Raw genomic sequence first — 101675 nt, forward strand, 5'->3', positions numbered from 1 at the left:
CGGGAGGCGGGTCGTGCGGCGGCGGGGGCGGCACCGCGGGCGCGCCCCGTCCGCCGCTGCGGCCGGCGGACGGCTTCGCCGCCGGACGGCCGCCGCGGCGCGCCTCGATCAGGCCCACCGCCCGCTCGGGCAGCCAGGCGGACGCCGTACCGCTGTCGTCCGAGCCGGAGCCGAAGAGGTGGGGCGCGAGCTGGGCCTGGAGGTCGGCGGGGTTGGGACGGGCCGTCGCCTCCATCTGCATGCAGGACTCGATCAGCGGGATCAGCTCGTCCGGGAGGCCTTCGAGGTCCGGGCCCTCCCTGAGCAGCATGAAGACGGTCTCGACGGGGTTCGCGCCGTGGAAGGGCGCGTGGCCGGTTGCGGCGAACACGAGCATCGAGCCGAGCGAGAAGACGTCACTCGCGCCGGTCACGCTGCGGGAGTCCTTCGCCTGCTCGGGCGACATGTAGGCGGGGGTGCCGACGGCGACGTTGGTCATCGTCAGACGTGTGTTCGACACTCCGGAGGCGATACCGAAGTCGATGACGCGCGGCCCGTCCTCGACGACGAGGACGTTCGAGGGCTTCAGGTCGCGGTGGACGAGACCGGCGCCGTGGATCGACTGCAGCGCCTCGGCGACGCCCGCCGCGAGCCAGCGGACGGCCTGGGCCGGGAGGGGCCCGCACTCGGTCACTATCTCTTCGAGGGAGGGCGCGGGCACGTAGGCGGTGGCCAGCCACGGCACGGCGGCGCGCGCGTCGGCGTCGACCACGGCTGCCGTGTAGAAGCCGGAGACGGCCCGGGCCGCCTCGACCTCGCGTGAGAAGCGGACCCGGAACAGCTGGTCCTCGGCGAGTTCCGTCCTGACCGTCTTGATCGCCACGCGCCGGCCGGACGCCGAGCGCGCGAGATAGACCAGCCCCATGCCGCCGGCACCCAGCCGTCCCAGCACCTCGAACGGCCCGATCCGCCTCGGATCGTGCTGTGTCAGCTGATCCACCACTTGCCTGCCACCTCCCCGTACGCGGCTGCGCTTCCAGCCACCGCTCCAGCCACTGCGCAGCGTCTCACCACCGAACCGTTCCGGCGGCACGCACCCCCGATTCTTCCTGGCCGGGGCTCCGGTTGCGAACCCAGGGACGAAACGGGATGTCTCATAATTCTTCAGGGCAAAAGACCCGCGTCCGCCTTGCTTTTCGGCGCCTTTCAGGGCTTTTCAGCGCTGCAGCACCGCGAAGGACGCCCCTTGATTGTCGGTGACGACGGCCACGCGCCCGTACGAGGTGTCGAAGGGCGACGCCTGGATCCGGCCGCCGAGCCGCAGCACCGTACCGAGCACGGCCTCGCAGTCCTCCACGCCGAAGTGGACGAGGAAGTGCGGCGGCATCTCGGCCGGGAAGACGTCGGAGACCGGAGCCCGGCCGAAGTCGCGGGTCGTGCCGGGACCGAAGAGGGCGTCGTGGAAGAGGTCGGCGTAGAAGGAGTCGGCGACCGCTGTGTCCCGCGCGTACAGCTCCACCCAGCAGAAGGAACCCCGCTCGTGCCGCTTGCCGAAGCCGGGGTGCGTACCGCCCTCCCAGAGCCCGAAGACCGCTCCCTCGGGGTCTGCGGCGAGCGCGGTCGTGCCATGCGAACCCACCGGCACGGGTGTCGTGATCACCTGACCGCCCGCCTCCCGGATGCGGCCGGCCAGGTCGGCGGCGTCCGGGGTGGCGAAGTAGACCGTCCACACGGTGGGCATGCGGCCGTCCCGCTTGGGCACGAGGGCCGCCACGGGCTCCCCGCCGAGGTGCGCCCGTACGGCATGCGGGGAGGATACGGAGACCGCGTACGCCCCCTCGGTCTCCCTCTTCCCCTCCTCCCCCTCCTTTCCCTCTTTCCCCTTCTCCTCCTTCTGCTCCTTCTGCTCCTTCTCCTCGAAGGGCTCGAAGGTCCATCCGAAGAGCTCGCCGTAGAAGCGCTTGCCCGCCTCGACGTCCGGGAGCTGGGCGTCGACCCAGCAGGGGACGCCCTCGGCGAAAGCGGCAGAGCCTTCAGATCCAGCCATGTGGCCAAGCTAACGGCCTTTCACGCATCCCGCAGAGCGGGCGGCACCCTTTCCCCGCAGGCCCGCGCACCCCATTTGCAGTCGGCCGAATCGCGCTCCGATCACCCCTCGGTAAGCTGACGGCATGACAGGACAAGTGCGTACCGTCGACGGCCGTGTGGCCGGTCGACGCGGGCAGGCGACGCGGCAGAAGCTGCTCGACTGCCTCAGCGAGATGCTCAGCTCCTCGCCCTACCGCGACGTCAAAGTCATCGACGTCGCGCGGAAGGCGGGCACTTCACCGGCGACCTTCTATCAGTACTTCCCGGACGTCGAGGGCGCCGTCCTGGAGATCGCCGAGCAAATGGCGGCGGAGGGCGCCGGGTTGACCGAGTTGCTCGAAGGCCGTTCCTGGGTCGGCAAGGCCGGCTGGCAGACCGCGCAGGAACTCGTGGACGGCTTCCTCGAGTTCTGGCGCAAAAACGATGCGATCCTGCGGGTCGTCGACCTGGGCGCCGCCGAGGGCGACAAACGCTTCTACAAGATCCGTATGAAGATCCTGAACTCCGTGAACAACTCCCTCACGGACACGGTCAAGGAGCTTCAGGCCAAGGGCAGGGTCGACAAGGACGTCAGCCCGGCGGCGATGGCGGGTTCCCTCGTGGCGATGCTCGCGGCGGTGGCCTCGCACCAGAAGGGCTTCCAGACGTGGGGCGTGAAGCAGGCTGAACTGAAGCCGAACCTCGCCCTGTTGGTGCATCTGGGTGTGACGGGCAAGAAGCCGACCAAGTAGTACGCCACGTTTTCGGGCACAAGTCCTGTCACACAGGCGGCAGTTCACTTCGGTGGGCTGCCGCCTGTCGCGTTCCTGGTTCGCGTTCCCGGTTCGCGTTTCTGGTTCGCGTTTCTGGTTCGCGTTTCTGGTTCGTTCTCCCGGTTCGTTCAGCGCCGTACGATCCGGAAGAGCCGGATCTCACGGCTGACCCGGGACTGGTACGTCGCGTACGGCGGCCAGAACTCCAGCAGTGCCTTCCACACCGTGTCCCGTTCCTCGCCCCGCAGGAGATGGGCGGTGACGGGGATGTCCTTGCCCTTCCAGCTGATCTCGGCGTCGGGGTGGGCGAGAAGGTTGGCGGTCCAGGCGGGATGGTCGGTCCGCCCGAAGTTGGACCCGATGAGGATCCAGCTCCCGGCCACCTCCCCCGCGCCTTCCTCCGGCATGCAGGCGAGGGGCGTACGCCGGGGCAGCCCGCTCTTCGCGCCGCGTGCCGTGAGGATGACGCCGGGCAGCATCTGGGCGCTGAGCAGGACTTTTCCACGGGTCAGCCGGTGCACTGCGCGGTCCAGGGCGGGGATGACGTGGGGCGCGATCTTCGCGAAGCCACGCGTCGAGGACACCTTCTGCACCATCCGGACTCCTGGGAGCCGTGAGGGCCGCGGGGACTTCGAGGACCGGGGGGACTTCGGGGGCTGCGGGGATCGCGGGGCCATCAGACCGCCACCTCCCCGCCGCCGAACAGCCGTGCCGCGTCCGCCGCGTACGCCCGCAGCCGGTGCACCGGACCGAAGAGCAGTTCGTCGCCGGCGGCCCGCTTGAAGTACAGATGCGCCTCGTGCTCCCAGGTGAAGCCGATCCCGCCGTGCAGCTGAACGGCCTCCGAGGCGGTGGTGCGCAGCGCCTCCAGGGCTTGGGCCAACGCGAGCCCGCCCGCCTGCTCCTCGCCGGCTGCGGTCGCCCAGGCCGCGTAGTACGCGGCGGAACGCGCCGCCTGGACCTGTACGTACAAGTCGGCCAGCCGGTGCTTCACCGCCTGGAACGACCCGATCGCGCGCCCGAACTGCTCGCGCTGCTTGACGTATTCGACGGTCCGCTCCAGTACGCGGTCGGCGGCACCGACGGCCTCCGTGGCGAGCACGGCGGCGGCCGAGTCCCCCACGGCGGCGAGCGCACCCGTCACATCGGCATCGACGGACTCGTCATCGTCGCCCAGCAACTCGGCTTCCACATCCCGGAACTGGAGACGGGCCAGCGACCGGGTCTCGTCGAGGGAGGTCTGCCGTACCCGAGTCGCTCCTGCCTCCACCAGAAAGAGGAGGGTGCGCGACCGGGCGAAGCCACCGGTGTGCGCGGCCACGACCAGCAGTCCCGCGCTGTGTCCGCCGAGCACCTGGTCGGCCTGCCCGTAGAGCCGCCACGCACCATCGACTCGGCGCGCCTGTACGCCTCCTGCCCGGCCTCCGCCCGCCCAGTCACCGCTGTTGTCGCCGGTCAGTCCGAGGGCGGTGGTCAGGCCCGGGCCCGACACCGCGAGCGCGGCGGTGAGTTCGCCGGAGGCGATGCGGGGCAGCAGCGCGGCACGCTGGTCCGCACTCCCCAGGGCGAGCACGAGAGGTGCGCTCAGCACGGCCGTCGCGAGGAGCGGCGAAGGGGCAAGGACTCGCCCCAACTCCTCGCTCGCGAGGGCGAGTTCCGTGACCGAGCAGCCGACTCCCCCGTACGCCTCGGGGAGCGCGAGACCGGGCAGTCCGAGCTGCCGCGCGAGGGCTTCCCAGAGGGCGGGATCGTACCCGTCCGCGTTCCGTGCGGCGGCCCTGACCTCCTCCGGGCCGCAGCGTTTGAGGAGCAGCTCACGGAGGGTGCGGCGGATCTCGTCCTGTTCCGCGGTGAAGGTGGCGTCCATCGGCGGGCTCCTCCCCGGCCGGTTCTCCGGCCCCAGGCCCTCGGTCCTGGTCCTCCGGTTCCCGGCTCCCAGATCTGACGGGCCGTCATGCTAGAGCGGCGATCAGCAGATGCACAGGGCTACGACGCCTCCCGCACTTCTTCCGATCTGATGTACCGTCAGATTCCATGAGTCCGACTCGAACCGCTCGAACCGCTCGAACTGTTCGGACCGTGGGGTCAGGGAACCGCAAGGTGGCCGTCGTCGGCGTGTCCCTCTCCGACTGCGGCCGCGTGGACGAGGCGACGCCGTACGCGCTCCACGCCCAGGCGGCCCGCCGGGCGCTGGCCGACTCGGGCCTGGACCGGACGGTGATCGACGGCTTCGCGTCGGCGGGCCTGGGCACGCTGGCGCCGGTCGAGGTGGCCGAGTATCTGGGCCTGCGGCCCACCTGGGTCGACTCCACCTCCGTCGGGGGCTCCACCTGGGAGGTCATGGCGGCCCACGCCGCGGACGCGATCGCCGCCGGGCATGCGAACGCGGTCCTGCTGGTGTACGGGTCCACCGCCCGCGCGGACATCAAGGCGGGCCGTCGTACGGGCAACCTGTCGTTCGGTGCGCGCGGACCCCTGCAGTTCGAGGTCCCTTACGGCCACACGCTGATCGCCAAGTACGCCATGGCCGCGCGCCGCCACATGCACGAATACGGCACCACACTCGAGCAGTTGGCGTCGGTGGCGGTGCAGGCGCGGGCGAACGCCGCGCTGAATCCGGACGCGATGTTCCGGGACCCGATCACGGTCGACGACGTCCTGTCGGGCCCGATGATCGCGGACCCCTTCACCAAACTGCACTGCTGCATCCGCTCCGACGGCGGCGCGGCGGTTCTGCTGGCGGCCGAGGAGTACGTACGCGACTGCCGTACGGCTCCCGTCTGGGTCCTCGGCACCGGGGAGCACGTCTCGCACACGACGATGTCCGAGTGGGCGGACTTCACGGTGTCGCCGGCGGCGGTGAGCGGGCGGATCGCCTTCGAGCGGGCGGGAGTCCGGCCGGAGGAGGTCGACTTCGCCGAGATCTATGACGCCTTCACGTACATGACCCTCGTGACGCTGGAGGATCTCGGTTTCTGCGGGAAGGGCGAGGGGGGCGCGTTCGTGGAGAAGGGCCGGTTGAGGGTGGCGGGCGGGGAGCTGCCGGTGAACACGGACGGGGGTGGGCTGTCGGCCCAGCACCCCGGTATGCGAGGGCTGTTCCTGCTGGTGGAGGCGGTACGGCAGCTGCGCGGGGAGGCCGACGAACGACAGGTGCACAGGCCTGACGGCCGGCTCCCGGAGCTGGCGGTGGCCTCGGGGACGGGTGGGTGGTTCTGCTCGTCGGGCACGGTGGTGTTGGGACGGGGCTGAGGGGGTGGGGTCCGGGGGTGCGTGTTCGGCTGCGGGTGGGTGGGGGCTTGTCGCGCAGTTCCCCGCGCCCCTGAGGTGGATGGGGGTTCGGGGTGATGTGCCGAGTGCGGACCGGATGTGGCTGAGCGCGCAGTTCCCCGCGCCCCTTACGGGGCCCGGCCCAACACCATACGAACCGGCCGGCCCTACTGCTCGTCCTGCGGCAAGTGGGTCTTGGCCTCGTCGTAGCCGGCGACGGCGTCGCCGGCGGGCGGGTCGGCCGGAGCGTAGACCAGGCTCATCACACCGGTCTGGAACGTCTCGGAAGAGATCAGCTTCAGCGCAATCGCGGTCTCGCCCTCGTCGAACAGCCGCATACCCTTGCGCACGGCGATCGGGTGCACCAGCAGATGCAGCTCGTCCAACAGCCCGGCGGCCAGCAACTGCCGGACGACCGAGACCGAGCCGCTGAGGGAGATGATCCCGCCGGGCTCGTTCTTCAGCGCGGTGACGGTTTCGACGAAGTCGCCCTCGAACTGCTCCGAGTTCCGCCAGGTGAACTCGAGCTTCTGGTTCGACAGGACGATCTTGCGGACGTCACCGAGCTGCTTGGCGAAGACGGCGTCCTCACCGCCGGCGGCCTCCCGCTCAGGCCAAGCCCCGGCGAAGCTGTCATACGTCTTGCGGCCGAAGAGCATGGTGTCGGCAGAGCCGAGAGTCGCACCGACGGCGGCGCCCATCTCGTCGTTGAAGTACGGGAAGTGCCACTGGTCGGGCGCCTCCACGACGCCGTCGAGCGAGATGAACATGCCTGCGACAATCTTCCTCATGATGTTTCTCCAAGATCCAAGAGAGCTGATCGGTGAACTGTCGTCTGCTTAGACCACGGGAGCTGGAGAAACTAATCGGCGGCGCCACCGCTGTCGAGGGAAGTCGCGGCCTTTGACACCTCGGTTCAGTCGGTCATGATCCGACCGCGAGGGGCACGGGAGTGAGGACACGGTTCGGCAGGCTTGTCGGTGTCGGTGCCGGTGTCTGTACCGGCTCCGAAGCCGGGACCGGGGCCGAAGCCGCCCGGCGCCGGCACGACGACGCCTTCCGGGCGGTGTTCCGGCAGGCGGCAGCGGAGCCGATGGCGCGGTTCCCGCCGGCGAGGCCGTGCCGATGCCGACCGTTCCCGCTCAAACCGATCAGCGGGCGCACCGAGGACCTGCCCACCGAAGGCCGCCCGACGGTCACACACCGGGAGCTTCCGCGGACGCCCGACACCATCGCCACCCGCACCCGCACCCGCACCTGCGGCTGCGGCTGCGGCTGCGGCTGCGCCGGGATGGACACAGCCCGGCCGCCCGCGAAGACGAACAGCCGCAGCACCAGGAAGCGCCCGATCCCGGCGAGCCCGGAGGCGCTGAGGTAGACGATCTGCTCCGTGAGCAGCCCCGGCGACGACTGCACGAGGTGCAGGACCAGCATCGCGAGGGAGGTCACCGCGTAGGCGGCCGTGGCCGAACCGGCGGACTGCCAGTGCTGACGCCAGCCGGCCCGCTTCCCGGTGCCGAAGGTGAAGAGCGCGTGCAGCTCCGTACAGAGGATGGTCGACGCGACGGTGATCACCGCGTTCGCCATCACCCAGGGCATCACCCCGGCCAGCAGCGCCACGGCGCCGCTGGAGAGGAGCCCGATGCCGCCGCCGCACACCACGAACCGGACGAAGGAGGCGAACGGCCCGGGAGTGGCCTCGCCCGCCGTCTCCGGCTTCGACGCGAGCTGCGACTTCATGGGGGTTTTCCTTCCGGGCGGCGGGGCCGTGAACCTCTGCGATCAACTGGGTTCAACCATGCCGCCGTTCGCTCGTCCCAACGAGAGAGCCCGCCCCCGAACCCATGGTGGGGCCAGCTCCACCATGGGACGGGGGGTTCGCCCGCTGAGCAGCACAAATGCCTCCCGTACCACCGCGTACCGCTGATGGGCCTACGCCCCCCATGCGATCCACGGAGTACGGAATACGGTGTGGGACAGAGCACGCTGATACCGGAAGAGACACATACCGCCCGCACTCCGGAGGAGCCCCGCATGGCCCTGAACCGTGAAGAACGCGAGCAATTCTTCGCCGAGCCGCACGTCGCCGCGCTCGCCGTGGACGCCGGCGCAGACCGCGCCCCGCTCACCGTGCCGGTCTGGTACCAGTACGAGCCCGACGGCATCGTATGGATCCTGACCGGGCTCGACTCCCGCAAGAACAAGCTGATCAGCACGGCGGGCCGGTTCTCCCTGATGGTCGACCGGCTCGAACCCACGATCCGGTACGTGTCGGTCGAGGGACCGGTCATCGACACGACCCCCGCCACCCGCGAGAAGCTCCACGAGCTCTCGGCCCGCTACCTCCCGGCCGACAAGGTCGACGGCTATGTCGACTTCGCCTGGAAGGAACACGGCGAACAGGTGATCATCCGCATGCGCCCCGAGCACTGGCTCTCGTCCGACCTCGGGTCGATCTGACCTCGGTCCGACCTCGTTCCGGTCCGAGGCGGGGCCCGCTTCGGTCCGACGCGAGGCCCGCGTGACAATCGGGGCATGAGTGCCGACGCATCCTCCGAGTTCGTCCGGCTGCTGAGGTCCCAGCGGGTCTGGGACACCGAGCTGCCCCGCTTCGCCCCGGACACGGCCCCCGCGGAGCCACTGCCGCTCTTCGAGCGGTGGTTCGCGGAGGCCGTGGCCGCCGGGCAGACCGAGCCGCACACGATGTCCCTGGCCACGGCGGACGCGGACGGCCGTCCCGACGTACGGACCGTCATGCTGCACGACGCCGACGAGCAGGGCTGGCACTTCGCCTCGCACGCGGGCAGCCGGAAGGGACAGCAGCTGGCGGCCCGCCCGTACGCGGCACTCGGCTTCTACTGGCCCGCGCAGGGCCGGCAGATCCGCGTACGCGGCCGGGTGGCCGTCGCCCCGCCCGAGGTCGCCCACGCCGACCTGCACGCCCGATCCACCGGCGCGCTCGCCTCCGCGCTGGTGGGCCACCAGAGCGAAGTCCTGGACTCCTACGAGGAGTTGGAGCGAGCCTCGGACGCGGCCTGGGACCGCGCCCAGCGCGAGCCGGACGCACCCGTGCCGTCATGGACGGTGTACGTACTGGCCCCGGACGAGGTGGAGTTCTTCCAGGGAGACGCGCGCCGACGGCACGTACGGCTCACCTACCGCCGTACACAGGACACTTGGCTCAGGGAGCTGTTGTGGCCGTAGCCGCAGGCGCAGCCGGGGCCGCCGTCCGGAACGTGTACGTGGCGAAGTCCCGTACCGGCCGGTACCCGATCCGCTGATACAACCCGTTGCTGACCGGATTGGCGAGGTCGGTGAAGAGCACCACCTCGTCGGCACCCGCGGCCAGTGAGGTCCGCCAGCCACGCGAAGTGGGGCGGCTCCTCCCCGTACGCCGTCGTGCCGCGCGTGCGCAGCGCGTTCGCGATCATCAGCTGCACGGTGTGCAGGGCGGGTTCCGACCGCAGGAAGCCTTCGGCCCGCTCCAGGAAGATCCCGAGCTCGTCGGTGAACCGCCAGTCGTACGCAGCAGTGGCCATGCCCCATGCTCCCTCCTGCCCTCGCCCCCGCGCCTCCCCTTTACCGGGGCCGCCACCGCCACCGCCACCGGCACTTCGAGGCGTCACGGGATCACGGGCTCACGGGATCACGGGATCACGGGATCACGGGCTCCGCGTCCGTGGCGATCCGGGCGTGCAGATGCACATCCCGGAACGCGTCCTGCCGCCCCGCCTCGAACATCGCCCCGCGCAAGGTCCCCTCGTACGGGAACCCGCACCGCTCGGCGATCCGGCACGACGCGTCATGACCGAGCGCGTGCCCCAACTCCAGCCGGTGCAGGCCGAGTTCGGCGAAGGCCCAGCGCGCGGTCAGCGCGAGCGCGCGGGTGGCGACCCGGCGGCCGCGCGCCTCGGGCAGCACCCAGTAGCCGACCCGGGCGACCCGTATGACGTGGTCGATGTCGTTGATCCCGATGTGCCCGAGCGTCACGCCGCTCCCCGCGTCGGTGACACAGAAGGAGGCCCCGACCCCTTCCCCGGCCGCCTTGGCCCGCGCCCGCAGCGACTGCCGTGCGTCGTCCCGGTCCTCGACGAGCTTGAGCGGCGTGTTCCACCGCTGGAAATCCGGGTCGTTGCACCCCCGCAGCCACGCCTCGACATCCGTCTCGTCCTCCGCGTCCCAGGGCCGGAGCCACAGACCGTGTCCGTGGAGTTCGGGGAAGGGGAGGGCGGCGTAGGACTCGTACAAGTCGGTCATCGACCCATTGAACAACGGGGACCGGGAGGGCAGGACGCGAGGCCTCCCCGGACAGGCCCTAGGAGGCAGCGGGCCGGAACACGGGAACCGTGACCGCGTCCTCCGCTCCCTCTCGGTCCTCCGCTCCTTCTCCGCCCGCCACTCCTTCTCCGCCCGTCACGCGGAAGGCGACCTCCAACCCCATCCCCACCTTCAGCGCCCCCTCCGCGCAGTCCACCACCTCGGTCATCATCCGCGGCCCCTCCGCCAGATCGACGACGGCGGCGACGTACGGCGTGCGGGACCCGAAGGGCGGCAGGTCGTTCCGGTGGACGACGGACCAGGTGTAGAGCGTGGCGCGGCCGCTCGCACACTCCCAGGTGACGTCCTCGCTCCAGCAGTGCGGGCAGAACTCCCGGGGGTAGTGGTGGGCGCGCCCGCACGCTCCGCACCGCCGCAGGAGCAGGTGCCCCGCGGCGGCGGCAGCCCAGTACGGGCGCGTGAAGGCGTCGACCTCGGGCACATCGAATCGGGCCGCCATCAGAAGAACCCCAGCGCGCTGTCCAGCGACCACGTCTGCCACGACATCCCGAAGAGGGCCACCAGGGAGATCAGCGCCATCATCGCGTTCTGCCCCTGCTCGGCCCAGTCGTGGATCATCAGCACGAGGTAGAGGAGGTTGAGGAGCAGTCCGCCGGCCAGGGCGATCGGGGTCAGGAAGCCCACGACCAGGCCGAGCCCGAGGGCGAGCTCCGCGTACACGACGACGTACGCCATCGTGCGCGGCCGCGGCGCGACCACCACGTCGAAGCCGCTGCGCACGGCGTTCCACCGGTGCTTCGCCGCGACGTCCGCCGCCCACGCGATCCCGGTCCCCCGCTCGAACCAGCCCTTCTTGTCCTTGTGCCGCCAGCTCTCCAGCCACCACAGCCCGAGGCCGATACGGAGCACGGCGACCCATTCCGCCCCGGTGAGCCAGATCGTGTCCATGGCCTCGTGTCCCTCCCGCAGTACGCGAATCTGACGGTACGTCAGTTCAGCGGATGGAAGAGGCCCCGCGCAAGAGATGCGCAGCCAAGAACTCTCCCTTCAGGCACGGCACGTCTCCAGCGAGCCCTAAAGCAGGACCCCGGTCGGCATCGCCCGCCCGTACAGTTCCTCAAGGCCCACCAGCAGCACGTCACCTCGCGCGGTTTCGGCGCGCAGCGCGTCGGTGAAGCCTGCGGCACTGAAACACGCCAGCCCGCAGCGCGTGGTGTCCATTCCCCTGCCGGCGAGCAGTTCCCTGGCCCTGCCGAGCCGCTCCAGATGACCGACCCCCATGACGGTCCCCCATTTCACCTCGCCGAGCAGAGCAACCGACGGCCTGCTCGCCCCGGACCCCGGTTCGACCACCGCCACGTCGATCTGAATCTGCCGACGCTCCTTGGGGTCGGTCACCACACCGCCGCCTACTTCGCCCAGGGACGTACTGAGCAGGGACCGCCCTGGTCCGAGCACGTATTCACGGCACATGGCCTCGAAGTGAGGCCCAGCCACCTGCGCGGCGAAACGCTCCGCCGCCTGCCCCCACACCTCCGCGGCCTGACCGCTCTCCAGTCGCGCCCAGGAGGGACGCATGACGGCCTCATAGAAGTTGATCAGCGGTTCGGTGATGCGGTACTGCGACTTCCCGGCACGGAAGACATCCAATTCCCGCATCAGCAGGTGACTGTCCTCCAAGACGTTGAGCGGATGCGAGATGTCGACCGATTTGCGGCCGATGTAACCCGCGATGCCGCCGCGCGTCGTATTGCCCTGCGCCACGGCGGCCAGAACCGAGTGGTACAGCGCGGTGTCGCGAATGTCCGCTTCCTCGGCAAGCAGGTACCGCGCTTCACGGAAGAGGGGGCTGAACGGCGAGAGGACCGTGCGACAGATCCAGTCGTCGAAGTCGCGGAGGCTCGCGGGAACATCGTCCGCCAGGAACTGACGACGGTATGCGGGCGTACCCCCGACAACGGCATGCAGCCGGGCGGCGAGCGCCGGGTCGGTAACGCTCCAGAAGTCCGCAGCCGCCCGATACCCGAAGGGCCGAACGACGAGTTCCAGCTGCGCCCGGCCTCGCAGGGGCGCCGTACTGGCCAGAAGACCACCCATGACGGACATCGCCGAACCACACAGGAGCAGCCTCATTCGGCTCTCCTCCACCTGGAAGCGGTCGATCTCGCGCTGGATGAGCGACGGGAGTTCCGGAGCGACTTTGACCAGGTAGGGGAACTCGTCGATGACCACGAGAAACGGGGCGTCCGGCGTCGACCCCGCCGAGGCGCCTCTCTTCCCGTGGGCGGCCAGCCCGAAGAGATAGGAGACGGCGTCGTCCCAGGTGGCGAAGGAGAAAGCCACTGGGGAACCTACGTGTTCGGCCAGGGCGGCACTGAACTGACGAAGGGACTCCGCCTCGGTTCCCGCCGTGGCGGAGAAGTAGAAGCCTCCACACCGCTCGACGAGCGCCCGCAGGAGATAGGTCTTACCCATGCGCCGCCTACCACTGACGATGCCGAGCATGGCGTGCGGCAAGGGGCGGCTCACAAAGGCGGTGAGCCCGTCCCATTCGGCGCCGCGGTCGTAGACGCGCGACGGCTTGCCGGGCATTGCCTGATGCTGCACGATCACTCCTTAGGAATAAACCCCTAAGGAGTGTACCCCTAAGGAGCCTCAAGGCTGTCATGGCAGGACAGTCATGATCGCTATCCCGAGAGTCGCCACTCCCAGGAATGCCCCTCCCCCCGCCGCGAGCGCGAGCGCCGTCCCCTCACCCAGCGCCCAGAACACGCCAGCGGCAGCACTGCCGGCGAAGTGGGAGCTCGCCGACACGAACACCCGGATCACCGATCAGCTCCTCGCGTCGGCCGAGCGGCGGTGGCTCTCGCTCAAGTCACGGATGATCGCGATCCAGGAGGAACTCGACTGGAAGGTGTACGCCCTCTACGACCTGATCTCCGACAGCGAAGAGCTGACCGCCCCGCTGGAGGCTGTGCCCGAGGCCGCTCTGGGCGAGCGGGCCTTCGAGATCGCGCTGGCCAGGAGAGTCGAGGCAGGCGAGGCGCAGACGGCATGGTTCGACCGCCACGCGACGGCACCTGTGACCGACATCCCCGAGCACTGGCCCTGGGCATACCGAGACCTGGTAAAACGCCGCATGAAAGCCATCCAGGAGAACGCCTCGCTGGCGTTGCTGGAGCAGCCCGAGTACAAACGCCGCTGGTCCACTCCCCCCTGGGACGCCATGGTCCGCGACATCCTGCACGAACGCCTGCTCCACCACTGCGAGTCGTCCCGGCTGTGGTGTGAAACATTCCCGGGGGGACGACGCCCCGTCGCCCGGACGGTTCGGGAACTGGCCGAACTTCTGGGAAAGGACGAGGACTTCACCGAACTGGCGGCGCTCTACGCCCCCCGGGCAGGCACAGCCGAGGTCCTTCTGGAACTCCTCGCCGATGAGCACGTGCCTCAGGCGGCGCCCCTGCGGTACAAGACGTCGGGCCTGCGCAAACGGCAGCGGTGGGAAGAGCTGTGGGAGGCCCAGCGCCAGGACGACAGAAGAGGGCTCGGCGACTCCGACGTACGCCACCCGATCCCGTCGCGCTTCACGCCCGTGGACTTCTTCAGGCCGTCGTACTGGAAACAGCGCGGCAAGTTCGACATCCCCAACGAGCGTTTCATCTCGTTCGGGTCATCCGTCTCGCCTTTGTCACCCACAACGCCGATCGGCTGGGCGGGCTGGAATGCCCACGAGCGAGCACTGGTGATCTGCGACCTCCTCGAAGCCGACTCCCACGCGCATGCGCATCGCCCGGAGTCCGCTCTGCCGTTGCTCACGGCGTTCGCCGAGGTCCTCCCGTGGGCCGCCGCCCCCGCCCACGAACTCGCGCCCACCACGCCATCGGACGACGGCGAGGCCCTTCGGCGCACCTACGAGCAGCACCTCACCCGGCTGGGCCTGTCGACCAGGGACGTGAGCTCCTGGCGCCCTCCCGCGCCAAGACGAGGCAGGCCACGCAAGGGCGCATAGCGCGCGCCCTTCGCGCACCTCCCCGACCTCACACGTTCCGTGAGACCTACGCCACGAGTTCCACACACCCCTCCTACAGCCGTGATCTATTCGCAACCGATTCCCGGCTTGACCGAGACCCATCAAGTGACTACGTGAATACGCTCTGGCACATGGCCGACTCGAATGCCGACTCCACACCGTCCGCGGATCCCGCCGTACCGACGCACCCCGACCGCCCCGTGTACGTCATCGGGGGCGGCCCGGGTGGCCTCGCGGCGGCGTACGCCCTGCGCGCACAGGGCGTACGGGCCGTCGTGCTCGAGAAGTCCGACCGCGTCGGGGCGTCCTGGCGGCGGCACTACGACCGGCTGCGGCTGCACACCACGCGGCGGCTGTCCGGGCTGCCGGGCCTCGCGATGCCGCGCTCCTTCGGGCGGTGGGTGTCGCGCGACAACGTGGTGCGGTACCTGGAGAAGTACGCCGAGTACCACGAACTGGAGATCGTCACGGGTGTCGAGGTCTCCCGCGTGGAGCCCTCGGCCGACGGGAACGGGTGGCTGCTGCACGCCACCGGCGGACGCGAACTGACCGGCAGCGCGGTCGTCGTCGCCACCGGCTACAACCACACGCCGCACGTGCCGGAGTGGCCCGGCCGGGACGCGTACAAGGGCGAACTCCTGCACGCCGGCGAATACCGCGACCCGGCCCCCTACGCCGGCCGCGACGTCCTCGTCGTCGGCGTCGGCAACACGGGCGCCGAGATCGCCGTCGACCTCATCGAGGGCGGCGCCTCGCGCGTACGGCTCTCGGTGCGGACCGCGCCGCACATCGTGCGCCGGTCCACCGCGGGCTGGGCGGCCCAGTACACCGGCGTCCTGGTACGCCGCCTGCCCGTCGGCCTCGTCGACCGGCTCGCCAGGCCCCTGGCCAAGGTCAGCGTGCCGGACCTGTCGGCCCACGGTCTGCCCCGCCCCGACACCGGCCTGTACTCCCGGGTGACTGAGGGCGCCATTCCGGTGCAGGACGTCGGCCTGATCGACGCCGTTCGCAAGGGGCGCGTCGAGATCGTGGCCGCCGTGGAGGCTTTCGAGGACGGCAAGGTCGTCCTGGCCGACGGCACCCGCGTCGAGCCGGACGCCGTCATCGCCGCCACGGGCTATGCCCGCGCCTTGGAGGGCCTGGTCGGCCATCTCGACGTCCTGGACACACGCGGCAGGCCGATCGTGCACGGCGCCCGCACTCCGGACAACGCCCCGGGCCTCTATTTCACTGGCTACGCCAACCCCATCAGCGGCATGCTCCGGGAACTGGCGATCGACGCGGTGAAGATCGCGAAAGTCATCGCCAGGGACGGCGGACGACAGGTCACCCGACTCCCTGCTTGACGACGGTCTCCGGACCCCCGTCTGACGTAGAGCCCTCACTGGGACAGGCCCCCATAGGCAGCCTCGGGGGTGTGCCTCACCTCCCCGAGACCGCTCAGACCCCCGGCGGGAGTTGAGGGCTGCACCCGGCCGAGCGAGTTCCCGCGCGCACCGCGACGGGTACGAACCCTGTGTCCGCCACAACTTCTTTGCGTGCAGACCAGTTCCTGACGTGGCGTCAGTTCAGTAATCTGACACTGCGTCAGTTATTGGCAGCCACACAGGAGCGGGCGGACCGATGCTTGGATCAACCCACGGCACCCTCACCACCGACTCCCGCCGGGCCCGGGTCATCGCCTGCGGCGAGCAACCGGCGCCTGCCGTGCACGGCAGGCCCGCAGCCACCGACGACCTCGACGTCAGCGGCCGGCCGCTGTACGCCGGCGTACCCGATCTCGACCGCTTCTTCCGTCCCGAGTCCGTGGCCGTCATCGGCGCCTCGGACGCCGAGGGACGGCCGAACACCGGCATCACCAGGCAGTTGCTCTCCTGGGCCGAGCGGGTCGGCGCCCGGCTGCACCCGGTGCACCCCACCCGCCAGTCCGTCTTCGGCATCTCCTGCGTCCCTTCGGTCGCGGACCTGCCCGAACAGGTCGACCTGGCCGTGCTGCTGGTCTCCGATCCTCTTCCCGTGATCGAGGAACTCGCCGAGTCCAAGGTGAAGTTCGCGGTCGCCTTCGCCTCGGGGTTCGCCGAGACGGGGACGGAGGGCGCCGCCGCACAGGCCCGCCTCGCCGCCGCCGTCGAGCGGTCCGGCCTGCGCCTGCTCGGCCCGAACACGAACCTCAACGCCTTCGAGAAGTTCCGCGACGACCTGGACGGACCGGCGATCGCGCTGATCACCCAGTCCGGCCACCAGGGCCGTCCCGTCTTCACGATGCAGGAGCTGGGTGTACGGCTCTCGCACTGGGCGCCCACCGGCAACGAGGCCGACCTGGAGACCGCCGACTTCATCTCCTACTTCGCCGAGCAGCCGGAGGTCGGCGCCATCGCCTGCTACGTCGAGGGGCTGAAGGACGGCCGCTCCTTCCTCCTCGCCGCAGACCGGGCCGCCCGGCGCGGGGTTCCCGTCGTCGCCGTCAAGGTCGGCCGCACCGAGACCGGCGCCCGCACGGCCGCCTCGCACACCGGCAAGCTGACCGGCGCCGACGCGGTGGTGGACGCGGCGATGCGGCAGTACGGGGTGATCCGCGTCGACGGTCTCGACGAACTCCAGGACACCGCCGCCCTGTTGGCGCGCGCCCGCCCCCCGTCCGCCGACGGTGTCGTCGTCTACTCGATCTCCGGCGGTACGGGAGCGCACTTCTCGGACCTGGCGACCGAGGCGGGGCTGTCCCTCCCGACACTGTCCGCCGGCAAACAGGCCGAGTTGCACGAGTGGATACCGGAGTACCTGGACGTCTCCAACCCCGTCGACAACGGCGGCCACCCGGTGGGCGACTGGCGGGGCCGCAAGATCATCGACGCGATTCTCGCCGACCCGTCGGTGGGGGTTCTGATCTGCCCGATCACGGGCCCTTTCCCGCCCATGAGCGACAAGCTGGCGCAGGACCTGGTGGACGCGGCGGAACAGACGGACAAGCTGGTGTGCGTGGTGTGGGGGTCGCCGGTCGGCACGGAGTCCGCGTACCGCGACACCTTGCTCGGTTCGTCCCGTGTCGCCACCTTCCGCACGTTCGCGAACTGCATCACGGCCGTCCGCGCCCACCTCGACCACGCCCGCTTCACCTCCTTCTACCGCTCCCCCTTCGACGAGGCGCCGCGCACGCCCTCGCCCTCCTTCCGCAAGGCCCAGGCGCTGATGCGGCCGGGCAAGCGGCTGAGCGAGCACGCGGCGAAACAGCTCCTGCGCGCGTACGGAATCCGCGTACCGCGCGAGCAGTTGGTGACCAGCGCGGCCGCCGCGGTCCGGGCGGCCGGGCTGGTCGGCTACCCCGTCGTGATGAAGGCCTCCGGCGCGCAGCTAGCCCACAAGACCGAACTCGGCCTGGTGAAGATCGGCTTGACCTCCGCGAGTCAAGTCAGGGATGCCTACCGGGAGTTGACCGACATCGCCCGCTACGAGAACGTCCCGCTCGACGGGGTCCTGGTGTGCCAGATGGTCGATCCCGGCGTCGAGATGGTCGTGGGCGTCACACACGACGACCTCTTCGGGCCCACCGTGACGGTCGGCCTCGGCGGGGTCCTCGTCGAGGTCCTCCGGGACACCGCCGTACGCGTCCCGCCCTTCGGTGAGGACCAGGCTCGCGCCATGCTCGACGAACTCCGCGGACGTCCTCTCCTCGACGGCGTCCGCGGCCGCCCTCCGGCCGACCTCGACGCCCTGGTCGAGGTCGTCCTCCGAGTCCAGCGCATGGCCCTCGAACTCGACGGCGAACTGTCCGAGCTCGACATCAACCCGCTGATGGTCCTGCCCCGGGGGCAGGGGGCTGTCGCCCTGGACGCGCTGGCTGTATGCCGGTGAGCCCTTCGGGGGGCGGGGGTCCTGCGGTCGGTTCGTACGTGCGGGTGGGTGGGGGCTGGTCGCGCAGTTCCCCGCGCCCCTGAAGAGGGTGCCTCGGGTGGGTGCGTTCACCGCGGGTTGTGTGTGGCTGAGCGCGCAGTTCCTCGCGCCCCTTAGGGGCGCGCCTCAGCTGCGGGCGCCCCCCGTCAGGGGCGCGGGGAACTGCGCGACCAGCCCCCACCGACCGGCACATACACACCAACCTCAGGCCCTCCTTTTTTAAGGGCGCGGGGAACTGCGCGACCAGCCACACACAACCCGCACCCACCCGACGAACCCCACGACCCCGAACCCGCCCAACCGCCGGAGGCAACCCGTGATACTGCACGCCATCGAGAACCAGGTCTCGTGGATCACCCTCAACCGCCCCGAAGCCATGAACGCCATCACCCCCGACCAGCGAGACCGCCTGATCCACCTGCTCGAAGAAGCCTCCGCCGACCCCGCCGTACGGGCGGTCGTGATCACCGCCACGGGCCGCGGCTTCTGCGCGGGCGCGGACCTCCGCGGCGCCCCGCTCACGGAGGACCGCGTCGCCGGAGACGTGACCCGGGTCATCCGCCAGGGCGCCCAGCGCCTGATCGCCGCGGTCCTCGACTGCGAGAAGCCGGTGATAGCCGCCGTGAACGGCACGGCGGCAGGCATCGGCGCCCACCTCGCATACGCCTGCGACCTGGTCATCGCCGCCGAGTCGGCCAAGTTCACAGAGGTGTTCGTACGCCGAGGCCTGGTCCCGGACGGCGGCGGCGCGTACCTCCTGCCCCGGCTGGTCGGCCCACAGCGGGCAAAGGAGCTGATGTTCTTCGGCGACTCCCTGACCGCCGCGGACGCGGAACGCCTCGGCCTCGTCAACCGCGTCGTACCGGACGCGGAGCTGGAGAAGACGGCCCGAGCCTGGGCCGAACGCCTCGCCGCCGGCCCGACCCGCTCCCTGACCCTCACGAAACAGCTGGTGAACGCATCTCTGGACACCGACCGCAGCACCGCCTTCATCGCCGAGGCCACCGCCCAGGAGATCAACATGACGACGGCGGACGCCAAGGAGGGGGTGACGGCCTTCGTGGAGCGCAGAGGCCCGGAGTTCAAGGGCCGCTGAACCAAGCCCCACCCACTCCGACCGAGTCACGGGCCGGCCACCCCGACCGAGCCGCCCCGCCCCGTCATCCCCGCGTCAGGATCCGCAGCTCTCCCGCGTCCGGATCCCCGAACAGGACGTACAGCTCGGGCTCGTCCTCATACCGCCGATCGTCCAGGACGTATCCGCCCCGCACCCACCCCCGAGGCGTACGACGACACCGTCCCGCACCGAGGGGCCCTCTCCCCCGTACGTGTCGTAGCGGCCCACCCGGTCGAGGACCCATGTGCCGACCCCGCCGCACGGTATGAACTCCCTCGTCCCTTCGTACGCGAACTCGGGCTGGGTCGGCAGATCCGTGGCCTCGGCCCGCCCGTCCGCCCGCAACCGCAGCACGGCCCCGGCGTCACCCCGCCACACCCCCGTGAGCTGCGCGGCGGACAGTTTCGGCGGCTCGTACTCCTTGACGATTCCCGTGGCGTACAAGCCCCAGGTGACGGGCACGGCCAGAGCCCCCGCGCAGAGCGTGACGAGCGGCGAGCGGAACCAGACGCTCCACGTGCCCAGCGCCCGCCCGGGAGTCCGCGCCCGCTTGCGTACGTAGAGGACACCGAGCGTGGACAACGCCCCGGAGCACGCGAGGAGCAGAACCATGCCCGGGTACGCCACACCCGTGAGGGCCGCGGCGGACCCCGCCCAGAACGCCCCGATCACCACCACGAACACGAGCCGCCACGCCCACTCCCGGCCACTGACGCGCTGGGCCACCATGCGCCCGAGGCTCATGGCGGGCATGGTGTGGGTGACCGCCTGGGCCAGCCCGAGAAAGGCGAAGACGGGCGGCGAGAAGAGAAGCATGCAGGCCAGCCCGAGGGCCGCGAGACCGCCGCCGTACCCGGCACCGTACGTGTCGCCGCTCGAAGCGACCGCCCACAGGACCAGGCAGGCCACCGGAAGCTGCGCCGCGCCGACGGCCGCGGCCGCGTTGACGTCCGCCCGGCTCCACACCGGCTCCACGCGCGCGTGCTCGCGCTGCGCGTTTCCCGTCCCCGTGTCCGCCCACCCCATGGCGTGAAGATACGCCCAGGCCAAGCGCCCTGTCGCAGCGGCCGTCGGCCGGTCCCGCTCCCCGAAGCGGGCCCTGACCACCCCTTCCAATCTGACACTCCGTCAGCTTCAATGGACGATGTGATGGGACACGCAGGGATGGCCGCAGCAGCCGTCCGCTACCTCAGGTCGGCCGGAGCCCCGAAGACCACGGGCCCGGTCGAACCGCTCCCGCGCCCGGACCTCCGCGCCGTCGGCGACGACGAACGCGCACCGGTCGACCCGGCCGAATTCCGGCGCGTACTGGGGAACTTCGCGACCGGCGTGACCGTCGTCACCTCACCGGCCGCTCCCGTGGAAATGGAAAGCGAAGGCGGTCCGACAGACTACGTCGTCCCCGCAAGCCCCGTAAGCCCCGCAGGGCCAGCCGGCTTCGCCTGCCAGTCCTTCTCGTCCCTCTCCCTCGAACCGCCGCTGATCGCGTTCATGGTCGCGCGTACGTCCACGACCTGGCCGCGCATCGCCCGCGCGGGCGTCTTCTGCGTGAACGTCCTGGGCGCGCACCAGGGCGATCTGTGCCGCCGCTTCGCGGTGAGCGGCTCGGACAAGTTCGCCGGAGTCGAGTACGACGCGGCCCCGGTCTCCGGCTCACCACGCCTCACCGGCGCCCCCGCCTGGATCGACTGCACGATCCACGCCGTCCACACGGGCGGCGACCACCTGATCGTGGTGGGCCGGGTGGACGCCCTGGGCACGTCCGACGGCGACGACGCGCCCTTGCTGTTCCACCGCGGACGGTTCGGCCGCTTCACGAGCTGACGCGCGAAAGCCGCCTGTCACAGGCTGACGCGCGAAGGCCGCCTGCGTCAGGCCACCGCCGCCTGCCCCGCCACCGCCGGCTTCCGCCGAATCACCAAGGCCATCAGCGCGGCAGCCGCGCAGAGCGCCCCGGAGGCGTACCACATCACGTCGTACGAGCCGAAGGTGTCGCGGGCGACGCCGCCGAGGACGGCGACGAGGGCGGCGCCGACCTGGTGGGAGGCGAGGACCCACCCGAAGACGATGGCGCTGTCGTCCCCGTACTGCTCGCGGCAGAGGGCGATGGTGGGCGGGACCGTGGCGACCCAGTCGAGGCCGTAGAAGACGATGAAGAAGATCATCGGCGGGTGCACGGTCGGCGCCAGCAGTATCGGGAGGAAGAGGAGGGAGATGCCGCGCAGGGCGTAGTAGACGGCCAGCAGCCGGCGCGGATCGAAGCGGTCCGTGAACCAGCCGGAGGCGATGGTGCCGATGACGTCGAAGACGCCGATGACCGCGAGGAGCGACGCGGCCGCCGTGATCGGCATGTGCGCGTCGTGGGCGGCGGGCACGAAGTGGGTCTGGATCAGGCCGTTCGTGGAGGCTCCGCAGATCGCGAACGTACCGGCCAGCAGCCAGAACGGACCGGTGCGCGCCGCCGAGAAGAGGACCTTCACGGCCCGCCGAGCCGCCCCCGGCACGGGCGCGGGCTTCTCGACGAACTCCGTTGCCCCGTACGGCTTCAGGCCCACGTCCGCCGGGTGGTCGCGCAGCAGCAGCCAGACGAAGGGCACGACCGCGAGCGCCGCCAGGGCCACCGTCACGGCGGCCGGACGCCAGTCGTGCTTCTCGACGATCCAGGAGAGGAGCGGCAGGAAGATCAGCTGACCGGAGGCCGAGGCCGCGGTGAGGATGCCCGTGACGAGGCCCCGCCGCTCGGTGAACCAGCGGTTGGTGACGGTCGCGGCGAAGGCCAGCGCCATCGATCCGGAGCCCAGCCCGACCAGCAGCCCCCAGCACAGCAGCAGCTGCCAGACGGCCGTCATCCACACCGTCGCGCCCGAGCCGACCGCGATCACCACCAACGCGGTCGCGACGACCCGCCGGATGCCGAACCGGTCCATCAGCGCGGCCGCGAAGGGGGCCGTCAGCCCGTACAGCGCGAGGTTGATGGAGACCGCGAGACCGATCGTGCCGCGCGACCAGTCGAACTCCCGGTGCAGGGGGTCGATGAGCAGTCCGGGCAACGAACGGAAGGCGGCGGCGCCGATGATCGTCACGAATGTGACGGCGGCGACGAACCACGCGCGGTGCACCCGCGTGCGGCGTCGTCTCGTCTCGGCCTCCTGGGCGGCTTCGGCCGCGACCCCGGCTTCGGCGGCGGCTGCAGCTCCGGCGGCTCCGGATTCGGCTGCAGCTGCGGGTTCGGTTGTCTGTGTCACGTCATAGAGCTTCCGGCCTGCGCTCCCCGCGAACGAGTGGCCCGAAGGACAGCATTCGTTAGAATCGGGCCATGGCTTCTGAGCGTGCGTTCCGCAGGCACCGCGTCGTCGTCCTCGCCCTCGACGGTCTGCTGCCCTTCGAGCTGGGCATCCCGCAGCGCATCTTCCGGCGCGCCAAGGACCCGCAGGGGCGGCATCTGTACGACGTCGTCACCTGCTCGATCCGACCGCCCGGGCCCGTCAGCACGGACGCGGACTTCGCGATCCTCGTCGAGAACGGCCCGGAGGCCCTGGCCACCGCCGACACCGTCGTCGTCCCCGCCTCGTACGAGCTCGGCCCGGTCCACGAGGAGGGCGTGCTCACCGACGAGCTGGCCGCCGCCCTGGCCCACATCCGGCCCGGCACCCGGCTTGTCGCCATCTGCACCGGCGGTTACGTCCTGGCCGCGGCCGGATACCTCGACGGCCGCCCGGCCACCACCCACTGGTCCTCGGCCGAGCACTTCCAGCGGCTCTTCCCGAAGATCAAGGTCGATGCGGACGTGCTGTTCATCGACGACGGCGACGTGCTCACCTCCGCCGGTGTCGCCGCCGGGATCGACCTGTGCCTGCACATCGTGCGCCGCGACCACGGGACCGCCGTCGCCAATGAGGTGGCCCGCCGCACCGTCGTACCCCCGCACCGCGACGGCGGACAGGCGCAGTACATCCAACGCCCCGTGCCCGAGCCGCAGTTGGCCACCACGACCGGTGCCCGTGCTTGGGCGCTGAGCCGTCTGCACGAGCCGATCCAGCTGCGCGACATGGCCGAGCAGGAGTCCATGTCGGTACGCACCTTCACGCGCCGCTTCCGCGAGGAGGCCGGCGTCAGCCCCGGCCAGTGGCTGACCCAGCAGCGTGTCGAACGCGCCCGTCACCTTCTCGAGTCGACGGACCTCTCCATCGACCAGGTGGCCCACGACTCCGGATTCGGCACGGCCCAGTCGATGCGGCAGCACTTGCAGTCGGCGCTGGGGGTCACGCCGACCGCGTATCGGCGTACGTTCCGCTCGGACAACGTGGGCTCCGGCGCGGTCGGGTAGGGGGTGGTTTTTTCGCCCCCGCCGCCCCTACCCATTCCCGTTCCCTGGGGCTCCGCCCCAGACCCCGTCGGGGGCCAGCCCCCGAACCCCCGCTCCTCAAACGCCGGACGGGCTGAGTTACCCAGCCCGTCCGGCGTTTGAGGACGAGGCCGTTCAGGCCGCCAAGCCCTCAGTCCCGTACCTCAGAACGTCAGCACCGCCCGCGCCACCCGCCCCGCCCGCGCGTCCGCCACCGCCTTCTCGAAGTCCTCCACCGGATACGTCTCGGTCACCAACTCGTCCAGGAGCAGCCGCCCTTCGCGGTACAGATCGGCATACAGCGCGATGTCCCGCTGCGGCCGTGACGACCCGTACCGGCAGCCCAGGATCGACTTGTCCAGGTACATCGACGACACGAGGAAGGACGCCTCGGCGGTCGCGGGCGGCACCCCCAACAGCACGGCCTGCCCGTGCCGGTCGAGCAGATCGACGGCCTGCCGGATGAGCTCGACCCGCCCCACGCACTCGAAGACGTGATCCGCGCCTGTCACCAGAATGTCCTTCACGCCCTCCGTGGACGTGAGGAAGTGGCTCGCCCCGAACCGCCGCGCCACCGCCTCCTTCGCCGGATTGGCGTCCACCGCGACGATCTTCAGGGCACCGGCGATCCGCGCCCCCTGAATCACATTGAGCCCGATTCCGCCCGTACCGATGACGACCACGCTGTCCCCGCGATCCACCCGCGCCCGGTTCAGCACGGCCCCGACCCCCGTCAGCACTCCGCACCCGATCAGCGCGGCCGACGGCATCGGAATGTCCTTGGGGATCCGCACGGCCTGCACGGCCTTCACCAACGTCCGTTCCGCGAAAGCCGAGTTGGACGCGAACTGGTACAGCGGCTGCCCCGCCCGTACGAACGGCCGCTGCGGCATTCCGATCGCCTTGCGGCACATGGTGGGCCGCCCCCGGTCGCACTCCGCGCACGTACCGCAGTTCGCGAGCGTGGACAAGGAGACATGATCTCCGGGCTCGACATGGGTGACGCCCGCACCCACCGCCTCCACCACGCCCGCACCTTCATGGCCGAGCACCACAGGTACGGGGAAAGGTATGGTCCCGTCCACCACGGAAAGATCGCTGTGGCACAGCCCTGCCGCGGAGATCGCCACGAGCACCTCGCCCGGCCCCGGCTCCCGTATCTCCAGGTCGTCGGCCACCTGGACCTGCTTGCCGTCGAAGATCACGCCTCGCATGTCACACCTCGCATCGCGCCCACCTCAACCCTTCGGTTCCCTGGGAAGGCCGAGCACGCGCTCGGCGATGATCGTGCGCTGGATCTCGTCCGAGCCTCCGTAGACGGTGTCGGCCCGGCTGAAGAGGAACAGATGCTGCAGCGCGTCCAGTTCGTACGGTTCCGAAGCCGTCCAGTCCGCCGGACCCACGGCCGCCTCCGCGCCCCTCACCTGCATCGCCAGCTCGCCGAGCCGCTGATGCCATCGCCCCCACAGCAGCTTGGCCACACTGGGGGCACCCCGGTCCGCCGAACTCCCCAGCGTGCGCAGGGCGTTCCACCTCATGACGCGCAACTCGGCCCACTGCCGCACGAGTCGATCACGCACGACCGGATCGTCCACCGCACCCGTCGAGACGGCGACCTCCACCACCCGCCCCAACTCCTCGGCGAAGCCGATCTGTTGGGCCAGCGTGGACACCCCCCGCTCGAAGCCGAGCAGGCTCATCGCGACCCGCCATCCGTTCCCCTCGCCCCCGACGACGTGCTCCACGCGCGCGTGCGCCCCGTCGAAGAAGACCTCGTTGAACTCGCTGGTCCCGGTCATCTGCCGGATCGGCCGGACCTCGACACGCCCCGGCTGGTCCATGGGCACGAGCAGGAACGACAGACCGTGGTGGCGGCGCGATCCGGGTTCGGTGCGGGCGAGGACGAAACACCAGTCCGCCTCGTGGGCCAGGGAGGTCCAGATCTTCTGCCCGGTGATCCGATACGCGCCCGCGTCCGCATCCCGCACCGCCGCCGTACGCACGCCTGCGAGGTCGGACCCCGCCCCCGGCTCGCTGTACCCCTGACACCAGAGCTCTTCCCCCCGGGCGACCGGCGGCAGAAACCGCCGCTTCTGCTCCTCGGTCCCATGAGCGATAAGCGTGGGCGCGAGCAGGTTCTCCCCGATGTGCCCGGAGCGAGGGGGCGCCGCCGAACGGGCGTACTCCTCGGCCCAGACGACCTGTTGGGTGAGACCGACCCGCCGATTGCCGTAACCGTCCTCGGCCCAGCCAAGCCCTATCCAGCCCCCCTTACCGAGCGCACGCTCCCACGCCCGACGGTCCACGACATCGGCCCCATGCTCAGCAAGCCACCCCCGAGCCTCAGCCCGAAACGCCACGTCCGTCTGCGTGAACCCGAACTCCATGGTGTCCTCCGACAAGCTTCTGAGGGACGGGACTCGTTAAGGGGCACAGCCCCTTAAGGGGCGCGGGGAACTGCGCGACCAGCCACACACAACCCGCAGCCTCAAACCGACCGCGGCTCAAACGGCGCTCTTCACCCGCCCTCCGCGGAGCGGGACCGCGCCGCCCGGGCCATCTCCTCCACCTGCGCCAGCAAAGGCATGGGATCCACCCCCACAGTCCCCGGCAAGAACTCCGCGATCCTCTCCGGCGTCCAGCCCCCCTCCGCGTACCCGGCGCGGAGTTCCCTCGGCTGCGCCCACACCGCGATCTTGGGCCCGGCAATCGTGTAGACCTGCCCGGTGATCCCCTCCTCACGGGCCCGGTCCGACAACAGGTAGGCGACCAGCGCGGCCACATCCTCGGGCTCGCCGATCTCCTTCAACTCCATCGGCACGTTCGCGGACATCCGCGTACGGGCGACAGGCGCGACCGCGTTCGCCGTGACCCCGTACTTGTGGAGCCCCAGCGCAGCGCTCCGTACGAGCGAGATGATCCCGCCCTTCGCGGCGCTGTAGTTGGCCTGCGAGACGGACCCCTGATGGTTCCCGCTGGTGAACCCGATCAACGTCCCCGATCCCTGCTTGCGCATCACGGCCGAGGCGGCGCGGAACACCGTGAACGTGCCCTTGAGGTGCGTGGCGACCACCGGATCCCACTCCTCCTCGGACATGTTGAAGAGCATCCGCTCGCGCAGGATCCCGGCCACGCACACGACCCCGTCGATCCGCCCGTACGTCTCGAGCGCCGTGTCGACGACCCGCTGCCCGCCCGCCATCGTCGAGATGTCGTCGGCCACGGCGACCGCGTCCCCGCCGGCCGCCTCGATCTCCTTGACCACGGTGTCGGCCACCGAACTGGTCGGCTCCGCGCCGTCGATCGACACCCCGTAGTCGTTGACGACGACCCGCGCGCCCTCGGCCGCGGCAGCCAGCGCGACCGCGCGCCCGATGCCGCGTCCCGCCCCGGTCACGGCGACGACCTTGCCTGCCAAGAAGTTCCCCACGCCCCGGCCCCTTCCCGCAGTTTCTGACGGTCCGTTAGATTCGACTCAGATTCTACGACCCGTCAGATACCTGGAGACAAGCCCCGGGGAGGACTCATGTCACTGTCGGACGAGTTCCACGAGATCGCCAAGCGCGTGAACAACTGGGGGCGTTGGGGCGCCGACGACGAGATCGGCACGCTGAACCTGATCACGGACGAGGTCGTACGCGAGGCCGCCGCGACCGTGCGCACGGGCCGCCGCGTCCCGCTCGCGCTACCGCTCCGGCAGGACGGCGTGCAGACCGGGATGATCCCGGGCCGGATCAACCCCCTGCACGCGATGGTGCAGATCAACCAGGAACTGTTCGGCCCCGGCACGGTCGCATGCAGCGACGACGCCGTGACGATGGGCCTCCAGGCGGGCACCCACTGGGACGCGCTCACGCATGTCTCGCACTCGGGAAAGATCTACAACGGCCGCCCGGCGACCACCGTCACGGCTCACGGGGGCGCCGAGTTCAGCGGCATCGACAAGCCCCGGCACATCGCCTCGCGCGGCATCCTCCTGGACGTGGCCCGCGCGCTCGGCAAGGAACGCCTCGACGGCGGCCACGCGGTGACCCCGGAAGACCTCGAAGCGGCCGAGGAACTGAGCGGAACGACAGTCCGCGCGGGCGACATCGTCCTCGTACGCACCGGCCAGATCCAGCTCTACCTGGCGGGCGACAAGCACGCGTACGCGTACCCGTCCCCCGGCCTGTCCGTCCGCACGCCGGAGTGGTTCCACGCGCGCGATGTCGCGGCGGTCGCGAACGACACCCTCACCTTTGAGATATTTCCGCCCGAAATAGAGGACTTGTGGCTGCCCGTACACGCGCTCGACCTGGTCGAAATGGGCATGCTCCAGGGCCAGAACTGGAATCTCGAAGAGTTGTCCACAGCCTGTGGACAAATTGGCCGCCATGCATTTCTGCTGTCGGCGATGCCCGAACCGTTCGTCGGCGGCACGGGAACCCCCGTGGCACCCGTCGCCATTCTGTGAACCAAGGAGTCCCCCGAACCAAGGGGTCGGCTGGCGGCGCGCCAATGCCCGCCCCGAGCACGGCATCGCGCGCCGCCATCCGGCTCCGGCGTTCCCGCCCTGCTCCTCGGCCCTGTAGGAGCTGACGCCGAATCGCGACCCGCGCTCGTCAAGGGCTCCCGTCACCGAAGCCCTCGTCGTCCCCTCACGGCGAATCGCTGAACACAAGCGTGATCAAACGGACACGTCACGTCAACACCTGTTCGAGGATTCGCGGCCTATGCGCCCTTTGTGACAGCCCTGGGCGGAAGCACGCACCGGCGCATCCGGCAGCACCGGACGCCCGCCGTCCGGACCCGGTGCTTCAGTGCTCCGCCCGAGGTCCGGTCGTCACGTGCGGGTCCGTGGGGGCTGGTCGCGCAGTTCCCCGCGCCCCTGAAGGGGCGCTGCCCGCTCTCAGACGGCCTCGTACGCCAGGTCCCCGTACGCCGACGGAGCCGCGGCCCCGGGTGAGCAGCGGTCCACCTCGCACCAGATGCTCTTGCCTGCCCCGTCGGCGTTCCAGCCCCAGCGGTCGGCGAGGCCGTCGACCAGCGCGAGGCCGCGGCCGTTCGTCTCGTCGCCGTCCGCGCACCGGGGGCGCGGCGGGCGGGCGCTGGCGTCGGCGACCTCCAGACGGACGGTGGCGGCGGACTCCTCCACGGGCTCCTCGCCCGTCACGCCCGGCAGCGACAGGCGCAGTACGGCCGGACAGCCGGTGTGTACCACGGCGTTGGTGACCAGTTCGGAGACGAGCAGGATCAGCGTCTCAGCAAGCGGCTCATCGGCCCCTATCCCGGACCCGGCGAGCCGGGAACGAGCCCACCTCCGGGCTCGACCCACCTCCGCGGGGTCGGGCCGGATCTCCAGCTGCACTTGAAGCACCTGCACCGCTCACACCATCCGAACCGGCGGACACATCGCCTCGCGCCTCGCAAGGGCCACGATCGTGGTCAGAAAAGGGCTCACGGAACGTGATCCCCCTAGGAGACAGCATGGTTGACGTACAGTCACCCCAACAAGCGCTTCGGGCATATTCCAGCGCGAAGGAGTACGCGTGCGGCATACTGTGCGACGCTCGTCACGGGGAGTCGAACAGGCAGGAACGGTCCTGCTTCCTGCCCTGCGAGCGGTACGCATCGCCGGATCCGGGGCCGCCTCAGGGGCAACACCGTGATGGACCGGCCTCAGAACCACTCGCATCCCACACAAGGTACCGGAGCAAGGCTCCGACTCCAGGCCGTGACGAGTCACGCATAGGACACAACCCGATATCAACGCTCGGTAATTCCGGTATGCCACGTTCCGCGACATCTGTCCGTTCGCGCCCGCCCCTGCGTGCCACGATCGGCGGCAATCCGCTGGGGCCGTTCACGCCCGGGGCGCGGTCGCGGAGACCAGCAGATCCTCCGCGAGCGCTTCCTCTGCCTCGGCCGTGCTCTGTCCGCGACGGGCCCGCAACCAGGCCCGTTTGAGGTGAAGGTGCACGTCGGACTCCCATGTGAAGCCCATGCCGCCGTGCACCTGGAGGCAGTCGCGGGCGCCGCGCTCGGCGGCCTCGTCGGCCAGCAGCCCGGCCGCCGCGATGTCGAGCGGATCGCCCGTGACGGCGGCCGCGTACACCGCGCCGCGCGCCACCTCCACGCGCACCAGCATCTCCGAGCACAGGTGTTTCACCGCCTGGAAGGCCCCGATCGGCTGCCCGAACTGCTCACGGGTCCGGGCGTGTTGCACGGCGAGCTCGCAGGTGCGTGCGGCCGAGCCGAGTTGCTCGGCGGCGGTCAGCAGAGCGGCCACCGGATCGGTCGGCGCGGCCCGGGGCACCCGGTGCAACGGCGTAAGCGGGTCCACCGACCGCATCGCGACGGCTCCGCTCGCGTCTCCGCGTACGACGTCCGCCGCGTCCAGCCACTCGACGAGCGTGCCGTCCACGGCCGCGACGACGGTCTCGCCGGTGGCCGCTCCGGGCACCTCGCCGGCCGCGAGGTGCGTGGCCACGAGCGGCCCGGGCAGCAGGGCGCGGCCCGCCTCCTCGAAGGCCAACACCGCCTCGGGGAGCCCCAGTCCGACCCCGCCCTCCGCCTCCGGCAGCCGCAGTGCGAAGAATCCCGCCGTGCCCAACTCCCGCCAGAGCGCGCGGTCCAAGCCTGGCGAGTCCACGGCGGCCCGTAGCCGCTCCCGCCCGAAGCGCCGGTCCAGCAGTTCGCGTACGCCCGCCCGCAACGCCCGTTGATCATCAGTGAGTTGGAAATCCATATGGTCACCGCCCCTTCGGGAGGCCCAGGATCCGCTCGGCCACGATGTTCCGCTGGATCTGCGAGGTGCCGGCCGCGATGGTGTACGAGAGGGACGACAGCCGGTCCAGCGTCCACTCCCTGTCGAGGTCGAGCCCCTCGGGACCGAGCACCTCCGCGGCCGCGTCGTACAAGTCCTGCCGCGCGCGCGAGTACCTCAGTTTGAAAACCGAACCCCCCACGCCCGGTACGCCGCCCGACCGCTGCGACTCGCTCACGTTCCACTGCGTGAGCCGCCACAGCGCGCGGAACTCGGCGTTCAGCCGGCCGAGCCTGCGGCGCAGCGGTGTGTCGTCCCAGCGGCCGTTCTTGCGCGCCTCACGGGCGAGTTCGCCGAGGACGCGCCGGCAGGCCACCACCTCGCCGACGAAGGCGGTGCCGCGCTCGAAGGACAGCGTCACCATGGTCACGCGCCAGCCGTCGTTCTCCTCGCCGACCCGGTTCGCGACCGGCACCCGCACCTCGTCGAGGAAGACCTCCGCGAACTCGGCCGAGCCCGCGAGCGTACGCAGCGGTCGGACCGTGATCCCCGGGGCGTCCATCGGCATCGCGAGCCACGAAATGCCCCGGTGTTTCGGCGCCTTCGGGTCGGTCCGCACCAACAGTTCGCACCAGTCGGCGACTTCCGCGTGGGAGGTCCAGATCTTGGAACCGCTCACCACGTAGTCGTCGCCGTCCCGCCACGCGCGCGTGCGCAGCGACGCGAGGTCCGAGCCGGCGTCCGGTTCGCTGAACCCCTGGCACCACACCTCCTCGCCGCGCAGCACGGGCGGCAGCCAGCGCGCCCGCTGTTCGGCGCTCCCCTCGGCCGCGATGGTGGGCCCGGCGTGCAGCAGCCCGACGAAATTGGCCCCTACGTAGGGGGCTCCCGCCTTCTCGGTCTCCTCCAGGAAGATCAGGTGCTGCGTCGGCGTGGCGCCGCGACCCCCTGCGTCGACGGGCCAGTGGAGCCCCGCGTACCCGGCGTCGTACAGCATCCGCTGCCACCCGAGGTCGTACGCCCGCCGCCCCGGCCAGTCGTCGGGCGAGGGCTTCGGGGGCAGCCCGGGGAGCACTTTCGCCAGCCATTCCCGCAGCCGCGCGCGGAAGTCCTCCTCCTCGGGCGTGTAGGAGAGATCCATTACTTGGCGCGGTCCAAGTCAAGGCCCAGCATGCGGATCGCGTTGCCGCGCATCAGCTTGTAGACGGTCTCGTCGTCGAGGCCCTTCACATGGTCGAGGGCGACCTCCTTGGTGTGCGGGAAGGTCGAGTCGACGTGCGGATAGTCGGTCTCGAACGTCGCGTTGTCCCGCCCCACCACGTCCAGCGAGGCGACCCCGTGCTTGTCGCGGAAGAAGCAGCAGAAGATCTGCCGGTAGTAGTACATGGACGGGGGTTCGGGAATCAGGTCCCTGACGCCGCCCCAGGCCCGGTGCTCCTCCCACACGTCGTCGGCGCGCTCCAGGGCGTACGGGATCCAGCCCATCTGCCCTTCGGAGTAGGCGAGTTTGAGCTGCGGGAACTTCACCAGCACACCCGAGAACAGGAAGTCCATCATCGAGGCCATCGCGTTGTTGAAGCTCAGGGACGCCTGGACGGCGGGCGGGGCGTCGGGGGAGGCGGCGGGCATCTGGCTGCTGCTGCCGATGTGCATGTTGACGACCGTGCCGGTCTCCTGGCAGACCGCGAAGAACGGGTCCCAGTAGCCGGAGTGGATGGACGGCAGCCCCAGGTGGGTGGGGATCTCGGAGAAGGTCACGGCCTTCACGCCGCGGGCGGCGTTCCGCCTGATCTCGGCGACCGCGAGGTCGATGTCCCACAGCGGGATGATGCACAGCGGGATGAGCCGGCCGCCGCTGTCGCCGCACCACTCCTCGACCATGAAGTCGTTGTACGCGCGCACGCAGGCCAGCGCGACCTCCTTGTCGTGCGCCTCGGCGAAGGTCTGCCCGCAGAACCGCGGGAAGGTCGGAAAGCAGAGCGAACCCTCCACATGGTTGGCGTCCATGTCCTTGAGCCGCTCGACCGGGTCCCAGCATCCGGGCCGCATCTCCGCGCGCGTGATGCCCTCCAGGGTCATCTCGTCGCGGTCGAAGCCGACGGCGGCGATGTTGCGCTTGTACGGGAACTTCAGGTCCTCGTAGATCCACCAGTCGGTCGGCGGCCCGTCCGGGTCCATCGTGATCTGGTACTTGCCGCCCACATAGGCGAGTTCCCCGATGCCGGCGGTCAGCGGCTTGGGGCCGCGGTCCTGGTACTTCTTCGGCAGCCAGGTCTCGAAGAGGTGCGCGGGCTCGATCACATGGTCGTCGACACTGATGATGCGGGGCAGTTCCGTCATGAGTCCCCTCCGCCTGGCGTACGCGCTCGATGGGCACGTTTCTGATGGACCGTCAGATAACTCTCGACAAGCAGGCTAGCCCCGCACCCCTGGACCGACAAGGCGCCGAGGCCTACGCTCTCCAGCCAATCTGACTATCCGTCAGCTGCGAGGGGAGTTCGGGCCATGACCGCCGACACCGCACACGCACTGGGTGCCTCCCGCACCTTCTGGGAACTCGTCGAGCGTCGCGTCGCGCTCACCCCCGACCGTCCCGTCCTCCTCCAGGACGACCGGACCCTCACCTTCGAGGAGCTGCGCTCGGGCGCGGAGAAGGCCGCGGCGGGCCTGCACGACATGGGCGTACGCCCCGGCACGGTCGTCGCCTGGCAGCTGCCCACCCGTATCGAGACGGTCCTGCTCGCGATGGGCCTGGCCCGGCTCGGAGCCGTGCAGACGCCGGTGATCCCCTTCTACAGGGACCGCGAAGTCTCCTTCGCGCTACGGGAGTCGCAGGCCGCGTACTTCGCCGTGCCGGGCGAGTGGCGCGGCTTCGACCACGCCGCGATGGCGGAACGCATTGACGCGCGCGGGGTCTTCGAGGCGTACGACTCGCTCCCCGAAGGGGACACGTCTTTGCTGCCCCCGCCGCCCACGAGCAGCACGGACGTGCGCTGGATCTACTGGACGTCCGGGACGACGTCCGACCCCAAGGGCGTGCTGCACACGGACCGTTCGCTGATCGCCGGCGGCTCGTGCCTCGCCCACGCGCTGCATCTGTCGGCCGACGACGTCGGTTCGATCGCGTTCCCGTTCGCGCACATAGGCGGACCGGACTATCTGGTCATGCTGCTGCTGTACGGGTTCCCGGCGGTGCTCTTCGAGAAGTTCGCGTTGCCGGACGCTCTGGAAGGCTACCGCAAGCACGGGGTGACGGTGGCGGGCGGTTCGACGGCGTTCTACTCGATGTTCCTGGCCGAACAGCGCAAGCAGCCGGGTACGAAGCTCATACCGACTCTGCGCCTCCTGGCGGGCGGTGGGGCGCCGAAGCCGCCCGAGGTCCATCACGCCGTCGTACGCGAGATGGGGGTCCAGCTGACCCACGGGTACGGCATGACCGAGGTCCCGATGATCACGATGGGCTCGCCGGACGACTCGGAGGAGAACCTCGCGACGACCGAGGGACGGCCCCCGGAGGGCATGGAGATACGGATCGCGGACGGGGAGGTGCGGCTGCGCGGAGAGGCCGTCTGCGCGGGCTATCTGGATCCCGCACAGACCGCGGAGGCCTTCGACGAGGACGGGTTCCTGATCACCGGGGACCTCGGGCGGCTCACGGAGAGCGGGCATCTCGTGCTGACCGGCCGTCTGAAGGACGTCATCATCCGCAAGGGAGAGAACATCTCGGCGAAGGAGATCGAGGATCTGCTGCACCGGCATCCGGACGTGGGCGATGTCGCGGTGATCGGGCTGCCGGACGCCGAGCGTGGAGAGCGGCTCTGCGCCGTCGTCGAACAGCCCGAGGGGGCCGCGGAGTTGACCCTGGAGGCCGTCGCCGCCTACCTGCGCGCGGAAGGGCTGTCCGTGCACAAGCTGCCGGAGCAGCTGGAGGTGGTGGACGCCCTTCCTCGCAACGAGACACTGCGGAAGGTGCTCAAGTACAAGCTGAGGGAACGCTATTCGGGCACGGTGAAGTAGCGGGCGAAGGCGCTCACGATCTCCGGCTCGGTGACGTGGCCGTCGGCGTCCGCGTCGAGCGCGCCGGCCGCCGTGGTGGCGATGTCCGCGGGCACGCCCAGGGTCTTGAGGACCCGCGCGGTCTCGTCGACGGTCACCGAGCCGTCCCCGTCGCCGTCCGCGACGGCGAGCGCCGCGTCCAGGAAGGGGCGGGCGATCTCGGCGAACCGCTCGGGGTTGTCCCGCAGTCGCTTCACCGCGCCGTTCACGAACTCCTCGCGGGTGATCCGCTGGTCGCCGTCCCGGTCCGCGATTCCGGCCATGCCCTGCCAGAAGGCCTCCGCGCCGATGTAGAGGGCCTGGCCCTTGTCGGACCGGGCCGTCGTACCGAACTCAGCGAGCAGCGCCTTGGTCGCCGCGTAGAAGTCCTCGCGGTCGATATAGCCGTTGCCGTCCTGGTCGAAGGTGGCGAACCGGGCGGCGATCCTTCGCTCGTACTCGGTGCTGACCATGTCTTGTCGGGCCGCCTTACATCACGTGGGTGCGTCTGGCAGGGAGCGTACGACGACCAGGCCGCTCGAGGAGTGGGAAAACGGCGCTTGTGCCAAGACCGGGGGAATTCCGCGACAACGGCGTCGCGGAGTTACAGGACGATCTTCCCCCGCGAGTGACGGAAATCACGCCGACAGAGAGCTCGACTCGTCGTCGACGGCGGCACTGACGTCGGGATACACATCGAAGAGGCGGCGCACACCGAGGGCGCCGAGGACCCGGTTGACGTGGGAGCCGTCCACCGCTCCCTGCGCGGGCAGGATCAAGCGGAGGCGCCCCTGGCAGGAGCGCATCAGCCGCCGGGTCGCTATCAGCACCCCGACGCCGCTGGAGTCACAGAAGAGGACCCCGGACAGATCGAGAACGATGTCGTGCCGGCCGTCGGCCACCGCGTCGTGCACCCGCTGGCGCAGCACCGGTGACGTCACCAGATCCATCTCGCCCGAGACCCGCAGCACGGCCCAGCCGCGCTGCTTGCCTTCGGTCACCCTGAGCGTCACGCGTCTGCCCCTCGCTCGACGTTGCCGGACCCGGGCCGCCCGACGATGTCGGACCCCGAAGGGGAAGCGGAAGTGTTTCCTTCGCTTCCCTGCCTGCGCGGCTGCCCCACCCTCGCTCCATGAAACACCGGATGCCCCATCGAAGCTCGCCCCAAGTGGGCTGTTTCGGTCGAGAATGGTCGAGTCCGGTCGGGCCTGATCAGGCCGAGACAGGGTAGGCACACGCACAACGTACGTACATGCACGCTCAGCGTGATCAGGGCACTACCATCCGCAGCCGCCGCAGGGGCGCGCATTGCCACAAAGGGGCGTGCGTTGCCAGGGGTGCCGACTACATTCAGGAGGACGCCGGAGAGGAGAATCCGGTGGACACAGGGACAGGCGCAGGGCACGACCAGGGGTGAGGGGGCCGCATGGCCAAGAAGGACGCGCCGCCCCGCTGGGACCGCAAGATGCAGCAGCGGCTCGCACGCGGGGAGGCGGCCGCACTCGGCGAGCTCTACGACCGATTCGCTTCACTCGTGCACGGCCTCGCCCATCGCGTGCTCGGAGACGAGCGCGCCGCCGACGGCATCACCCGCGAGGTCTTCGCCCACGTCTGGGAGAACCCCGAGGCGTACGACCCCAAGCAGGGCCCCCTGCGCTCCTGGGTCGCCACGCTGACCCACCGCCTCGCCGTGCAGCGCCTGCGCACCACGGAGACCGCCGCGCTCGCCCGCGGCGGCACGGGCGGCACGGAGGAGTTGGAGAGCAAGGTCCGCCGTGCCTCGGTGGCCGCCCGCGCCGACTACATCGTCACGTCCATGCCCACCCCGCTGCGCGCCGCCCTGGAGCTGGCCTACTTCCAGCGCCGCGACTACCGCCAGACCGCCGCCGACCTCGGCGTCACCGAGGACGAGGCCCGCCGCCGTCTGCGCCTCGGCCTCCAGCTGCTGTCCACGGCCCACGACACCGGCCCGTCCGGGACACCGCCCGAGTACGGGGGTGCCCGGTGAACGGCGCGAACCCCTTCGAGGCATACGACGACCACGGGGGCCACGAGGACCACACGGACCCGGAGGAGCACGAGGGCCGAGTGGGCCCGCAGGGTTCCGACGACTCGGAAGCCGAGAACGGCCCCCACGGACCGGGCGGCCCCAAGGACCCCGAGAAGGGGAACGGCCAGGACCCCGACGAGCCCCCGCGCATACCCATGCCCCGCTCCTCCGTCGAGGACACCGGCCTCCCCCTCCCCGAGCCGGCCCTCACCCCCCTCATCCTCGAACACCGGGTCCTGAAGGCCCTGCTCGGCGCATGGGCGCTGGCGGCCTGCTCCCCCGAGGAAGCGGCAGCCGTCGAGGACCACCTGGGCCTCTGCGGCGCATGCGCGGACGAGGCCCTGCGCCTGCGCGAGGCAGTGGGCCTGCTCCACCGGCCGGAGAGCCTCGACCTGGACCCGGCCCTCCGCACCCGAGTCCTGGAGAGCTGCCTGGAGCGCCGCCCGCCCCGTATCCCGGTCCCCGAATGGGCAACCCCGTACGACGCGGAAACGGCCCGTCTGGACGCCCTGCTCCAGGACATCGGCGACGCGGAGTGGCACGCACCCGTACGCCTGCGCTGGTTCGAGCGCGACGAGCCGACGAGCCGCCGCACCACCGTCGCGGGCGTGATCGCCCACCTCCTGACCGTGGACGGCCTGGTCGCCGTGACCCTCGGCCTGGACGACCCCCTGGAAGCACCGGCGGAGTCACCGACCCCCGCGGCGCGCACGGAGGCCTTCTGGCGTGCCTCCCACTTCCCGCCGACCCGTTCCGTACGCGGTCCATGGCGCGAGCAGGCCCACAACCTGGTCCGGACGGTGGCCTTCGCGGGCGGCGGCTCCGGCCAACTGCCCGTCTCGTACGGCGACTTCGAGCTCACTCTGCGGGACTCGATGCTGGACCGGGCCTTCGAGTGCTGGGTCCACGCGGGAGACATCGCGGACGCCGTCGACTATCCCTACGAGCCGCCCTCGCCCCGCCATCTCCACGCGATGATCGACCTGGGCGCCCGGATGCTCCCCACCGCCCTGGCGGCCCGCCGTCAGGCAGGCCTCGCCGGACCCGGCCACGTCCGTCACCTGGTCCCGGCCGGCGCCCCCGGCCGCAGCCTCCGCCTGGAGATCGAGGGCCTGGGCGGCGGCGAGTGGCTGATCCCCCTCGACTCCCCCGGCGCACTGGCCTCCCCCGATCACGAGGTGGCCCACGTGGCCCTGGACGGCGTCGAGTTCTGCCAACTGGCAGCGGGGCACGTCTCCCCGGAGGAGGCGGCGGCCGGCCAGGTGGGAGACCGAGAGGCGATCAAGGACGTGCTGTTCGCGGCGGCATCACTGAGCCGCATGTAGGACGACGAGAGCGCGACCGGCACCCGCGAGACGGCGCCCTCAGTCGAAGACGACCGTCCGGCGCCCGTTCAACAGGATCCGCCGCTCCGCGTGCCACTTCACGGCCCGCGCCAGCGCCTGGCACTCCACGTCCCGCCCCACGGCGACGAGCTGCTCCGGCGTGACCTGGTGCCCCACCCGCTCGACCTCCTGCTCGATGATCGGCCCCTCGTCGAGGTCGGCCGTCACATAGTGCGCGGTGGCACCGATCAGCTTCACACCACGGACGTGCGCCTGGTGGTACGGCTTCGCGCCCTTGAAGCTCGGCAGGAACGAGTGGTGGATGTTGATGATCCGCCCGCTCAGCTGCTTGCAGAGATCGTCGGAGAGGACCTGCATGTACCGCGCGAGCACCACCAGCTCGACGCCCTGCTCCCGCACCAGCTCCAGCAACTGCGCCTCGGCCTGCGGCTTGTTGTCCTTGGTGACCGGAATGTGGTGGAACGGCACGTCGTACGAAGCGACGAGTTCGGCGAAATCCGTGTGATTGGACACCACAGCCGCGATCTCGACGGGCAGCGCCCCGATGCGCGTCCGGAACAGCAGATCGTTCAGGCAGTGCCCGAACCTGCTGACCATCAGCACGACCCGCATCTTGTCCTCGGCCCGGTTGATCTGCCATTCCATCTGGAAGGAGTCACCGATCGCCGCGAAGCTCGCCCGCAGCTTCTCCACCGTCACCGGCGACTCCGCCGAGAAGTGGACTCGCATGAAGAACAGCCCCGTGTCATGGTCACCGAACTGCTGGCTGTCCTCGATGTTGCACCCGGTCATGAACAGATAACTCGACACGGCGTGCACGATGCCCTGCTTGTCAGGACAGGAAAGAGTGAGGACGTACTGCTCGGGCGCGGACTGCTCGTTCATGCACGCCAGGGTCCCATATCAAGAGGGAATGCCGAGCACACGCCCACTTAGGGGCGCGGGGAACTGCGCGACCAGCCACACACGACCCGCACGAACCCACCCATCGGCACGAACCCGCCGAACCGAGCGGAGCGCCTACGCAGACCGAGTCATGATCCTCAGCACCTCAAGAGTCCGAGGCGGAGCATCGGGATCCTCCCCGTCGCTCACAGCCATCCGCACATGCGCATCCCGGGCGGCCCGCACGGCCTCCGGCCACCCCTGATGGTCGAGGTAGGCGGAGACAGCGGCATCAGGCCCCACCTGATGCATGATCCTCAGCACCCGGAGCACGGCGGTATCGACGAGCGCCGCCTCCTGAGAGTCCCGGAAGATCGTCCCCACGTACTTCTCGGCGGACCAGTTGTCCAGCCAGGTGTCCTCGACGAGGCGATAGACGGCATCGGTCACATCCCCGTACCCGTCGACCCCCGCGAGCCAGACCCCCCGCTGGAACTCGGTGTCGGAAAGCATGTGCAGCGCGGAGCGCACATTGCTGCGCCAGCGCCACCACGGCATATCGTTCAGTGGCATGCCGCCCATGGTGGATGAGCGACGCCCGCGACGGGAAGAGTTCTCCGAACCTTGCACGGTCACCGATCGTACGTTCCCGCCCGATCGTCCCGTCCCGCACCCCGCTGTTCACCTTCTCGTCACCGAGCGTTGACCGAGGATCACACCAGCCGTAGCTGTGTGGCGGAATCGTGCGTGTCCATGACCGGCAGGCGACGCACTCGCACCTTCCTCCCCGCCCTCCACCGTCCCGCCAAGGCCAGAGTGCTGACCGCGGGTGCACTGGCGGCGTGCGCGTCGATAGCCGTCGGTTGCGGTGTCGTCCCCGGTACCACGGGGGGTTCCGGGGACGACCCCATCACCGTCATGACGTGGGCACCCGAGAAGACCAAAGCGACCAACAAGCCCGGTATGCCCGCCATGGCACTGGCGTACGCGCGCTGGGTCAACTCCCACGGCGGCATCAACGGCCGCAAGCTCAAGGTTCTCACCTGCAACGACCACAACGACTCGGTGGCCGCCGCCAACTGCGCCCGGCGCGCGGTCGACGAGAACGTCGTCGCGGTCGTCGGCTCGTACAGCCAGCATGCCCGCTCCTTCTTCTCCCCGCTGGAGGGTGCCGGCATCCCGTACCTCGGCGGGTACGGCGTCACGGAGGACGAGTTCACCAGCCCGCTCTCCTATCCCGTCAACGGCGGCCAGCCCTCCCTCCTGGCCGGCCTCGGCCAGCAGCTCGGCAAGATCTGCGGCCCCGTCACCCTCGTACGCCCCGACACGATCGCCGGCGACGAACTGCCCGTCCTGCTCGACTCCGGCCTGAAGTCCGCGAGTCATTCGGCCTCCGTCGACCAGCGGGCCGCCGAGGACGCCACCGAGTACTCGGGGCACGCCGATCAGGCGCTGCGGCGGGTCACGGCGGATCCGGTGGAGGAGGGGTGCGTGGTGCCCGCCCTGGGCGACCGCACGGACACCTTCATGGACTCGTTCCGGCGCGCCCGCGAGGACTACCCGGACGTGCGCACGGCGTCCGTGATGGGCAGCGTCGACCAGTCGGTGATCGACGCGACGGGCAGCACGTACGAGGGGTCGTACGTCACCGGCTGGTACCCGGCGTCGAGCGACAAGCGGTGGAAGCCGATGCGCAAGGTCATCAGTGAGGAGGCCTTCGGCGACAACCGGATCGACGCCGCGGACCCGGGGGTGCAGACGACCTGGGTCGCGTACACCGCCCTGAAGAAGGCCATCGAGTCGCTGGGCGACGGCGAGGTGTCCTCGCGGACGCTGCGGCGGACCCTCGACGACGGCCTGAAGATCAACACGAGTGGGCTGACGCCGACGCTCAGCTGGAGCTTCCAGGACCTGACCGCGGCGAGCGGCTTCCCGCGGCTGGTCAACTCGGACGTGACCTTCCAGGTGGTGCGCGGGGGTCAACTGGTCGCGGCGCGCAAGGGGTTCGTGAACGTGTCGAAGGTGCTGGAGAGCACGGAAGCGTCCTGATCACGGCCGATCCGGCTCGATCACAGCTGGTCGAGCCGACTGTTACTCACAGCTGGTCATGCCGGCCGCGACTCACAACTGGTCGGGCCGGCCGTAACTCGGTTCACAGTTGGCCGGGCTGGCGTTCCGTCAGTCCGTAGGTCTGGGCGACGGAGTTCCACAGCTTCGCGGCCTTGGCCTTCTGCGTGGTCGCGGTGCCGCTCTCGCGGTTGCCCGCGGCGGTCTGGCCCGTGGCGCGCGCCTGGCCCTTGGGACAGCCCTTCTTGCCGGCGACCTGGTCGGCCCAGGCGGCGTAGTGGGTGTCGGCCGCGGCGGAGGCCTTCCAGGCGCTGTTGAGCGCGGCCGTCAGCTGCGCGTGGTTCGGGAGCTTGTCGACGGAGAGGGCCGCGAGGCGGGTGACCAGGCCGTTGCGCTGCCGGGCCGCGTTGCGCAGGTCGGTGGCCGCCTGGCCGAGGTTGGTGCACTTGCGTATGTTGCCGACGGCCTTGACCACCGAGTCGCGGCTGTTCCCGCTGTCCGCCAGGAGCTTGTCCAGGGCCACGGCCTGCGCCTTGGCCGGGTCGGCGGACGCGGACGCGGACGCGGAGTCGTCCGTGGCGGGAGCCGTCGCCGCCACCGTCGTGTTCTCGTCGCCCTTGTCATCGCCACCGCCACCGCTGAGCAGGGCGCCGGCGCCTATGCCGAGCACGGCTATGCCTATGCCGACGGCGGCGATGAGGGGCACGCGGGAGCGGGTACGGCCACCGCGGCCGTTGTTGTCGCCGCCCGCCGCGCCACGGTGTGAGCCGCGCCCGGAAGGACCGTCGGGAACGCCTGGAGCGCCTGGAGCGCCTGGGGCACCCGGGTGGGCGGCGGGGGTGCCGTATCCGGGGCCGTTCTGTCCCGCCCGCGGCTGCTCGAACCGCGGCAACTGCTGCGTGGAGCCTCCGGCGTCCGCGTCCGCCCGGAAGAGGTTGTCGAACTCGGCCGGCGGCTGCTGACGGTCCTCCGGCGCGCCCGGCCGTATCCCGTACGGGGCTCCGCCGGGCTGCGCGGGCACCGGCGCGATGAACTGCGTGGGCTGGGCGTCGGGGTCCACGGCCGGTGGCAGGGGCCCGGCTCCATTACCTCCGGGCATCGGCCCCGACCCGTCCTGCCGGACCCGACCGAGAAACCGGGTGGATTCGGAAGACGCGGCTTGGGGTGACCTCGCTTCGGCGGGCATCTCGGGCGGCAGCGCACCGGGGCCCACCGGGGGGAGGAGCTGTGTGGCGCCCTCGTCCACGGGCGCGGCGGCGGGCACGGGCGGCAGGTACTGGGTCGCGCCCTCGTCCATGGGCGCGGCGGGCGGCAACGCACCAGCACCGACACCCGCCCCCGCGCCCGCGGGCGGAAGCGGCGCGGCCGCCGACTGGCCGCCGGGGGCGTGCGGGTAGCCGTAACCACCCGGCCCCTGCGCATCGGCGGAGCCGCCCTGCGCCTGCGACGCCATGTGCCCGGCGGGAGGCTGGGGTGCCACCGCCTGGCCGCCATGGGCCTGCGGGTAGCCGTAACCACCCTGCCCCTGCGCGTCGGCCGAGCCTTGTGTGTGCGACGGTGCCTGGCCGGCCTGGGCCTGCGGGGCCCCGGCCCCGTACGCGCCCGGTGTCTGCGGTGCGCCGTACCCGTTCGTCGTCGTGCCCTCGTGCGGGAAGGCTGTCCCGCCGCCCGGCTGCTGCTGGGGCTGGGGCTGGGATCCCGCTGCGGCCGCCTGCGGCGGAAGCTGGCCACCGCCGTTCTGCGCCTGCGGGCCGCCCCACTGGGCGCCCGGGCCCTGCGCGCCGTACTGGGCCGTCGGCTCGGCGTACTGCGACGCGTGCCCGTCATGCCCGCCCTGCGCACCCCAGCCCGAGGCCGGAGCACCGGAGCCCGGAGTCGAAGCGCTCCAGCTCGAAGTCTGCGTACCCGGGGTCTGCGTACCCGGGCCCTGTGCCGACGCAGCCGAGCCCGAAGGCGATCCGTCCCAGCCCGCAGCGGCCGCACCCGAGCCCGGAGCGGCGCCTGCGCCTGCGTCCGGCGAACCCCAGCCGGAGTTCTGCGGGCCCTGGTCCTGACCCGCCGTACCCCATTCGCCGGGCGGCGTCCAGCCCTGCCCAGGCTCCGGAGGAGTCTGCGGGGCGGGGCCCGGGCCCCACGGCTGGTCCCAGGCCTGGCCGCCCGCCGGGATCGCACGGTCGCCCGTCTGGCCCGGCAGGAGGGGCTCGCCGCCGTCGGACGGCAGCACGATGCCTTCGCGCGCGGGCCGCGGCGAGGGCTCGTCGCCCTGTCCGTTGTGCGTCACCGGGACTCCTACGAATGGGGGACCTTCGGAATCGTCGGTTCACGCTACCGGGTCCCCACAACCCGGTGCCACGCAGCACAGGACGTGACCCCCGCCACCAGGGACAGCGAGTGACAAAACCGCCCCTCGGGACGCTGTTTACGTCTCCTTTCAGCCTCCTTTCACGCCTCCTTCGGCGACGCACACCCCGTTTCCCGAACGTTCACGCCCCATACGCCTAGGCCGCTGCCTGCAACTCCATGCGCGCCCCGAACTCCCGCACCACAGGCTCCTCCCGGTACGGCTCCAGCCGCTGCTGGAAGTCCTCCAGATACTCGGCCCCGCGGTTGGACCGCAGCGTGCCGAGCAGCTCGACCGCGCGCAGGCCCGTGTGACAGGCCTGCTCGACCTCGCGCTGCTGGACCTGTGCCGTGGCCAGCAGGACGTACCCGATCGCGCGCCGCCTCGCGCGCGACTCGGGGTGCCCGGCCAGGGACTCCTCCGCGCGTCGCGCCGCCGCCTCGGCCTGCCCCAGGTCCCGGTGACAATGCGCCAACTCATCGGCCAGATATGCCTCGTCGAAGTGCGCGATCCACCGCGGGTCGTCCCCGGACTCCGGATCGGCCTGCTCCAGCGCCGACACGGCCCGCCCGGACGCCGCCTGCGCCGAGCGCGCGTCACCCATCAACGCGTGCCCCCGCGCCTCCGCGGCGTGGAACATCGACTCCGCGCGCGGAGTGACCCGCCCGCGCGCCCCCTCCTGCGCCGCGCGCGCCAACTGCGCGATCTCTCGCGGATTCCCGAGCTGCGCGGCCAGGTGACTCATGGACGCGGCAAGGACGTACCCGCCGTATCCGCGGTCGCCCGCCGCCTGCGCGAGCCGCAGCGCCTGGATGTAGTACCGCTGCGCGAGCCCCGGCTGCCCCGTGTCGACCGCCATGTAGCCCGCCAGCTCCGTCAACCGAGCGACCGCCGCGAAGAGTTCACGCCCGACCGATTCCCGGTACGAGCCCGCCAGCAGCCCGGAGACGACACTGTTGAGGTAGTGCACGACGACCGGGCGTACATGCCCGCTGCCGTACTGGTGGTCGAGGTCGACCAGCGCCTGGGTCATCGCGCTCACCGCCGCCACGTCGGACGTACCGACCCGCGGCCCGGCCGAGCGCGACACCTGCGCGTCCGGCGCCGAGATCAGCCAGTCCCGGCTCGGCTCGACGAGCGCGGAGGCCGCGACGGACGAGCCGGACAGGAAGTCCCGGCGTCCCACGTCGCTGCGCCACAGCTCGCAGACCTGCTCGATCGCTCCGAGGACGGTCGGCGAGAACTGGAGACCGACGCCCGACGCGAGGTTCTTGCCGTTCGCCATGCCGATCTCGTCGATCGTGACGGTCCGGCCCAGCTTGCGGCCGAGCGCCTCGGCGATGATCGCGGGCGCCCGTCCACGCGGCTGCTGACCGCGCAGCCAGCGCGCCACGGACGTCTTGTCGTAGCGCAGATCGAGACCATGTTCCGCGCCGCACATATTGACCCGGCGGGCCAGCCCGGCGTTCGAACAGCCCGCTTCCTGGATGAGCGCCTGCAGTCGTTCGTTCGGCTGCCGCGCGACGAGAGGCCTTGCGGCCATGGCGTACCCCCTGTGGCTGCGGTGCCTGCCCACGCACCGAGTTGACGAGTCCTCAGTGACCGGAACCTCCTGCCCGTGAAAGGAACGAAAAGATCCGGCCTCGAAGATCAATGCCCCGCGGACATACCGAAGATGCGAGACATGCGAGGATTGCCGGGGTAAAGGCTGCTGCCTGCCCCTCCCCTGGTTACCCAGCCCCCGCTGCCGTTCCTCATGCGCGCCCCCACACATGCATCCATGCGCCCCACGTGTGGAATCGGTGCTCCTCCCCCGCGCGCGCGTGAGCCGTAACCCCTGGTGGGTGCGGGAGTTGAGTTGGGCGTGGAAGAGACGATCGCAGGCACCGAGACCGCCCAGATCCCGAAGCAGCGAGGCGAGTCGCTGCAGGACACCGCCGTGCGCTATGCCGAGGAGCGCCACTGGGACGTGTTCCCCGGCACCTGGCTGGAAGCCGTCGACGGGGTGCAGCGCTGCTCGTGCGGCGAGCCGGCATGCGCCGTGCCCGGCGTGCATCCGGCGCGTGAGGACTGGGCGACGCTGGCCACCGGCAGTGCGACCGTCGCGCGGCGGATGTGGGCGAAACAGCCGTCGGCGTCGATTCTGTTGCCCACGGGGCGGACGTTCGACGCGATCGACGTTCCTGAGACCTCGGGGTTTCTCGCGCTGGCCCGGATGAAGCGGATGGAGCTGACGCTCGGGCCCGTTACGTGTACTCCGGATCGGCGGATGCAGTTCTTCGTGTTGCCCGGGGCTGCGGTGAAGGTGCCCGATCTTGTGCGGAAGTTGGGGTGGCCGCTTGCCTCCCTTGATCTCGAGGTGCTCGGTGAGGGGACGTACGTTGCTGCGCCGCCCACCCGGTTCGGGGCGCGGGGGGCTGTGCAGTGGGCTTGTCGGCCGACCCCTGCGAATCGGTGGTTGCCGGATGCCGAGGAACTCATCTCGCCCTTGGCTTACGCCTGCGGGCGTGATGCTCGGCGGTAGCGCTCCGCGCGGGCGGTGGGGGTTCGTCTGCGGGTGCGTGGGGGCTGGTCGCGCAGTTCCCCGCGCCCCTTGCGGGGCCCCCTGCGGGGCACGCCCCGTATCGTGCCCCGCATGACCGAAGGAGTGCGGGTGGGTGCTGTTGCCGTGCGCGTGCGGGGGCTCTGGAAGCGGTTCGGGGAGCAAGTCGCCGTTGCGGGGATCGATCTGGAGTTGCCCGCGGGGCAGTTCATCGGGCTGGTCGGGCCCAATGGGGCGGGGAAGACCACCACGCTGTCGATGGTGACCGGGCTGCTGCGGCCAGATCAGGGGAGCGTGGAGGTCGTCGGGCACGATGTGTGGCGCGACCCCACGGAGGTCAAGGCCCGCATCGGGGTGCTCCCTGAAGGACTGCGGCTCTTCGAGCGGCTTTCGGGGCGGGAACTCCTCGCGTACACCGGGCGGTTGCGCGGGCTGCCGGGCGTCGAGGTCGACAAACGGGCCACCCAGCTGCTCGACGTGCTCGACCTCGCCGGGGCGCAGCACAAGCTCGTCGTCGACTACTCGACCGGCATGCGCAAGAAGATCGGCCTCGCGGCGGCGCTGCTGCACAACCCCGAAGTGCTGTTCCTGGACGAGCCGTTCGAGGGCGTCGACCCGATCTCCGCGCAGACCATCCGCGGCGTGCTGGAGCGTTACACCGCCTCCGGAGCGACCGTCGTCTTCTCCTCCCACGTGATGGAGCTGGTCGAGTCGCTGTGCGACTGGGTCGCGGTCATGGCCGCGGGGCGCATCCGCGCCCACGGTCCGCTCGCCGACGTACGCGGCGACGCGCCCTCCCTCCAGCAGGCCTTCCTCGAACTCGTCGGCGCGAACGGCCGCAGCGCCGGCTCCGACCTCGACTGGCTGGGCGGCGGCGCCCGATGAGCACCGGGACAACCGGGACCACCGCGACCGCTTCCACCGCTTCCACCACTTCCGTCACTCCCGTCGTCGTACGGCTCAAGCTGTCCCTGCTGCGCAACGGCCTGCGGCAGTCGGCCGGGCGGCGGGCCGCGTACGTGGCGTCGCTCGTCGTCGTGCTGCTCTTCGCCGCGCTCCAGCTCATCGGCCTGATCGCGCTGCGCGGCAACACCCACGCCATGACCGTGACGGTGCTGCTCACGGCCGTACTGGCGCTCGGCTGGGCCGTGATGCCGCTCTTCTTCCCCGGCGGCGACGAGACGCTCGACCCGACGCGCCTGGTGATGCTGCCGCTGCGCCCGCAGCCGCTCGTACGCGCCCTGCTGGCGGCCTCCTTGGTGGGCATAGGGCCGCTGTTCACACTGTGCCTGCTCGTCGGGTCCGTGATCTCGATGGCGCACGGAGCGGCGGCGTACGTCACCGGAGTCGTCGCCGTCGTCCTCGCGCTCCTCGTGTGCGTGGCCCTCGCGCGTGCGGTCGCGGCCGCCAACATCCGCCTCCTGACCAGCCGGAAGGGCCGCGATCTCGCCGTACTGAGCGGTCTGGTGATCGCCGTGGGGGCACAGCTCGTCAACTTCGGGGCGCAGAAGCTCGGTTCGTCCGGCCTGTCCACGCTGGACCCGGCGGCGGACGTACTGCGCTGGGTGCCGCCGGCGTCGGCGCTCGGCGCGGTGGACTCCGTCAGCGAGGGCTCGTACGCCGTCGGGGTCGCCCAGCTCGCCCTGAGCGGTCTGGCGTTGGCGGTGCTCCTTGCCTTCTGGCAGCGGAGTCTGACCCGGCTGATGACGTCGCCGGACGGTTCGACGCTGCAGGCCGCCGAGCCCGCTCGGGACAAGGCGGGCCGCTCCTCCGGGCTCGGGCGGCTGCTGCCCGCGGGGCGCACGGGCACGGTGATGGAGCGCAGCCTGCGGTACGTGTGGCGGGATCCGAAGACGAAGGCCGCGTGGGTGACCTCGCTCGCGATCGGGCTGATCGTGCCGCTGTTCAACGCGTTGCAGGGCACCGGCTCGATCTATTTCGCGTGCTTCGCCGCGGGGATGCTCGGCATCCAGATGTACAACCAGTTCGGGCAGGACACCTCCGCGTTCTGGATGGTCGCGATGACGATCTCGTCCACGCGGGACGCGTACGTCGAACTGCGGGGGCGGGCGTTGGCGCTCCTGGTGATCACCCTCCCGTACGCGACCCTCGTCACCGTCCTCACGACGGCGATGCTCGGTGACTGGCCCGCCCTGCCCGAAGTGCTCGGCCTGTCGTTCGCGCTGCTCGGCGCGATGCTGGCGACCGGCGCCTGGTCCTCCGCCCGCTTCCCGTACTCGATCCCGCAGGAGGGCTACAAGAACGTGGCTCCCGGGCAGGCCGGCCTGGCCTGGATCTCGATCTTCGGCGGCATGGTCTCGGCGGCGCTGCTGTGCGCGCCCGTCATCACCCTCACCATCTGGCTGAACGTCTCGGCGGACGGGGAGGACTGGACGTGGCTGCTGCTGCCGCTCGGGACCGCGTACGGCGCGCTGCTCACCCTGGCGGGACTGCGACTCGCCGCACCGCGAACGGCGCGGCGGCTGCCGGAGATCCTGGCGGCGGTGAGTAAGGGCTGAGGCAGGCCTGCGCCCCCCGCGCCCTTAGGGGCGCGGGGAACTGCGCGACCAGCCACAACCCACCCGCAGACAATGACCAACCGCGGTTCAACGGAGCTCTTTCCAGGCACCTCTAGCGGAGCGCCTCGTCCAGGAACGGCTCGACCGCCGCGCGCCAAGCGTCCGGCTGGTCGTAGTGCACGAGGTGACCCGCCTCGGCCACCTCCGCGTACCGGCCGTCGGGCAGGACGCGGACCATCTCCTGGGACTCGGCCCGGCCGAGCTCGCCGTCGAGGCCGCGGACGACGAGGGCGGGGCACCGGACCTGGGTCAGCTCCTCCCAGTGCGCGTCGTACACCCACGTCTCGCGGGACTTGAGCATCTGCTCGGGCTCGAAGACCGGGCGCCAGCCGTCCTCGGACTCGGCCATCACCTCGGCGTAGAACTCACCGCGCGACGGGCTCGGGCGCTCCACCCAGGGGTCGTCCTCGCCGAACCACTTCCGTACGTCGGCGAGTGTGGCGAACGGGACCGGCCAGGCCTTGAACCAGTCCTCCCACTCGCGCTGCGAGGCGGCCCCCAGCGCCGAGGCCCGCATGTCGCAGATGACCAGGCCGCGCACGAGGTCGGGTCGCTTGGCCGCGAGCTGCCAGGCGGTCAGGGCGCCCATCGCGTGGCCGATGAGGACGGCCGGGGCGAGGCCGAGCTGTTCGAGGGCGGCCTCGGCGTCCTCGACGTACGCCCCACGGGTGTAGGACGCCTCCGGCGGCTTCTCGCTCTGGCCGTGGCCCCGCTGGTCGAGCGCCACGGCTCGGTACCGCTCGGCGAGCCACCGGGCCGTGGGCGCCCAGTGCGAGGCGCGGCCCATGAGCCCGTGCAATAACAGCACGCCGGGCGCGCGCTCGATCTCCCCGGTCCTGGTCCTGGACGGATCGCCCTTCGGCGGATCGCCCTTCGGATCGGCCTTGGGATCGGCCTTGGGAGGATCGGCGAACTCCCAGGCGGCGAGGCGGACGCCGCCCGCACCGGTCACGTCGATGCGCCGCACCATACGTTGGCACCCCCCTTGATCCGCTCGGCCGGGTCGTCCCACGCGAGCCGGCCGGTCCACTCGTACCGCTGGTCGTACCGCTGCTCCTACTGGCTGTTCCTGCGTAATCCGTGGTGGTTCCGTCACTCACACGCTATCGAATAGGCGTTCGAAAGTGAGGTCTCTTGGCGGTAACACCCCACCTTCGAGTGACCTCGCTCAAGGATTGACCGCCGCCGCCCAGGGGAGATCTTCAACGGGAGGCGGGCCGCTCGGGGAAAACGGTCCGAAGGGGATGACCCTGGGAGCTCGGGGCTCCGGGTCAGCACAGGGGAGGACAGGCCCCGGCGCCTCAGGGCGCCGGGGCCCACCTCATGTCCGCGGCACATCCTCCCGCCCCCTCCCCGACCGCGCGCCGGCGCCGCTGCCGCCACGGTCAAGAGCCCTCAGGTCATATGCCTCTCGCGACAGCCTCGCACGCAAACGGCCCGGCCGCTGCGATTCCGCCCACTGAATCTTCGTTTCTGGGGGAACTGCGAGGTGGGACAACTGGGGGGTGCGTTACGGGAGTTGACGGCTACCGCTTGGCCACGAACACGTGGGACGCGACGTCCGACTCCAACTCGGCAGCCTCACCGCCACTGCCCACAAGCACCCCACCCGCAGACTCCGTAACGCTGACCACGGACCCGGGCTGCACGCCCGCCCTCCGCAGCGTGTACATCAACTGCGCATCCGTCTGGATCGGCTCACCGATCCGACGAACGACGACCGTCTTGCCGTCGAGCCCCGGATCGAGGTCGGCCAGCGAAACCATGCCGGCGTCCAGGAACGGGTCCGCCCCGTCCTTCTCGCCCAGCTCCTCCAGGCCCGGGATCGGGTTCCCGTACGGCGACTCGGTCGGGTGGCGCAGCAGCTCCAGCACCCGCCGCTCCACCGCCTCGCTCATCACGTGCTCCCAGCGGCACGCCTCGGCGTGCACCTGCTCCCACTCCAGACCGATCACGTCGACGAGCAGACACTCGGCGAGACGGTGCTTGCGCATCACGCGCGTGGCCAGCCGACGGCCCTCCTCCGTGAGCTCCAGGTGCCGGTCGCTGGCGACCGCCACCAGGCCGTCGCGCTCCATCCGCGCCACGGTCTGGCTGACCGTCGGCCCGCTCTGGTCGAGCCGCTCGGCGATACGGGCGCGCATGGGGACCACACCTTCCTCCTCCAGCTCGAGGATGGTGCGGAGATACATCTCCGTGGTGTCGATCAGTCCGGACATACGTGCCCCTCGATTAGCTCTGCCGGAGGCTGAGTGGCTCACCGGCGTGTGCGCTGGCCCTGGCACCAATTCTGACGCATCCCACTGACAACCGTGCCGCGCCGTTGAAACCACGTCGTTACGAGTACCTGCGCGGACGGACGGGCCCGGGGCTCGGCCGGGCGGGGACGGGGCCCTCAGCACCCAGTGTCGCCCCCCGTGGCCGTATTGACACGGCACTGGTCCAGACCGCAACGTGATCCGCGACACGACAGGGGCCACGACAGGAGAAGGGCTTCGCCGATGAGCGACAGCACGCTGGCCGGGCAGTTCTTCGACGCCGCGATCGGCCTGCTGCAGCGGGTGCGGGACGAGGAGGCCGGAAACGTCGAGGCCGCCGGCACCCTGATCGCCGACACCGTCGCCGACGGCGGACGGCTCTTCGCCTTCGGCGCCGGGCACTCCTCGCTGGCCGCGCAGGACCTCGTCTACCGGGCGGGCAGCCTCGCGCTGATGAACCTGCTCGCCGTACCGGGCGCCGTCGGCGTCGACGTCATGCCCGCGACGCTGGGTTCCGCCCTGGAACGAGTCGACGGCCTGGCGAGCGCGGTCCTCGACTCCAGCCCGGCCCGCTCCGGCGACCTCCTGGTGATCGTCTCCCTGTCCGGGCGCAACTCCCTGCCTGTCGAGATGGCGATGCACGCCCGCGACCTCGGCCTCAAGGTCATCGGGGTCACCTCGGTCGCGTACGCCTCCGAGACGAAGTCCCGGCACTCCTCGGGGACCTACCTGAAGGACCACTGCGACGTCGTCCTCGACTCGAAGATCGCGATCGGCGACGCGGTACTCACCCTGGACACCATCCCGGCACCCTTCGCCTCCGCCTCCACGGTCGTCACGTCGGCCCTCCTCCAGGCGGTCATGGCCACCGCGGCGGGCACCCTCGCGGACCGCGGCATCGAGCCCCCGCTGCTGCGCTCGGGCAACGTGGACGGGGGCCACGAGTGGAACGGGCGCGTGTTCGAGGAGTACGCGGACCGGATCTTCTACTGGCGCTGAGAGCTGTCCGGCTGACAGCCTGCTGGATGAGGGGCTTCAGGCTGAGGGGCTTCTGGTTGAGGGCCTTCTAAGGGCGCCGCTCCAGCACCCCCGCCAGGTCCAGCGCCGTCGCGATCCGTACCGCGACATCCTCCGCGTACGTCGCGTCGGCCCGCTCGAACTGCGTACGGCTGGCGCCTCGCAGGAACGTGACGACGCCCAGGGTGCGGCCCCGGCTGCGCAGGACCGCGCACAGGGCGTGCACCGAGTCCGCGGGCCACTGACGGGCGACGGCCCACTCGCGGGCGCGCTCGGGAGTGGTCGCCCCCGCGCTGGCCCGTACGGACCCGATCCGCTCGACGCACTGGAGAGCGGGATGCCCCTCCGTGTACCGCACGGGCAGCCCCGCCCGGCCCGCGGGCAGACTCGGGCCCGGCGCACCGGACGGCGTGGCGGCGGCCCGTACGAGCCGTACCGGACCCTCGCCGTCGGGCACGGCGCCCCCGGCCACCAAGTCGATCAACGCGTGATCGGCGAAGCCCGCCAGCGCGAAGTCCAGGTGGACGCTCGCCGCCTCCGCCGGGTCCTCGCACTCGGCCGCGGCACGGGCGGCCCGGTGCAGCTGATTGGCCCGGAACCGCAGCAGCGCCGCCTCCTGCTCGGTCTGCTTACTCTCGGTCACGTCCTGGAAGAGCCACCCGACACCCAGCGGAACCGGTTCTTCCGCGAGCGGCGAGGCGAGCCGAAGGAAACCGCTGCGCCAGCACCGCCGCTGCTCGCCCTCCGCCGTCCGCACCGTCACCCACATCTCCGCGGGCGCCGGCGGCGCCCCCTCCGCGAGGACGTGCGTGAGCGCGCTCTCCAGCTCCTCCACGCCCTGCGCGAGCAACTCACCCAGGGGGCGCCCCAGTACCGCCGTACGCCCCGTCCCGAGCGCGCGCGCCGCATGCGCGTTGACCACGGCGGGCCGCAGATCCGCGTCGACGAGTACGACACCCCACGAGGCGTCGTCGAACAGCGCCTCGCTCAGCGCGATCGACCGCTCCAGATCTATCTGCGCGTGCACCTCGCTGAACGCGCAGTACACCCCGGCCGGCTTCCCGTCGGGACCCGGCACCGCGGCCGACTGCGTCCGTACGAGCACCCGCCCGCCGTCCTTGGTGAGCAGCGCGAACTCATGGACCTGCCGTCCCGGCGAACGCATCGCGGACAGCAGCCGCCCCTCGACCTCCTCGGCGTCCGCGGTCCGCACGGCCCACCCGGCGAACCCGTGCCGCCCGACCGCTTCCTCCGCGGTCCAGCCGAGAATCCGCTCCGCCTCCCGGTTCCAGTGCGTCACCACTCCATCGGCGTCGAACGCGCACAATGCCGCGTCCATCCCGTCGAGCAGAGCGGCGAGCAGATCGGCCCCGTCCCGCTCGGGCTCCTGCGGCCCGAGCTCGTCCGTGGTCCCACTACGCCGGGAAGCACTCACCTGGCACCCCCTGCAGGCCGTGTCGGCGTGTCCTGCGCGGTGTGCCCGCGCGTCTGATCACTCACTACGAATCACTCACTAGGAATCATTCAACTCGAACGTGACGCAGCCCACATCTGGTTCCCACAAGATTGAGGAAATCGTTGTGTACGGCCACTTCAGGCTTCGTAGCGATCAGCACGCCGGTCGTCGAGTCGGTCCTCCGCCGGAGCCATGGCCGGGGCAGTGGCCAGGTCCGCGACGACGGCCGCATGGTCGGACGGCCAGACACCGTCGACAGGACCGTCGCCCGCACGACGCACGGCCCGCACACGGCCCAGGCCGCCCGGCCCCGGGGGCCCGACATGGATGTAGTCGATCCGAACACCCGGATCACCGACCCCGACGTACGGATTGGCCGCGTCCCAGGTGACCGCCGGCGCCGCCGGATCGGCGTACTCCCAGGCGTCGAGCAACACCTGTCCCGCCACCGCGGGAGCGGTCTTGTAGCCGCCGAACAGCCGTATCTCGTCCGAGTCCGGCCACGCGTTGAAGTCACCGGTGACGACGGGCGGGAACGCCGTACCACCACGATGGGCCGCGACGAATCCCGCGAGTGCCCTGACCTGGTCACAACGCACGGCCGAGGCGTGAATGCCGGAGCTCAGGTGGGCGGTGAAGAACGGCACCTGGTGGCCCGGCGCGTCCAGCCGCGCGTACAACGCCAGCCGTCCGTCGTCCTCCCCCTCGGGCGCCGTCAGCCGCAGCACCGCCCGGCCCACGACGGGCCACCGACTGAGCACGGCATTACCGATGTCGACCACCGGATCCCCGACCCGCCGCCGCCACCGCTCGGGCGCGGGCGAGGCGGCCCACGCCCAGTGCAGACCCAGCTCCCCCGCAAGCCACTCCGCGAGATTCTCCCCACCCCGCGCCCACACCTCCTGCAGCCCCACAACATCGGGCTCCAGCTCCCGCAACACCCCGAGAACCGCCTTCCGCCGCTCCTCCCACGGCCCGAACCGCCACCACACGTTCCACGTCACCACGCGCATGGGTGCCCCGCCCTCCCCTGGACCGCGGGGCCGAGTGCGAGGCCCCGGTCCAGATCACCTGCTCCATACCGGTTCTGAAGCAGCACCTCACTCTGCCTGCCCGGTGGAGCCCTCGCTCAGCTGCCCACCGCGGGGCTCTCCCTGTCCACGTTGCGTGAGGCGGCACTAGCAGCGAGATCGGTTGCGCGTTCGGGGAATGGGGTTGATTCGCACAGACGGGCGCTTTCGGGGGAATTCGGCCCGGGCAATTCGCTTGATCACTAGCGTAGCCATGCACCGAAGAGGGGAGGTCACTCGCTCCTCGGTCGAAAGCCGCAGCCTGCGCCGTCTGACGGACAGGCCGAGTGACCAGCCCAAGTCATCACGATTGCGAAAATCAGGGAGGTGCCCTCGATGACTACGTTTCCCGCAGGCGAGCAGACCCACCAGGCTGTGCTTCCTCAGCAGCCTGCTCTGGAATCCGTGGGAGCAGACACCCCTGGGAGCAGGGACGAAACGGCTTACGGACACCCCGCCACCGCGCGGGGCACCGGCAGGGAACATGGGCGAGGGGAGACCGACGGGCACGGCACCAGAGCCCGTCGACGTCACGCCGAAACCAGCGCCTCGGCGATGGAGACGGCAGAGAACGGGAGCGGTGACGTTCCCACACACGACCACGCGTACGCGGGTGGCATCGGCGCGAGCAGGGTCTTCGTCCTCTCCAAGGACGGCCAACCGCTCATGCCCTGCCACCCTGCCCGCGCACGCGAACTCCTAGGCAAAGGGCGGGCCGTGGTCGCCCGGCAGGTCCCCTTCACCATCCGACTCAAAGACCGCACACTCGCCGAATCAGAGGTCGACGGCGTGCGGTTACGCATCGACCCCGGCTCGAAGGGCACAGGTCTCGCCCTCACCGACGAGAAGAAGGAGGCCGACGAGCACGGTGCCACGGTCACCGTCAGACGCGGCCTGATCGCAGTGGAACTCCAGCACCGTGGCGATCAGATCCGCATGTGCATGCAACAGCGGGCCGGGTACCGGCACAGGCGACGATCGGCCAACTGCCGTTACCGAGCACCCCGTTCGGACAACCGCGCTCGCCCTGAAGGCTGGCTGCCTCCTTCGCTACGCCATCGCGTCGACACCACCGTCTCCCTGGCCAGGCGCATGTGCCGGTACGCGCCCATCACCGAGATCCACATAGAACGCGTCGCCTTCGACACCCACGCCATGACCGCAGGCAGCCCCCTTGCCGGAACCGAGTACCAACAGGGCACGCTCGCCGGAACCGAAGCCCGCGCCTACCTCCACGCCAAATGGAACCGCGCCTGCGCCTACTGCGACGCCGCCGGCGTACCGCTGAACATCGACCATCTCCGGCCTCGAAGTCGTGGGGGCTCCGACCGCGTTTCGAACCTTGTCCTCGCCTGCGTCCCTTGCAACCAGGCCAAAGGCAGCACGCCGGTCGACGTCTTCCTGGCCCACCGACCCGACCGTCTCGCGGAGATCCTGCAACAGGTCAAGACACCGCTCCACGACGCCGCCGCCATGAATGCGACCCACTGGCGGCTCACAGAGGCGTTGGAAAGCCTCGGGAGACCGATCCTCGCCTGGTCAGGCGGCCGTACCAAGTGGAACCGCACGGCCATGGGGCTCGACAAGACCCACACCGTGGACGCCCTGTGCGTCGGAGGCCTGGATCACGAAGACGGCGACGCAATCGTCCGGTTGCCGGAGCAGGTCCTCATCGCCAAGGCCACCGGGCGTGGCTCGTACGCCCGCACCACTCCGGACCGGTTCGGATTCCCTCGCCTCCGCCGCGCCCGGGCGAAGCAGCACTTCGGATACGTCACCGGAGATCTCGTACGTGCCACGATACCCACCGGGAAATGGGCAGGCACATGGACGGGACGTATCTCCGTACGAGCCAGGGGGCAGCACAGCCTCGCGACGCCGAGAGGCCGGATCAACGTCTCCCACTGGAACCTGCGGCTCGTGCAGCGGGGCGACGGATACGGATACGCCACCAGGCGAGAGCTCGTACAGTCGCCATCTCGAAAAACCGGTTGAGCGGTGACCGATCGGTTCCTAGGGTGTGGCCTACGCCGAAAGGAGGTGATCGGGTACATGTATGAAACCCGGACAAGCGAGGTGGCTGCGGGCTAGCGGCCCGTCACCACATCCAGTGCGGTGCCGGACCAGCGTGTGAGACGAGCGCGCAGCCGGCCCAATCTCAAGCAGTCACCCGACCCGCGAGCTCGCCGGTACGTCCGGCCGGCTCCCTCCTCGGAGGGGACCAGAGCTCGCGGGTCGTCTGCGTTCGCGGGGGTTTCGCGGTTCTCTGTGGGGTCCTCTTCAGGGTGCGGTCAGCGGGCTTGTTGCCCTTGCCCTCAGTGGGCGATGTCCTCGTAGCCCTCGATCTCGCGCGGGTTGCGGGTGCCCGGGCCCACATAGCGTGCGGACGGGCGTACGAGACGGGCCGTGCGCTTCTGTTCCAGGATGTGGGCGGACCAGCCTGCCGTACGGGCGCAGGTGAACATCGAGGTGAACATGTGGGCCGGGACCTCGGCGAAGTCGAGGACGATGGCGGCCCAGAACTCGACGTTGGTCGCCAGGACGCGGTCCGGGCGGCGGGCGTGGAGTTCGGCGAGGGCGGCCTTCTCGAGGGCTTCGGCGATCTCGAAGCGGGGGGCGCCGAGTTCGCGGGCGGTGCGGCGGAGGACTCGCGCGCGGGGGTCCTCGGCGCGGTAGACGCGGTGGCCGAAGCCCATGAGGCGCTCGCCCTTGTCGAGGGCCTGCCTGACGTAGGCGTCGGCGTCGCCCGTGCGCTCGATCTCCTCGATCATGCCGAGGACGCGGGAGGGGGCGCCGCCGTGGAGAGGTCCTGACATGGCGCCGACGGCTCCGGAGAGTGCTGCCGCCACGTCCGCGCCCGTGGACGCGATGACGCGGGCCGTGAACGTGGACGCGTTCATGCCGTGTTCCGCGGCGCTGGTCCAGTACGCGTCGACCGCCGCGACGTGCTTGGGGTCGGGCTCGCCGCGCCAGCGGATCATGAAGCGTTCGACGACGGACTGGGCCTTGTCGATCTCGCGCTGCGGGACCATCGGCAGGCCCTGGCCGCGGGCGGACTGGGCGACGTACGAGAGGGCCATGACGGCGGCGCGGGCGAGGTCCTCGCGGGCCTGCTGCTCGTCGATGTCGAGGAGGGGTCGCAGGCCCCACACCGGCGCCAGCATGGCGAGCGCGGACTGGACGTCCACGCGGATGTCGCCGGAGTGGACGGGGATCGGGAACGGCTCGGCGGGCGGCAGGCCGGGGTTGAAGGCTCCGTCGACGAGCAGTCCCCAGACGTTGCCGAAGGAGACGTGACCGACCAGATCCTCGATGTCGACGCCCCGGTACCGCAGGGCGCCGCCCTCCTTGTCCGGTTCGGCGATCTCCGTCTCGAAAGCGACGACTCCCTCGAGTCCGGGTACGAAGTCGGACATCAGGCGGCTCCTCATGATGTGTGCGACAGACGGTTTGTGAGCGTTGTGACAGTTCTGGGAGTTCTGAGGGTGCTGAGGGTGGTGGGGGTTTCAGGAGTTACGGGAAGTGTCGGAGGTGCTGGTGATGCTGGAGGTGCGGGGTTTTTCGTGACCGGTGTTTGTGAGGGTGGTGGTGGTCGTCCGGCTCCGCGGTCGCCTCGTGGACTCGCGGTCCGTACGTCCGTGCGTCATCCCGGTGATGCCCCGTGCGGTCGGCGGTCACCCAACCAATTCGGCACGAGGACGATATCCCGTGGTGCCACCTTTGGGGAGAGTACGCGGCACTCAGTGCCACGCAGTGATGAAGGCCACGCTCTCCGGGTGCCCGTGCGGAATGCGGCAAGATGACCGCGTGACCGACCGTGACCCCGTCCTCGACCCCGCGTTGATGCGCAAGCACTACCGGGCCGAGGGACTCGACGAGACCGAGCTGGCCGACCATCCGATGGAGCAGTTCGCGCGCTGGTTCGCCCAGGCCGCGACGGAGGGCTTGGTGTTCGAGCCCAACGCCATGGTCGTCTCCACTGCCGACGCGGAGGGACGGCCCAGCTCCCGCACGGTGCTCCTGAAGCAGTACGACGAGCAGGGTTTCGTGTTCTTCACCAACTACGAGTCCCGCAAGGCGCGCGACCTGGGCGAGAACCCGTACGTCTCGCTGCTCTTCCCGTGGCATTCGATGGCCCGGCAGGTCGTGGTCACCGGCACCGCGCGGCGTACGGGGCGCGACGAGACGGCCGCCTACTTCCGCACGCGTCCGCACGGCTCCCAGCTCGGTGCCTGGGCGAGCGCCCAGTCGGCGGTGATCTTCTCCCGTGCCGAGCTGGATGCCGCGTACGCCGAGCTGGCCGCCCGTTATCCCGAGGGCGAGCAGGTCCCGGTGCCGCCGAACTGGGGCGGTTTCCGTATCGCCCCCCAGGCGGTCGAGTTCTGGCAGGGCAGGGAGAACCGGTTGCACGACCGCTTGCGGTATGTCGCGCAGGAGGACGGGTCGTGGCGGGTGGAGCGGCTGAGTCCGTGAGGCCGAGCCGAGTGCGGCTGCGCCGCGTGCTGCAGGGCTGAGCCCCGACCAGACTCCGTCCTCAGCCCAGCACGTCGTCCAGGATCTGCGCCCACTGGGCGACCACCCGTTCCCGGCGTGCCGCGTCGTCCGTGAGGAGGTTGGCCAGCCCAAGACCCCTGGCCATGTCGAGGAGGCCCTGGACGGATTCGCGGACGCCGGGGCGGGGCTCGTCGGCGTTCAGCAGTTCCACGGCTATGTGGTGGGTCTCGCGGCCGACCCGGGCCTCCAACTCCGTCACGCGGGACCGCAGTTGGTCTTCGTTGGAGGCGGCGACCCAGAGGTGGAGGGCGGCGCGGAACAGGGGGCCCGTGTAGAGGTCGACCAGGGCGGCCACGACGGCGCGGCGGTCCGCGGCGCCTTCCGGGAACAGGGCGCGCAGGGCGGTGGAGCGTTCCTCGGCGACGTACTCCACGGCTGCCGTGAAGAGGTCCTCGCGGGTCGGGAAGTGGTGCTGGGCGGCGCCCCGGGAGACGCCGGCGCGTTCGGCGACGACGGAGACCGTGGAGCCCGCCCAGCCGTGTTCGGCGAGGCAGGCGACGGCGGCTTCGAGGAGGCGCTGCCGGGTGGCCCGGCTGCGGTCCTGTTTGGGCACGCGCTCGACGAGCGGCGTCGTACCGTTCACCACACCCATGGGGGATCCCGTCGTTCGAGGAAGGCCGTCATCCCCTCGCGGGCCTGCGCGGAGGAGAACAGCCGGGCCGAGAGCGCGGTCAGGTCGGCCGCGTCCCGGTCGAAGGTGTCCAGCACCTTAGCCGTGAGCAGCCGTTTCGTCTCGGCCAGCCCTTGCGGGGAGGCTCGGCGCAGCCCGTCGAGCACGGGCGCGAGCACCTCGTCGGCGTCGTCGCCTGCCGCCGTGACGAGGCCGATCCGGGCGGCCTCGGCGGCGTCGAAGCGCTCTCCGGTGAGGTAGTAGCGGGCCACGGCGCGCGGGTCGAGGCGGGGCAGCAGAGGCAGCGAGATCACGGCGGGCGCGACCCCGATGCGTACTTCCGTGAAGGCGAAGGTGGCCTCCTTGGAGGCGGCCGCGATGTCGCAGGCGCCGAGCAGTCCGAGGCCGCCCGCGCGCGCGTGGCCGGTGACGCGGGCGACGACCGGTTTGGGCAGTTCGACGATCTGGCGCAGGAGGGCGACCAGTACGTCGGGGGGATGGGGGTCCCCCCGCTCGAGCGCAGCCGAGAGTGGGGGAGGGTCGCGGAGGTCCGCGCCCGCGCTGAAGGTGTTGCCGGTGTGGGTGAGGACGACGGCGCGTACGTCACCGTCCTTGCCGCACTCCGTGAGCGCGTCCGCGAGTTCCCCGACCAGCTGGGCGGAGAGGGCGTTGCGCCGTTCGGGCGCGTCGAGCGCGAGGGTGGTGATGCCGCGCTCGTGCGACCGCCGCACCGTGGTCATGCGCGCTCCCTCAGTTCCCGCCGCAGGATCTTCCCGGAGGCTGCCCTGGGCACGCCGTCGATGAAGACGACACGCCGGATCTTCTTGTACGGGGCGACGCGCGCGGCGACGTACTCCATCACCTCACCTTCGGTGAGGTCTTCCGCGGTCGGCTGGCGTACCACGTACGCGTGGGGCCGTTCGTTGTTGTCGGTGTCGTAGACGCCGATGACGGCGGCGTCGGCGATGCCGGGGTGCGTCAGCAGGAGGGCTTCGAGTTCGGCGGGGGCCACTTGGAAGCCCTTGTACTTGATGAGTTCCTTGACGCGGTCGACGACGTACAGCCAGCCCCCCTCGTCGGCGTAGCCGACGTCTCCGGTGTGCAGCCAGCCGTCGGCGTCGATCATCGCGGCGGTGGCTTCGGGGCGTCCCAGGTAGCCCTTCATGACCTGGGGGCCGCGGATGACGATCTCGCCGCGTTCGCCGACGCCGACGTCCTTGTGGGGGTCGTCCAGGGAGATGATGCGCATCTCCGTGCCGCCGATGAGTTTTCCGACGCTTCCGGGAGGCGGGTTCTCGGCGTCCAGGGGGACGACGTGGGTGCCGGGCGAGAGTTCCGTCATGCCGTACGCCTGGCCGACGGGCGGCAGGCCCAGCCTGCGCGAACAGGCCGCCGCCAGTTCGGCGTCCAGGGGTGCCGCCGCGCTGATGATGTACTTCAGGGACGACAGGTCGTAGCCGTCGACGGCCGGGTGCTTGGCGAGGGCGAGGACGATCGGCGGAGCCACGTACAGGCCGGTGATGCGGTGTTTCTCGATGGCCCCGAGGAACGTGTCGAGGTCGAAGCGCGGCAGTACGACGACCGTGGCGCCCTGCCTGAGGGGCGCGTTCATGAGAGCGGTCAGCCCGTAGATGTGGAAGAACGGGAGGACTGCGAGGATGCGGTCGCCGGGGCCCATCGGCATGCAGGGCGCGAGCTGCGACAGGTTGGTGGCGATGGACCGGTGGGTGAGCATCACGCCTTTGGGGACGCCGGTCGTGCCGGAGGAGTACGGGAGGGCCGCCACGTCCTCCACAGGGTCGATGTCGACCTGCGGCTCGGGAGCCGTGGAACCGAGCATGTCGAGCAGCGAGCGGTGTCCGGACGCCTGGTCGCAGACGAAGATCTCCTTTACGCCGCCCGCGAGTTCGGCCGCCGTACGGGCGGTTTCCAGGAGCGGCGACACCGTGATGATCCACGCGGCGGCGCAGTCCCGCAGTTGCTTGGCGAATTCTTCGGGCGTGGCGAGCGGATGCACGGTCGTGACCGACGCCCCCGCGCGCGTGGCGGCGAAAAACGCCGCCGGATAGGCGACGGTGTTGGGGCTGTGCAGCGCCAGTACGTCGCCCTTGCGGACACCGAGGTCGGCCAGCGCGGCGGCGATCCGTCGGTGGAACGTGTCGAGTTGGGCGTACGTGACGGTCATCCCGTCCACACCGTCGATGAGAGCGGGTGTGTCGCCCCGGGCGGCGGCCCGGCCCAGCACCGCGTCGTGGATGGGCTCTTCGACGGCGGAAACGTCTTCGTACTCGCTGTGGAACACCATGGCGGGCCCTTTCCAGGAGTCGGACGGGCGGCTCTACCGGAGCTGAACCGGAAGCCGGTACGGGAGATAGTGCCTAGTAGGACTTGGGCAGGCCCAGGGTCTGGTGCGAGACATAGTTGAGGATCATCTCCCGGCTGACGGGCGCGATCCGGGCCACGCGGGACGCGGTGATGAGTGAGGCGAGGCCGAACTCGCCGGTCAGGCCGTTGCCGCCGAGGGTGTGCACGGACTGGTCGACGGCTTTCACACAGGCTTCGGCGGCCGCGTACTTGGCCATGTTGGCGGCCTCTCCGGCACCGGCGTCGTCTCCGGAGTCGTACAGCAAGGCCGCCTTCTGCATCATCAGGCGGGCGAGTTCGAGGTCGATGTGCGCCTGCGCCAAGGGGTGCGCGATGGCCTGGTGGGCGCCGATGGGGTCCTTCCAGACGGTGCGCTCGCGTGCGTAGGCGACGGCCCTGGAGAGTGCGTACCGGCCCATGCCGATCGCGAAGGCGGCGGTCATGATGCGCTCGGGGTTGAGGCCCGCGAAGAGCTGGAGCAGGCCCGCGTCCTCGTCTCCGACGAGTGCGTCGGCGGGCAGCCGTACGTCGTCGAGGGTGAGCTCGAACTGCTTCTCCGCGCCGTGCAGTTCCATGTCGATCTTCCGCCGTTCGAAGCCGGGTGCTTCGCGCGGGACGATGAACAGGCAGGGCTTGAGCTTTCCTGTGCGGGCGTCCTCTGTGCGGCCCACGATGAGCGTGGCGTCGGCGATGTCCACGCCCGAGATGAACACCTTGCGGCCCGTGAGGATCCAGTCCGTGCCGTCGCCTGCGCGGCGCGCGGTGGTGGTGATGCGGTGGCTGTTGGAGCCCGCGTCCGGTTCTGTGATGCCGAAGGCCATGGTGCGGGTGCCGTCGGCGAGGCCGGGGAGCCAGTTCTGTTTCTGGTCCTCTGTGCCGAAGCGGGCGATCACCGTGCCGCAGATCGCGGGCGACACGACCATCATCAGAAGGGGGCAGCCTGCGGCTCCCAGTTCCTCCAGGACGATGGAGAGTTCCGCTATTCCGCCGCCTCCGCCGCCGTATTCCTCCGGGAGGTTGACGCCCAGGTAGCCGAGTTTGGCTGCCTCCGACCAGAGTTCGTCGGGGTGGGCGCCCGCTGCGACGACCTTGGTGAGGTACGCGCGGCCGTAGCGGTTGCCGAGAGCGGCTACGGCTGCGCGGAGGGCCTTGTGTTCGTCTGTTTCGAGGACGGGGGTCATGGGGGCTCCTCAGGGGGAGGGGGGAACGGCCGTCTGGAGTGTGCGGGTTGGGTGTGGCTGGTCGCGCAGTTCCTCGCGCCCCTAAAGCACGACAGCGAGGAGCGTGCCGACCTCTACCTGTTGGCCGGGGATGGCGTGGAGGGCCGTCAGCGTGCCTGTGGTCGGTGCGGAGATCTTGTGTTCCATCTTCATTGCCTCCAGCCAGATGAGGGGCTCTCCGGCCGTTACGGCGGTTCCGACGGACAGGTTCTCGGCGATGCGGACGACCGTGCCGGGCATGGGGGCCAGGAGGGAGCCGGGTTCCTGCTGGGCGGTGGGGTCCGGGAAGCGGGGCAGGGCCGTGAGCGCGGTGGTGTTCACGTACACGCGGTCGCCGTGGCGGGCCACCTCGAACTTCCGCTGTACGCCGTCGATTTCGAGTACGACGAGGTCGGAGGCCGCATGGACGACGCGGACACCCTCGGCGGTCAGGCCCTCCCGGGTGTGGTGGTATCGGACCTCGTGCTCGTCGCCGTGCATGAGGTAGCGCTTTGTCTGTGGCTGTGAGGGCAGGTTGCGCCAGCCGCCGAAACGGGAGCGGCCTTGGGCGTCCGCGAGTGCCGCGGCCAAGGGGGCGTACGAGTCGGTTGCGGGCTCGGTCAGTTCGGGCAGGCGGCGTTCGTAGAAGGCCGTGTCCATGCGGGCCGTCGTGAACTCCTCGTGGCGCAGGGAGCGTACGAGGAGGTCGCGGTTGGTGAGCGGGCCGTGGATCGTGGCCCGCTCCAGGGAGCCTGCGAGTTTGCGTATGGCCTCCGCGCGCGTGGGGGCGTGGGCGACGGCCTTCGCGATCATGGCGTCGTAGTGGACGCCGATGTCGTCGCCGTCGGTGTAGCCGGTGTCCAGGCGGATGCCGTCCGGGACGGCGAGACAGTGGAGGGCGCCCGTCTGCGGTGCCCACGCCCGTGCCGGGTCCTCCGCGTACAGGCGGGCCTCGATGGCGTGGCCACGCGCGCGTGGAGGGTCGTTCTCGAGAGCCGCGCCCTCGGCGACCTGGATCTGGAGGGCCACCAGGTCGAGGCCGAACACCGCTTCCGTGACGGGGTGTTCGACCTGGAGGCGGGTGTTCATCTCCAGGAAGTGCGTCCTGCCGTCGGCGATCAGGAACTCGACCGTGCCCGCGCCCACGTAGTCGACCGCGCGGGCGGCGCGTACGGCCATCGCGTACAAGGAGTCGGTCAGTTCGGAACTCAAACCGGGCGCCGGGGCCTCCTCGATCACCTTCTGGTGGCGGCGCTGGAGGGAGCAGTCGCGGGTGCCGAGCGCCCAGACCGTGCCGTGGGTGTCGGCCAGGATCTGCACCTCCACGTGCCGGCCGCCCTCCATGTAGGGCTCGACGAAGACCTCGCCGTCCCCGAAGGCGCTGAGGGCCTCGGCGCGGGCCGCAGCCAACTCGGCGTCCAGGTCGGCGAGCCGGCGTACGACGCGCATGCCGCGCCCGCCGCCGCCCGCGGCCGCCTTCACCAGCACGGGGAGGTCGTCCTCGGTGACCTCCTTCAAGGGCTCGAGCCCCATCAGCTCCTTCGCCCGTGTCTTGGAGGCCATCGCCTCGATCGCCTCGGGCGGCGGGCCGATCCAGACGAGGCCCGCGTCGAGGACGGCCCGTGCGAAGTCGGCGTTCTCGGACAGGAAGCCGTATCCGGGGTGGACGGCGTCCGCGCCCGCCGCGACGGCGGCCTTCACGATCAGCTCGCCGCGCAGATACGTCTCGGCGGGCGTCGCACCCGGGAGGCGTACCGCCGTGTCGGCCACGCGCGCGTGGAGGGCGTTCGCGTCGGCGTCCGAGTGCACGGCGACGGTTCGGATGCCCAGCTCGCGGCAGGTGCGGAAGACGCGGCAGGCGATCTCGCCCCGGTTTGCGACCAGCAGACTCGAAATCATGGGACCTCTCACATCCGGAAGACGCCGAAGCCGCCGCGCGCGCCCTCGTAGGGCGCCGTGTGGATCGCGGACAGGCACAGGCCGAGGACGGTGCGGGTGTCGCGTGGGTCGATGACCCCGTCGTCGTACAGCCGCCCGGACAGGAACATCGGCAGGGACTCGGACTCGATCTGCTGCTCCACCATGGCGCGCAGGGCCGTGTCGGCGTCCTCGTCGTACGGCATGCCCTTCGCGGCCGCGGACTGCCGGGCGACGATCGAGAGGACGCCGGCGAGCTGCTGGGGGCCCATGACGGCGGACTTGGCGCTGGGCCAGGCGAACAGGAAGCGCGGGTCGTAGGCGCGGCCGCACATGCCGTAGTGGCCCGCTCCGTAGGAGGCACCCATCAGGACGGAGAGGTGCGGGACCCGCGAATTGCTCACCGCGTTGATCATCATCGCGCCGTGCTTGATGATGCCGCCCTGTTCGTACTCCTTGCCGACCATGTAGCCGGTGGTGTTGTGCAGGAAGAGCAGCGGGATGTCGCGCTGGTTGGCCAACTGGATGAACTGGGCGGCCTTCTGGGACTCCTCGCTGAAGAGCACGCCCTGGGCGTTGGCCAGGATGCCGACCGGATAGCCGTGCAGGGTCGCCCAGCCGGTGGTGAGGCTCGTTCCGTAGAGGGGCTTGAACTCGTCGAAGTCGGAGGCGTCGACGATGCGCGCGACGACCTCGCGGGGGTCGAAGGGGGTGCGCAGGTCCCCCGGGACGATGCCGAGGAGCTCGTCCTCGTCGTACTTGGGCGGGGCGGCCGGGCCCGGATCGCCGTACGCCTTGCGGTGGTTGAGGCGGGCGACCACCCGTCGCGCCTGCCTGAGGGCGTCCTGTTCGTCGACGGCGAAGTGGTCCGCGAGACCGGACACGCGCGCGTGCATCTCGGCGCCGCCCAGGGACTCGTCGTCGCTCTCCTCGCCGGTGGCCATCTTCACCAGCGGCGGACCGCCGAGGAAGACCTTCGCCCGCTCCTTGACCATGATCACGTGGTCGGACATGCCGGGGATGTACGCGCCGCCCGCCGTGGAGTTCCCGAAGACGACCGCGACGGTGGGGATTCCGGCGGCGGACAGCCGGGTGATGTCGCGGAAGATCGCTCCCCCGGGGATGAAGATCTCCTTCTGGGAGGGCAGGTCGGCGCCGCCCGACTCGACGAGGCTGATGCAGGGCAGACGGTTGGCGAGGGCGATGTCGTTCGCCCGGAGGGCCTTCTTCAGGCTCCAGGGGTTGCTGGCGCCGCCGCGCACGGTCGGATCGTTCGCCGTGATCAGGCACTCCACGCCCTCGACGACGCCGATCCCGGTGACGAGCGAGGCGCCGACGGTGTAGTCACTGCCCCAAGCGGCGAGCGGCGACAGTTCGAGGAACGGTGTGTCGGGGTCCAGCAGCAGCTCGATGCGCTCGCGGGCGAGCAGCTTGCCGCGCTTCCTGTGCCGGCCGACGTACTTCTCGCCGCCGCCCGCGAGGGCCTTGGCGTGCTCGGCGTCGAGCTCGGTGAGCTTGGTGAGCATGGCCTCGCGGTGGGTGGCGTAGTCGGGGGAGGTGGTGTCCAGCGCGGACGCCAGGACCGTCACAGCAGAACCTCCGGTATGTCCAGGTGGCGGGAGCGGAGCCATTCGCCGAGGGCCTTGGCCTGCGGGTCGAAGCGGTGCTGCGCGGCGACGCCCTCGCCGAGGATGCCTTCGACGACGAAGTTCAGGGCGCGGAGGTTGGGCAGGACGTGACGAACGACTGACAGATGACAACTTTCAGTTATCAGATTCTGAAATCTGTCAGCTGTCAGCTCGTGGGTGATCCACCGCCACGCCTCGTCGGTCCGCACCCACACCCCCACGTTCGCGTTCCCGCCCTTGTCGCCACTGCGGGCGCCCGCGACAAGGCCGAGAGGCGCCCGCCTCACCGGCCCGGAAGGCAACGGCTCGGGCAGCGGCGGCTCCTCCGGTGTCTCCAGTACGCGGCTGTCCCGGGCCGGCATCACATGGATCCGGCGACCGTCGTGGAGGACGGCCACGTGGTCCACGTCCGCATGGGGGACGTACACATCGTCGAAGACCCCATAGGGCGCGCCCTTTCCCGGTGGTGCCAACACATGGAATCCGGGGTAGCTGCCGAGGGCCAGTTCGACGGCGGCTCCGCTGAGGGTGCGGCCCACCGTGTCCTGGTCGGGGTCGCGCACGACGAGCCGGAGCAGGGCGCTCGCGGTCTCCTCGGTCGGGGCGTCGGGGTGGTCGGTGCGGGCGAGGTCCCAACGGACGTCCGCCGGGCGGGACTTGGCGGCGTCGAGTGCGGACTCCATCTGGGCGCGTACGAGCGCGGCTTTGGCGTCGATGTCGAGGCCCGTCAGGACGAAGACGACTTCGTTGCGGAAGCCGCCGAGCCGGTTGAGGCCGACCTTGAGGGTGGGGGGCGGGGCTTCGCCTCGTACGCCGTCGATCCGTACCCGGTCCGGACCCTCCTGGGTGAGCTGGACCGAGTCGAGGCGTGCGGTGACGTCGGGGCCCGCGTACCGGGCGCCGGACGTCTCGTACAGGAGCTGGGCGGTGACCGTGCCGATGTCCACGACGCCGCCGGTGCCGTCGTGTTTGGTGATGACGCTCGTGCCGTTCTCGTGGAGTTCGGCGATCGGGAAGCCCGGGTGGTGCAGGCGTGCCGGGTCGTGCTCGGTGAAGAAGGCGTAGTTGCCGCCGGTGGCCTGGGTGCCGCACTCCAGGACGTGCCCGGCGACGACGGCACCCGCGAGCCGGTCGTAGGCGTCCGGCGCCCAGCCGAAGTGTGCGGCGGCCGGACCCGTGACCAGCGCGGCGTCGGTGACGCGGCCGGTGACGACGATGTCCGCGCCCTCGCGGAGGCAGGTGGCGATGCCTTCGCCGCCGAGGTAGGCGTGTGCGGCGATGCTCTTCGGGTACCGCCCGGTGAGGTCGTCCCCCTCGACATGGGCGACCCGCGTCGGGATGCCGAGGCGGTCGGCCAACTCCCGTACCGCGGCGGCGAGTCCGGCCGGGTTGAGGCCGCCGGCGTTGGCGACGATGCGTACGCCCTTCTCGTGCGCGAGGCCGAGGCATTCCTCCAGCTGGCGCAGGAAGGTGCGCGCGTAGCCGCTCGCGGGGTTCTTCAGCCGGTCCCGTCCGAGGATGAGCATGGTCAACTCGGCGAGGTAGTCGCCCGTGAGGACGTCCAGGGGGCCGCCGGTGAGCATCTCGCGCATGGCGTCGAAGCGGTCGCCGTAGAAGCCGGAGGCGTTGCCGATGCGCAGCGGGGCGGTTTGCGGGCTGGGTATCGGACCTGCCGTGGGGCGGGTCATCCCGTGGCCCCCTTCGGCTCCTTCGGTGCGCGGCCGGCGCCCGGCGGTCCCGCGAAGGCCTGGGCGATGTCCAGCCAGCGGTCGGCGTCCGGCCCTTCCGCCCGTACGGCGAGGTCGGCGCGGTGGGCCCGCTGGGTGACGAGAAGGCAGAAGTCGAGGGCGGGCCCGGTGACGCGCTGGTCGGCGTCCTCGGGGCCATATGTCCACAAGTCCCCGGAGGGTGCGGCGAGTTCGACGCGGAACTCGTCCTCGGGCGCGCTCAGCCCGCGTACCCCGAAGGCGAAGTTCCGGGCCCGCACCCCGATGCGCGCCACATGCCGTAGCCGGTCTGTGGGTGGCCTCATCACATGCAACGCGTCGGCGATGTCCTGGCCGTGGGCCCAGGTCTCCATGAGTCGGGCCGTCGCCATGGAGGCGGCCGACATGGGTGGCCCGTACCAGGGGAAGCGCGTCCCGGTGGGTGCCGCGCGCAGGGCCTGCTCCAGCTCCTCCCGCCCGGCCCGCCATTCGGCGAGCAGCCTGGCCGGCGGCAGGACGGCCCCTTCCTCCGCGCCCTCGTCCACGAAACCGTCGGGCGAGGCCAGCGCCTTCTCGACCTTCTTCGCGAAGGCTTCGGCGTCGGTCACGGCGAGCAGGGCGGACCGGTCGGTCCAGGCGAGGTGGGCGATCTGATGGGCGATGCTCCACCCCGGGGCGGGGGTGGCGAGCGCCCATCGCTCTTCCCCCAACTCCCGTACCAGCAGGTCGAGTTCCTCGCTCTCCTGGTGCAGATCGTCGATCACGAACGACGGATCGGCCACGATGCGCTCCCCTCGGGGCACGACGGTGTGCTCCCGGCAGCCTGGCAGCGGACGCAGAAACAAGCAAGCGTGCTTGCATTATTGGTTCGCACTACGGCTCCGGGGACCCCGGAAATTGGCGCGCGGCGCGCGTGCACTCCGCAGTACGGTCGGCCGATGGTGGATGACGAGGACGGCTATTTCGGGGAGCCCATCGCGTCGCGGTACGACGAGTCGTCGGCTGAGATGTTCACCCCCGGTGCCGTGGACCCGGCGGTCGACCTCCTGGCCGAGCTTGCCGGAGACGGCCGGGCACTGGAACTGGGCATCGGCACGGGACGCGTCGCGTTGCCGCTGTCGCGGCGCGGCGTCGAGGTGCACGGCATCGACATGTCGCGGGCGATGGTGGCGCGGCTGCGGGCCAAGCCGGGCGGTGACGCGATCGGCGTGTCGATCGGCGACTTCGCGACGACGAAGGTGGACGGCACCTTCTCCGTCGCGTATCTGGTCTTCAACACGATCAACAATCTGACGACGCAGGACGCCCAGGTCGCCTGCTTCCGGAACGTCGCCGAGCATCTGGAGCCCGGCGGAACGTTCGTCATCGAGGTCGGGGTCCCCGAACTGCGCAGGCTGCCGCCCGGGCAGAGCGTCGTACCGTTCCACACGAGTCCGACGCGGTGGTCGTTCGACGTGTACGACGTCGCGACGCAGGCGATGAGTTCGAACTATGTCGAGGTCGTGGACGGCCGCGGCTCGTACTGGTCCGTCCCCTTCCGGTACGTGTGGCCGGCGGAGCTGGACCTGATGGCCCGGCTGGCCGGGCTGCGGCTGCGCGAGCGGTGGGACGGCTGGACGCGGGAGCCCTTCACGAGCGAGAGCGGGCAGCACGTCTCGGTCTGGGAGAAGCTCGAGCAGTCCGAGAGGCCCGCTGGCTGACAGAGGTGCCCGACGTAGGGGAGACCAGGTCTCCAGCCCTTTCGCCCTGCCCCGCCCGACCTGTGTTCGTACCGCGCCCATGCTCGCCGCGATGACGGCCCGATCGCGAGGCCCCTCGGTCACGGACAGTGTCTGGCTCGGGACCAGGAAGCCGGAGATCCAACGGGGCGGTGTCCTGGTTCCGAGCAATTACTCAAGCGCCCAGGTGCGTTCAGCCACGCTGTGGCTCTCAACGCATCGTGATGACGCAGATGCGTAAGCGAGGCGTCAAGGCACAACTGAGTTTCGCCCCAGTCGAGTTGGGGCGAACCCTCAGTCGCAAATCAGTCGGACGCCGGCTCCCCCAGGAGCAGCTCATCACCGGCCGGGAAGCGCGCAGTGCCGCCCTCCTCCCAGGTGACCATGAGGCTAACCCGCCCAGCGGACCCCGGGCGGTCGTCGCGGTCTTGACGGTGCGCCACATACCCTTGTATCCGATCACGTCACCCGGGCCGATCAGCGCGGCACGCTTGGTCGGGACGCTTAAGGGCTCTCGACGGGGTGGATACTGTCCAAAGGGACGTCCCACTCGATCCCGCCACCCTTCGGCCGCACGAACGCGGTCCGGCTGACAACGCGCCCGGTGTCCTTGATGCGTTCCTCGATCACGCCGAGGAGTTCACCGGTCCGGTCGTGCACCGTGTCCTCGACGAGCGTTCCCGCCGGGTACGGCAGTTCGCCGTGGTTGAGCATCGTTGACGGCTTCTCGTTTCGCATTACTCGCGGCCCCCTCGCTGAAGTGCTCGTGCCAGGCGGTCGGCCACATCAACGCGCACACGCCCCAGCTCAACGAGCCGCAATTCAGGGGATCCCGGGTCGACCCTCAGAGAGGGGAAGACGATCCCGATATCGGTCAGTGCTGCTCTCAGGAACTCCGCAGCCGTGTATGGGTCGACGTCCGGTTTCTTCGTAGCCATGAACAGGACGCTAGAGGCGGAGAGTTGGCAGGCGATATGCTGTTTTCTCGAATTTGCTCGCCGCGTGCCTGAGATTGCTGGTGTTTTCTCCTGGGCTCTGCCTCACCCCGTGGTGCCGAGTTGGAGCCCCGACCATGCTGATTGGATCAACATCCCTGGAAGGGAGAGCGTCCATGGCTCGTCAGTTGCGCTTCACCGGCACAGACAGCAAGGTCGACGGCTGCCCCGCCCTGCACACGGACGACGGCACCGGAGAGATCATCGTTCAGGGCACGCCCGTAACCGACCCCGGAGACCTCGCACAGCTTCAGCACTTCGGGCCGGACGAGGCAGCGGTGGCCGTGCCGCGCGAACTGCTCGTGAACTGGGGACCGAAGGAGATGGATCGGGTGCCGGAACTTGTCGACCGGGCCACCTTCCGGCGTCTCTTCAAGACCTTCAAGCACACAGTCTGGCGCCTGGAGACGAGGCGCGGATACGCGTCGGACCGACAGGACCCCGACTTTCACGCGTTCCTGGCCACCGGCTCATCGCCCTTCGACCCCAACGAACCGTGGTTCGTCAACATCCGGGCCCAGACGGGCGTTGGCAAGCAGGTCGGCCGTGTCCGCGTCGCCGACAACCCGCCCACCACGGAACAGCTGTTCTTGCTCGACTACGCCCGGCACAACGCGACTGTGGGCGAGGACATCCGCTACCTCTGGCGCGAGGACGCAGACCGGGCCGCCCTGCCCGCTGAGGATTTCTGGATCTTCGACTCGCGCCTGGTCGCTCTGCTGCACTTCGATGACGAAGACAACATGCTCGACATCGAGATGATCAGTGAACCGGCAGAGGTCGTGCGTTACTCGATCGCGCGTGACGCGGCGATGCACCATGCGGTCCCGTACGACCAGTTCGCGGCGCAGGTGGCCGCGACCGAATAGCGCGCGTGACCGGTGAGCACTGACTATCAGCAGGCACGGGCAGTGCTGGGAGCGCGGCTGCGTGAACTCCGCTTCTCGTGCCCTGGTGGTCGGCTCACCGGTCAGCAACTCGCGCAGCGGCTCGGCTGGCCAGGCTCCAAGGTCAGCAAGCTGGAGAACGGCAGGCAGACGGCCACCCCCGAGGACCTTCGGGCGTGGGCCGACGCGACCGAACAGCCAGGTGCATATCCCGAACTCGCCGCCCGGCTGGCCGGGTTCGAGTCGCACATCAGGTCATGGCGCAGGGCTCTGGCGAACGGCTTCAAGCCTCTGCACGAGGGATTGAGCGCGGAGATCGACCGCACCTCGGAGATGTGGGTTTGGGAAGAGTCGGTGGTCGCCGGACTGATGCAGACCCCCGAGTACGCACGTCACGTCATCCAGCGCTATTCGGAGCTGCTGGGCGGAGCGAGCGACACTGAGGACGCCGTGCGCGCTCGGGTGCAGCGGCAAGAGTGGCTGTACCGGCCCGGTCGCAAGCTGCACGTCCTGATGTGGGAAGCCGCGTTGCGGTCACTCATCGGCCCTCCCTCCGTGCTGGCCACCCAGCTCGACCGCCTCACGGGCATGATCGGTATGGACACGGTCGAACTGGGCATCATCCCGTTCACTGCGTCCGTCAAGATCGTGCCCGCCAATGGCTTCTGGGTCCTTGATGACCGCCTGGTCGTCGCGGAGGACTGGCACGCAGAACTGTGGTTGGACGACGCCGACAACATCGCCCTGTACTCGAAGGTGTGGAAGACCCTCGGTGAGTCTGCGGTGTACGGGGCCGACGCCCACAACGTCATCAGTGCGGCGCGACGTGCGCTGAACCCGCGTTGAAGCGCTCGGCGTGCCCTTCCGACCCTCAGCGCTTGACGAATCGTCCCTTGATGCGGTTGCGCCAGCGCTCCAGCTTGAACGGCACCTTGAAGTTGGCCTCAGCCTTGATGGCTTCGGCCAGCCGTTCGTCGATCAGGTCGGCGTTCTCGGTCAACCGCTCGATGTCTTCCCACTTCTCGTCAGCCTTGCGGTGCGCTTCCGTATCTGCTGAGGGACTGCTGTTCAACCTGCGCCATTCGGCGGTGGCCCCTGCCCACTGGCCGAACGCGATATTCGTCTCCAGGTTGATGGCGTTGACGGCCGATGAGCCGAACATCTCAAGCTCTGCTGCGATAAGACTCATCTCTTTGAGTTCCCGCTCGGCGTTGATCAACTCAGCGGGGTTGTTGCCGGTCTTGAGGAACTGGCTCCGGGCGTACGCGAAATCTCGGCGTGACCTCAACAGAAGTTTGTACGTGTCCATCTTGCGGTCCCACACCTTGTGCCGACGGTCGCGGGCACGGGTCAGCAGGTGCGTGAGCAGCACGGCGGAGGTTGAAGCCACAGCGCCGACCGATGCGGCGATGAGGGTGGCTTCCCAGGGTTGCAGGGCCCTGGCGGGAGCGTAGGGCCCTGTGGGGTCTCCCGGGAGCTCGTCCGGGGATCTACGGAGAAGTCCCGGAGGACCAACCTCCGGGGCCTCTGCGCGTTCAAAGCACGCCGAGCGACGTCAGCACCGTCATGCAGAGGATCATGCAGCCAGCGAAATGCGCCACCGCCGAAGAGGAGAGCTTCACTGACCGGCGATGGCTCCGATTCCGTTCCGCCTCGCCATCGCTGTCTGTCTGTCAGCCTGTGGAAGGGACGGCCCATACGCACGCTGAACACGATGTACTCGACCCGCCTGGCTCCCGCGGACAGGGCGAAGGTCGTGAAGGTCGGCTCTCACAGGAGAGGGTCAGGAGTGATCTGCCAGATGGTGACGAGTTCCGTGCGCGGCGTGATCATGTAGACGAAGAAGCCGCCGTCCACGAACGCATGCTTCGCCCCCTCGTCCGCACCTTGAAAAGCAGGACCGTGGAGATAGAGGGCTTCAGCCGCCCTCACCAGCTCGTCCGCTCTCTTCTCCACCTCGGCGATGAACGCGGGTGGAGCGCCGGCCGCCACGGTCTCCTCGTCCGGGACGTATTCCCAGTGCCAGGTCACGCGGTGTGCACCGCCTTGGCCGCGTCACGATAGATACCGCCGGCCGTGGTCAGGTGTGTGCGCGCCTCGTCCGGGGCAGTCGCGACGTGGGCGAGGTACTCGGCGCGGTGGTAGGCCTTCGCCCTCTCCGGGTACCGCTCGATCTCGATCAGGGCAGCCCAGTGGATGAGGTAGGCGTGGACCGGCTTGATGGAGCCGTGCTCCACGGCCTCTGCGAGTGCCTGGTCCTTGGCTTGGTCGTAAGCGGCCAGGAGTTGGGGGGCGACGACGGCGCAGGCCGCGCGGAGGGCGGCGGGGGTTCGCTCCGGACGCGGGATAAGCGGTCCGTCGCCTACTGTTTCGGCGTGCTGGGCGCTCACGCTGCCGTTCCCTTCGTCGTATCGGTGCCAGTTGTCCTGCTCTTGACCCCTCGCTCCTGGGCCTCACGCATCTTGCCCTCTTGCATCTGGCGGATGCGCGACGAGGTGTATCCGGATGCTTCGGCCACGCGGACCGGCCAGCCGCGCCGGGTGGAGGTGGTCAGGGCATTACTGATGGCCTCTGCGAGGCGGTCGGAGGCGGCGTCGAACGCCGCACGTGTCGTGCGGATATGGTCGATTGCCGCTTTCTCGTCCGGGGTCATGGCGTCCGGCGTGAGGTGCGGGGTGTTGCGAGTATGCGGGGTGCTGGGGGTCCGGGGCACGAACCGACTCTAGCGTTCGCCACAATTATTTGCGAAACGATTTGCGTTTTCTGCCAACTGTGTTCGGTCGTGCCCGAGCATGGGTCAAGACGCTGACCCGGACTCCAGCCCCTTCGCCCTCCCCCGGCCCACCTGGGTCCGTACCGCCCCCATGCTCGCCGCGATGACGAGGGCGATCGCCAGGGCCTCCGTCACGGACAGCGTCTGGCTCAGCACCAGGAAGCCGGCGATCGAGGCGACGGCCGGTTCGAGGCTCATGAGGACGGCGAAGGTGGAGGCGGGGAGGCGGCGGAGGGCGAGGAGTTCGAGGGTGTACGGGAGGACGGAGGAAAGGATTGCGACGGCGGCGCCCAGGGCGATCGTGGTCGGGTTCAGAAGCTTCGCACCGGACTCGACGAGGCCCAGGGGCAGGAAGAGCACGGCCGCGAACGCCATGGCGAGCGCCAGGCCGTCGGCCTGCGGGAAGCGTCGCCCCGTACGGGCACTGAAGACTATGTAGGCGGCCCACATGGCGCCGGCCGACAGGGCGAACGCGACACCGACGGGGTCGAGGCTGTCGAAGCCTCCGCCGCCGAGCAGGAAGACGCCGCCGAGGGCGAGGCCCGCCCAGACGAGGTTGATCGCGCGGCGGGAGGCCAGGACGGAGAGCACGAGCGGGCCGAGCACCTCCAGGGTGACGGCGGGGCCGAGGGGGATGCGGGCGACCGACTGGTAGAAGAGGCCGTTCATCGCGGCCATCGTGACGCCGAAGGCGACGACGGTGCCCCAGTCGGCGCGCGAGTGCCCGCGGAGCCTGGGCCGGCAGATCACCAGCATCACGATCGCGGCGACGGCGAGCCGGAGCGTTACGACGCCGAGCGCGCCGGCCCGCGGCATGAGGCTCACGGCGAGGGCGCCGCCGAATTGGACGGAGATCCCTCCGGCGAGCACGAGACCCACGGGCCCGAGGGACCGCAGTCCCCGGGGGGCGTCCGCGGGAGTGGGGCCGGATGCGGGGTCCTGCACGGGGGCCTCCCCGGCGACGGCGCCCGCGGGGTCGGCGACCGAGGAGGGCCGGTCAGCGCTGGGGATGTTCACGGGGCCGTCCAGGAAGTTCGGGTCGAGAGCTGTCGTTCATCATGGTGCACTGCTCGGTCCAGAGTAATGGACTCCGTCAGGGCTGTGAACCCATTTTGCAGCTTACGGGGGGGGCGGGCGTCGGGGACGGGAGCGGCCGTCTGGAGGGTGCGGGTCCGTCGTGGCTGGTCGCGCCCACGCGGCGGAGCCGCAAATGTCACAGCCCCGCGCCCCTGAAGGGGCACGTCTCACCTCTCGAGCCCGTCCAACCCCTCCGCCAGCACCTCCGCCAGATGCCGTCCCCTCATATCCCCCACCTGTTCCAACTGCGTGCGGCACGAGAAGCCGTCCGCCAGTACCACCGCTCCCTCCTCCGCCGCTCGGACCGCCGGCAGCAGCTGTTCCTCCGCGCACGCCACGGACACCTCGTAGTGCCCCTTCTCGAAGCCGAAGTTGCCTGCCAGGCCGCAGCAGCCGCCGGAGAGTTCGCCGGTCAGGCCCGCTGCCGCGCGCAGGCGGCGGTCCGCCGCGTCGCCGAGGACCGCGTGCTGGTGGCAGTGGGTCTGGCCGGCCACGGGGCGGTCGACGCGCGGTGGGATCCAGTGCGGGGCCTGGCGTTCCAGAGCCTCGGCGAACGTCACCACCGAGTCCGCGAGGCGCCGGGCGCGCGGGTCGTCGTGGAGGAGCTCGGGGAGGTCCGTACGGAGGGCGGCGGCGCAGCTCGGTTCCAGGACGACCAGCGGGGTGCCGAGGTGGGGTTCCATACGGTCGAGGGTGCGCCTCATCACCGTACGGGCGCGGTCGAGTTGGCCCGTGGAGACGTACGTCAGGCCGCAGCACACTCCGTCCGGGGGCAGGATCACCCGGCGTCCCGCGTCCTCCAGGACGCGTACGGCCGCCCGGCCCACCTCGGGCGCGAGGTGGTTCGTGAAGGTGTCCGGGAAGAGGAGGGTGGTGGGCACGGAAGCCGCATCGGCATGCCGGCTCGGTGCCCCACCCGCACCCCTCTCACGCTCACGCCGGCCGAACCACCGCCGGAATGGCTCCCCCGCCACCCGAGGAATCCCCCGCTCGGCCGCGATCCCGCCCAGCCGCTTGCCGAGCCCGGCCAACATCTGTACGGAAGCTAGGGCGTTGACCACCCCCGCCAGCCGCGCCCGCGACACGAAGCGCAGCCACACCGGCAGCCACCCCATCGCATAGTGCGCCGCGGGACGGCGGCGCCCCTCGTAGTGGTGGTGGAGGAACTCCGCCTTGTACGTGGCCATGTCGACGCCGACGGGGCAGTCGGAGCGGCAGCCCTTGCAGGAGAGGCACAGGTCCAGTGCGTCGCGGACCTCTGTGGACGCCCAGCCGTCCGTGATCACCTCACCCGCGAGCATCTCGTGCAGCAGCCGGGCACGCCCGCGCGTGGAGTGCTCCTCCTCGCCGGTCGCGCGGAAGGAGGGGCACATGACGGCGGACGAGTGCGAACCGGCCGGACCGGCGGAACCGGCCGCTTCCGTACGGCACTTGGCGACGCCCACGCACCTGCGTACCGCCGCCGAGAAGTCCCCTCCGTCGTGCGGGTAGCCGAAGGCCACGTCGACCGGCCCTCGCGGGAGGACGGCGAACCGAAGGTTCGAGTCCAACGGCGCGGGCCGTACCAGCATCCCCGGGTTGAGCAAGTCGTCCGGGTCCCACACCGCCTTCGCGCGCTCGAAGAGGCCGACCATCTCCGGTCCGTACATCCGCGGCAGCAGCTCCGCCCGCGCCTGCCCGTCGCCGTGCTCCCCGGACAGCGAGCCCCTGTGGGAGACGACCAGCTCGGCCAGCTCCTCCGAGAAGCGGCGGAAGCGGGCGATGCCCTCGCGGGAGAGGAGGTCGAAGTCGATGCGTACGTGGATGCAGCCGTCCCCGAAGTGCCCGTACGGCGTGCCGCGCAGGCCGTGGGAGGACAGCAGCCCCCTGAAGTCCCGCAAGTACGGCCCCAGTCGGGCCGGTGGCACCGCGCAGTCCTCCCAGCCCGGCCAGGCCTCGGTGCCGTCGGGCATCCGGGTCGCCGTGCCGCTCGCGTCCTCGCGGATGCGCCACAGGGCGCGCTGTCCGGCCGGGTCGGTGACGACGAGGGAGTCGACGACGTCCGCGGCGCGCACGATCGCGTCCGCACGCGCGCGTGCCTCCGCCGGCGTCGCACCGCCGGTCTCCACGAACAGCCAGGCGCCGCCCTTGGGCAGCCCCGCGTCCGCCCGTACGAGATCGGCCGCCATGCCCTCCACCGTCAGCGGCCCGAGGGGCAGCAGGCCTGCCGCGGCCGAGGCGGCGGCGCTCTCGTCCGCGTACGCCAGCACGGCCAGCGCACGCGCGCGTGGGGCCTCGACCAGCTGTACGACCGCCTCCGTCAGCACGCCCAGGGTGCCCTCGGAGCCGCAGAAGGAGCGGGCGACGTCGGCGCCCTTCTCGGGGAGCAGCGCGTCCAGCGCGTACCCGGAGATGCGGCGGGGCAGGTCCGGGAAGCCGGTGCGCAGCCGCCCCAGCTCCCCCTCCACCAAGGCCCGTAGGCCCTCCGGAGCACCCGACCACGACTGGCCCGGCCGCAGGGACTCGCCCCTGCCCGTCACCACGGACAGCTCGCGCACGCTGTCGGCCGTCGTGCCCCAGGCCACCGAGTGCGACCCGCACGAGTTGTTGCCGATCATTCCGCCGAGCGTGCAGCGGCTGTGGGTCGAGGGGTCGGGCCCGAACCGCAGCCCGTGCGGTGCGGCGGCCTCCTGGAGGCGGTCCAGGACGACTCCCGGCTGGACCACGGCCGTGCGGGCGTCCGCGTCCAGGGAGACGATCCGGTTCATATGGCGAGTGAAGTCCAGGACCACGCCCGTGCCCGTCGCCTGTCCCGCGATCGATGTGCCGCCGCCGCGCGCCACGACCGGCACGCCGAGCCGGGAGCACACGGACAGCGCCGCCGCCACGTCGTCGGCGTCTCTCGGGGCGACCACTCCGAGCGGCACGCGCCGGTAGTTGGACGCGTCCATGGTGGTCAGCGCCCGCGCGGTCGCGTCGAAGGCGACCTCTCCGCGCACGGCCTTCTCCAGTCCCGCCCGCAGCTCCCCGAGATCCGTTTCCGTCATGCCTCCAAGGATGCCTCCCGTCACTGACAGTGACCCGCAGCGATCGGAGGAGGGTCGCGACGGAGGGCCGTACCGAATCGCGTACGAATTGTGAGAGTGGACCGGAACCTGCCCTTACCGATCACGAACTCCCATATAGTGACCGCCAGTTGAGCACCAGGTGTCGCATCCCACCCAGGACACGACCGAGGACACGATTAATGACCGCGCCCACCCCGCAAGCGCGCCCCACCACAGATCGGCCGTCCCTCGCGCACCCCGGAGTCGAACGACCCCGCCTGCGTGCCGTCGTGATCGCCCCGCTCCTCACCGCCGTACCGGCCGCGCTCGCCGTCGGCGCCGCGGTCGCCCTGGCCCCCGCGTCGGCCCGCGTACCCCTCGCGTGGGGCGCGGGCGCTGCCGCCGTCCTGCTGTGCGTGGCCGTCACCCTGGCGAGTCATGCCGCGCAGACCTCACGATTACTCCTCCGCCGCCTCGACGCGGTCTCCCAGGACGCTCGCCGACTGCTCCGGGAACAGGCCCGCCTCACCGAGGAGTCGGCCCGCGAGCGCGCCCGGCTCACCGACGAGTTCACCCGGGAACGCGCCCGCCTCGCCGAGCAGAACGCACACCAGAAGGTCCGCCTGGCCGCCGAACTCGACCGCGAGCGCGTCCGGGTCACCGCGGAGCACGCGCGCGTGGCCGACGAATTGCGGCAGGCGAGGACCGACCGCGCCGCCGCGATCTCGGCGGCCGCCAACACAGCCGGCCGGTTGCAGGCCCTGGCCACGAGTATGCTCGCCGACCTGCGCGCCATGGAGGAGAGGCACGCCGACGAGGACGTACTCGCCGACCTCCTCCATCTCGACCACCGCACCGCCCAGGCGGGCCGCCTCGCCGACTCCGTCGCCGTCCTCGCGGGCGCCCGCTCGGGCCGCCGCTGGGCGCGGCCCATCGTCATGGAGTCGATCCTGCGCGGCGCGATGGGCCGTATCAGCGGCTACCAGCGCGTACGCGTCCACTCGGCGAGCGGGGCCGCCGTCGCAGGACACGCCGCCGAGGGCGTGATGCACGCGCTCGCCGAAATCCTCGACAACGCCGCGAACTTCTCGCCGCCCACGGCCGAAGTGCACGTCTACGTAGAGGAGGTTCCGGCCGGAGTCATCGTCTCCGTGGAGGACAGCGGGCTGGTGATGGGCGAGGTGCAGCTGCGCCGCGCCGAACGTGCCGTCTCCGGCGAGGAGGCGGAACTCGGCGGCCTCTCCGGCACCCGGCTCGGCCTCGCGGTCGTCGGCCGCCTCGCCCGCAAGTACGGCCTGAAGGTCTCCTTCCGCCCCTCCGCGCGCGGCGGCACGGGCGTCCTGCTCCTCGTCCCGCAGGACATCCTCGCGAACCCGGCCCAGGCCCCTGCTCCGGTCCCGACGCAGGCCCCGGCCGCGTCTCCAGCCCCGGCTCCTCCGGTCTCGACTGCGGCTCCGGCTCCGGCCCCTGCTCCGGTCTCGACTGCGGCTCCGGCCGGGGCTCCATCCTGGACTCCGACCCCAGCCTGGGCTCCGACTCCAGCCGTCGAGGATCCCGCGGAGCCCCTCCCGAAGTCCCAGCCTTGGGCCCAGTCCCAGCCCTGGGCCGAGTCCCGGCCCGAGTCCCGCCCCCAGGGCTCGTACGCCGCCTCCCACGCCCTCTCCGACCTGGACCCGGAGCCCGTGCCGACCCACGAGTCCGCGCTCCGGCCGGTCGCCGCCGACCCCCTGGGCACCCTCCCGAAGCGCCACCGCGGCCGCACCCTGGCCGAGGCGGAGGCCGAAGCGGAGGCCCAGCGAGCCCGCACCCGGCCTTCGGCCGCCCCCGCCTCAGGCGCCTCCGCTTCCGCCTCCGCCTCCGCCTCCGCCTCCGCCTCCGAGGCTCCCGGCAGCCCCGAAGCCGCTGGCCCCGCCCCCGACGACGTGACGACCCGAGCCGCCCGCTTCAGCAGTTTCCGCCAAGCCGTCCGAGGGACGTCGGCGGAGGAGCCCGTACAAGCCCGTACGAGTCCTGCCACCTCCCACCCGGAAAGCGACCCCACTTCATGACCGGCCCCACCGGCCCCAACGGCACCACGGCCACTGCCTCCACCACGGCCACCGCCGACGAGAAACTCACCTGGCTGATGCAGGGCCTGCTGGCGCGCACCCCGGGTGCCCGGCACGCGCTCGTGCTCTCCCGGGACGGCCTGAAGCTGTGCCGTACGCCCGAGCTCTCCGTCGACCAGGCCGACCAGCTCGCCGCGATCGCCGCCGGTATCCAGTCGCTGTCCCACGGCGCGTCCATGGAGTTCGGGGACGGCACCGGAGGTGTGCGGTCGGCGATGACCGAGTTCTACGGCGGGGTCCTGTTCATCGTGGAGGCGGGCGAGGGCGCGCACCTGGCCGTGGTCACGGCCGAGGAGGCGGACCCCGGGCTCGTCGGCCACAACATGGGCGAACTCGTGGAGCAGCTCGGCGGACACCTGAGCGCGCAGCCGCGTACGTCACCGAGCCTGCAGCCCCTTGCATCACCGAACCCGCAGTCCCGTACGTCACTGAGCGCGCAGCCTCGTACGTCATGAGTCGGCCGGGCAGGGACGACTCGCCCGACCGGCTCTACACCCTCACCGGAGGGCGCAGCCGCTCTGCGCCCGGCACCCCGTTCGACCTGGTGACGCTGGTCGTCGCCGAGTGCGATCCGGCTCCCGGCATGCAGTCGGAGCACGCGGCGATCCTGCGCCTCGCCGAACGGCCCACCGCCGTCGCGGAGGTCGCCGCCGAGCTGCGGCTGCCGCTCACCATCACGAAGATCCTGCTCTCCGACCTCCTCGCCGAGGGCCGTGTCAGCGCCCGCCACCCGCGCAAGGCCGTACTCGCCGGGCGCCCCGATCCCGACATCCTGGAGCAGGTGCTCGTTGGCCTCCGCAACCTCTGACGCCCCGATCTCTGGCGTCGCAGCCTCTGACGTCCGAACTCCCGACGCCCGAACTCCCGACGCCCGCACGCCACTTGGAGCGACGGTCGACAACGGCCTGAAGATCGTGGTCGTCGGCGGCTTCGGCGTCGGCAAGACCACGATGATCCACTCGGTGAGCGAGATACGTCCCCTCAGCACCGAGGAGACGATCACGCGGGCCGGCGAGACGGTCGACGACACCAGCGCGGTGCCCGACAAGTCCGATACCACCGTCGCCTTCGACTTCGGCCGCATCACGCTCAGCGCCCGCACCGTCCTCTACCTCTTCGGCGCGCCCGGCCAGGAGCGCTTCTGGTACCTCTGGGACCGGCTCTTCTCCGGCGCGCTCGGCGCGGTCGTGCTCGTCGACACCCGCCGTATCGACGACTCCTGGTACGCCATCGACCGCCTCGAACACCTCGGCACCCCGTTCATCGTCGCCCGCAACGACTTCGGCGGCCCCGCGCACACCGCCGAGCAGGTACGTGACGCCCTCGACCTCGCCCCGCACATCCCGCTCGTCGACTGCGACGCACGCTCCCGCGCGTCCGGCAAACGGGTCCTGATCACGCTGGTCGAGCACCTCAAGAGCCTGCACCTGTCTCACCTGGCCAGGAATCCGTACGCGACCCAAGGCGCCCCGCTCCAGGTAAGCCCGCCCGTCGTAGGCCCGTCCGCCGTAGGCCCGTCCGTCGCAAGCCCGCCCGTCCAGGAGTTGGCCCAGTGAACCCCGACCCCGTGCCCCTCAACGGGGCCAGGTTCCGGTCCGAACCAGCCGAGCTGTACCGGGAGTTGCGGCGCGAGCACGGCGCCGTGGCGTCGGTGCTGCTCGACGGAGACATCCCGGCGTGGCTCGTGCTCGGCTACCGCGAACTGCACCAAGTCACCGGCGACCCCGTGCTGTTCAGCCGCGACTCCGCCCTGTGGAACCAGTGGGACCACATCCCCGACGACTGGCCGCTGCTGCCGGTGATCGGCCGCGGCCAGCCCTCCATCCTCTACACCGTCGGCGAACGCCACCGCGAGCGCGCCGCGATGGTCAGCGACGCCCTCGAAGGCGTCGGCCCCTTCGAACTGCGTGCCCACGCCGAGCGGTTCGCCGACGAGCTGATCGACGCGGTGTGCGCCAAGGGCGCGGCGGATCTCGTCGCGGACTACGCGACCCTGCTCCCCGTACGCGTCCTCGCCACCCTCTTCGGCTTCGCCGACGAGCAGGGCCCGGGCCTGGTTGCCGCCCTGAACGACATGATCAACGGACGGGAGGACGCCATCGCCGGACAGCTGCACGTGGCCGCCTCCATGGCACGGCTGGTGGCGGACCGGGCGGCACGCCCCGCCGACGACGTCGTCAGCCGCATGCTCGCGATGACCCTTTCAGGGCATTCCCAGCATTCCCACGGGGGCGCGGGCTCCGGCGGCTTCACGCACGAGGAGATCACCCAGGACCTGATGGTCATGATGGCCGCGGGCCATCAGCCGACCGCCGACTGGATCGGCAACTCGCTGCGGCTGATGCTGACCGACGAACGTTTCGCGGCCTCGCTCTTCGGCGGCCGGCGCAGTGTCGCCGAGGCCATGAACGAGGTCCTGTGGGAGGACACCCCCACCCAGAACGTGGCCGGCCGCTGGGCCTCCCGCGACACCCGCCTCGGCGGCCGCACCGTCCACACCGGCGACCTGCTGCTGCTCGGCCTCCAGGCCGCCAACCACGACCCGCAGGTCCGCACCCACGGCTCCGCCCTCACCGGCGGCAACAGCGCGCACTTCTCCTTCGGCCACGGCGAGCACCGGTGTCCGTTCCCGGCTCAGGAGATCGCGGAGGTCATCGCGCGTACGGCCATCGAGGTCGTACTGGACCGCCTGCCGGACATCGATCTGGCCGTACCCGCCGAGTCGTTGACGCGTCGGCCCTCGCCGTGGCTGCGGGGGCTGACGGAACTGCCCGTGCGTTTCACTCCGGCCCCGGCCCTGGGAGGCGCCCCCGCATGACGACTCGTATCGCCCTGGACCCGTTCGTGTGGACCCGTTCATCCATCAGCGGCTCCGCCGCGGGCCGGCACAACCCCCACCGTGGCATCGCGTCTCTTCGCGTCTCATCCGACGGACGACGTTTCGCCCAGGTTTCCTGAAACGGATACGCTCCCGTCGTGGCTGATATCCAGATCCCCGCTGACCTCAAGCCCGCCGACGGACGTTTCGGCGCGGGCCCCTCCAAGGTGCGTACGGAGTCGCTGACAGCGCTCGCCGCCACTGGCACGTCACTGATGGGCACGTCCCACCGCCAGGCCCCGGTCAAGAACCTCGTGGGGAAGGTCCGCGAGGGTGTGAGCGACCTCTTCCAGCTCCCTGAGGGCTACGAGGTCGTCCTCGGCAACGGCGGCTCGACGGCGTTCTGGGACGTGGCGACCCACGGCCTGATCGAGAACAAGTCGCAGCACCTCACCTTCGGTGAGTTCAGCTCCAAGTTCGCGAAGGCGGCCAAGCTGGCGCCCTGGCTGGCCGAGCCGGACGTCATCTCCTCCGAGCCGGGCACTCACCCGGAGCCGGTCGCCCAGTCGGGCGTGGACGTCTACGCCCTCACCCACAACGAGACCTCCACCGGCGTCGCGGCCCCGATCAAGCGGATCGCCGGCGCCGACGAGGGCTCCCTGGTCGTCGTGGACGCGACGAGCGGCGCGGGCGGGCTGCCCGTCGACATCGCGGAGACAGACGTCTACTACTTCGCCCCGCAGAAGTCGTTCGCCGCGGACGGCGGCCTGTGGATCGCGATCTTCTCCCCGGCCGCGCTCGAGCGCGCCGAGCGCGTCCACGCGAGCGGACGCCACGTCCCGGAGTTCTTCTCGCTCCCCACCGCGATCGACAACTCCCGCAAGAACCAGACGTACAACACCCCGGCCCTCGCCACCCTCTTCCTCCTGAACGACCAGTTGGAGTGGCTGAACGGCCAGGGCGGTCTCGACTGGTCGGTCCGCCGCACGGCGACCTCCTCGCGCACGCTGTACGGCTGGGCCGAGGACGTCAAGTACGCGAACCCGTTCGTCACCGACCCGGCCAAGCGCTCCCAGGTCATCGGCACGATCGACTTCACGGACGACGTCGACGCGGCCGCCGTCGCCAAGGTCCTGCGCGCCAACGGCATCGTCGACACCGAGCCCTACCGCAAGCTCGGCCGCAACCAGCTCCGTGTCGCGATGTTCCCGGCGATCGACCCGGCGGACATCGAGGCACTCACGAAGTGCGTCGACTACGTGATCGAAAAGCTGTAGCGATTCCCGCTCGTACGGCGATGTTCGTACGGTGATGGGGGCGCCCGGCACTGGTGAAAGTGCCGGGCGCCCCCATCTCGCGTACCGGGAGGATCAGCGGCTGAGCTTCTGGAACCTCCGTACCGCCAGCGGAACGAAGATCAGCGTGAGGATCAGCGGCCACACGCCCGCCATCAGCAGTGCGTGCTGCTCGACCCACGCGTCGCCGCTGCCCACCGGCGTGCCGAACAGTTCACGCGTGGCCGCGGCCGTGGACGAGATCGGGTTCCAGGCCGCCACGAAGCCGAGCCAGTCGGGCATCAGTTGGGGCGCGACGAAGATGCTGGAGATCATCGTCAGGGGGAACGCGACCGCGAACAAGCCGCCCGCCGCCTCCGGGTTGGGCACGAGCAGGCCGAGCCACACCCCGAGCCAGATCAGCGCGAACCGCAGCCACAGCAGCAGCGCGAAGGCCCCCAGGAAACCGAAGCCGCCGTCGGGCCGCCAGCCCATGGCGAGCGCGGTGAGCATCAGGATCGTCAACTCCGCGCAGGCGACGACGAGATCGGTGACCCCGCGCCCGGCTACGACGGCGGACGGCGCCATCGGCATGGAGCGGAACCGGTCGATGACGCCCTTCGTGGAGTCGTAGACGACGAGCGTCGCGGTGTTGATGAACCCGAAGGCCATCGTCATCACGAACATGCCCGGCATCAGGAAGTCCCGGTAGTCGCCGCCGCCCGGCACCTTCATGGCGCTGCCGAAGACATACCCGTACAGCAGCACGGACAGGATCGGGAAGCCCAACTGCCAGGCGATGTTGATGGGTTGGCGCTGGTAGTGGGTGAGTCCGCGCCGGACGACGTTCCAGCAGTCGGCGAGCACCCAGTACGTACGGCCGCGGTCGTGAACGCCCGACCGGGTCACCTCGAGCGCGCCGCTCATGCCGCGACCTCCTTCGTGTTCTTCGTGTCCTTCGTGTTCTTCGTGTCCTTCAGGCTCTTCGCGTCCTTGGAATCCTCGGAAACCGTCTCCGTGTCCGTGCGGTGTCCGGTCAGGCGCAGGAACACGTCGTCGAGGCTCGGCCTGCGCAGTCCGATGTCCTCCACCCGCACGCCCTCGTCCTGGAGGGTCCGCGCCACCTCGGTGAGCGCCGCGACCCTGTCGGTCACGGGCGCGTGCACCCTCAACTCGGTCTCGTCCGACTCCGGTTCGCCGTCCGCGACCCGGGCGACGACCTTCACCACCTGGGCGATGTCGGTCCGCTCGGCGACGACGACCTCGATGCGGTCGCCGCCCACCGTGTTCTTCAGCCCGTCCGGGGTGTCGTCGGCGATGGCCCGCCCCTGGTCGATCACGGTGATGTGCGAGGCGAGCTTGTCGGCCTCCTCCAGATACTGCGTCGTCAGCAGTACGGTCGTGCCGCCCGCCACCAACTCCCGTACGGATTCCCAGACTTCGCCCCGGCTGCGGGGGTCGAGCCCGGTCGTCGGCTCGTCCAGGAACAGCACGCTCGGGGCGAGGATCATCGACGCGGCGAGGTCAAGGCGCCGCCGCATGCCGCCGCTGTACTTGTCGACTCCCTTGCCCGCGGCGTCCGTCAGGTCGAACTGCTCCAGCAACTCCGCCGCCCGCAGCCGTGCCCGGCGCCCGCCCAGGTGGAACAGCCGCCCGAACATCTCCAGGTTCTGCCGGCCGGTGAGCACCTCGTCCACGGCGGCGTACTGACCGGTGAGCCCGATCCTGGCCCGCACCTCCCGCGATTGCCGTGCGACATCCAGGCCCGCCACCTGCGCCCGTCCCCCGTCCAGCCTGACCAGCGTGGACAGAATGCGGACGGCGGTGGTCTTGCCCGCGCCGTTCGGCCCGAGCAGGCCGTGCACCGTGCCCTCCCGCACGGCCAGGTCGAAGCCGTCGAGGGCGCGCTTCTCCCCGTACCTCTTCTCGAGCCCCTCGGCCCGCACCGCGTAACCGCTCACAGCACTCCTCCACCCCTGAAATCCACCCGGGACCCACCCCGAAACCCGAACCCAGAACCCAAAACTGGGTACGCCGTACTCTGTTAAGAGTACACCGTACCCAGTTTTGGTCCAAGGGATTATTCTGGGGTCCATGACAAGCGGCTCGGGCGGTACCGACACCAGCGGGAGCGGAGACATCGTCCGCACCCTCCATCTGCTGTGGGACACCGGCAAGCGACCCAGCCGCGGCCCCAAACCGGGCCTCACGCTGGACCGGATCGTGGAAGCGGCGGTCCGGATCGCGGACACGGAGGGGCTGGAGGCCGTCTCGATGCGCCGGGTGTCCACGGAGCTCGGCACCGGCACGATGTCCCTCTACCGGTACGTTCCCGGCAAGGGCGAGCTGCTCGACCTGATGCTGGACCGCGTCCAGCGGCCGGGCGACGATCTTTCGGCCTTCGGCGACGACTGGCGCTCGGCCCTGGAGACCCTCGGCCGCGAGAGCCTCGCTCTCTACCAGCGCCACCCCTGGCTGCTGAAGGTCAACCAGTCCCGCCCGGTCCTCGGCCCGAGCGCCATCGACGGCATGGAGAAGGTGATCTCCCGCATCAAGCCCATGGGCCTGCGAGACCCGGAGCTGGTCTCGGTCGTCATCATGATCGACTCGTACGTCACCGGCGCCGCCCGCACCCAGCTGTACGCCAAGGAGGCGGAGCGCAGGACCGGTCTGACGGACGCGGAGTTCTGGGCCGCCCAGTATCCCGTCCTGGAGAAGATCATGGCCAGCGGCCGCTTCCCCGTGATGGCCTCGCTCTCCGAGGACTCCTTCGGCCCCGACTTCGACCACTTCGAGTTCGGACTGCAGCGAATCCTGGACGGGTTGGAAGTGTTCGTCGAGCACCGCACCCGCGACACGGGGTCGGACCAAGGGGCGGACGAGGGGCGCCGAAGCCAGTGACGAAACAGATGACAAACCGGGCGCCGAGTGCCTTTATGGAGGCATGAGCGCTCCGACTCCGAGCCCCGAGCTCACTCCCTTCGTCAAACAGTGGGCCGTCCTGCTCACCAGTCACAAGAAGGACGGCAGCGGCATCGGCACCCCCGTGAACATCGCCGTCGAGGGCGACCACGCGTACTTCCGCACCCCGGGCAGGGCCTGGAAGACCAAACGCCTGCGCAACAACCCGCAGGTGGAGATCGCCCCCTCCACCCTGCGCGGCGCACCGACGGGACCCGAGATCCACGCACGGGCCCGCCTCCTCGACCACGACAGCGAGGAGGACAAGCACGCGGCGAAGCTGCTCCGCCGCAAGTACCCGATCACGCAGGGCGTGTTCGTCCCGCTCGCACACAAGATCATGGGAACGCAGACGCTGCACTACGAGGTACGGGTACAGGACAGCGCCCCGTAAGGGGCGCGGGGCTGCATCGATATGCGGCTCCGCCGCGTGGGCGCGACCAGCCCCCACGGGCCCGCAGATAACATCACCGCGCCTCCAGCGGAGCTACTCGCGTCGGAGCAGCCGCTTGAGTCCGTAGATGACGGCGAGAGCGACGGCGAGAGCGATCGCGCCCGTCTTGACGTCGGCGTTCAGCCCGTCGCCGTCGTCGCCGGCTGAACTGCCGTCCCCGGAAGGAGACTTGCCGTCTCCCCCGCTGCCGCCCCCGCCCGGCACATTCCCCGGCTCCACCGAACTCTCGGACCCCTCGCTCCCGTACAGCAGCGTGGAACCGTCCGGGGTGTACGTCATCGACTCGCCCTGCCCCTGGAGCGGCACGCTCAGCCGGCCCTGCCGTTTCGGCTTCCCGTCGTTCCACTCGTACGCGATGCCGCCGAAGTAGCCGCGCACGGCGAGCTGTTCGCCGTCGGGCGAGAAGGCGCCGTCGGTGACCCAGAGGTCGATGTCGCCGACGCGCTTGAAGGTGTTGACGCCGGAGGCGGAGAGCTGGGCGGGCCCCTCGTACAGCCCGCCCCCGTTCTCGTTCTTCGAGACGATGTAGACCCGCCCCGTCTTGGGGTGCACCATGAGCGCCTCCGCGTCCCGGGCCCCGTCCGCGTACTTCACGTCGTACTGGGTGGCGCGGACGGTCTGGTTCTTGAGCTGCTTGGGCTCGGGGAGCTCGTAGATCCAGACGTGGTCCCAGGTGCCGCCGAGGTTGTCGCCGATGTCACCGACGTAGAGGTGGCCGTTGGGTCCGATGGAGATGGCCTCGACGTCCCGGGGGCGGCCGACGCCGGTCATGGTGACCGTCGCTACGGTCTCGCCGGTCTTGCTGTCGACGGCGTAGAGAAAGGCCCCGTCGTCGCTGTCGTTGTGGGTCCAATACACACCCGGGTGGGCACGGGAGGCGACGAGCCCGCTGGACTCGGTGATCCGGGGATCCTTGATCGTGAACCCGTCCGCTCCCTCCGCCCCGTCGTTATCGGCGGCAACGGCGGGCGCGGCGAGCACCACGGCAAGGAGGGCCCCGACAAGGAGCGCAAGCGAGCGACGCATGCCCCAAGCCTGCCATCCTCGCTGCAGGTTCAGCGTGAGTGTCAGGTCTCACACTCCTCCCCTCCCGGTGATCGTCCATGATGAGCGGATGCTCAGGTTCATGCCGGTCGGCGATTCCATGACCATCGGAAGCGCCGGCGAACACACATGGCGTTACCGAATGTGGCAGCACCTGCGCGCGACGTACGGCGGCCCGTTCAAGATCGTCGGCCCTCGCGAGACGCTCTACGACAAGGCCACGGACACCGCCGACTCGTACGAGTACGCCGACCCGGACTTCCCCCGCGCCCACCTGGCGGGCTGGGGCGAGGGCTGGCACCACCTGACCCCGCTGATCGCGGACGCGGTACGGGAGTCCCGCGCGGATGTGTTGTTGGTGTCGCTGGGCTTGATCGACCTCGGCTTCTACACGAACGCGCCCCAGACGGCGGAGAACGCCCGCACCTTCATCGCGGCGGCCCGCTCGGCGAACCCCCGCGTGTCGATGGTGCTCCTCCCGGTGATCCCGAACACCCGGGCGGACACGGACGCACCCTTCGCGGCGGAGGTCGTCCTCTTCAACGAACTCCTGGCGAAGGCGGTCGCGGACCTCGACGAGCCCGTGTCGCCTCTCCTCCTGGCCTCGGTCCCGCCCTCGTACGACATCAACCACGACACGTACGACGGCACCCACCCGAATGCCTCCGGCGAACACAAACTGGCGGCGGCGTTCGCCGAGGCGATGTATCAGGCGTGGGGTGTGGGTCAGCAGTACGCGGCCGGAAACGGCTGACTGAAACACGGCGTGGCCTGGTCAGCGTGCGTGTTTGTACTGCGCGCGGCCGCACTCGTCGGAGGAGCGGCCGGGGAGGAGCGCAACCGTGGACGCCGGCACAGAACGCGGCGCTTCGGACGAGCTTCATCCACGCGGATGATCTACACCACCCCGACCCAGGCCACGGGCCACGCTCTACGGGCGGCGGGCCAGCAAGTGGGTGTCGAGGAAGCCCCGCTCGGACGCTGGGTCGTGGAGCAACCGAGCCACCATGACGAGTCCGGCCCCGGCCAGCAACTCGGCAAACTGCTCCGCCGGCCAGCTGTAGGCGGGCGCCACCTTGTGGTCGAAGCGGACCGGCTCCGGCCCCTCGGTCCCGAAGAAGGACACCAGGAGCAGGCCCCCTGGTGTCAGGACACGTACCTGTTCAGCGAGCAGCGCGGGCAATTCTCCAGGTGGGGTATGGATCATCGAGTAGTGGGCCAGCACTCCGCCGAGCGCGCCGTCTCCGACCGGCAGGGCCTCCATTCGCGCTTCGTCGAACCGCAGCGCCGGATGGGCCCGCCGGGCGTGGGCGACCATGGCCGGGGAGAGGTCAAGCCCGAAGGCGTCCAACCCCAAGTCGTGCAGCATGGCCGTCAGATGACCGGGTCCGCACCCGACGTCGGCTGCCCGCCGGTTCCCCGTGGCACGCACGAGCTCGGCGAAGGTGCCGATCATGTTCCGCGCGAACGGCTGCGTCTCCAACCGATTGGCGAACATCGACGCGTACAGCTCGACGACCCCGTCGTAGGCCGTCCTGGTCTCGTCCTGGTGACTTAACACGGGAAGGAAGCTAACACCCGCGCCGTTCGCAGCTCTTCTCCGTCCCCTGGCTTGGTCACCGGTTGCGCCTGCAGTTGTTCATCTCGTTGGAAGGCAGACCGGACCGGCCCAAGTCGATGTCCATGGGAACGGGAGGCCCTCGCCAGACCGCCGTTCCAAGAATCAGGCGACGCTTCCTCGGTACTGACGCTGCGCCATCTCGAAGTAGCTGGTCAGGGAGCTGGTGTGGCACCAGGACTGAGCCCAGAGGGCACACAAGCGGCCCATCGAGCTTTTGCTGTGCTGCTGAAACTCGGGCTCTGGCACAGATTTCGTGAACGGAGCCAGGCCCTATTCCGGCCCTTCCCCTCGGGACTGATCGTCCCGTCACCTGAACACGGGACACCCTCTTGGTTCGGAGAATGCCCCGGGACTGACACCTTGGCCTCCGCCGGGTCCGCCGCCCCCTCTTGACCTCAACCAAACTTGAGTTCCTACGGTCGGCTCATGACGACACAGAGCCCGGCCCAGCCCAAGCCGTACCCCCACGACCGCCTCGCCGCCCAGCCCATCGGCTACTGGACGGGCGCCGCCTACCGCGAGGTGGTGGGCCGGATCCGCAAGGAGCTGGCGACGGAGTCGCTCACCCAGCCCCACTGGTGGATCCTCAACCATGTCGCGGCCGCCCCGGCCCACTGGACCCGAGCCGAACTCACCGCCAAACTCACCCGGTTCGACGACCAGGGCATCGACTTCGGCGAAGTGTTCGACGACCTGGCGAGGCGCCGCTGGACGACGGAGGACGAATCCGCCGCCTTCACCCTCACCGAAGCGGGCGAAGCGGGCCGTCTCCGAGCCAAGGAACGCAACGCCCGAGCACACGAGCAGATGCACGCGGGCATCACCGAGGAGGAGTACGTGGCCACCCTCGACGTCCTGCGCCGGGTGATTGCCAACCTGGGCGGGGACAGCGATCTGCCGGAGTAGCTCCGGCCCCTGCGGAGACAACAGGAACCACGTCGCAAGGGGCGATGCCGGAGCCTACGAGCACGACTTTCGAGTCCCGCCAGAGCCCCACCCAGACCTCCAAAGCCCCACCTAGAACATCGTGTTGTCGTTCGCAGAAGTGGCCGGCACATCCTGGAGTACGTCCCAGTGCTCCACGATCTTCCCGTTGCGCACCCGGAAGAGATCCACGACCGCCTGGCCCCGCTCGCCCGGCGTGTTCACGTAGTGGCTGTGGACCGCGACCAGGTCCCCCTCCGCGATGACCCGCTTGCGGGAGACCGACAGCTGCGGGAAGGCCTCGAAGTAGCCGCCGAGGCCGGCCTTCACGCCCGCCACGCCGTCCGCGATCGTGGGGTTGTGCTGGTGGTACTCGGAACCCCAGAACTTGTCGATCGCCGAGAGGTCCTTGTTCACCAGGAGCTGGTCGAACGCCTTCGTCACCAGCTTCTTGTTGTACGTGGTCAGCCACCGCGGCCCGGGCGACTCGGTCCGCGGCAGGCTCACCGTCGAGAACATGTCGTTGCCGTTGGCCGTGGTGTCCGGGACGTTCTGCACGGTGTCCCAGTGCTCGGCGATCTTCCCGTCCTGGAAGCGGAAGATGTCGAAGACGGCCGAGCCCCGGGTGCCCGGCGTCAGCACGACGTTGGAGTGCACGAGGACCAGGTCGCCCTCGGAGATGACCCGCTTGATGTCGTACTCGGCATCCGGGAACTGCTGGTGCAGACCCGCCCCCAGGTTCTTCAACGTCTCGGCACCATCAGGCGCGAGCGGGTTGTGCTGGATGTAGTCCGGCCGTACGAACCGGTCGACCACACCGGTGTCGCCCTGCTCGAACACACCCTTGAGGACTCGTGCGACAACGGCCTTCTGATAGTCGAGCCGCGCGGCGTCGCCGTATCCCTTGGAGTGCTGCGAGGCAGAGGACGGTACGGCGACGGCGGGTACGACCGCGGTTCCCAGCAGCGCGCTCGCGGCGAGCGCGGCGACGAGGACTCCGCGGACAGACGTGGTGGGGGTCACGATGCTCCATCTTTCAGACGAGTCCAGGAGGACCCGCGAACGGTCGAAGAGGCCGACGCAGCCGAATATTGAAAGTTCAAGCTGATCACGCCGCCCACAGGAAAGCACTAACCGTGAGTTAGCGTCAAGCCTCCTTGCCTAGAGCGCACTCCACGCCGTTGGCTAAGGACCATGAAGTACACGCAGCTGGGACGCACAGGACTCAAGGTCAGCCGACTCGTGCTCGGGACCATGAACTTCGGGCCGCAGACCGACGAGGCGGACAGTCACGCGATCATGGACGCGGCGCTGGACGCGGGCATTAACTTCTTCGACACCGCCAACGTGTACGGCTGGGGCGAGAACAAGGGCCGTACCGAGGAGATCATCGGGAACTGGTTCGCCAAGGGCGGCGAGCGCCGGGACAAGGTGGTCCTGGCCACCAAGGTGTACGGCAACATGGCCGCGGACGGCGACGGTCCCTGGCCCAACCACGACAAGCTCTCCGCGCTGAACATCCGGCGGGCCGTCGATGCCTCGCTGAAGCGGTTGCAGACCGACTACATCGACGTCTACCAGTTCCATCACGTCGACCGCCGCACTCCCTTCGAGGAGATCTGGCAGGCCATCGACGTGCTGGTCCAGCAGGGCAAGATCCTTTACGTGGGGTCGAGCAACTTCCCCGGGTACAAGATCGCCCAGGCCAACGAGATCGCCGCCCGCCGCGGCGGCACCATCGGCCTCGTCAGCGAGCAGTGCCTCTACAACCTCGCCGAGCGCCGCGCCGAGATGGAGGTCATCCCCGCCGCCCAGGACTACGGGCTCGGCGTCATCCCCTGGTCCCCGCTGCACGGCGGTCTGCTGGGTGGTGTGATCAAGAAGGAGGTCGAGGGCGGACGCAGGGCGAGCGGCCGGGCCGCCGACGCTCTCGCGAACACGACCATCCGCGCGCAGATCCAGGCGTACGAGGACCTGCTCGACAAGCACGGCCTGGAGCCCGGCGAGGCCGCCCTGGCCTGGCTGCTTACCCGGCCGGGTGTGACCGGTCCGATCGTCGGCCCGCGCACGGCCGAACAGCTCGACTCCGCCCTGCGGGCCGTCGAGCTGGAGCTCAGCGAGGAACTCCTGACCGGCCTGGACGAGATCTTCCCGGGCCCGGGGCCGTCACCGGAGGCCTTCGCCTGGTAGCGAGGCCTGACAGCCTGGCAGGGGCGCCCCGAAGGGGCGGGGAACTGCGCGACCAGCCACGACCGGCCCGCAGCCGACAGCCGACAGCCGCAGTTCCCCGGCCCTCCCAGCGGAGCACTCCGGTTACCCTCCTACCGCCGCCGCCAAGGCCACCACGACGAACATCAGCACAAGCACACCGGCCATGATCCGGTTCCGCGTCTTCGGGTCCACGCCATCGAGCGTAACCGGCCGCCCTCAAGCGCCCCCTACGAGGGGCCCGCCGAGAGCCCACTGCGTGAGCGTCTCGTAGCGCGGCTGCTCCCCCGGCACCCCCGACCTGGGCAGACGGCTCCGCACCAGGCACAGCTCACCGACCGTCCAGGGCCGCCCGGCGAAATCGTCCAGCGCGGAGACGTACGGCGAGAGGTCCGCAGCGTCACGGCCGCGCGCCACCGTGAGGTGCGGCCGGTACCGGCGGTGCTCCCCCATCGCCACGCCCGCCTTCCGCCCCGCCGCCTCCGCCCGCTCGGCGAGCAGCCGCATCGTAGGTACGTCACCCGTGGCGCCCACCCACAAGGCCCGGCCCCCGAAACGGCCCCCGCCGCGCAGCGACAAGGGGAACGGGTCGGTGCGGCTCGCCGCCCGCTCCAGCCGCGCCGACAGATCCGGTACGACCTCGTCGGCGACCTCTCCGTAGAACGCGAGCGTGAAGTGCCAGCCGGGCCGGCCGGTCCAGCGCAGCCCGCGGTCCGCTTCCGGCAGCTTCCTCAGCCCGTCCACCGCCGAGGCGAGTTCACTGGACACGTCCTCGGGCAGCAGCACGGCGGCGAAGAGTCTCATGGGACCAGTCTCCCCGCCGTCGCCTGCACGCCCGAGCGTGCCCTGGTCACCTCGGCCGGACGGCCGAGGCGCACTAAGCCACCGTCGCCAACTCCCGTTCCCGCTCCCGCTCCCCGTCCCGCGGTACGAACCGGACCTGCGGATGGCCTCGGCGCCAGCCCACCGACAGGCGCAGCCCGCCGACCCGGGCGAGGATCAGGCCCACCGCCACCGCGGCGGCCGCCGAGACGAGACCGCCCATCGCGAAGCCGATGCGCGGGCCGTACGTGTCGGTGATCCAGCCGACGATGGGCGCTCCCAGCGGCGTACCGCCGACGAAGACCATCATGAACAGGCTCATGACGCGGCCGCGCATGGCCGGATCGGTGGCCATCTGGACGCTGGCGTTGGCGGTCGTGTTGACCGTCAGGGCCGCCATGCCGATGGGCACGAGGAGCAGCGCGAAGAGCCAGAAGGACGGGGACAGGGCCGCCGCGATCTCCAGTACGCCGAACAGCAGGGCCGCGCCCACCAGGACCCGCAGCCGGGCCGAGGCGCGACGGGCGGAGAGCAGCGCTCCGGCGACCGAGCCGACCGCCATGAGGGTGTTGAGCAGGCCGTACGTTCCGGCGCCGGCGTGGTAGACCTCGTCGGCGAACGCGGTGAGCCAGATGGGGAAGTTGAAGCCGAAGGTGCCGATGAAGCCGATGAGCACGATCGGCCAGATCAGTTCGGGGCGGGAGCCCACATAGCGCAGTCCCTCCCTCAACTGGCCCTTGGCGCGCGGCACCCGCTCCACCTCGTACAGCTCGCTCGTACGCATGAGGAGCAGGCCGGTGATGGGCGCGAGGAAGGCGAGGCCGTTGATCAGGAAGGCCCAGCCGCTGCCGACGGTGGAGATCAGGACGCCCGCGACGGCGGGGCCGATGAGGCGGGCGGAGTGGAAGTTGGCGGAGTTGAGGCTGACGGCGTTGCGCACCTGGTCGGGGCCGACCATCTCGGAGACGAAGGTCTGCCGGGTCGGGTTGTCGACGACGGTGACCATGCCGAGCAGGAACGCGATCAGATAGACGTGCCAGACCTGCACATGTCCGGAGAGGGTGAGGGCGGCGAGCACGAGGCCGCAGACGCCCAGCGCGCCCTGGGTGAAGAAGAGCATCCGGCGCTTGGGGACACGGTCGGCGATGACACCGCCGTACAGGCCGAAGAGGAGCATCGGCAGGAACTGCAGCGCGGTCGTGATGCCGACGGCGGCGGAGGAGCCGGTCAGGCTCAGCACCAGCCAGTCCTGCGTGATGCGGGACATCCACGTGCCGGTGTTGGAGACGATGGCTCCGGTGGCGAAGAGCCGGTAGTTGCGGATCCTCAGCGAGCTGAAGGTGCCGGACTTACGTGGGGTGCTGGTCTTGCCTGTCGTGCCGGTCTTGCGTGTGGTGGTGTAGTCGGGTTCTGGTGCGGGGGCGGAGTCTGCTCCGGGTCCCGTACTCAACGGCGTTCGCCTCCTTGCGAAGTGGATGAGCTGGGCGAGTCGGACGAGGTCGGCCCGCTGATGCGTGAGGTCGGCCTACAGATGCGCGAGCTTCTCCAGGACGGGGGCGGCCTCGCGGAGCTTCGCCCAGTCGTCCTCGTCGAGGCCGTCGACCAGGGAGGCCAGCCACGCGTTCCGCTTGCGGCGGCTCTCGTCGAGCATGGCTTCGGCCCGCTCGGTCTGCGTGACGACCTTCTGGCGCCGGTCCTCGGGATGCGGCTCCAGCTTGACCAGGCCCTTGGCCTCGAGGAGCGCCACGATGCGGGTCATCGAGGGCGGCTGCACATGCTCCTTGCGGGCGAGCTCGCCCGGCGTGGCGGTGCCGCAGCGGGCAAGGGTGCCGAGGACCGACATCTCGGTCGGGCTCAGCGACTCGTCGACCCGCTGGTGCTTGAGTCGACGCGACAGGCGCATCACGGCGGATCGCAGGGAGTTCACGGCGGCAGCGTCGTCGCCATGGGTCAGGTCAGGCATGTTCTTTAGAGTAACTCATTACCCTACCTAAAGACCACCCGAGCATCACCGGAATGCCCGTGACTCCGGCCACTGAATCCTCGAGCCACCCCTTCGTCACCCGTATGAGTGAGACGAGCGCGGAAAGTGACACACCAGCCGGTACGGGCCAGCGACCCTCGTACGCATGGGGACCAGCGTGCTCAGCCTGCGGATAGACGGGGAGCTGCTCGAACGGCTCCGGGACCATGCGGCCAAACGGGGAATGAGCGTCCAGGACTACGTCGTCCGGACGCTCATTCGCGACGACTTCGACGAGCGGTTCCAGACCGCGGTCGAGGAGACGGAAAAGTTCTACGGCGTCAACGGGGTCACCTGAGACCCGCGCGCGCCTTACGTCAGACCCAGCGCCGGCATCAGGTAGTAGAAACCGAACACCGCCGACACCACGTACATCGCCACCGGCACGTCACGCCCGCGCCCGGCCGCCAGTCGCAGCACGACGAACGTGATGAAGCCCATGCCGATGCCGTTCGTGATCGAGTACGTGAACGGCATCATCAGCATCGTCACGAACGCGGGGATCGCGATCGTGTGGTCGCTCCAGTCGATCTGGCGGATCGAGCCGGACAGGATCAGGAAGCCGACCGCGAGCAGCGCGGGCGTGGCGGCCTGGGACGGGACCATCGTGGCGACCGGGGTCAGGAAGAGCGCGACGGCGAAGAGTCCACCGGTGACGACGTTCGCGAAGCCGGTCCTGGCCCCCTCGCCGACGCCCGCCGTGGACTCCACGAAGCAGGTGGTGGCCGAGGACGAGGTGGCGCCGCCCGCGGCGACCGCGATGCCGTCGACGAAGAGGACCTTGTTGATGCCGGGCATGTTGCCCCGGTCGTCGGTCAGCTCGGCCTCGTCACCGATGCCCATGATCGTGCCCATCGCGTCGAAGAAGCACGACAGCAGGACCGTGAAGACGAACAGCACACCGGTCAGCAGGCCGACCTTGTCGAATCCGCCGAAGAGGCTGACGTCCCCGACGAGCCCGAAGTCGGGACTCGCGACCGGGTTGCCGGGCCACTTCGGGGTGGTCAGGCCCCAGGACGGCACCGTGGCGACGGCGTTGATGACGACCGCGACGACCGTCATGGCGACGATCGAGATGAGGATCGCGCCCGGCACCTTGCGCGTGATCAGCGCCAGCGTGAGAAGCGTGCCGAGGACGAAGACGAGTACGGGCCAGCCGGTGAGGTGGCCGGTCGCGCCGAGCTGCAGCGGCACACTCGTCTGGGCGACGTCCGGGATGCGCGAGACGAAGCCGGAGTCGACGAGGCCGATCAGCATGATGAACAGGCCGATACCGATCGCGATGCCCTTGCGCAGGCCGAGCGGCACGGCGTTCATCACGCGCTCACGCAGACCGGTGGCGACGAGGAGCATCACCACGAAGCCCGCAAGGACCACCATGCCCATGGCGTCCGGCCAGGACATCCTGGGCGCCAGCTGGAGCGCGACGACCGTGTTCACGCCGAGGCCGGCGGCGAGCGCGATCGGTACGTTGCCGATGACGCCCATCAGAAGCGTGGTGAACGCCGCGGTCAGCGCGGTCGCGGTGACCAGCTGGCCGTTGTCCAGCTGGTGTCCGTACATGTCCTTCGCGCTGCCCAGGATGATCGGGTTCAGCACGATGATGTAGGCCATCGCGAAGAAGGTGGCGAAACCGCCGCGGATCTCGCGCGACAGCGTGCTGCCGCGCTCGGAGATCCGGAAGTGGCGGTCGAGGGCGCCGGAGGCGGACCGGGTGTCCGGCCGCTTGGGCGCGGGGGCCTTGGCGGGGGCCGAGGTGGGCATGCGGGGACCTCATCACCAGCGGACATCCCGATGCCCTTTTGGTGTTTCATACGAACGGAAATGGCCAGAAGCAAACCGTTTCAGTATGAACATATAACTCGGAGAACGCTATCTGCGCGCGTAGACCTGATCGCCTCGTAAGCTGTCCCCATGGCGAAGTGGACCCCCAAGCACGAAGCACCGGAACCCCTGGAGGGTCCCGTCGTCGCCACCATCACAGGCGGCACGATCCTCTGGTTCGTCCTCTTCCTGGCGCAGCTGCCGTTCTACGGCTGGTTCGACGACCACGGGCATCTGTGGTGGCTGTGGACCTGCCTGGCCGGCGCGGGCCTCGGCCTGATCGGCATCTGGTACGTACGGAAGCGGGACGCGGCGATCAAGCGGGACGCGGCGGCGGAGGCGTCCGCAGACACTCGGGCGAAGGCCTCCACATCCGACAGCCCTGACGTGGCCGACCCGGTCACGGAATAGCTGCTTCCGCAAGGCTCCGTACAACCACGGCATCATTCCGAGTCCTCCCCTGGTCGGATCTTTGCCGCACTCGGCGGGTGAAGCCGTATTTCCCCCCGTACCGTCGGATGCATGACGCACATCGACGCGGGCGCGGAACTCGACCCTGTGCATCCGGTACCGATACCCGCCCCTGCGCCGCGGGCGGAGGGACTCACCGCGGCGGAGGTCGCGGAGCGGGTGGCGCGGGGCGAGGTCAACGACGTCCCCGTGCGCAGCAGTCGCTCCACGGCCGACATCATCCGCGCGAACGTCTTCACCCGGTTCAACGCGATCATCGGCGTGCTCTGGCTGATCATGATGTTCGTCGCGCCGTTCCAGGACAGCCTGTTCGGCTATGTGATCCTCGCGAACACCGGGATCGGCATCATCCAGGAGCTGCGCGCGAAGAAGACCCTGGACTCGCTGGCGGTGATCGGCGAGGCACGGCCGACCGTACGAAGAGCCGGCATCGCGGCCGAGGTCAGCACCTCCGAGATCGTGCTCGGGGATCTGATCGAGATCGGGCCGGGCGACAAGATCGTCGTGGACGGCGAGTGCGTCGAGATCGACGGCCTCGAGATCGACGAGTCACTGCTCACCGGCGAGGCGGACCCGGTCGTCAAGCAGCCCGGCGACCAGGTCATGTCCGGCAGCTTCGTGGTGGCGGGCGGCGGCGCGTTCACCGCGACGAAGGTGGGACGCGAGGCGTACGCGGCGCAGCTCGCCGAGGAGGCGAGCCGCTTCACGCTCGTCCACTCCGAGCTGCGGACCGGTATCTCCACCATCCTCAAGTACGTGACATGGATGCTGATCCCGGCCGCGATCGGCCTGGTCATCACCCAGCTCGTCGCCAAGGACAACGACTTCAAGGACTCCGTCGCGCGCGCCGTCGGCGGCATCGTGCCGATGGTCCCGGAGGGCCTGGTCCTCCTCACCTCCGTCGCCTTCGCGATCGGCGTCATCAGACTTGGCCGGAAACAGTGCCTCGTCCAGGAACTTCCGGCCATCGAGGGGCTCGCCCGCGTCGACACGGTCTGCCTCGACAAGACGGGCACGCTCACCGAGGGCGGCATGGACGTCACCGAGCTGCGCTCACTCAACGGCAGCGACGAGACGTACGTACGGAAGGTCCTCGGCGCCCTCGGCGAGTCGGACCCGCGTCCGAACGCCTCCCTCCAGGCGATCATCGACGCCTACCCGGACAACAACGAGGACTGGCGCCACCTCGAGTCGCTGCCCTTCTCGTCCGCGCGGAAGTACAGCGGAGCGTCCTTCAACGAGGGCGACGGCGAGGCGAGTACGTGGCTGCTGGGCGCCCCGGACGTGCTGCTGCCCGACCGGGACCCGGCGCTCGCAGAGACCGAGCAGCTCAACGAGCAGGGTCTACGGGTCCTGCTGCTCGCCCGGGCCGTCAAGGACCTCGACGATCCCCAGGTCCAGGAGGGCGCCCGGCCCACCGCGCTCGTCGTACTCGAGCAGCGGCTGCGGCCCGACGCGGCGGACACCCTGCGCTACTTCGACGAGCAGGACGTACGCGCCAAGGTCATCTCCGGCGACAACGCCGTGTCGGTCGGCGCGGTCGCCGCCAAGCTCGGTCTGCCCGGGGCCGCCGCCACGGTCGACGCGCGCCGGCTCCCCACCGAGAAGGAGGAGATGGCGAAGGCGCTGGACGAGGGCACGGTGTTCGGGCGGGTCACCCCGCAGCAGAAGCGGGACATGGTGGGCGCGCTCCAGTCCCACGGGCACACCGTGGCGATGACCGGTGACGGTGTGAACGACGTGCTCGCCCTCAAGGACGCCGACATCGGCGTCGCGATGGGGTCCGGGTCCGAGGCCACCCGGGCCGTCGCCCAGATCGTGCTGCTCAACAACAGCTTCGCGACGTTGCCTTCGGTGGTCGCGGAGGGGCGCCGGGTCATCGGGAACATCACGCGGGTCGCGACGTTGTTCCTCGTCAAGACCGTGTACTCGGTGCTGCTGGCTGTGATGGTGGTGTGCTCGCAGGTGGAGTATCCGTTCCTGCCGCGGCACCTGACCTTGCTTTCGACGCTGACGATCGGTGTGCCGGCGTTCTTCCTCGCGCTCGCGCCCAACAAGGAGCGGGCCAGGCCGCACTTCGTGCGACGGGTGATGCGGTACTCGATTCCGGGTGGGGTCGTCGCGGCGGTGGCCACCTTCAGTACGTATCTGCTGGCCCGTCACCACTACACGGGTGAGGGGGCGTTGGACGCGGAGACCAGTGCGGCGACGTTGACGCTGTTCCTGATCGCCATGTGGGTGCTCGCGATCATCGCGCGGCCCTATACCTGGTGGCGGATCGGGCTGGTTGCCGCGATGGGGCTCGGGTTCGTGATCGTGCTTGTGGTGCCCTGGCTTCAGGAGTTCTTCGCGTTGAAGCTGGTGGGGACGACTATGCCGTGGACTGCCGTCGGCATCGCGGCGGTTGCGGCTGTGACTCTGGAGTTCGCGTGGAAGTGGGTTGACCGCAGGTTCCCGGCGTGAGCGCTCCGCGCGGGGTCGGTGCGGTCCGGTTTGTGTGTGCGGGTCGGTGGGGGCTGGTCGCGCAG

91 protein-coding genes and 3 pseudogenes are annotated in these 101675 nt (G+C 70.2%); 38 read left to right on the top strand and 56 right to left on the bottom strand.

Annotation, left to right across the window (positions count from 1 at the left end; genetic code table 11):
- Together GAS53_RS25265 and GAS53_RS25270 are read right to left on the bottom strand one after the other, a co-directional pair.
- The coding region (locus GAS53_RS25265; protein ID WP_151479994.1) for a serine/threonine-protein kinase at positions 1-982 on the bottom strand (982 nt) is incomplete at its 3' end.
- Positions 983-1195: 213 nt separating this feature from the next.
- Positions 1196-2026 (bottom strand): VOC family protein, encoded by an 831-nt coding sequence (locus GAS53_RS25270; RefSeq protein WP_151479995.1) that lies wholly within the window; start codon positions 2024-2026, stop codon positions 1196-1198.
- Between the two features lie 124 nt (positions 2027-2150).
- Here GAS53_RS25270 and GAS53_RS25275 point away from each other — a divergent pair, with 124 nt between their 5' ends.
- Positions 2151-2798 (top strand): TetR family transcriptional regulator, encoded by a 648-nt coding sequence (locus tag GAS53_RS25275; protein ID WP_151479996.1) that lies wholly within the window; start codon positions 2151-2153, stop codon positions 2796-2798.
- A 149-nt stretch (positions 2799-2947) separates the two neighbouring features.
- Here GAS53_RS25275 and GAS53_RS25280 read toward each other — a convergent pair whose 3' ends face one another.
- Both GAS53_RS25280 and GAS53_RS25285 read right to left on the bottom strand, forming a co-directional pair.
- The gene (locus GAS53_RS25280; RefSeq protein ID WP_225859080.1) at positions 2948-3415 is read right to left on the bottom strand and encodes a nitroreductase family deazaflavin-dependent oxidoreductase; all 468 of its coding nucleotides are present in this window, start codon (positions 3413-3415) and stop codon (positions 2948-2950) included.
- Positions 3416-3495: 80 nt separating this feature from the next.
- Positions 3496-4686 carry an acyl-CoA dehydrogenase family protein gene (locus GAS53_RS25285; RefSeq protein ID WP_151479998.1) on the bottom strand — a complete coding sequence of 397 codons (1191 nt, stop codon included), beginning with the start codon at positions 4684-4686 and terminating at the stop codon, positions 3496-3498.
- 212 nt (positions 4687-4898) lie between these two features.
- On the opposite strand from GAS53_RS25285, the gene GAS53_RS25290 reads away from it, so the two are divergent.
- Positions 4899-6071 (top strand): thiolase C-terminal domain-containing protein, encoded by a 1173-nt coding sequence (locus GAS53_RS25290; protein ID WP_151479999.1) that lies wholly within the window; start codon positions 4899-4901, stop codon positions 6069-6071.
- 185 nt (positions 6072-6256) lie between these two features.
- Here GAS53_RS25290 and GAS53_RS25295 read toward each other — a convergent pair whose 3' ends face one another.
- Together GAS53_RS25295 and GAS53_RS25300 are read right to left on the bottom strand one after the other, a co-directional pair.
- Positions 6257-6880, bottom strand: a complete 624-nt coding sequence (locus tag GAS53_RS25295) for a dihydrofolate reductase family protein (RefSeq protein WP_192583273.1) — start codon at positions 6878-6880, stop codon at positions 6257-6259.
- A gap of 481 nt (positions 6881-7361) precedes the next feature.
- Positions 7362-7829 (bottom strand): annotated as a pseudogene (locus GAS53_RS25300) (hypothetical protein); the annotation flags it as partial.
- A gap of 294 nt (positions 7830-8123) precedes the next feature.
- Here GAS53_RS25300 and GAS53_RS25305 point away from each other — a divergent pair.
- Together GAS53_RS25305 and GAS53_RS25310 are read left to right on the top strand one after the other, a co-directional pair.
- Positions 8124-8549 carry a pyridoxamine 5'-phosphate oxidase family protein gene (locus GAS53_RS25305; RefSeq protein WP_151480001.1) on the top strand — a complete coding sequence of 142 codons (426 nt, stop codon included), beginning with the start codon at positions 8124-8126 and terminating at the stop codon, positions 8547-8549.
- 75 nt (positions 8550-8624) lie between these two features.
- Positions 8625-9293, top strand: a complete 669-nt coding sequence (locus GAS53_RS25310; RefSeq protein WP_151480002.1) for a pyridoxine/pyridoxamine 5'-phosphate oxidase — start codon at positions 8625-8627, stop codon at positions 9291-9293.
- Here GAS53_RS25310 and GAS53_RS58415 read toward each other — a convergent pair.
- The 5 genes and pseudogenes from GAS53_RS58415 to GAS53_RS25330 all read right to left on the bottom strand — a co-directional run.
- Positions 9271-9447, bottom strand: a pseudogene (locus GAS53_RS58415) (GNAT family N-acetyltransferase); the annotation flags it as partial. The gene GAS53_RS25310 and the pseudogene GAS53_RS58415 overlap by 23 nt on opposite strands.
- 296 nt (positions 9448-9743) lie before the next feature.
- On the bottom strand, positions 9744-10346 hold the full coding sequence (locus GAS53_RS25315; RefSeq protein WP_151480003.1) for a GNAT family N-acetyltransferase: 603 nt from the start codon (positions 10344-10346) through the stop codon (positions 9744-9746).
- A gap of 58 nt (positions 10347-10404) precedes the next feature.
- The gene (locus GAS53_RS25320) at positions 10405-10866 is read right to left on the bottom strand and encodes a Zn-ribbon domain-containing OB-fold protein (RefSeq protein WP_151480004.1); all 462 of its coding nucleotides are present in this window, start codon (positions 10864-10866) and stop codon (positions 10405-10407) included.
- Positions 10866-11315, bottom strand: a complete 450-nt coding sequence (locus tag GAS53_RS25325) for a DoxX family protein (protein WP_151480005.1) — start codon at positions 11313-11315, stop codon at positions 10866-10868. The genes GAS53_RS25320 and GAS53_RS25325 overlap by 1 nt, the downstream gene beginning before the upstream one ends.
- Before the next feature lie 126 nt (positions 11316-11441).
- Positions 11442-12959 carry an AAA family ATPase gene (locus tag GAS53_RS25330; RefSeq protein ID WP_151480111.1) on the bottom strand — a complete coding sequence of 506 codons (1518 nt, stop codon included), beginning with the start codon at positions 12957-12959 and terminating at the stop codon, positions 11442-11444.
- Between the two features lie 88 nt (positions 12960-13047).
- Between GAS53_RS25330 and pglX the strand changes: the two genes are divergently transcribed.
- From pglX to GAS53_RS25355, 4 genes are all read left to right on the top strand, one after another.
- Complete coding sequence (pglX, locus tag GAS53_RS25335; RefSeq protein ID WP_151480006.1) at positions 13048-14379, top strand: BREX-2 system adenine-specific DNA-methyltransferase PglX; 1332 nt, start codon at positions 13048-13050, stop codon at positions 14377-14379.
- A gap of 152 nt (positions 14380-14531) precedes the next feature.
- Positions 14532-15746 (top strand): flavin-containing monooxygenase, encoded by a 1215-nt coding sequence (locus tag GAS53_RS25340; protein WP_151480007.1) that lies wholly within the window; start codon positions 14532-14534, stop codon positions 15744-15746.
- Between the two features lie 277 nt (positions 15747-16023).
- Positions 16024-18249 (top strand): acetate--CoA ligase family protein, encoded by a 2226-nt coding sequence (locus GAS53_RS25345; RefSeq protein WP_151480008.1) that lies wholly within the window; start codon positions 16024-16026, stop codon positions 18247-18249.
- A gap of 415 nt (positions 18250-18664) precedes the next feature.
- A complete protein-coding gene (locus tag GAS53_RS25355; protein WP_404829287.1) occupies positions 18665-19384 on the top strand; it encodes an enoyl-CoA hydratase/isomerase family protein in 720 nt (239 codons plus the stop codon).
- A 75-nt stretch (positions 19385-19459) separates the two neighbouring features.
- Here GAS53_RS25355 and GAS53_RS25360 read toward each other — a convergent pair whose 3' ends face one another.
- Entirely contained in the window at positions 19460-20431 is a 972-nt protein-coding gene (locus GAS53_RS25360) for a hypothetical protein (protein ID WP_151480011.1), read from the bottom strand.
- Between the two features lie 123 nt (positions 20432-20554).
- On the opposite strand from GAS53_RS25360, the gene GAS53_RS25365 reads away from it, so the two are divergent.
- A complete protein-coding gene (locus GAS53_RS25365) occupies positions 20555-21229 on the top strand; it encodes a flavin reductase family protein (protein ID WP_151480012.1) in 675 nt (224 codons plus the stop codon).
- Between the two features lie 47 nt (positions 21230-21276).
- Here the strand turns inward: GAS53_RS25365 and GAS53_RS25370 are convergent, their stop codons facing one another.
- Complete coding sequence (locus GAS53_RS25370; protein ID WP_151480013.1) at positions 21277-22650, bottom strand: MFS transporter; 1374 nt, start codon at positions 22648-22650, stop codon at positions 21277-21279.
- Between the two features lie 71 nt (positions 22651-22721).
- On the opposite strand from GAS53_RS25370, the gene GAS53_RS25375 reads away from it, so the two are divergent.
- Positions 22722-23732, top strand: coding sequence for a GlxA family transcriptional regulator (locus GAS53_RS25375; RefSeq protein ID WP_151480014.1), 1011 nt, complete (start codon positions 22722-22724; stop codon positions 23730-23732).
- Positions 23733-23914: 182 nt separating this feature from the next.
- Here the strand turns inward: GAS53_RS25375 and GAS53_RS25380 are convergent, their stop codons facing one another.
- The 3 genes from GAS53_RS25380 to GAS53_RS25390 all read right to left on the bottom strand — a co-directional run bounded on the left by GAS53_RS25380 (position 23915) and on the right by GAS53_RS25390 (position 27180).
- Complete coding sequence (locus tag GAS53_RS25380) at positions 23915-24964, bottom strand: Zn-dependent alcohol dehydrogenase (protein WP_151480015.1); 1050 nt, start codon at positions 24962-24964, stop codon at positions 23915-23917.
- A 24-nt stretch (positions 24965-24988) separates the two neighbouring features.
- Positions 24989-26137 (bottom strand): acyl-CoA dehydrogenase family protein, encoded by a 1149-nt coding sequence (locus GAS53_RS25385; RefSeq protein WP_151480112.1) that lies wholly within the window; start codon positions 26135-26137, stop codon positions 24989-24991.
- Positions 26138-26268: 131 nt separating this feature from the next.
- Positions 26269-27180, bottom strand: coding sequence for an SDR family oxidoreductase (locus GAS53_RS25390; RefSeq protein WP_151480016.1), 912 nt, complete (start codon positions 27178-27180; stop codon positions 26269-26271).
- A gap of 96 nt (positions 27181-27276) precedes the next feature.
- Between GAS53_RS25390 and GAS53_RS25395 the strand changes: the two genes are divergently transcribed.
- On the top strand, positions 27277-28203 hold the full coding sequence (locus GAS53_RS25395) for a cyclase family protein (protein WP_151480017.1): 927 nt from the start codon (positions 27277-27279) through the stop codon (positions 28201-28203).
- Positions 28204-28638: 435 nt separating this feature from the next.
- Here the strand turns inward: GAS53_RS25395 and GAS53_RS25400 are convergent, their stop codons facing one another.
- The 4 genes from GAS53_RS25400 to GAS53_RS25420 all read right to left on the bottom strand — a co-directional run bounded on the left by GAS53_RS25400 (position 28639) and on the right by GAS53_RS25420 (position 32835).
- Complete coding sequence (locus GAS53_RS25400; RefSeq protein ID WP_151480113.1) at positions 28639-29097, bottom strand: ATP-binding protein; 459 nt, start codon at positions 29095-29097, stop codon at positions 28639-28641.
- Between the two features lie 495 nt (positions 29098-29592).
- Positions 29593-30477 (bottom strand): acyl-CoA dehydrogenase family protein, encoded by an 885-nt coding sequence (locus GAS53_RS25410; RefSeq protein ID WP_151480018.1) that lies wholly within the window; start codon positions 30475-30477, stop codon positions 29593-29595.
- A gap of 4 nt (positions 30478-30481) precedes the next feature.
- The gene (locus GAS53_RS25415; protein ID WP_151480019.1) at positions 30482-31636 is read right to left on the bottom strand and encodes an acyl-CoA dehydrogenase; all 1155 of its coding nucleotides are present in this window, start codon (positions 31634-31636) and stop codon (positions 30482-30484) included.
- Entirely contained in the window at positions 31636-32835 is a 1200-nt protein-coding gene (locus GAS53_RS25420) for an amidohydrolase family protein (RefSeq protein WP_151480020.1), read from the bottom strand. Before GAS53_RS25420 ends, GAS53_RS25415 begins: the two co-directional genes overlap by 1 nt.
- Positions 32836-33000: 165 nt before the next feature.
- Between GAS53_RS25420 and GAS53_RS25425 the strand changes: the two genes are divergently transcribed.
- A complete protein-coding gene (locus tag GAS53_RS25425) occupies positions 33001-34512 on the top strand; it encodes a class I adenylate-forming enzyme family protein (RefSeq protein ID WP_151480021.1) in 1512 nt (503 codons plus the stop codon).
- Here GAS53_RS25425 and GAS53_RS25430 read toward each other — a convergent pair.
- Complete coding sequence (locus GAS53_RS25430) at positions 34491-35003, bottom strand: EF-hand domain-containing protein (protein WP_151480022.1); 513 nt, start codon at positions 35001-35003, stop codon at positions 34491-34493. The genes GAS53_RS25425 and GAS53_RS25430 overlap by 22 nt on opposite strands.
- 165 nt (positions 35004-35168) lie before the next feature.
- Entirely contained in the window at positions 35169-35543 is a 375-nt protein-coding gene (locus GAS53_RS25435) for an STAS domain-containing protein (protein ID WP_151480023.1), read from the bottom strand.
- A 413-nt stretch (positions 35544-35956) separates the two neighbouring features.
- On the opposite strand from GAS53_RS25435, the gene GAS53_RS25440 reads away from it, so the two are divergent.
- Positions 35957-36538, top strand: coding sequence for a sigma-70 family RNA polymerase sigma factor (locus tag GAS53_RS25440; protein WP_151480024.1), 582 nt, complete (start codon positions 35957-35959; stop codon positions 36536-36538).
- On the top strand, positions 36535-37905 hold the full coding sequence (locus tag GAS53_RS25445) for a zf-HC2 domain-containing protein (protein WP_192583274.1): 1371 nt from the start codon (positions 36535-36537) through the stop codon (positions 37903-37905). Before GAS53_RS25440 ends, GAS53_RS25445 begins: the two co-directional genes overlap by 4 nt.
- A 39-nt stretch (positions 37906-37944) precedes the next feature.
- On the opposite strand, the gene purU is transcribed toward GAS53_RS25445, so the two are convergent.
- Both purU and GAS53_RS25455 read right to left on the bottom strand, forming a co-directional pair.
- Positions 37945-38811 carry a formyltetrahydrofolate deformylase gene (gene purU, locus GAS53_RS25450; protein ID WP_151480025.1) on the bottom strand — a complete coding sequence of 289 codons (867 nt, stop codon included), beginning with the start codon at positions 38809-38811 and terminating at the stop codon, positions 37945-37947.
- A gap of 135 nt (positions 38812-38946) precedes the next feature.
- Positions 38947-39447, bottom strand: coding sequence for an SCO4402 family protein (locus GAS53_RS25455; RefSeq protein ID WP_151480026.1), 501 nt, complete (start codon positions 39445-39447; stop codon positions 38947-38949).
- 117 nt (positions 39448-39564) lie between these two features.
- Between GAS53_RS25455 and GAS53_RS25460 the strand changes: the two genes are divergently transcribed.
- A complete protein-coding gene (locus tag GAS53_RS25460) occupies positions 39565-40860 on the top strand; it encodes an ABC transporter substrate-binding protein (protein WP_151480027.1) in 1296 nt (431 codons plus the stop codon).
- A gap of 103 nt (positions 40861-40963) precedes the next feature.
- Here GAS53_RS25460 and GAS53_RS25465 read toward each other — a convergent pair whose 3' ends face one another.
- On the bottom strand, positions 40964-43159 hold the full coding sequence (locus tag GAS53_RS25465; RefSeq protein ID WP_225859081.1) for a hypothetical protein: 2196 nt from the start codon (positions 43157-43159) through the stop codon (positions 40964-40966).
- A 217-nt stretch (positions 43160-43376) separates the two neighbouring features.
- Positions 43377-44762: a transcriptional regulator gene (locus GAS53_RS25470; protein ID WP_151480028.1), complete on the bottom strand. Its 1386-nt coding sequence runs from the start codon at positions 44760-44762 to the stop codon at positions 43377-43379.
- A gap of 321 nt (positions 44763-45083) precedes the next feature.
- On the opposite strand from GAS53_RS25470, the gene GAS53_RS25475 reads away from it, so the two are divergent.
- From GAS53_RS25475 to GAS53_RS25485, 3 genes are all read left to right on the top strand, one after another.
- Positions 45084-45743, top strand: a complete 660-nt coding sequence (locus GAS53_RS25475; protein WP_151480029.1) for a bifunctional DNA primase/polymerase — start codon at positions 45084-45086, stop codon at positions 45741-45743.
- A 111-nt stretch (positions 45744-45854) separates the two neighbouring features.
- Positions 45855-46646 carry an ABC transporter ATP-binding protein gene (locus tag GAS53_RS25480; RefSeq protein WP_151480030.1) on the top strand — a complete coding sequence of 264 codons (792 nt, stop codon included), beginning with the start codon at positions 45855-45857 and terminating at the stop codon, positions 46644-46646.
- On the top strand, positions 46643-48280 hold the full coding sequence (locus GAS53_RS25485; protein WP_151480031.1) for a transporter: 1638 nt from the start codon (positions 46643-46645) through the stop codon (positions 48278-48280). Before GAS53_RS25480 ends, GAS53_RS25485 begins: the two co-directional genes overlap by 4 nt.
- A 112-nt stretch (positions 48281-48392) precedes the next feature.
- Here GAS53_RS25485 and GAS53_RS25490 read toward each other — a convergent pair whose 3' ends face one another.
- Complete coding sequence (locus GAS53_RS25490; RefSeq protein WP_151480032.1) at positions 48393-49310, bottom strand: alpha/beta fold hydrolase; 918 nt, start codon at positions 49308-49310, stop codon at positions 48393-48395.
- Between the two features lie 556 nt (positions 49311-49866).
- Positions 49867-50559 (bottom strand): metal-dependent transcriptional regulator, encoded by a 693-nt coding sequence (locus GAS53_RS25495; protein ID WP_107015407.1) that lies wholly within the window; start codon positions 50557-50559, stop codon positions 49867-49869.
- Positions 50560-50841: 282 nt separating this feature from the next.
- On the opposite strand from GAS53_RS25495, the gene GAS53_RS25500 reads away from it, so the two are divergent.
- The gene (locus GAS53_RS25500) at positions 50842-51597 is read left to right on the top strand and encodes an SIS domain-containing protein (protein WP_151480033.1); all 756 of its coding nucleotides are present in this window, start codon (positions 50842-50844) and stop codon (positions 51595-51597) included.
- 67 nt (positions 51598-51664) lie between these two features.
- On the opposite strand, the gene GAS53_RS25505 is transcribed toward GAS53_RS25500, so the two are convergent.
- On the bottom strand, positions 51665-53050 hold the full coding sequence (locus GAS53_RS25505; protein WP_151480034.1) for a PAS domain-containing protein: 1386 nt from the start codon (positions 53048-53050) through the stop codon (positions 51665-51667).
- Between the two features lie 158 nt (positions 53051-53208).
- Complete coding sequence (locus tag GAS53_RS25510; protein ID WP_151480035.1) at positions 53209-54084, bottom strand: endonuclease/exonuclease/phosphatase family protein; 876 nt, start codon at positions 54082-54084, stop codon at positions 53209-53211.
- Between the two features lie 612 nt (positions 54085-54696).
- On the opposite strand from GAS53_RS25510, the gene iscB reads away from it, so the two are divergent.
- Positions 54697-56136 carry an RNA-guided endonuclease IscB gene (gene iscB, locus GAS53_RS25515; protein WP_151480036.1) on the top strand — a complete coding sequence of 480 codons (1440 nt, stop codon included), beginning with the start codon at positions 54697-54699 and terminating at the stop codon, positions 56134-56136.
- A 320-nt stretch (positions 56137-56456) separates the two neighbouring features.
- On the opposite strand, the gene GAS53_RS25525 is transcribed toward iscB, so the two are convergent.
- The gene (locus GAS53_RS25525) at positions 56457-57557 is read right to left on the bottom strand and encodes a citrate synthase 2 (RefSeq protein WP_151480037.1); all 1101 of its coding nucleotides are present in this window, start codon (positions 57555-57557) and stop codon (positions 56457-56459) included.
- Positions 57558-57930: 373 nt separating this feature from the next.
- On the opposite strand from GAS53_RS25525, the gene pdxH reads away from it, so the two are divergent.
- The gene (gene pdxH / locus GAS53_RS25530; protein WP_192583276.1) at positions 57931-58614 is read left to right on the top strand and encodes a pyridoxamine 5'-phosphate oxidase; all 684 of its coding nucleotides are present in this window, start codon (positions 57931-57933) and stop codon (positions 58612-58614) included.
- A 61-nt stretch (positions 58615-58675) separates the two neighbouring features.
- Here pdxH and GAS53_RS25535 read toward each other — a convergent pair whose 3' ends face one another.
- The 8 genes from GAS53_RS25535 to GAS53_RS25570 all read right to left on the bottom strand — a co-directional run bounded on the left by GAS53_RS25535 (position 58676) and on the right by GAS53_RS25570 (position 68901).
- Positions 58676-59287: a TetR/AcrR family transcriptional regulator gene (locus GAS53_RS25535; protein WP_151480039.1), complete on the bottom strand. Its 612-nt coding sequence runs from the start codon at positions 59285-59287 to the stop codon at positions 58676-58678.
- The gene (locus GAS53_RS25540; RefSeq protein WP_151480040.1) at positions 59275-60045 is read right to left on the bottom strand and encodes an enoyl-CoA hydratase family protein; all 771 of its coding nucleotides are present in this window, start codon (positions 60043-60045) and stop codon (positions 59275-59277) included. Before GAS53_RS25540 ends, GAS53_RS25535 begins: the two co-directional genes overlap by 13 nt.
- Entirely contained in the window at positions 60042-61607 is a 1566-nt protein-coding gene (locus GAS53_RS25545; RefSeq protein ID WP_151480116.1) for a 4-coumarate--CoA ligase family protein, read from the bottom strand. Before GAS53_RS25545 ends, GAS53_RS25540 begins: the two co-directional genes overlap by 4 nt.
- Before the next feature lie 76 nt (positions 61608-61683).
- Positions 61684-62850 carry an acyl-CoA dehydrogenase family protein gene (locus GAS53_RS25550; protein WP_151480041.1) on the bottom strand — a complete coding sequence of 389 codons (1167 nt, stop codon included), beginning with the start codon at positions 62848-62850 and terminating at the stop codon, positions 61684-61686.
- 81 nt (positions 62851-62931) lie between these two features.
- Positions 62932-64767, bottom strand: a complete 1836-nt coding sequence (locus tag GAS53_RS25555; RefSeq protein ID WP_151480042.1) for an acetyl/propionyl/methylcrotonyl-CoA carboxylase subunit alpha — start codon at positions 64765-64767, stop codon at positions 62932-62934.
- Between the two features lie 8 nt (positions 64768-64775).
- Positions 64776-66374 carry an acyl-CoA carboxylase subunit beta gene (locus GAS53_RS25560; protein ID WP_151480043.1) on the bottom strand — a complete coding sequence of 533 codons (1599 nt, stop codon included), beginning with the start codon at positions 66372-66374 and terminating at the stop codon, positions 64776-64778.
- Complete coding sequence (locus tag GAS53_RS25565; protein ID WP_151480044.1) at positions 66371-68101, bottom strand: acyclic terpene utilization AtuA family protein; 1731 nt, start codon at positions 68099-68101, stop codon at positions 66371-66373. The genes GAS53_RS25560 and GAS53_RS25565 overlap by 4 nt, the downstream gene beginning before the upstream one ends.
- Entirely contained in the window at positions 68098-68901 is an 804-nt protein-coding gene (locus tag GAS53_RS25570; protein WP_151480045.1) for a TIGR03084 family metal-binding protein, read from the bottom strand. The genes GAS53_RS25565 and GAS53_RS25570 overlap by 4 nt, the downstream gene beginning before the upstream one ends.
- Positions 68902-69057: 156 nt before the next feature.
- On the opposite strand from GAS53_RS25570, the gene GAS53_RS25575 reads away from it, so the two are divergent.
- Entirely contained in the window at positions 69058-69819 is a 762-nt protein-coding gene (locus GAS53_RS25575) for a class I SAM-dependent DNA methyltransferase (RefSeq protein ID WP_225859082.1), read from the top strand.
- A 39-nt stretch (positions 69820-69858) separates the two neighbouring features.
- On the opposite strand, the pseudogene GAS53_RS56510 reads toward GAS53_RS25575, so the two are convergent.
- Together GAS53_RS56510 and GAS53_RS25580 are read right to left on the bottom strand one after the other, a co-directional pair.
- A pseudogene (locus tag GAS53_RS56510) lies at positions 69859-69975 on the bottom strand (EamA family transporter); the annotation flags it as partial.
- A 366-nt stretch (positions 69976-70341) separates the two neighbouring features.
- Entirely contained in the window at positions 70342-70575 is a 234-nt protein-coding gene (locus GAS53_RS25580) for a hypothetical protein (protein ID WP_151480046.1), read from the bottom strand.
- A 373-nt stretch (positions 70576-70948) separates the two neighbouring features.
- Here GAS53_RS25580 and GAS53_RS25590 point away from each other — a divergent pair, with 373 nt between their 5' ends.
- Together GAS53_RS25590 and GAS53_RS25595 are read left to right on the top strand one after the other, a co-directional pair.
- Positions 70949-71701 carry a DUF6879 family protein gene (locus GAS53_RS25590; RefSeq protein ID WP_151480048.1) on the top strand — a complete coding sequence of 251 codons (753 nt, stop codon included), beginning with the start codon at positions 70949-70951 and terminating at the stop codon, positions 71699-71701.
- A 12-nt stretch (positions 71702-71713) separates the two neighbouring features.
- Positions 71714-72565: a helix-turn-helix domain-containing protein gene (locus GAS53_RS25595; RefSeq protein WP_151480049.1), complete on the top strand. Its 852-nt coding sequence runs from the start codon at positions 71714-71716 to the stop codon at positions 72563-72565.
- A 25-nt stretch (positions 72566-72590) separates the two neighbouring features.
- On the opposite strand, the gene GAS53_RS25600 is transcribed toward GAS53_RS25595, so the two are convergent.
- The 6 genes from GAS53_RS25600 to GAS53_RS25625 form a co-directional block, all read right to left on the bottom strand.
- Positions 72591-73091: a hypothetical protein gene (locus GAS53_RS25600; RefSeq protein ID WP_151480050.1), complete on the bottom strand. Its 501-nt coding sequence runs from the start codon at positions 73089-73091 to the stop codon at positions 72591-72593.
- Between the two features lie 398 nt (positions 73092-73489).
- Positions 73490-73750, bottom strand: a complete 261-nt coding sequence (locus tag GAS53_RS25605; protein WP_151480051.1) for a hypothetical protein — start codon at positions 73748-73750, stop codon at positions 73490-73492.
- Positions 73747-74109: a DUF6247 family protein gene (locus GAS53_RS25610; RefSeq protein ID WP_151480052.1), complete on the bottom strand. Its 363-nt coding sequence runs from the start codon at positions 74107-74109 to the stop codon at positions 73747-73749. The genes GAS53_RS25605 and GAS53_RS25610 overlap by 4 nt, the downstream gene beginning before the upstream one ends.
- Positions 74106-74372 (bottom strand): hypothetical protein, encoded by a 267-nt coding sequence (locus GAS53_RS25615; protein ID WP_151480053.1) that lies wholly within the window; start codon positions 74370-74372, stop codon positions 74106-74108. The genes GAS53_RS25610 and GAS53_RS25615 overlap by 4 nt, the downstream gene beginning before the upstream one ends.
- A 144-nt stretch (positions 74373-74516) precedes the next feature.
- Positions 74517-75509, bottom strand: a complete 993-nt coding sequence (locus GAS53_RS25620; RefSeq protein WP_404829284.1) for an EamA family transporter — start codon at positions 75507-75509, stop codon at positions 74517-74519.
- Between the two features lie 227 nt (positions 75510-75736).
- Positions 75737-78595 (bottom strand): FAD-binding and (Fe-S)-binding domain-containing protein, encoded by a 2859-nt coding sequence (locus GAS53_RS25625; RefSeq protein ID WP_151480054.1) that lies wholly within the window; start codon positions 78593-78595, stop codon positions 75737-75739.
- Between the two features lie 200 nt (positions 78596-78795).
- On the opposite strand from GAS53_RS25625, the gene GAS53_RS25630 reads away from it, so the two are divergent.
- From GAS53_RS25630 to serC, 6 genes are all read left to right on the top strand, one after another.
- Positions 78796-80643, top strand: coding sequence for a sensor histidine kinase (locus tag GAS53_RS25630; RefSeq protein ID WP_151480055.1), 1848 nt, complete (start codon positions 78796-78798; stop codon positions 80641-80643).
- Positions 80640-81158 (top strand): roadblock/LC7 domain-containing protein, encoded by a 519-nt coding sequence (locus tag GAS53_RS25635; protein ID WP_151480056.1) that lies wholly within the window; start codon positions 80640-80642, stop codon positions 81156-81158. The genes GAS53_RS25630 and GAS53_RS25635 overlap by 4 nt, the downstream gene beginning before the upstream one ends.
- Positions 81155-81511, top strand: coding sequence for a DUF742 domain-containing protein (locus GAS53_RS25640; RefSeq protein WP_151480057.1), 357 nt, complete (start codon positions 81155-81157; stop codon positions 81509-81511). Before GAS53_RS25635 ends, GAS53_RS25640 begins: the two co-directional genes overlap by 4 nt.
- Positions 81512-81518: 7 nt before the next feature.
- On the top strand, positions 81519-82259 hold the full coding sequence (locus GAS53_RS25645; protein ID WP_151480119.1) for a GTP-binding protein: 741 nt from the start codon (positions 81519-81521) through the stop codon (positions 82257-82259).
- Positions 82256-83521 carry a cytochrome P450 gene (locus GAS53_RS25650; protein ID WP_151480058.1) on the top strand — a complete coding sequence of 422 codons (1266 nt, stop codon included), beginning with the start codon at positions 82256-82258 and terminating at the stop codon, positions 83519-83521. The genes GAS53_RS25645 and GAS53_RS25650 overlap by 4 nt, the downstream gene beginning before the upstream one ends.
- Positions 83522-83679: 158 nt before the next feature.
- Entirely contained in the window at positions 83680-84798 is a 1119-nt protein-coding gene (gene serC / locus GAS53_RS25655) for a phosphoserine transaminase (protein WP_151480059.1), read from the top strand.
- Positions 84799-84891: 93 nt separating this feature from the next.
- Here the strand turns inward: serC and GAS53_RS25660 are convergent, their stop codons facing one another.
- Both GAS53_RS25660 and GAS53_RS25665 read right to left on the bottom strand, forming a co-directional pair.
- On the bottom strand, positions 84892-85722 hold the full coding sequence (locus GAS53_RS25660) for an ABC transporter permease (protein WP_151480060.1): 831 nt from the start codon (positions 85720-85722) through the stop codon (positions 84892-84894).
- The gene (locus tag GAS53_RS25665) at positions 85719-86756 is read right to left on the bottom strand and encodes an ATP-binding cassette domain-containing protein (RefSeq protein WP_151480061.1); all 1038 of its coding nucleotides are present in this window, start codon (positions 86754-86756) and stop codon (positions 85719-85721) included. The genes GAS53_RS25660 and GAS53_RS25665 overlap by 4 nt, the downstream gene beginning before the upstream one ends.
- Before the next feature lie 133 nt (positions 86757-86889).
- Between GAS53_RS25665 and GAS53_RS25670 the strand changes: the two genes are divergently transcribed.
- Both GAS53_RS25670 and GAS53_RS25675 read left to right on the top strand, forming a co-directional pair.
- The gene (locus GAS53_RS25670; RefSeq protein ID WP_151480062.1) at positions 86890-87696 is read left to right on the top strand and encodes a TetR/AcrR family transcriptional regulator; all 807 of its coding nucleotides are present in this window, start codon (positions 86890-86892) and stop codon (positions 87694-87696) included.
- Between the two features lie 43 nt (positions 87697-87739).
- Positions 87740-88150, top strand: coding sequence for a PPOX class F420-dependent oxidoreductase (locus GAS53_RS25675; RefSeq protein WP_151480063.1), 411 nt, complete (start codon positions 87740-87742; stop codon positions 88148-88150).
- A gap of 93 nt (positions 88151-88243) precedes the next feature.
- On the opposite strand, the gene GAS53_RS25680 is transcribed toward GAS53_RS25675, so the two are convergent.
- Positions 88244-89236, bottom strand: coding sequence for a WD40 repeat domain-containing protein (locus GAS53_RS25680; RefSeq protein WP_151480064.1), 993 nt, complete (start codon positions 89234-89236; stop codon positions 88244-88246).
- Positions 89237-89324: 88 nt separating this feature from the next.
- On the opposite strand from GAS53_RS25680, the gene GAS53_RS25685 reads away from it, so the two are divergent.
- Entirely contained in the window at positions 89325-90008 is a 684-nt protein-coding gene (locus tag GAS53_RS25685; protein ID WP_151480065.1) for an SGNH/GDSL hydrolase family protein, read from the top strand.
- A 177-nt stretch (positions 90009-90185) separates the two neighbouring features.
- Here the strand turns inward: GAS53_RS25685 and GAS53_RS25690 are convergent, their stop codons facing one another.
- Positions 90186-90815 carry a class I SAM-dependent methyltransferase gene (locus GAS53_RS25690; protein WP_151480066.1) on the bottom strand — a complete coding sequence of 210 codons (630 nt, stop codon included), beginning with the start codon at positions 90813-90815 and terminating at the stop codon, positions 90186-90188.
- Between the two features lie 486 nt (positions 90816-91301).
- On the opposite strand from GAS53_RS25690, the gene GAS53_RS25695 reads away from it, so the two are divergent.
- Positions 91302-91781: a MarR family winged helix-turn-helix transcriptional regulator gene (locus tag GAS53_RS25695; protein ID WP_151480067.1), complete on the top strand. Its 480-nt coding sequence runs from the start codon at positions 91302-91304 to the stop codon at positions 91779-91781.
- Positions 91782-91892: 111 nt separating this feature from the next.
- Here the strand turns inward: GAS53_RS25695 and GAS53_RS25700 are convergent, their stop codons facing one another.
- Positions 91893-92822, bottom strand: a complete 930-nt coding sequence (locus tag GAS53_RS25700; RefSeq protein ID WP_151480068.1) for a nuclear transport factor 2 family protein — start codon at positions 92820-92822, stop codon at positions 91893-91895.
- Positions 92823-92993: 171 nt separating this feature from the next.
- Between GAS53_RS25700 and GAS53_RS25705 the strand changes: the two genes are divergently transcribed.
- Positions 92994-93989 (top strand): aldo/keto reductase, encoded by a 996-nt coding sequence (locus tag GAS53_RS25705; RefSeq protein ID WP_151480069.1) that lies wholly within the window; start codon positions 92994-92996, stop codon positions 93987-93989.
- A gap of 237 nt (positions 93990-94226) precedes the next feature.
- Here the strand turns inward: GAS53_RS25705 and thpR are convergent, their stop codons facing one another.
- The 3 genes from thpR to GAS53_RS25720 form a co-directional block, all read right to left on the bottom strand.
- Complete coding sequence (thpR, locus tag GAS53_RS25710; RefSeq protein WP_151480070.1) at positions 94227-94811, bottom strand: RNA 2',3'-cyclic phosphodiesterase; 585 nt, start codon at positions 94809-94811, stop codon at positions 94227-94229.
- A 73-nt stretch (positions 94812-94884) separates the two neighbouring features.
- Positions 94885-96279: an MFS transporter gene (locus GAS53_RS25715; protein ID WP_151480071.1), complete on the bottom strand. Its 1395-nt coding sequence runs from the start codon at positions 96277-96279 to the stop codon at positions 94885-94887.
- 75 nt (positions 96280-96354) lie between these two features.
- Entirely contained in the window at positions 96355-96792 is a 438-nt protein-coding gene (locus GAS53_RS25720) for a MarR family winged helix-turn-helix transcriptional regulator (RefSeq protein ID WP_151480072.1), read from the bottom strand.
- A gap of 166 nt (positions 96793-96958) precedes the next feature.
- On the opposite strand from GAS53_RS25720, the gene GAS53_RS25725 reads away from it, so the two are divergent.
- Entirely contained in the window at positions 96959-97150 is a 192-nt protein-coding gene (locus GAS53_RS25725; protein WP_151480073.1) for a ribbon-helix-helix protein, CopG family, read from the top strand.
- 14 nt (positions 97151-97164) lie between these two features.
- On the opposite strand, the gene GAS53_RS25730 is transcribed toward GAS53_RS25725, so the two are convergent.
- The gene (locus GAS53_RS25730; RefSeq protein WP_151480074.1) at positions 97165-98616 is read right to left on the bottom strand and encodes an NCS2 family permease; all 1452 of its coding nucleotides are present in this window, start codon (positions 98614-98616) and stop codon (positions 97165-97167) included.
- Positions 98617-98766: 150 nt separating this feature from the next.
- Between GAS53_RS25730 and GAS53_RS25735 the strand changes: the two genes are divergently transcribed.
- Both GAS53_RS25735 and GAS53_RS25740 read left to right on the top strand, forming a co-directional pair.
- On the top strand, positions 98767-99087 hold the full coding sequence (locus tag GAS53_RS25735; RefSeq protein ID WP_151480075.1) for a DUF2530 domain-containing protein: 321 nt from the start codon (positions 98767-98769) through the stop codon (positions 99085-99087).
- 111 nt (positions 99088-99198) lie between these two features.
- Complete coding sequence (locus GAS53_RS25740; RefSeq protein WP_151480076.1) at positions 99199-101610, top strand: HAD-IC family P-type ATPase; 2412 nt, start codon at positions 99199-99201, stop codon at positions 101608-101610.
- The last annotated feature ends 65 nt before the right edge of the window (positions 101611-101675 follow it).

It is taken from the genome of Streptomyces albicerus, from assembly GCF_008905045.1.
GTDB lineage: Bacteria > Actinomycetota > Actinomycetes > Streptomycetales > Streptomycetaceae > Streptomyces > Streptomyces albicerus.

Bases quoted from the DNA above. Each gene is read 5' to 3' on its own strand.
- GAS53_RS25720 (WP_151480072.1), bottom strand. From the start codon at position 96,792: ATGCCTGACCTGACCCATGGCGACGACGCTGCCGCCGTGAACTCCCTG.
- GAS53_RS25320 (WP_151480004.1), bottom strand. From the start codon at position 10,866: ATGGCGGCCCGATTCGATGTGCCCGAGGTCGACGCCTTCACGCGCCCG.
- GAS53_RS25660 (WP_151480060.1), bottom strand. From the start codon at position 85,722: ATGAGCGGCGCGCTCGAGGTGACCCGGTCGGGCGTTCACGACCGCGGC.
- GAS53_RS25355 (WP_404829287.1), top strand. From the start codon at position 18,665: ATGAACGCCATCACCCCCGACCAGCGAGACCGCCTGATCCACCTGCTC.
- GAS53_RS25725 (WP_151480073.1), top strand. From the start codon at position 96,959: ATGGGGACCAGCGTGCTCAGCCTGCGGATAGACGGGGAGCTGCTCGAA.
- iscB (WP_151480036.1), top strand. From the start codon at position 54,697: ATGGAGACGGCAGAGAACGGGAGCGGTGACGTTCCCACACACGACCAC.
- GAS53_RS25630 (WP_151480055.1), top strand. From the start codon at position 78,796: ATGACCGCGCCCACCCCGCAAGCGCGCCCCACCACAGATCGGCCGTCC.
- GAS53_RS25365 (WP_151480012.1), top strand. From the start codon at position 20,555: ATGGGACACGCAGGGATGGCCGCAGCAGCCGTCCGCTACCTCAGGTCG.
- GAS53_RS25425 (WP_151480021.1), top strand. From the start codon at position 33,001: ATGACCGCCGACACCGCACACGCACTGGGTGCCTCCCGCACCTTCTGG.
- GAS53_RS25295 (WP_192583273.1), bottom strand. From the start codon at position 6,880: ATGAGGAAGATTGTCGCAGGCATGTTCATCTCGCTCGACGGCGTCGTG.
- thpR (WP_151480070.1), bottom strand. From the start codon at position 94,811: ATGAGACTCTTCGCCGCCGTGCTGCTGCCCGAGGACGTGTCCAGTGAA.
- GAS53_RS25420 (WP_151480020.1), bottom strand. From the start codon at position 32,835: ATGACGGAACTGCCCCGCATCATCAGTGTCGACGACCATGTGATCGAG.
- GAS53_RS25535 (WP_151480039.1), bottom strand. From the start codon at position 59,287: ATGGGTGTGGTGAACGGTACGACGCCGCTCGTCGAGCGCGTGCCCAAA.
- GAS53_RS25380 (WP_151480015.1), bottom strand. From the start codon at position 24,964: ATGCGAGGCGTGATCTTCGACGGCAAGCAGGTCCAGGTGGCCGACGAC.
- GAS53_RS25430 (WP_151480022.1), bottom strand. From the start codon at position 35,003: ATGGTCAGCACCGAGTACGAGCGAAGGATCGCCGCCCGGTTCGCCACC.
- GAS53_RS25670 (WP_151480062.1), top strand. From the start codon at position 86,890: ATGACAAGCGGCTCGGGCGGTACCGACACCAGCGGGAGCGGAGACATC.
- GAS53_RS25555 (WP_151480042.1), bottom strand. From the start codon at position 64,767: ATGATTTCGAGTCTGCTGGTCGCAAACCGGGGCGAGATCGCCTGCCGC.
- GAS53_RS25470 (WP_151480028.1), bottom strand. From the start codon at position 44,762: ATGGCCGCAAGGCCTCTCGTCGCGCGGCAGCCGAACGAACGACTGCAG.
- GAS53_RS25625 (WP_151480054.1), bottom strand. From the start codon at position 78,595: ATGACGGAAACGGATCTCGGGGAGCTGCGGGCGGGACTGGAGAAGGCC.
- pdxH (WP_192583276.1), top strand. From the start codon at position 57,931: ATGCGGCAAGATGACCGCGTGACCGACCGTGACCCCGTCCTCGACCCC.
- GAS53_RS25385 (WP_151480112.1), bottom strand. From the start codon at position 26,137: ATGGAGTTCGGGTTCACGCAGACGGACGTGGCGTTTCGGGCTGAGGCT.
- GAS53_RS25345 (WP_151480008.1), top strand. From the start codon at position 16,024: ATGCTTGGATCAACCCACGGCACCCTCACCACCGACTCCCGCCGGGCC.
- GAS53_RS25575 (WP_225859082.1), top strand. From the start codon at position 69,058: ATGGTGGATGACGAGGACGGCTATTTCGGGGAGCCCATCGCGTCGCGG.
- GAS53_RS25480 (WP_151480030.1), top strand. From the start codon at position 45,855: ATGACCGAAGGAGTGCGGGTGGGTGCTGTTGCCGTGCGCGTGCGGGGG.
- GAS53_RS25460 (WP_151480027.1), top strand. From the start codon at position 39,565: ATGACCGGCAGGCGACGCACTCGCACCTTCCTCCCCGCCCTCCACCGT.
- GAS53_RS25580 (WP_151480046.1), bottom strand. From the start codon at position 70,575: ATGCGAAACGAGAAGCCGTCAACGATGCTCAACCACGGCGAACTGCCG.
- GAS53_RS25360 (WP_151480011.1), bottom strand. From the start codon at position 20,431: ATGGGGTGGGCGGACACGGGGACGGGAAACGCGCAGCGCGAGCACGCG.
- GAS53_RS25540 (WP_151480040.1), bottom strand. From the start codon at position 60,045: ATGACCACGGTGCGGCGGTCGCACGAGCGCGGCATCACCACCCTCGCG.
- GAS53_RS25550 (WP_151480041.1), bottom strand. From the start codon at position 62,850: ATGACCCCCGTCCTCGAAACAGACGAACACAAGGCCCTCCGCGCAGCC.
- GAS53_RS25485 (WP_151480031.1), top strand. From the start codon at position 46,643: ATGAGCACCGGGACAACCGGGACCACCGCGACCGCTTCCACCGCTTCC.
- GAS53_RS25270 (WP_151479995.1), bottom strand. From the start codon at position 2,026: ATGGCTGGATCTGAAGGCTCTGCCGCTTTCGCCGAGGGCGTCCCCTGC.
- GAS53_RS25310 (WP_151480002.1), top strand. From the start codon at position 8,625: ATGAGTGCCGACGCATCCTCCGAGTTCGTCCGGCTGCTGAGGTCCCAG.
- GAS53_RS25635 (WP_151480056.1), top strand. From the start codon at position 80,640: ATGACCGGCCCCACCGGCCCCAACGGCACCACGGCCACTGCCTCCACC.
- GAS53_RS25375 (WP_151480014.1), top strand. From the start codon at position 22,722: ATGGCTTCTGAGCGTGCGTTCCGCAGGCACCGCGTCGTCGTCCTCGCC.
- purU (WP_151480025.1), bottom strand. From the start codon at position 38,811: ATGAACGAGCAGTCCGCGCCCGAGCAGTACGTCCTCACTCTTTCCTGT.
- GAS53_RS25280 (WP_225859080.1), bottom strand. From the start codon at position 3,415: ATGGTGCAGAAGGTGTCCTCGACGCGTGGCTTCGCGAAGATCGCGCCC.
- GAS53_RS25730 (WP_151480074.1), bottom strand. From the start codon at position 98,616: ATGCCCACCTCGGCCCCCGCCAAGGCCCCCGCGCCCAAGCGGCCGGAC.
- GAS53_RS25685 (WP_151480065.1), top strand. From the start codon at position 89,325: ATGCTCAGGTTCATGCCGGTCGGCGATTCCATGACCATCGGAAGCGCC.
- GAS53_RS25500 (WP_151480033.1), top strand. From the start codon at position 50,842: ATGAGCGACAGCACGCTGGCCGGGCAGTTCTTCGACGCCGCGATCGGC.
- GAS53_RS25640 (WP_151480057.1), top strand. From the start codon at position 81,155: ATGAGTCGGCCGGGCAGGGACGACTCGCCCGACCGGCTCTACACCCTC.
- GAS53_RS25315 (WP_151480003.1), bottom strand. From the start codon at position 10,346: ATGACCGACTTGTACGAGTCCTACGCCGCCCTCCCCTTCCCCGAACTC.
- GAS53_RS25285 (WP_151479998.1), bottom strand. From the start codon at position 4,686: ATGGACGCCACCTTCACCGCGGAACAGGACGAGATCCGCCGCACCCTC.
- GAS53_RS25735 (WP_151480075.1), top strand. From the start codon at position 98,767: ATGGCGAAGTGGACCCCCAAGCACGAAGCACCGGAACCCCTGGAGGGT.
- GAS53_RS25305 (WP_151480001.1), top strand. From the start codon at position 8,124: ATGGCCCTGAACCGTGAAGAACGCGAGCAATTCTTCGCCGAGCCGCAC.
- GAS53_RS25495 (WP_107015407.1), bottom strand. From the start codon at position 50,559: ATGTCCGGACTGATCGACACCACGGAGATGTATCTCCGCACCATCCTC.
- GAS53_RS25275 (WP_151479996.1), top strand. From the start codon at position 2,151: ATGACAGGACAAGTGCGTACCGTCGACGGCCGTGTGGCCGGTCGACGC.
- GAS53_RS25410 (WP_151480018.1), bottom strand. From the start codon at position 30,477: ATGGATTTCCAACTCACTGATGATCAACGGGCGTTGCGGGCGGGCGTA.
- GAS53_RS25490 (WP_151480032.1), bottom strand. From the start codon at position 49,310: ATGGTGCGGCGCATCGACGTGACCGGTGCGGGCGGCGTCCGCCTCGCC.
- GAS53_RS25330 (WP_151480111.1), bottom strand. From the start codon at position 12,959: ATGCCCGGCAAGCCGTCGCGCGTCTACGACCGCGGCGCCGAATGGGAC.
- pglX (WP_151480006.1), top strand. From the start codon at position 13,048: ATGATCGCTATCCCGAGAGTCGCCACTCCCAGGAATGCCCCTCCCCCC.
- GAS53_RS25565 (WP_151480044.1), bottom strand. From the start codon at position 68,101: ATGACCCGCCCCACGGCAGGTCCGATACCCAGCCCGCAAACCGCCCCG.
- GAS53_RS25615 (WP_151480053.1), bottom strand. From the start codon at position 74,372: ATGACCCCGGACGAGAAAGCGGCAATCGACCATATCCGCACGACACGT.
- GAS53_RS25675 (WP_151480063.1), top strand. From the start codon at position 87,740: ATGAGCGCTCCGACTCCGAGCCCCGAGCTCACTCCCTTCGTCAAACAG.
- GAS53_RS25680 (WP_151480064.1), bottom strand. From the start codon at position 89,236: ATGCGTCGCTCGCTTGCGCTCCTTGTCGGGGCCCTCCTTGCCGTGGTG.
- GAS53_RS25510 (WP_151480035.1), bottom strand. From the start codon at position 54,084: ATGCGCGTGGTGACGTGGAACGTGTGGTGGCGGTTCGGGCCGTGGGAG.
- GAS53_RS25415 (WP_151480019.1), bottom strand. From the start codon at position 31,636: ATGGATCTCTCCTACACGCCCGAGGAGGAGGACTTCCGCGCGCGGCTG.
- GAS53_RS25325 (WP_151480005.1), bottom strand. From the start codon at position 11,315: ATGGACACGATCTGGCTCACCGGGGCGGAATGGGTCGCCGTGCTCCGT.
- GAS53_RS25340 (WP_151480007.1), top strand. From the start codon at position 14,532: ATGGCCGACTCGAATGCCGACTCCACACCGTCCGCGGATCCCGCCGTA.
- GAS53_RS25440 (WP_151480024.1), top strand. From the start codon at position 35,957: ATGGCCAAGAAGGACGCGCCGCCCCGCTGGGACCGCAAGATGCAGCAG.
- GAS53_RS25590 (WP_151480048.1), top strand. From the start codon at position 70,949: ATGGCTCGTCAGTTGCGCTTCACCGGCACAGACAGCAAGGTCGACGGC.
- GAS53_RS25395 (WP_151480017.1), top strand. From the start codon at position 27,277: ATGTCACTGTCGGACGAGTTCCACGAGATCGCCAAGCGCGTGAACAAC.
- GAS53_RS25740 (WP_151480076.1), top strand. From the start codon at position 99,199: ATGACGCACATCGACGCGGGCGCGGAACTCGACCCTGTGCATCCGGTA.
- GAS53_RS25695 (WP_151480067.1), top strand. From the start codon at position 91,302: ATGACGACACAGAGCCCGGCCCAGCCCAAGCCGTACCCCCACGACCGC.
- GAS53_RS25705 (WP_151480069.1), top strand. From the start codon at position 92,994: ATGAAGTACACGCAGCTGGGACGCACAGGACTCAAGGTCAGCCGACTC.
- GAS53_RS25525 (WP_151480037.1), bottom strand. From the start codon at position 57,557: ATGTCCGACTTCGTACCCGGACTCGAGGGAGTCGTCGCTTTCGAGACG.